The organism is Bacillus sp. HSf4 (assembly GCF_029537375.1).
Lineage (GTDB): Bacteria > Bacillota > Bacilli > Bacillales > Bacillaceae > Bacillus > Bacillus sonorensis_A.
This window is the reverse complement of record NZ_CP120679.1, coordinates 4,241,715-4,357,057: the sequence shown is the minus strand read 5'-3', so window position 1 is coordinate 4,357,057 and position 115,343 is coordinate 4,241,715. Positions and strand designations below refer to the sequence as shown.

100 protein-coding genes, 9 pseudogenes and 1 riboswitch (2 of these 110 cut by a window edge) are annotated in these 115,343 nt (G+C 44.8%); of the genes and pseudogenes, 63 read left to right on the top strand and 46 right to left on the bottom strand.

Features of this window, described 5'->3' with window-relative positions; all coding sequences use genetic code 11:
- The 4 genes and pseudogenes from P3X63_RS22370 to P3X63_RS22355 all read left to right on the top strand — a co-directional run.
- A protein-coding gene (locus tag P3X63_RS22370) for a DarT1-associated NADAR antitoxin family protein (protein WP_277692147.1) crosses the window boundary here: on the top strand, positions 1–394 show its 3' portion. 332 nt of this gene lie to the left of the window's left edge; only the last 394 of its 726 coding nucleotides appear in the window; the start codon falls outside the window, past its left edge; it ends in the stop codon at positions 392–394.
- Between the two features lie 33 nt (positions 395–427).
- Positions 428–1,777, top strand: a complete 1,350-nt coding sequence (locus P3X63_RS22365; protein ID WP_277692145.1) for an SIR2 family protein — start codon at positions 428–430, stop codon at positions 1,775–1,777.
- A gap of 446 nt (positions 1,778–2,223) precedes the next feature.
- Entirely contained in the window at positions 2,224–2,346 is a 123-nt protein-coding gene (locus tag P3X63_RS22775) for a cyclic nucleotide-binding domain-containing protein (RefSeq protein WP_218669744.1), read from the top strand.
- A gap of 17 nt (positions 2,347–2,363) precedes the next feature.
- Positions 2,364–2,456, top strand: a pseudogene (locus P3X63_RS22355) (darcynin family protein); the annotation flags it as partial.
- An 81-nt stretch (positions 2,457–2,537) separates the two neighbouring features.
- Here the strand turns inward: P3X63_RS22355 and P3X63_RS22770 are convergent.
- Positions 2,538–3,305, bottom strand: coding sequence for a carboxymuconolactone decarboxylase family protein (locus P3X63_RS22770; RefSeq protein WP_347176586.1), 768 nt, complete (start codon positions 3,303–3,305; stop codon positions 2,538–2,540).
- Positions 3,306–3,506: 201 nt separating this feature from the next.
- Between P3X63_RS22770 and P3X63_RS22340 the strand changes: the two genes are divergently transcribed.
- From P3X63_RS22340 to P3X63_RS22325, 4 genes are all read left to right on the top strand, one after another.
- Positions 3,507–3,872 carry a MerR family transcriptional regulator gene (locus P3X63_RS22340; RefSeq protein ID WP_236251182.1) on the top strand — a complete coding sequence of 122 codons (366 nt, stop codon included), beginning with the start codon at positions 3,507–3,509 and terminating at the stop codon, positions 3,870–3,872.
- Positions 3,873–4,305: 433 nt separating this feature from the next.
- Positions 4,306–4,518 carry a helix-turn-helix transcriptional regulator gene (locus tag P3X63_RS22335; RefSeq protein ID WP_026589436.1) on the top strand — a complete coding sequence of 71 codons (213 nt, stop codon included), beginning with the start codon at positions 4,306–4,308 and terminating at the stop codon, positions 4,516–4,518.
- Positions 4,499–4,996 carry a DUF3278 domain-containing protein gene (locus P3X63_RS22330; RefSeq protein ID WP_026589435.1) on the top strand — a complete coding sequence of 166 codons (498 nt, stop codon included), beginning with the start codon at positions 4,499–4,501 and terminating at the stop codon, positions 4,994–4,996. Before P3X63_RS22335 ends, P3X63_RS22330 begins: the two co-directional genes overlap by 20 nt.
- A 226-nt stretch (positions 4,997–5,222) precedes the next feature.
- Complete coding sequence (locus tag P3X63_RS22325) at positions 5,223–5,462, top strand: hypothetical protein (protein ID WP_077736133.1); 240 nt, start codon at positions 5,223–5,225, stop codon at positions 5,460–5,462.
- A 166-nt stretch (positions 5,463–5,628) separates the two neighbouring features.
- Here the strand turns inward: P3X63_RS22325 and P3X63_RS22320 are convergent, their stop codons facing one another.
- The 9 genes and pseudogenes from P3X63_RS22320 to P3X63_RS23010 form a co-directional block, all read right to left on the bottom strand.
- Complete coding sequence (locus P3X63_RS22320) at positions 5,629–6,231, bottom strand: response regulator transcription factor (protein WP_077735893.1); 603 nt, start codon at positions 6,229–6,231, stop codon at positions 5,629–5,631.
- Entirely contained in the window at positions 6,228–7,364 is a 1,137-nt protein-coding gene (locus P3X63_RS22315) for a sensor histidine kinase (protein ID WP_277692139.1), read from the bottom strand. Before P3X63_RS22315 ends, P3X63_RS22320 begins: the two co-directional genes overlap by 4 nt.
- Before the next feature lie 6 nt (positions 7,365–7,370).
- A complete protein-coding gene (locus P3X63_RS22310; protein WP_026589431.1) occupies positions 7,371–8,108 on the bottom strand; it encodes an ABC transporter permease in 738 nt (245 codons plus the stop codon).
- On the bottom strand, positions 8,105–9,007 hold the full coding sequence (locus P3X63_RS22305; protein ID WP_026589430.1) for an ABC transporter ATP-binding protein: 903 nt from the start codon (positions 9,005–9,007) through the stop codon (positions 8,105–8,107). Before P3X63_RS22305 ends, P3X63_RS22310 begins: the two co-directional genes overlap by 4 nt.
- A 264-nt stretch (positions 9,008–9,271) precedes the next feature.
- Positions 9,272–9,583 carry a nucleotide pyrophosphohydrolase gene (locus tag P3X63_RS22300; RefSeq protein ID WP_006639775.1) on the bottom strand — a complete coding sequence of 104 codons (312 nt, stop codon included), beginning with the start codon at positions 9,581–9,583 and terminating at the stop codon, positions 9,272–9,274.
- Between the two features lie 500 nt (positions 9,584–10,083).
- Positions 10,084–11,088, bottom strand: a complete 1,005-nt coding sequence (locus tag P3X63_RS22295; RefSeq protein WP_026589427.1) for a FecCD family ABC transporter permease — start codon at positions 11,086–11,088, stop codon at positions 10,084–10,086.
- Positions 11,085–12,095 (bottom strand): FecCD family ABC transporter permease, encoded by a 1,011-nt coding sequence (locus P3X63_RS22290; protein WP_277692134.1) that lies wholly within the window; start codon positions 12,093–12,095, stop codon positions 11,085–11,087. The genes P3X63_RS22295 and P3X63_RS22290 overlap by 4 nt, the downstream gene beginning before the upstream one ends.
- Before the next feature lie 107 nt (positions 12,096–12,202).
- Positions 12,203–13,123 carry an iron-hydroxamate ABC transporter substrate-binding protein gene (locus P3X63_RS22285; RefSeq protein ID WP_277692133.1) on the bottom strand — a complete coding sequence of 307 codons (921 nt, stop codon included), beginning with the start codon at positions 13,121–13,123 and terminating at the stop codon, positions 12,203–12,205.
- A pseudogene (locus P3X63_RS23010) lies at positions 13,074–13,299 on the bottom strand (iron-enterobactin transporter ATP-binding protein); the annotation flags it as partial. The pseudogene P3X63_RS23010 and the gene P3X63_RS22285, both read right to left, overlap by 50 nt.
- Positions 13,300–13,688: 389 nt before the next feature.
- Between P3X63_RS23010 and P3X63_RS23005 the strand changes: the two are divergent.
- From P3X63_RS23005 to P3X63_RS22275, 3 pseudogenes are all read left to right on the top strand, one after another.
- Positions 13,689–13,895, top strand: a pseudogene (locus P3X63_RS23005) (thioredoxin reductase); the annotation flags it as partial.
- Positions 13,894–14,037, top strand: a pseudogene (locus P3X63_RS22280) (NAD(P)H-dependent oxidoreductase); the annotation flags it as partial. The pseudogenes P3X63_RS23005 and P3X63_RS22280, both read left to right, overlap by 2 nt.
- Positions 14,028–14,339 (top strand): annotated as a pseudogene (locus tag P3X63_RS22275) (sensor histidine kinase); the annotation flags it as partial. The pseudogenes P3X63_RS22280 and P3X63_RS22275, both read left to right, overlap by 10 nt.
- A gap of 27 nt (positions 14,340–14,366) precedes the next feature.
- Here the strand turns inward: P3X63_RS22275 and P3X63_RS22270 are convergent.
- Together P3X63_RS22270 and fbp are read right to left on the bottom strand one after the other, a co-directional pair.
- Positions 14,367–14,813: pseudogene (locus tag P3X63_RS22270) on the bottom strand (FAD-dependent oxidoreductase); the annotation flags it as partial.
- Between the two features lie 109 nt (positions 14,814–14,922).
- Positions 14,923–16,848 carry a fructose-1,6-bisphosphatase gene (gene fbp, locus P3X63_RS22265; protein ID WP_277692132.1) on the bottom strand — a complete coding sequence of 642 codons (1,926 nt, stop codon included), beginning with the start codon at positions 16,846–16,848 and terminating at the stop codon, positions 14,923–14,925.
- 489 nt (positions 16,849–17,337) lie between these two features.
- Positions 17,338–17,417: riboswitch (glycine riboswitch) on the top strand.
- A gap of 147 nt (positions 17,418–17,564) precedes the next feature.
- Here fbp and P3X63_RS22260 point away from each other — a divergent pair.
- A complete protein-coding gene (locus P3X63_RS22260; RefSeq protein ID WP_277692131.1) occupies positions 17,565–18,917 on the top strand; it encodes an amino acid permease in 1,353 nt (450 codons plus the stop codon).
- A 127-nt stretch (positions 18,918–19,044) separates the two neighbouring features.
- Complete coding sequence (locus P3X63_RS22255; protein ID WP_257419524.1) at positions 19,045–19,167, top strand: hypothetical protein; 123 nt, start codon at positions 19,045–19,047, stop codon at positions 19,165–19,167.
- 48 nt (positions 19,168–19,215) lie between these two features.
- On the opposite strand, the gene ahpF is transcribed toward P3X63_RS22255, so the two are convergent.
- From ahpF to P3X63_RS22195, 12 genes are all read right to left on the bottom strand, one after another.
- On the bottom strand, positions 19,216–20,745 hold the full coding sequence (gene ahpF / locus P3X63_RS22250; protein ID WP_277692130.1) for an alkyl hydroperoxide reductase subunit F: 1,530 nt from the start codon (positions 20,743–20,745) through the stop codon (positions 19,216–19,218).
- Between the two features lie 13 nt (positions 20,746–20,758).
- Positions 20,759–21,322 carry an alkyl hydroperoxide reductase subunit C gene (gene ahpC / locus P3X63_RS22245; RefSeq protein ID WP_026589422.1) on the bottom strand — a complete coding sequence of 188 codons (564 nt, stop codon included), beginning with the start codon at positions 21,320–21,322 and terminating at the stop codon, positions 20,759–20,761.
- A 280-nt stretch (positions 21,323–21,602) separates the two neighbouring features.
- On the bottom strand, positions 21,603–22,895 hold the full coding sequence (locus P3X63_RS22240) for a voltage-gated chloride channel family protein (protein WP_347176585.1): 1,293 nt from the start codon (positions 22,893–22,895) through the stop codon (positions 21,603–21,605).
- Between the two features lie 292 nt (positions 22,896–23,187).
- Entirely contained in the window at positions 23,188–23,514 is a 327-nt protein-coding gene (locus P3X63_RS22235; RefSeq protein WP_236251184.1) for a DUF421 domain-containing protein, read from the bottom strand.
- A 113-nt stretch (positions 23,515–23,627) separates the two neighbouring features.
- Positions 23,628–26,231: a bifunctional acetaldehyde-CoA/alcohol dehydrogenase gene (gene adhE, locus P3X63_RS22230; protein ID WP_077735899.1), complete on the bottom strand. Its 2,604-nt coding sequence runs from the start codon at positions 26,229–26,231 to the stop codon at positions 23,628–23,630.
- 291 nt (positions 26,232–26,522) lie between these two features.
- Entirely contained in the window at positions 26,523–27,929 is a 1,407-nt protein-coding gene (gene gnd / locus P3X63_RS22225; RefSeq protein ID WP_026589419.1) for a decarboxylating NADP(+)-dependent phosphogluconate dehydrogenase, read from the bottom strand.
- A 30-nt stretch (positions 27,930–27,959) separates the two neighbouring features.
- Complete coding sequence (locus tag P3X63_RS22220) at positions 27,960–29,306, bottom strand: GntP family permease (protein WP_277692127.1); 1,347 nt, start codon at positions 29,304–29,306, stop codon at positions 27,960–27,962.
- 33 nt (positions 29,307–29,339) lie between these two features.
- Positions 29,340–30,872: a gluconokinase gene (gene gntK / locus P3X63_RS22215; protein WP_277692125.1), complete on the bottom strand. Its 1,533-nt coding sequence runs from the start codon at positions 30,870–30,872 to the stop codon at positions 29,340–29,342.
- Positions 30,865–31,596 (bottom strand): GntR family transcriptional regulator, encoded by a 732-nt coding sequence (locus P3X63_RS22210; protein WP_026589416.1) that lies wholly within the window; start codon positions 31,594–31,596, stop codon positions 30,865–30,867. Before P3X63_RS22210 ends, gntK begins: the two co-directional genes overlap by 8 nt.
- Before the next feature lie 186 nt (positions 31,597–31,782).
- Positions 31,783–32,211, bottom strand: a complete 429-nt coding sequence (locus P3X63_RS22205) for an EVE domain-containing protein (protein ID WP_077735901.1) — start codon at positions 32,209–32,211, stop codon at positions 31,783–31,785.
- Positions 32,205–32,597, bottom strand: coding sequence for a rhodanese-like domain-containing protein (locus tag P3X63_RS22200; RefSeq protein WP_026589414.1), 393 nt, complete (start codon positions 32,595–32,597; stop codon positions 32,205–32,207). The genes P3X63_RS22205 and P3X63_RS22200 overlap by 7 nt, the downstream gene beginning before the upstream one ends.
- Positions 32,598–32,608: 11 nt before the next feature.
- Positions 32,609–32,980 carry a MarR family winged helix-turn-helix transcriptional regulator gene (locus P3X63_RS22195; protein ID WP_236251185.1) on the bottom strand — a complete coding sequence of 124 codons (372 nt, stop codon included), beginning with the start codon at positions 32,978–32,980 and terminating at the stop codon, positions 32,609–32,611.
- Between the two features lie 201 nt (positions 32,981–33,181).
- Here P3X63_RS22195 and P3X63_RS22190 point away from each other — a divergent pair, with 201 nt between their 5' ends.
- Positions 33,182–34,354, top strand: coding sequence for an ROK family transcriptional regulator (locus tag P3X63_RS22190; RefSeq protein ID WP_026589412.1), 1,173 nt, complete (start codon positions 33,182–33,184; stop codon positions 34,352–34,354).
- Between the two features lie 37 nt (positions 34,355–34,391).
- Here P3X63_RS22190 and galT read toward each other — a convergent pair whose 3' ends face one another.
- The 3 genes from galT to P3X63_RS22175 are packed head-to-tail and all read right to left on the bottom strand — an operon-like array spanning position 34,392 to position 38,061.
- Positions 34,392–35,879 (bottom strand): UDP-glucose--hexose-1-phosphate uridylyltransferase, encoded by a 1,488-nt coding sequence (gene galT / locus P3X63_RS22185; RefSeq protein WP_277692117.1) that lies wholly within the window; start codon positions 35,877–35,879, stop codon positions 34,392–34,394.
- Positions 35,876–36,877 (bottom strand): UDP-glucose 4-epimerase GalE, encoded by a 1,002-nt coding sequence (galE, locus tag P3X63_RS22180; protein ID WP_077735903.1) that lies wholly within the window; start codon positions 36,875–36,877, stop codon positions 35,876–35,878. The genes galT and galE overlap by 4 nt, the downstream gene beginning before the upstream one ends.
- A 14-nt stretch (positions 36,878–36,891) precedes the next feature.
- Positions 36,892–38,061 (bottom strand): galactokinase, encoded by a 1,170-nt coding sequence (locus P3X63_RS22175; RefSeq protein ID WP_026589409.1) that lies wholly within the window; start codon positions 38,059–38,061, stop codon positions 36,892–36,894.
- Between the two features lie 257 nt (positions 38,062–38,318).
- Here P3X63_RS22175 and P3X63_RS22170 point away from each other — a divergent pair, with 257 nt between their 5' ends.
- From P3X63_RS22170 to P3X63_RS22135, 8 genes and pseudogenes are all read left to right on the top strand, one after another.
- Positions 38,319–39,311, top strand: a complete 993-nt coding sequence (locus tag P3X63_RS22170; RefSeq protein WP_277692115.1) for a galactan degradation operon transcriptional regulator GanR — start codon at positions 38,319–38,321, stop codon at positions 39,309–39,311.
- A gap of 144 nt (positions 39,312–39,455) precedes the next feature.
- On the top strand, positions 39,456–40,724 hold the full coding sequence (ganS, locus tag P3X63_RS22165; protein WP_077735906.1) for an arabinogalactan oligomer ABC transporter substrate-binding protein GanS: 1,269 nt from the start codon (positions 39,456–39,458) through the stop codon (positions 40,722–40,724).
- Between the two features lie 83 nt (positions 40,725–40,807).
- Positions 40,808–42,064 (top strand): galactooligosaccharide ABC transporter permease GanP, encoded by a 1,257-nt coding sequence (ganP, locus tag P3X63_RS22160; RefSeq protein WP_026589406.1) that lies wholly within the window; start codon positions 40,808–40,810, stop codon positions 42,062–42,064.
- Between the two features lie 3 nt (positions 42,065–42,067).
- On the top strand, positions 42,068–42,907 hold the full coding sequence (ganQ, locus tag P3X63_RS22155) for a galactooligosaccharide ABC transporter permease GanQ (RefSeq protein ID WP_277692110.1): 840 nt from the start codon (positions 42,068–42,070) through the stop codon (positions 42,905–42,907).
- Between the two features lie 33 nt (positions 42,908–42,940).
- Positions 42,941–44,998: a beta-galactosidase GanA gene (locus P3X63_RS22150; protein WP_026589404.1), complete on the top strand. Its 2,058-nt coding sequence runs from the start codon at positions 42,941–42,943 to the stop codon at positions 44,996–44,998.
- A gap of 150 nt (positions 44,999–45,148) precedes the next feature.
- A pseudogene (gene ganB / locus P3X63_RS22145) lies at positions 45,149–46,369 on the top strand (arabinogalactan endo-beta-1,4-galactanase); the annotation flags it as partial.
- A complete protein-coding gene (locus P3X63_RS22140) occupies positions 46,367–46,609 on the top strand; it encodes an Ig-like domain-containing protein (RefSeq protein WP_277692959.1) in 243 nt (80 codons plus the stop codon). The pseudogene ganB and the gene P3X63_RS22140, both read left to right, overlap by 3 nt.
- Before the next feature lie 31 nt (positions 46,610–46,640).
- Entirely contained in the window at positions 46,641–47,033 is a 393-nt protein-coding gene (locus P3X63_RS22135; protein ID WP_277692108.1) for a hypothetical protein, read from the top strand.
- A gap of 48 nt (positions 47,034–47,081) precedes the next feature.
- Here the strand turns inward: P3X63_RS22135 and P3X63_RS22130 are convergent, their stop codons facing one another.
- The 3 genes from P3X63_RS22130 to ald form a co-directional block, all read right to left on the bottom strand.
- Positions 47,082–48,296, bottom strand: a complete 1,215-nt coding sequence (locus tag P3X63_RS22130; RefSeq protein WP_277692106.1) for an alpha/beta hydrolase family protein — start codon at positions 48,294–48,296, stop codon at positions 47,082–47,084.
- A complete protein-coding gene (locus P3X63_RS22125; protein ID WP_277692104.1) occupies positions 48,284–48,568 on the bottom strand; it encodes a hypothetical protein in 285 nt (94 codons plus the stop codon). The genes P3X63_RS22130 and P3X63_RS22125 overlap by 13 nt, the downstream gene beginning before the upstream one ends.
- Positions 48,569–48,717: 149 nt before the next feature.
- Positions 48,718–49,848, bottom strand: a complete 1,131-nt coding sequence (gene ald, locus P3X63_RS22120) for an alanine dehydrogenase (protein ID WP_077735911.1) — start codon at positions 49,846–49,848, stop codon at positions 48,718–48,720.
- A 301-nt stretch (positions 49,849–50,149) separates the two neighbouring features.
- Here ald and P3X63_RS22115 point away from each other — a divergent pair, with 301 nt between their 5' ends.
- Positions 50,150–51,559: an alanine/glycine:cation symporter family protein gene (locus P3X63_RS22115; RefSeq protein ID WP_035428697.1), complete on the top strand. Its 1,410-nt coding sequence runs from the start codon at positions 50,150–50,152 to the stop codon at positions 51,557–51,559.
- A gap of 163 nt (positions 51,560–51,722) precedes the next feature.
- On the top strand, positions 51,723–53,408 hold the full coding sequence (locus P3X63_RS22110) for a methyl-accepting chemotaxis protein (RefSeq protein WP_026589399.1): 1,686 nt from the start codon (positions 51,723–51,725) through the stop codon (positions 53,406–53,408).
- 32 nt (positions 53,409–53,440) lie between these two features.
- On the opposite strand, the gene P3X63_RS22105 is transcribed toward P3X63_RS22110, so the two are convergent.
- Complete coding sequence (locus tag P3X63_RS22105) at positions 53,441–53,806, bottom strand: DUF1093 domain-containing protein (RefSeq protein ID WP_026589398.1); 366 nt, start codon at positions 53,804–53,806, stop codon at positions 53,441–53,443.
- A gap of 166 nt (positions 53,807–53,972) precedes the next feature.
- On the opposite strand from P3X63_RS22105, the gene P3X63_RS22100 reads away from it, so the two are divergent.
- From P3X63_RS22100 to P3X63_RS22065, 8 genes and pseudogenes are all read left to right on the top strand, one after another.
- Entirely contained in the window at positions 53,973–54,680 is a 708-nt protein-coding gene (locus P3X63_RS22100; protein WP_026589397.1) for a response regulator transcription factor, read from the top strand.
- The gene (locus P3X63_RS22095; protein WP_026589396.1) at positions 54,677–55,684 is read left to right on the top strand and encodes a sensor histidine kinase; all 1,008 of its coding nucleotides are present in this window, start codon (positions 54,677–54,679) and stop codon (positions 55,682–55,684) included. The genes P3X63_RS22100 and P3X63_RS22095 overlap by 4 nt, the downstream gene beginning before the upstream one ends.
- Positions 55,685–55,775: 91 nt before the next feature.
- Positions 55,776–56,539, top strand: a pseudogene (locus tag P3X63_RS22090) (ABC transporter ATP-binding protein).
- The gene (locus P3X63_RS22085) at positions 56,514–58,397 is read left to right on the top strand and encodes an FtsX-like permease family protein (protein WP_277692099.1); all 1,884 of its coding nucleotides are present in this window, start codon (positions 56,514–56,516) and stop codon (positions 58,395–58,397) included. Before P3X63_RS22090 ends, P3X63_RS22085 begins: the two are co-directional and overlap by 26 nt.
- Before the next feature lie 149 nt (positions 58,398–58,546).
- Positions 58,547–59,632, top strand: a complete 1,086-nt coding sequence (locus P3X63_RS22080) for an acyltransferase family protein (RefSeq protein ID WP_277692097.1) — start codon at positions 58,547–58,549, stop codon at positions 59,630–59,632.
- Between the two features lie 160 nt (positions 59,633–59,792).
- Positions 59,793–60,023 carry a FeoA family protein gene (locus P3X63_RS22075; RefSeq protein ID WP_481748567.1) on the top strand — a complete coding sequence of 77 codons (231 nt, stop codon included), beginning with the start codon at positions 59,793–59,795 and terminating at the stop codon, positions 60,021–60,023.
- On the top strand, positions 60,020–62,032 hold the full coding sequence (feoB, locus tag P3X63_RS22070) for a ferrous iron transport protein B (RefSeq protein ID WP_277692095.1): 2,013 nt from the start codon (positions 60,020–60,022) through the stop codon (positions 62,030–62,032). Before P3X63_RS22075 ends, feoB begins: the two co-directional genes overlap by 4 nt.
- A 17-nt stretch (positions 62,033–62,049) precedes the next feature.
- On the top strand, positions 62,050–62,199 hold the full coding sequence (locus P3X63_RS22065; protein ID WP_026589391.1) for a FeoB-associated Cys-rich membrane protein: 150 nt from the start codon (positions 62,050–62,052) through the stop codon (positions 62,197–62,199).
- A 22-nt stretch (positions 62,200–62,221) separates the two neighbouring features.
- Here the strand turns inward: P3X63_RS22065 and P3X63_RS22060 are convergent, their stop codons facing one another.
- Together P3X63_RS22060 and P3X63_RS22055 are read right to left on the bottom strand one after the other, a co-directional pair.
- Entirely contained in the window at positions 62,222–62,590 is a 369-nt protein-coding gene (locus P3X63_RS22060) for a VOC family protein (protein WP_077735918.1), read from the bottom strand.
- 600 nt (positions 62,591–63,190) lie between these two features.
- The gene (locus P3X63_RS22055; protein WP_481748585.1) at positions 63,191–64,123 is read right to left on the bottom strand and encodes an iron-hydroxamate ABC transporter substrate-binding protein; all 933 of its coding nucleotides are present in this window, start codon (positions 64,121–64,123) and stop codon (positions 63,191–63,193) included.
- 194 nt (positions 64,124–64,317) lie between these two features.
- Here P3X63_RS22055 and P3X63_RS22050 point away from each other — a divergent pair, with 194 nt between their 5' ends.
- The 4 genes and pseudogenes from P3X63_RS22050 to yidA all read left to right on the top strand — a co-directional run bounded on the left by P3X63_RS22050 (position 64,318) and on the right by yidA (position 67,559).
- Positions 64,318–64,779, top strand: coding sequence for a DUF3052 family protein (locus P3X63_RS22050; RefSeq protein ID WP_077735920.1), 462 nt, complete (start codon positions 64,318–64,320; stop codon positions 64,777–64,779).
- A gap of 128 nt (positions 64,780–64,907) precedes the next feature.
- Complete coding sequence (locus P3X63_RS22045; protein ID WP_277692090.1) at positions 64,908–65,558, top strand: MtnX-like HAD-IB family phosphatase; 651 nt, start codon at positions 64,908–64,910, stop codon at positions 65,556–65,558.
- Positions 65,558–66,606: pseudogene (locus P3X63_RS22040) on the top strand (iron-containing alcohol dehydrogenase family protein). The gene P3X63_RS22045 and the pseudogene P3X63_RS22040 overlap by 1 nt, the downstream one beginning before the upstream one ends.
- 140 nt (positions 66,607–66,746) lie before the next feature.
- Positions 66,747–67,559 carry a sugar-phosphatase gene (gene yidA / locus P3X63_RS22035; RefSeq protein ID WP_077735922.1) on the top strand — a complete coding sequence of 271 codons (813 nt, stop codon included), beginning with the start codon at positions 66,747–66,749 and terminating at the stop codon, positions 67,557–67,559.
- 32 nt (positions 67,560–67,591) lie between these two features.
- On the opposite strand, the gene P3X63_RS22030 is transcribed toward yidA, so the two are convergent.
- Positions 67,592–69,130: an ABC-F family ATP-binding cassette domain-containing protein gene (locus P3X63_RS22030; RefSeq protein ID WP_077735923.1), complete on the bottom strand. Its 1,539-nt coding sequence runs from the start codon at positions 69,128–69,130 to the stop codon at positions 67,592–67,594.
- A gap of 421 nt (positions 69,131–69,551) precedes the next feature.
- Between P3X63_RS22030 and htpG the strand changes: the two genes are divergently transcribed.
- The gene (gene htpG, locus P3X63_RS22025) at positions 69,552–71,432 is read left to right on the top strand and encodes a molecular chaperone HtpG (protein ID WP_077735924.1); all 1,881 of its coding nucleotides are present in this window, start codon (positions 69,552–69,554) and stop codon (positions 71,430–71,432) included.
- A 97-nt stretch (positions 71,433–71,529) separates the two neighbouring features.
- Here the strand turns inward: htpG and P3X63_RS22020 are convergent, their stop codons facing one another.
- The 5 genes from P3X63_RS22020 to P3X63_RS22000 form a co-directional block, all read right to left on the bottom strand.
- Positions 71,530–71,700, bottom strand: coding sequence for a putative holin-like toxin (locus tag P3X63_RS22020; RefSeq protein ID WP_277692086.1), 171 nt, complete (start codon positions 71,698–71,700; stop codon positions 71,530–71,532).
- Positions 71,701–72,040: 340 nt separating this feature from the next.
- A complete protein-coding gene (gene glpT, locus P3X63_RS22015; protein WP_026589382.1) occupies positions 72,041–73,402 on the bottom strand; it encodes a glycerol-3-phosphate transporter in 1,362 nt (453 codons plus the stop codon).
- 21 nt (positions 73,403–73,423) lie between these two features.
- A complete protein-coding gene (locus P3X63_RS22010) occupies positions 73,424–74,314 on the bottom strand; it encodes a glycerophosphodiester phosphodiesterase (protein WP_077736136.1) in 891 nt (296 codons plus the stop codon).
- A 253-nt stretch (positions 74,315–74,567) separates the two neighbouring features.
- Positions 74,568–75,548 (bottom strand): aldo/keto reductase, encoded by a 981-nt coding sequence (locus P3X63_RS22005; RefSeq protein ID WP_481748584.1) that lies wholly within the window; start codon positions 75,546–75,548, stop codon positions 74,568–74,570.
- Positions 75,549–75,583: 35 nt separating this feature from the next.
- Positions 75,584–76,339, bottom strand: coding sequence for a DeoR/GlpR family DNA-binding transcription regulator (locus tag P3X63_RS22000; protein WP_026589379.1), 756 nt, complete (start codon positions 76,337–76,339; stop codon positions 75,584–75,586).
- Positions 76,340–76,806: 467 nt separating this feature from the next.
- On the opposite strand from P3X63_RS22000, the gene iolA reads away from it, so the two are divergent.
- The 15 genes from iolA (at position 76,807) to P3X63_RS21925 (ending at position 93,544) form a co-directional block, all read left to right on the top strand.
- Positions 76,807–78,270 carry a methylmalonate-semialdehyde dehydrogenase gene (iolA, locus tag P3X63_RS21995; protein ID WP_277692083.1) on the top strand — a complete coding sequence of 488 codons (1,464 nt, stop codon included), beginning with the start codon at positions 76,807–76,809 and terminating at the stop codon, positions 78,268–78,270.
- 81 nt (positions 78,271–78,351) lie between these two features.
- A complete protein-coding gene (iolB, locus tag P3X63_RS21990; protein WP_277692081.1) occupies positions 78,352–79,167 on the top strand; it encodes a 5-deoxy-glucuronate isomerase in 816 nt (271 codons plus the stop codon).
- 27 nt (positions 79,168–79,194) lie between these two features.
- A complete protein-coding gene (gene iolC, locus P3X63_RS21985) occupies positions 79,195–80,172 on the top strand; it encodes a 5-dehydro-2-deoxygluconokinase (protein ID WP_026589376.1) in 978 nt (325 codons plus the stop codon).
- A gap of 28 nt (positions 80,173–80,200) precedes the next feature.
- Positions 80,201–82,114: a 3D-(3,5/4)-trihydroxycyclohexane-1,2-dione acylhydrolase (decyclizing) gene (iolD, locus tag P3X63_RS21980; RefSeq protein ID WP_026589375.1), complete on the top strand. Its 1,914-nt coding sequence runs from the start codon at positions 80,201–80,203 to the stop codon at positions 82,112–82,114.
- Positions 82,115–82,127: 13 nt separating this feature from the next.
- Positions 82,128–83,030, top strand: a complete 903-nt coding sequence (iolE, locus tag P3X63_RS21975; RefSeq protein ID WP_026589374.1) for a myo-inosose-2 dehydratase — start codon at positions 82,128–82,130, stop codon at positions 83,028–83,030.
- A 12-nt stretch (positions 83,031–83,042) separates the two neighbouring features.
- Positions 83,043–84,347 carry an MFS transporter gene (locus P3X63_RS21970; RefSeq protein WP_077735930.1) on the top strand — a complete coding sequence of 435 codons (1,305 nt, stop codon included), beginning with the start codon at positions 83,043–83,045 and terminating at the stop codon, positions 84,345–84,347.
- Positions 84,348–84,371: 24 nt separating this feature from the next.
- Complete coding sequence (gene iolG / locus P3X63_RS21965; protein ID WP_026589372.1) at positions 84,372–85,406, top strand: bifunctional inositol 2-dehydrogenase/D-chiro-inositol 1-dehydrogenase; 1,035 nt, start codon at positions 84,372–84,374, stop codon at positions 85,404–85,406.
- Positions 85,407–85,429: 23 nt separating this feature from the next.
- Positions 85,430–86,296: a sugar phosphate isomerase/epimerase family protein gene (locus P3X63_RS21960; protein ID WP_026589371.1), complete on the top strand. Its 867-nt coding sequence runs from the start codon at positions 85,430–85,432 to the stop codon at positions 86,294–86,296.
- A gap of 65 nt (positions 86,297–86,361) precedes the next feature.
- Positions 86,362–87,198 (top strand): 2-keto-myo-inositol isomerase, encoded by an 837-nt coding sequence (gene iolI / locus P3X63_RS21955; protein WP_026589370.1) that lies wholly within the window; start codon positions 86,362–86,364, stop codon positions 87,196–87,198.
- 21 nt (positions 87,199–87,219) lie between these two features.
- Positions 87,220–88,098, top strand: a complete 879-nt coding sequence (gene fba / locus P3X63_RS21950) for a class II fructose-1,6-bisphosphate aldolase (RefSeq protein ID WP_026589369.1) — start codon at positions 87,220–87,222, stop codon at positions 88,096–88,098.
- 202 nt (positions 88,099–88,300) lie between these two features.
- On the top strand, positions 88,301–89,239 hold the full coding sequence (locus P3X63_RS21945) for a DMT family transporter (RefSeq protein ID WP_026589368.1): 939 nt from the start codon (positions 88,301–88,303) through the stop codon (positions 89,237–89,239).
- Positions 89,196–90,467, top strand: a complete 1,272-nt coding sequence (locus tag P3X63_RS21940) for an ATP-grasp domain-containing protein (RefSeq protein ID WP_026589367.1) — start codon at positions 89,196–89,198, stop codon at positions 90,465–90,467. The genes P3X63_RS21945 and P3X63_RS21940 overlap by 44 nt, the downstream gene beginning before the upstream one ends.
- A 1-nt stretch (position 90,468) precedes the next feature.
- Complete coding sequence (locus tag P3X63_RS21935; protein WP_277692074.1) at positions 90,469–91,023, top strand: prephenate dehydratase domain-containing protein; 555 nt, start codon at positions 90,469–90,471, stop codon at positions 91,021–91,023.
- Entirely contained in the window at positions 91,023–92,264 is a 1,242-nt protein-coding gene (locus tag P3X63_RS21930) for a DUF6421 family protein (protein WP_026589365.1), read from the top strand. The genes P3X63_RS21935 and P3X63_RS21930 overlap by 1 nt, the downstream gene beginning before the upstream one ends.
- Positions 92,261–93,544: a valine--pyruvate transaminase gene (locus P3X63_RS21925; RefSeq protein WP_277692072.1), complete on the top strand. Its 1,284-nt coding sequence runs from the start codon at positions 92,261–92,263 to the stop codon at positions 93,542–93,544. The genes P3X63_RS21930 and P3X63_RS21925 overlap by 4 nt, the downstream gene beginning before the upstream one ends.
- 30 nt (positions 93,545–93,574) lie before the next feature.
- Here P3X63_RS21925 and P3X63_RS21920 read toward each other — a convergent pair whose 3' ends face one another.
- The 7 genes from P3X63_RS21920 to P3X63_RS21890 all read right to left on the bottom strand — a co-directional run bounded on the left by P3X63_RS21920 (position 93,575) and on the right by P3X63_RS21890 (position 102,562).
- Positions 93,575–95,692, bottom strand: coding sequence for a cellulose biosynthesis cyclic di-GMP-binding regulatory protein BcsB (locus P3X63_RS21920; protein ID WP_026589363.1), 2,118 nt, complete (start codon positions 95,690–95,692; stop codon positions 93,575–93,577).
- Between the two features lie 5 nt (positions 95,693–95,697).
- A complete protein-coding gene (locus P3X63_RS21915) occupies positions 95,698–96,960 on the bottom strand; it encodes a glycosyltransferase family 2 protein (RefSeq protein ID WP_077735935.1) in 1,263 nt (420 codons plus the stop codon).
- Positions 96,953–98,683: a DUF2334 domain-containing protein gene (locus P3X63_RS21910; protein WP_277692070.1), complete on the bottom strand. Its 1,731-nt coding sequence runs from the start codon at positions 98,681–98,683 to the stop codon at positions 96,953–96,955. Before P3X63_RS21910 ends, P3X63_RS21915 begins: the two co-directional genes overlap by 8 nt.
- Positions 98,673–99,524: a diguanylate cyclase domain-containing protein gene (locus P3X63_RS21905; RefSeq protein WP_026589360.1), complete on the bottom strand. Its 852-nt coding sequence runs from the start codon at positions 99,522–99,524 to the stop codon at positions 98,673–98,675. The genes P3X63_RS21910 and P3X63_RS21905 overlap by 11 nt, the downstream gene beginning before the upstream one ends.
- Entirely contained in the window at positions 99,505–100,587 is a 1,083-nt protein-coding gene (locus P3X63_RS21900; protein WP_077735937.1) for a lipoprotein YdaJ, read from the bottom strand. Before P3X63_RS21900 ends, P3X63_RS21905 begins: the two co-directional genes overlap by 20 nt.
- A 737-nt stretch (positions 100,588–101,324) precedes the next feature.
- Complete coding sequence (locus tag P3X63_RS21895; protein WP_142246065.1) at positions 101,325–101,456, bottom strand: Phr family secreted Rap phosphatase inhibitor; 132 nt, start codon at positions 101,454–101,456, stop codon at positions 101,325–101,327.
- Positions 101,453–102,562 carry a Rap family tetratricopeptide repeat protein gene (locus tag P3X63_RS21890; protein ID WP_179115676.1) on the bottom strand — a complete coding sequence of 370 codons (1,110 nt, stop codon included), beginning with the start codon at positions 102,560–102,562 and terminating at the stop codon, positions 101,453–101,455. Before P3X63_RS21890 ends, P3X63_RS21895 begins: the two co-directional genes overlap by 4 nt.
- A gap of 203 nt (positions 102,563–102,765) precedes the next feature.
- Here P3X63_RS21890 and P3X63_RS21885 point away from each other — a divergent pair, with 203 nt between their 5' ends.
- The 11 genes from P3X63_RS21885 to P3X63_RS21835 all read left to right on the top strand — a co-directional run.
- A complete protein-coding gene (locus P3X63_RS21885; RefSeq protein WP_277692069.1) occupies positions 102,766–104,478 on the top strand; it encodes an AAA domain-containing protein in 1,713 nt (570 codons plus the stop codon).
- A 23-nt stretch (positions 104,479–104,501) separates the two neighbouring features.
- The gene (locus tag P3X63_RS21880; RefSeq protein ID WP_277692068.1) at positions 104,502–105,527 is read left to right on the top strand and encodes an AAA domain-containing protein; all 1,026 of its coding nucleotides are present in this window, start codon (positions 104,502–104,504) and stop codon (positions 105,525–105,527) included.
- Between the two features lie 150 nt (positions 105,528–105,677).
- A complete protein-coding gene (locus tag P3X63_RS21875; protein ID WP_026589355.1) occupies positions 105,678–106,616 on the top strand; it encodes a DNA-binding transcriptional repressor DeoR in 939 nt (312 codons plus the stop codon).
- Positions 106,617–106,742: 126 nt separating this feature from the next.
- Positions 106,743–107,414: a deoxyribose-phosphate aldolase gene (gene deoC / locus P3X63_RS21870; protein ID WP_077735939.1), complete on the top strand. Its 672-nt coding sequence runs from the start codon at positions 106,743–106,745 to the stop codon at positions 107,412–107,414.
- Positions 107,415–107,496: 82 nt separating this feature from the next.
- Positions 107,497–108,678, top strand: a complete 1,182-nt coding sequence (locus tag P3X63_RS21865) for a NupC/NupG family nucleoside CNT transporter (protein WP_026589353.1) — start codon at positions 107,497–107,499, stop codon at positions 108,676–108,678.
- A 28-nt stretch (positions 108,679–108,706) separates the two neighbouring features.
- The gene (locus tag P3X63_RS21860; protein ID WP_277692067.1) at positions 108,707–110,008 is read left to right on the top strand and encodes a pyrimidine-nucleoside phosphorylase; all 1,302 of its coding nucleotides are present in this window, start codon (positions 108,707–108,709) and stop codon (positions 110,006–110,008) included.
- A gap of 264 nt (positions 110,009–110,272) precedes the next feature.
- Positions 110,273–110,512, top strand: a complete 240-nt coding sequence (locus P3X63_RS21855; RefSeq protein WP_077735940.1) for a hypothetical protein — start codon at positions 110,273–110,275, stop codon at positions 110,510–110,512.
- 121 nt (positions 110,513–110,633) lie between these two features.
- A complete protein-coding gene (locus tag P3X63_RS21850; RefSeq protein ID WP_077735941.1) occupies positions 110,634–111,230 on the top strand; it encodes a hypothetical protein in 597 nt (198 codons plus the stop codon).
- Between the two features lie 253 nt (positions 111,231–111,483).
- Entirely contained in the window at positions 111,484–112,932 is a 1,449-nt protein-coding gene (locus tag P3X63_RS21845) for a DEAD/DEAH box helicase (protein WP_077735942.1), read from the top strand.
- Between the two features lie 115 nt (positions 112,933–113,047).
- Positions 113,048–114,454 (top strand): arabinan endo-1,5-alpha-L-arabinosidase AbnB, encoded by a 1,407-nt coding sequence (abnB, locus tag P3X63_RS21840; RefSeq protein ID WP_026589348.1) that lies wholly within the window; start codon positions 113,048–113,050, stop codon positions 114,452–114,454.
- 254 nt (positions 114,455–114,708) lie between these two features.
- Positions 114,709–115,343 carry the 5' portion of a hypothetical protein gene (locus P3X63_RS21835; protein WP_077735943.1) on the top strand. Its footprint extends 484 nt past the window's final position, so only the first 635 of its 1,119 coding nucleotides appear in the window; its start codon is at positions 114,709–114,711; the stop codon falls past the right edge of the window.

Sequence of the window (115,343 nt, the reverse complement as noted above, 5' to 3'; positions counted from 1 at the left end):
GAAAGAGGCAAAAAAAGATCCTCGAATAAAAAATAGCGGGAAATTATTATACTTTCAATTTTTCAGTAGAAAATGGGATTTAGAACCTAAAACATTGTTTTATGATTGGTTATATATAAATGCATTAGCCTTAAATGAAGATATAGCTAATAGTGTTGTTGAATACAATGCATTTACAGATATTGAGTTTAATCCTGAAAAGTCAATTAATTGCCAGGCGAGATCTGTTGCACTATATGTATCATTGTATAAAGCAAATCAGCTTGATAAAGCTTTAGAATCTGTTGATAGATATAAGCAAATAATTCAAGGAACTTTTATTAGCCCAAAAAGGATTGAAGATGTTGTAACAGAAAGGGTAGAGCAATTAAGTATATTTGATGAGATTGAATAATTGTATTTTTATTGTAGGAAAGTGGTGTATTTTATGAATTATAGTATCTATGAGTCAGACGTAACTTCTGATATAAAAGATTGTTTAAATGAACTTGGGACACAGCCAGTTCTTTTTATAGGATCTGGATTGTCTAAAAGATATTTTAACGCTCCCAATTGGGTTGAATTATTAGAACTACTTCAAAAAGAATGTCCTTATATACCTCATGAAGTGGGTTATTATCTTCAAGATGGAATATCATTAGAAGAGATAGGTAGTGTATTTACCGATTACTATCGTAAGTGGGCATGGGACAATAGAGAAAGGTTTCCAACTGAATTATTTGAAGCTTCTATCCCTAAATCGTCATATATCAAATTTATGATTTCATCTATACTGAATTTAATCACACCAGATGGTATTGAAAGTGTACAATCAGAGCAACATCGTTCAGAAATAAGATTTTTACAAGAAATACAGCCACATGCAATAATAACTACTAATTATGATATGTTTATAGAAAATATTTTTACTGATTATCAATCTATTATAGGTCAAAGAATATTAAAGCCTGACACAATGTCTATAGGAGAAATCTTTAAGATACATGGAAGCACTAATGAATTCATGGATCTTGTGTTCAATCAAGAAGACTATGACTTATTTTTAAAGAAGAAGAAATACTTAAGTGCAAAACTATTAACTTTTTTTGCTGAACATCCATTAGTTTTTATAGGATATAGTGCTAACGACAAAAATATACAGAGGATACTTTCAGATATAGATGAAATTATTTCTACTGATGGGGATTTAATTCCAAATATTTACTTTTTGGAATATAATAAAAACTTAACAGAGAATGATGTCCCATCACGAGAAAAAGTATTATTTATCAACAATAAAGAAGTTAGAATTAAATATATAGAGGCTAAAAATTTTGATTGGGTGTTTAAAGCGTTTAGTGCCAATAAGGCATGGGATAATGTACACCCTAAGCTACTAAGAGCATTACTTGCAAGGACATATAAATTGGTGCGTAGTGATATACCAAGAAGAAGCGTAGAGGTTGATTTCGATATTATAGAAAAGGTGGTCAGTGATAATCAATCATTACCAAAGCTTTATGGGGTAGCTATGCTTGATGATCCAAGCCAATTAAATCTTCAATACCCATATAACTTGACACAGATTGGTCAACAACTTGGATATACGAATTGGCATAGTGCAAATAGATTAATTGAAACAATACACAAAAACACTGGAATAAATATTAAGGAGACAGATAATCGGTATCATATTCTAATTAAAACAGGAAAAACAGAGATGCATAAATACTCTAAACATATTGTTGAAATTCTTCATAAAGTGGACATAGGAGAAGAATACTCAATAGAATTATAGTGAGACAGCAATCCCTACTTTAATCAATTGTTTTAGAATTAACAAGTAAATATGTGACTAACAAAAATTGTCTTCAGTTAATTTAATTAGCTTCTTTATAAGTAACTAATACACAAAAAAGACGAGAGTGAAAGTTCTCTCGTCTAATTTTTTGCCTCTTAAATAACTACGGTGAGCCTTATCACAAATAACGGCAATTTTTAAAGGAGAGCATATATACCGTTATTATCGCTCATTAGAAAATAGAGTGAAGCAAGCTTCGATTTCGGAGGAAGAATGGACTTTGTTTGTCAAGTTAACTTGTGCAAGGCTAGTAAATAAAGGAACGCGCCTGATTGAGTCTGGTGATCACGTAAGCTGCAATTATTTTTGCTCAGAAGGTTTATTCCGGTTATTTTACACGCTGGCCAACGGCAGGGAATATAATGTCGCTTTGGAGAATGATTTTGTTACATCCTATGGTAACAGGCCAGCCCACCAACTTTACGATCAAAGCGATGGAGGATTCGGCCGTTATAGAAATTCGGAAGGACGTACTGGAAGAATTAATGAATAAAAGCCATATGTGAGAAAGAAATTAAAGATTTATACCCAGGGATACATGAAAATTAAAGATGTCATTATGGGCATGGAAAATGCTTTTAAGTCCTATGAGTCGGAAGTGCTCAAAATGAATTGATCAAGTTAGGATGTAAAAAGACCGGAAAAACTCTGTGAGTGAAGTCCGGTCTTTTTATCAACTTGCCCTACCGGTGAATGACTATGTTAAAAATATCTTTTTGGCAACATTTACAGCATTCAAGACTTTAGGAAACCCCGTGTATGGGTAGCATTGCAGTAATGCCTCAATCACTTCTTGTCTCGTTAGACCTACACGAATGGAGGCATTGAGATGAACGTGCAACTGTGTCTCGCATCCACCTTGAGCAGTTAAGGCTCCTAATGTGACGAGTTGGCGCTGTTTAGGGTTTAGTCCTGAGCGGCTGTAGATTTCACCAAACGCAAATTCAATGATTTGTTCAGCTAATACAGGGGCAATCTCGGCAAGTGAATCGGCAACCGCCTCACCATGTTTGCCGTCGATTTCTTGAAGTTTTGTTACGCCTCTTTCCCGTCGTTCCCCTATAGAATGTAGTAGTTCGTCCTCGATGTTTACTTCGATATTTTGTTCTGCAAAAAGTTGTTTCGCAACGGTAATGGCATTTAAAGCACGAGGAGCCCCGCAAAACGGAATACAATGGGTAGCAATTTCAATAATTTCGTTTGGCGTAATTCCAACTTTCAAACCGAAATTCATGTGCCACTTGAGTTGATTTGGAGTATCACCTAACGATGTTAACGCAGAGATCACGATCATTTCTCTTTGTTGATAGGTGAGTACGGGATTATTGAAAACTTGCCCAAAAAATTCAATAATGTACCGACTTATGTGGGGAGATACATCGTTTAAAGTATGAATAACCGCTTGGATTCCTGCTTCATCAGTTTCTTGAAAAAGTTTTTTTCCATTTTCATAGTTTGAGTTCATCGCTTAATTGCCTCCAGTTTTGATGTTTTCTATTTCCCGGTACTTCTAATGTAGTTTATTATTGCTGCTCGAAGTCAAATATATGTTTTTACAATAGAATTTGCTATTAGGTAGAGGTTACTAAAGCATTTTTCTATCTTTTTGATCTACATTTCGTTATAGTAACTATAACGAAAGGGGACGGATCGGATGTCATTTTCGATGAAATATGTAGTTGATAACTTACATGTGACTGCAAATACACTCAGATTTTATGAAACGGAAGGGTTGTTAAGAAAAATTTCTCGAGATTCAAATGGTCGTAGAATATATAATGATGACGATTTGAGATGGATCAACTTTATCCGATCTCTGCGGTTGACAGGAATGCCTATTTCTAAAATAAAAGAATATATCGATCTTTATGAATTAGGCGATGAAACATTCCTGCAAAGAAAAGAAATGATGATGCAGCATAAATTAGAAGTACAGAATAAAATCAATGAAAACCTAAAACATTTAGAAGTAATAAGTTATAAGGTTGCGATGTACGAACTTCAAGAAAGGAAAGACACGCAGAAAATTTAGTATACTGGACTGTAAGATAAAAGCTCGGCTGTATGCCGAGCTTTTCCAATGATGACACAGCTGTTTCAACATGGTTGTTTGTTACACGTTCCGGCGCCATATGCTTTTTAGTCAGTCCAGCTGAACATAAAACGTCGTCTTCTCGTTCGGCACACTCTTCGCATAGATCTTGCCCGCATGTTCGGCGGGGATGCCCGGACCAGTATTGGTCACCGAAACCTGGATATGGCCCTGACGTTTTTTAAGCGTTACGTGGATTTGGGATCCTATCTTTAACAATAGATCGTCAATAAGACGGTCTTTTTTATTTTGAATTTTGAAAAGGATCTTTGAAATTATAATTTATAGGCTTATCTCAGTGTAACATATAATTGACATCTGAATAAATGTCATATATATTGTACATATCGATGGTGATGAAAGGGTGTTTGGCTTGAACAGGGTCAAAGAGTATAGAAAACGATGCAACCTTACTCAGATTGAACTTGCCAAAAGAGTTGGTGTTGCAAGACAAACCATTAATCTAATTGAAAATGATAAGTATAACCCCTCTTTGTCTTTGTGTATTTCCTTAGCTAAGGAGCTCAAAACAGACCTTAACACTCTATTTTGGGAGGAGAAAATGAATGAAGAATCAAATACTTAATCGCTTTATTGGCGCAGTTGACGATCGTGATGAATATCAGCGTTATGAAATTTATAAGGAATTAGCCTTTTCTGGGGTTTTGTTATGGTATTTATCCATGTTATTAATGTTCATTAGTCTCATCATTGATACAATACAAAACACCCTATCGTTTGCGACACCTTCACTTTTCATGATTAATATGATTTACGGGGCTATGATTATTATAAAAATGAGGAAAAAACATCTTGATGAAACAGATTGTGCTTCGATAGAAGAATATGAGGAAAAGAAAAAACGCTTGAAAAAAACGTCATTTTTAGCTGGTTTTCAATGGGGGTTATCCATGTTAATTTTTATGGAATATGTATCTCCTTATTTATCGACTGGTGAAATAAATGTAAGTTTGTGGAATATATTGGTTTGGGTTATAGGTGGAATATTCTTTGGTATGACAATGTATTGGTTTTCAAAATCAAAGCTACAGAAGCACTTTTGATCAAATGGTCAAGCAAGGAGCTTCAAAGGAAAATGGGAATAGGAACACTTCGCAAAATGTGTAAGTGTTCTTTTTTACGCAGTAAGAATTAGAAGACTCCCTGTGTACTTTTTAAACGTTGAAAGGAGATAAATATGACATTTACCATATATATAAAAGTAATTGTGTTTTTATCCCGAGTTACCAACTTTTTAAAAATCAAATTAGATAAGGACCTTCGGTATCTATGAAGAAAATTGTAAAAAAATTTTTATCACCAAGTAAAAAATACAAAGTTGAAATTATGAAAAGACATGATGGTCTATACACAACAGAAGTCTTTGCATGGTTTGAATGGGATGACGAGTATGAACATGAGTATTGGAGTCCAATTAAACAAGGTTTATCACTGATTGATACAGAGAAAAGAGCGATAGAAATTGGTATTGAACAACTAAAAGAATGTTCAGGTGAACTTATCGATTAAGGAGGAGTTGTTCTAAAAACATCTCAAAACGAGAGTGTCGATGGTTAGGAATGATCATTGTTCAATAAAGGAGCTGTCCTAAAAGGTCATGAAATTGAGCTGAAAGGCCAGCTAAAGCATCTGAAATACCTATCGAGCAATAAACTGCTGATCACCCAGATCACACTCAAACCCATCCCTTCCCCTCTGCAATCCTCGCCGCTTCCATCCGGTTTTTCGCATCCAGCTTCTGCATCATTTCAGAAATATAATTCCGGACGGTTCCTGACGACAAGAAAAGTTCCGCGGAGATTTCTTTCGTCGTCTTACCGAGAGCGGCGAGGCGGAGGATGGCCTGTTCGCGTTCGGTGAGCGGGTTTGTTTCGCGGATGGCGGCGAAGCTGAGTTCCGGGCTGAAGGTTCGTTTGCCTTCTGTGCATTTGCGGATGGCAGCGGCGAGGTCGTCGATTTCTCCATCCTTGAGCAGGTAGCCGTGGACATTGCTTTTGACGGCGCGTTCGAAGTAGCCGGGACGCGCAAACGTCGTTAGGATGATGATTTTCGTTTTTGCGCCTTGCTTTGCGAGCTCTTCGGCCACTTCCAGGCCGCTTTTGACCGGCATTTCGATATCCATGAGGCAGACATCCGGTTCCAGTTTGAGAATGGCGGCGAGTGCTTCTTCACCGTTTATCGCTTGGCCGATCACTTCCATGTCTTCTTCCAGATCAAGCAAGGAGCCGAGCGCGCTTAACAGCATCTTTTGATCCTCGGCAATGAATATACGAATCATAGCATTTCCTCTTTTCGTTCTTTCTTTATCATGGGAACGGTTATCTTTAATACAGCGCCGTTATGGGTTGAAACATCGATGTCTCCGTCGATTAATGAGAGCCTTTCTTTCATCCCGCGCAGGCCGTTTCCAAACGGTTTTTGCTGATCGATTCCCATTCCGTCGTCCTTGACGGTGATGCTCATGTTTTCGTCTGTTTGCGAAATGGAAATGATGCAGTGGGTGGCGCGGCTGTGTTTGACGATATTTGTGGCGGCTTCGCGAATACACATGCTGACAATGTTTTGTGTGACGGGAGGGATGCTTGAAAAATCGGAATCTCCCATGTATTCGAATGTGATGTCGGCAGCCCGCAGGATTTGCTGGATGTGAATGAGCTCTTCGGCGATCGTTGCCGTTTTCATCTCAGACACGAGTTCTCGGACTTGTTTTAAAGCCGCTCTTGATGTGGTTTCCATTTCTCTTGCTTCTTTTCGCGCCCGTTCGGGATCGCTTGCGACGGTGCGCTGGACAAGCTGGCTTTTTAATGTGAGCAGTGACAGGGTATGGCCAAGTGTATCATGGAGATCGCGGGCAATCCGGACACGCTCCTCGCGCTTGACCAGTTCCTGAATATGCTGATTGGCTTCATCAAGCTCTTGTTCCAGCTCCATGCGGCGGTTCATCGAACGGATGCCAAATGGTGAAATGAGCATAATCACGAGAAAGGGCAGAAAATAAGAGAGCTGGTTGTGCAGCGACTGATCATTGAGCAGATGATAGGTGAAAGGGGCGACCAATACAACAACCAGGCTGGCAAGCCCGCGCCGGAACTTCTTTTTTTCCCGGTAATAACCGATAAAGTTTGCTGGAAAAAAGCCTAAAAAGACTAAGTTGATATCATAGAATACAGTGTAGATTAAAATGATCGAAAGCTGGATGGCCAGCCAATAAGAAAACAATTTTTTTTGCGGCGAAATAAAATAAAGCTGGCGGTACGTCACAAGGAAAAGCAGCACCAGTCCGAAGCCGATCAGCTGTTTCAGGCCCGCCGTCTGATATGTCAAATAGCTGATCGGCAGCAGCAAATAGATTAAAAAGATATAAGGAAAAAAGCCGTATCGGCTCGGAAACATGCTGAACGATTTTTTCATTCTGGCTCACACCGCTTCTTGTTTTTTTCTCAGATATTTAGATAGTAGCATAAGTGCTGCTGAATAGGTCAACAGGATGAGAATGTTTTGCCAGCCGGGCATTTCGCCTTTCACAATCTCCCACGCTCCGCTGCCAAAATGATAGGAAGGCAGCCAATAGCCGATATTCTGCATCATTTTCGGCATCACCTCAAGCGGCATCCACATCCCGCCGGCAACAGCGAGCGCCATATAGAGCACATTGCTGACTCCGGCCGCTGTGTCGACTTTTTTCATCATCCCAATCAATGTTCCGATCGCCAGAAACGGAAGCGAGCCAAGCAAGATCCACAAGCCGCTCAAAATCCATTCCAACGGGGTTAAAGAAACGCCGTTGATCAAAGCGCCGGATAAGAAGATTACCGTAATCGACAGGAGATGAATGACACTTTGCCCGGCCATTTGCGCGGCAAAATATACATGATCCGGGAGGGGAGTCACGCGAATAAACGTCGACCAGCCTTGAGCGCGCTCTTGTACCATGCGGATTCCGAGCGTCATGATCGAGGAGCCCATCACACTGAATGATGTCATCGACATTAAATAATGCGCTTTCCAGGCCTCAGGGTCGGAAGCGTTCGTGTTGACGATATTGGTGAAAATATAGTAGAAAGCAATCGGCATCGCCAGCGACCAAAAAACATAATATCGATTTCTGAGCATTCTTTTGATCTCTGTTTTGCACTGCATCTGAAATACGCTCATTTTTCCTCGTCTCCTTTGTCTGTCAGCTGACTGAACGCCTTCTCCAGATTGCCGCGTTCGATTTGAATATCATAAGCGCCGATCTTCTCCTCGAAAATGAGCGCCAGGATGTTGTCCGTATTGGCTGTTTCGATGAAGATGCGCTTGTTTTTTCTGTAAATCCGCTCGATTTCAGGGTGCTGATACAGCTTTTCCAGCGGTTGTTCCGGGTCCGCCATAAATGAAACGGACTGCCTCACAATGTTTGCTTTGATTTCCTGCGGTGTTCCGTCTGCGACAATGCTGCCGTCTTTAAAGAGCAGGATTCGCTGTGCGGCATCATCTGCTTCTTGTAAATAGTGAGTTGAAAAAATAATCGTTTTTCCTTGATCAGCAAGGTTATGGATCGTTTGCCAAAAGCGGTTTCTTGATGTGATATCCATTCCGACTGTAGGTTCGTCAAAGATCATCAGCTCAGGATCGCCGGCAAGCGCCAAGGCAAAGCTCAGCCGGCGTTTTTGTCCGCCGGACAACTTTTCTGCCCGCGTTTTTAAATCGCGATCTGTCAGGCCTGTTAAACGCAAAAGCGTTTGAAGGGGCAAGGGCTTTGGATAGTAGCTTCGAACGAGTTCGATGATTTCCCCTGCATTTAACCCCGGCATCACACTGACTTCCTGCAGCATCGTGCCGATTTTCTCGCGCACGCGCCTTTCTTGGGGTGAGGCATGAAATAATCTAACGTCACCGTCCGTCGGCTTTAACAGCCCCAGCATCATTGAAATCGTCGTCGTTTTCCCGGCTCCGTTCGGCCCGAGAATCGCGACAATTTCTCCTTTTTCAATTGAAAAATCTATCTGATCAACCGCCGTTTTTTGGCGGAAAGTCTTTGTTACATTCGTCAAGCTCACAACATTGCACATGACTTATAAACCACCTCCTGATTTACTCATTTTATTGTATAAGCTGAGGAAGGCGGATTTTAGTAAGTGATGTCATGAAAATCGGATGACAAATGTCATTTTTTGAAACAATGAAAAAATAACATGGAGCAAGCTAACGGTGTAAAGCAAATGAAGTAGGGAGATGAGCAGAGCGCCATAAAAATCGACGCATCATGGAGATAGAGAGAGCGGTCTTCAATTGTGAAAGAAGCTCTCTCTACTTAAAAGTGTCAAAGGAGAGTCTTAACCATTATTTTTAACCGGATACTTCCTCCCATTCTTCACAATCTTCTCTTCCACAATCTCTTTGACATCCAGTCCAAGATCGTTACATAACATGAATGAGTAGATTAAAACATCCGCGATTTCTTCACGGATGTTTTCTTTATTTGCTTTGAGTGCTTCTTCACTGCTGATCCATTGGAAGTCTTCGAGCAGCTCTGCTGCTTCGATGGAGATTGAGATGGCGAGGTCTTTTGGGTTATGGTATTGTCTCCAGTTTCGTTCATCTCTGAATTCATTGATTGCGTTAATTAAGCTTTGAATGTCACTCATGATCATGTTCCCCTTTCTAACTCGAGTAGTCTTTGTACTTGGAAAAAACGAAAGAAATGAAAAACTTAATTCAGTTTTTACAACAGTATTATCATTTGACTGCTGAGGATACTGAGGTTCTTACTGAACAGTTAAATACCATGTTCCTCAATGATTTCAGTTTGAACCAAGCTGTAGAGTATTTTCAACTTCAATTTGAATTTCCGGATCTTTATTGAAGAACTCGCCTATCATCTGACAGAATTGTTTAATCACTCTAGAAGGTGGATGTTGAAAGGTCACACACTAAAGGAAGTTTTAGGTGGGGGGAGCCTTATCATCATTTTATAGATTTCACTCTAATAGATAAAAGAGGTCGTCTGAAAAGAAAACTCCTCCCTTTCATACCACCTCCGCAAAATGGACTACCAAAGGGTTTGATTTAAAGGGTCCATTTCGTCTTCAAATATAAAAATGAATTTTTGGAGACTTATTGGGACAGCCTCGTTTTTATGGATTTTTTACTTTTTCAATAACAAATAAATAAAGTAAGGTGCTCCGATTAATGAGACCATGATTCCAGCTGGTATAGTGGTTTCAATGATATTACGTCCGATTGTGTCGGCGAATAATAATAACCAACCGCCAAGTAGAATAGCAACAGGGATAAATAGCTGATTTCTAGGTCCTACCAAAGTTTTTGCGATATGTGGGGCCATTAATCCGATAAAGGTAATACCTCCAGTGACAGAAACAGCAGCAGCAGCTAATGCGACAGCTGTTAAAAGTAAAATGATCCGCTCCCTTTCAATGGAAACCCCCACTCCAATGGTTACAGGCTCGCTTAATCCTAATAGATTTAGTCGATTTGCTTTGTACAAAGTAAACGGAATCAAGATGACTAACCAAGGCAGGAGAGCCCAAATAAATGGCCAATCTGTTCCCCAAATATTTCCTGCCAGCCATTTGGCGATGAAATCGACTTTTGTCCGTTCAGCAGAAGAAATAATGACAATCATAGCTCCGGAAAGTGCGGTTGAGAACCCGACTCCGATGAGGACTAAGCTTACAGGCTGCATGCCATTATTTTTGTTATAGGCTAACAGATAAATGAAGAAGCCTGTTATAATTGCACCGATAAAGCCAACAATTGGAATCATATAAACAAATGATCCAGCTTCGGTTGGGAAAAATAAAAAGAAAATGGCAATGGCAACCCCAGCACCGGAATTAATCCCAATAATGCCTGGATCAGCTAAATCATTTTTTGTGATTCCTTGCAAAATAGAACCTGATAAAGCAAGTGCCATCCCAGCTAATAAAGTAATCAATATTCGAGGCAAGCGAATAGAATATAATATAAATTCCTCTTTAAAGGTTCCTTGACCTAATAGAGTCCGGATGAGTCTGTCAAAAGATAAACTAGCAGACCCTATTCCCATCCCAATAACAGCTGTAGCTAGGATGAGTATGAGAGAAATCGATAAAATAATTCGCTGTTTTTTGATTAGTGCTGAATGTGTCATGAGAGTGCTTTTCCTCCCTTTCGGACAATGATCAGGAAGAACGGTAAACCTAGCATAGCCACAATGGCTATAACAGGTGTTTCATATGGTGCATTTAAGGTACGGCCAAGTGTATCAGCAAATAGCATAAAAGCAGCACCACAAGTTGCAGACATTGGTAAAATATAACGATAATCGGTTCCAACCATTGCTCGAACAATATGAGGAATTATAAGACCGATAAAGGTCATATTCCCAACAAGAGCAACAGATGCCCCGGCGAGAATGATAATGACAATAAATAGAAGGATTTTAATTCTGATGATATTTTGGCCTAAGCCAACTGCAACTTCTTCATTTAAGCTGAGAATGGTAAGTTGTCTCGAAAGGAAAAAGGAAACAACAACTCCAATTACAATGAAAGGTACAATCGTTTGCAGTTGGTTCCAATTCGTTCCGGAAACCCCTCCTGCTGTCCACATTGAGATATCTTTAGAAATTTTAAAATAAAGGCCAAGCCCTTCGGCAATGGCGTATAAAAAGGCGGAAACAGCAGAACCCGCTAATACAATACGGAGAGGAGAAAATCCGCCTTTTTTCATCGCGCCAATTCCAAAAACCAACAAGGCGCCGATTGCGGCTCCAATAAAACAGGCAACCATCGTCAAAAAGTAGTTAGCTGAAGGAACGAAGGCGATCGTAACAGCCAATGCTGCATAAGCCCCAGCAGATAATCCTAGTAAACCTGGATCAGCAAGTGGGTTTCTTGTTATACCTTGCATGATTGCACCAGAGACAGCAAGAGCTGCGCCCACAACAATGGCGGCTATTTCGCGAGGTAACCGAATATCACGGATAATCGAAATATGATCACCGGTTGCAGAAGACGAAAGAGCCAACCATACATCTTCAACTGAGACGTCTGCAGCTCCAAATATTATCGCTATAAAAAACATACCAATCAGAACTAGAATTCCTAAGATCAGTTTGAATGCAAATGAGGTAAAAGATAGAGTTTTTCTTACCATAAGGCTCGTCATTTTCCTTTCTTAGAATGGGAAAGGGGCTGACAGACAGGGAAATAACGTCCCTTTCCGGCCAACCCTTTTCAAATAGACCTCTACTTTTTCCAGTTTTAGTTTCCTAGAAATGCTTCTTTAAAGAATGCCAGTTGCTTTTCAAGTGTGATTGGGTCAGTGAATGATGCGCCTTCACCTTGCATTTCAATGACATGTCCCTTTTGGACAGCAGGAATGTTCTTGTATGTGTCTGTTTCTTGGAAAGATGTATTTGCATCAGAGTACTTACTTAAAATGACATAATCTCCCGCATATTCTGGAAGCACTTCAGCTGATAACGTATAATACCCTGCTTTTAATGCGTCTTCCTTTACTTTTTCAGGCATTTTTAGTTTCATCGTTTGATATAAGATTTCTGTACCGCGCGCCCAGTTATTACCGAAAACATAAAGGTCTTTCCCAGATGCTTCAATAACAGATACTGTTGAATTCTCGCCAATTTTTGTACGAATATCTTCTCCAATTTCTTCTGCACGTTGCTTAAAGTCATCAACCCATGCTTGGGCTTCTTTTTCTTTGTTTAGTAGCTTTCCAATTTCCACGTGTTGAGTTAAATAATCTACTTTACCCCATGTATAAGTAACAGTAGGTGCGATTTCATTTAATTTGTCTAAGTTTTTTACCGTTGATAACGCGATGATTAAATCTGGCTCTAATTCAATAATTTTTTCTAGGTCATCCTCTGAAACTTCTTGAACATCTTTTAACTTTTCTTTAAAGGTTGGATTGTTTTTAGACCAAGTGTCTACACCGACAACGTTGACTCCTAAATCTAACACATTTCCGGTATACCCTGAAAGCATAACAACTCTTTGCGGATCGGCTGGAACTTCGATTGGTCCTGTTTCCGCTTGGTATGTAATCGTTTTAGATTCTTTTTTTGCTGAGCCGCTATCCTTTGTTGCTGACTCTTCATTGCCGCATGCACTAATCATAAGCGTCAGCAGTAGCATAAACGGGATTAATAGTTTCTTCATGCTCATTTTCACCTCTTAATAAATTGTAAGTAACACACTTCGGTTTATTTGTTCTCGGGCCAATTTGAAAGACTTCCCGCAGTACTCGCCTCTTCACAAGCCCAGCCTTCACGACTTCGCCGTCTTTAATGCAATGATATAATCCGAAAAAAACGAGCAGCTCGATGTAAATCATGTCCGTCTCCCGTACAAGAGCCATAGCAATTCAAACACATTGGCGCTGACCTCAGGATATGGTTGTTCCTTTTTATCTGGAATCGTTACACAGAGATTTTTTACAATTAAACGTCCTCCAGAGCCAGTATTTAATTCTTCAGTAAATAGCTGTATGAACCGCAGAATGAAAATGAATAAACGATAATGATTATCAATATCAACAATAAATATATATTTCATTTTTCAATATGTCAATGTAAAAATTGTGTCCTTATCATAGTACCCTCATGAAAGTGAAACCTTTTAGAAAGAAAAAATTAATTATGATGAAAACAAGTTTAATAACTTATCATTGATAATCAATTACGAATGATGTTTGGAAGTGAACGGTGATGAGTCAACAGGATGATATTCAACCTTTTATAGCGGGTTAAGAGAGATGAAGCTAATTGAATATTGGCCGAAACTTGGCGGGGAAATCCTTGTTTATTTGTAGAAAATAATTTGGGATGTTAATGGATTGACCGTTGATCCAACAGTGGGGTATTGAAGGAAAAAATAGAATCGATACCCATTTTTTCTAAGTGCGACGTCAGGTCAAAATCATTATACAAGGAGGGCTTTTGAAAGGAAAGTCGGTCGTCTGTATTTCGACTATGAAAGGCCCTGAGAAGTACCCTTTGTTTCTATTGAATAACAGTCACAAAGTGTTGATGAAAAGAGCGGTGTTTCACTTTATAGGAATCAAGAAAATGCGGTTAGACATATACCCGGTGCTGGCGAGATTGTTGTTCAGTGTGATAAGGATCGTGACAACGTCATCTTCACGGTTCGAGATACTGGGCAGGGATTCTCCCCGGAGGAGCTTCGCCGTGTATTTGAGCCCTTGTATCGCGGGGAAGCATCAAGAAGCCGGTCGACCGGAGGAGCCGGGTTGGGGTTGACGATTTCACAAAGGATCATGAGACGGCACGGAGGCGATCTGACGGCGGGAAATGATCCTGAAGGAGGCGCGCTGCTGGAAGGATGGCTTCCCTTGGAAAGAGAAAAGCTATGCTGAAAACTCAGCAATAGCTTTTTTGATAGATTAGTTGCGAATCAGGTAATCAAACGCCCCTAATGCGGCATTTGCCCCCGATCCCATCGAAATAATGATTTGGTTGTACGGGCCGTCTGTGCAGTCGCCGGCCGCGAATAAGCCGGGGGTGCTTGTTTGGCCGCGTTTATCGACTGCGATTTCGCCGATGCGGTTGCACTCGACTGATCCGTCTAACCACTCTGTGTTTGGCACGAGACCGATTTTGACGAAGACAGCTTGGAGTTCAACGTGTTGTTCTTCGCCTGTTTCACGATCCACGTAAGTGATGCCGTTTACGTTTAGGTCACCTGTAATTTCTTTCGTTTGTACATGTTTCACTACAGTCGCGTTTGACAGGCTGTAGAGGCGTTTTTGCAGGACTTCCTCCGCTTTCAGCTCCGGTGCGAACTCAAGAACAGTGACATGGTTGACGATGCCTGCGAGATCAATCGTCGCTTACTTATCTATGAACGAGCAGAAAACCAGACCTTGTTAGCAATTTGCTGTACGAAGTAGAAAACCGTAAAAAAGAGCCTAGAGAATGATCCCTGAACTCCACATTTCCTCACTTCATATACCGATACTCCCGCAATCTCTCCAAAATAGCTACTTCCTTCAAGAGTTCCTCACCAACATTCGTTTCCTTTACTTTCTTCCGCTCAAGCTCTTTATCCACTAATCGCTTCACCGTTAAGACATCAGTTCCGGTGCTCAGCACTTCCGCCTTGGAATTAAAGTGTTTATGGGCGACGAGCTGCATGCCGTAGGAGTTGTATAACAGCGTGTAGCCGGCGATACCTGTTGTCGATTGGTAGGCTTTGGAGAAGCCGCCGTCGATGACGATCATTTTTCCGTTTGCTTTGATCGGATCTTCTCCTTCGATTTCTTTTACCGGTGTATGGCCGTTGATGATATGGCCATGATCCGGGTTGAGGCCGAATTCTTTCAGGATGTTTCGGCAGGTTGCCTCGTCTTCACGCAAATAGTAATACGGGTTTTTCTTCTCTTTATGTGTTTCCTTCTCTTTAATGAAATACCGCTCAAAGGTCGTCATAGCGCGTTTTCCAAAAAGGGAGGAGTGCTCGCCTGTCCATAAATACCAGACCATATCTGTCGCCAGATCATCGGTTTCTTCCGGGTGGGCAAACGCTTCCCGCAAGAATCGTTCAAATACATCGAGCAGCTCACGGCCCGCATAGGCTCTGTCCTCAATCATCATCTCTTCCATATGGCCGTTTTCGTCTACAGGAATACAGCCGTGAATCAACAGGTTGCCGTTATATTTTAAATAAAGGCTGCCTTTTTTCATCATAAAATTCATATGGCGGCCCAACTTTTCGGAATGCTGGACAGAGAACAGCAGCTTGTCCATGACTTCCGCTTCTTCCTTTAATAGCTCATCTGGCTGTTCCGGATTAACCGTCGCAAAGCAGGTGTTTTCCAGTTGATATGTTTTTCCGTTCAGCGTGATTTCATTTCGGGCATAATCAATCTTTTCCAGTAACAGCCGTTTCTCCATATTAAAGTTCGGCCGTCTCTTGATAATCGGGCTTTCAAGCTTGAATTGGATCATCGCAATCGCTTGATGAATTTTTGTGATTTGCTTAATCTCATCTTCCGGTCTGTTTTCGTCTGCTTTCGGACGGAAAGATGGGTTATCATCGTAATATTTTTCGGCAAGGTTCAAGAGCGGTCTCAGATTGATGCCGTACACGTCTTCAATAATATCCAAGTTGTCATAGCGGGCACAGATGCGGATAATATTTGCCAGGCATACTTTAGAGCCTGAATAAGCGCCTATCCAAAGGACATCGTGATTTCCCCACTGAATATCGACTGAATGATAGTTGATCAGTTCTTCCATAATCTGATCCGGCTGCGGTCCGCGGTCGTAAATATCGCCGACAACATGCAGATGGTCGACAACCAATCGCTGCGTGCTATATGCAAGACCGGTGATCAGCTTATCAGCTTGGCCAAGCGCAATGATCTGATCTACGATTTTGGAGTAATACTGTTCTTTGTTGGCAGCTTCTTCTGTTTTATACAGCAGCTCCTCCGTAATATAAGCAAACTGAGAGGGCAGTGCTTTGCGTAATTTGGAGCGGGTATACTTGGAAGAGCAATAAGATACGAGCTTAATCATTCGATTAATCGTTTCTTTATACCAATCGTTTAACGATGCTTGCGTATCGTAATTATGTTTTATTAACTTCAGTTTGTCTTCCGGATAATACACTAATGCTGCTAATTCATCAATTTCTCTATCATAAATGACACCGCTGAAAATATCGCGTATCTTCTCTTTTACTCTTCCTGAACCATTCCGCAGCACGTGCTGGAATGCCTGGTATTCCCCGTGCAAATCACTGACAAAATGCTCGGTGCCTTTCGGCAGGTTCAGTATCGCTTTCAAATTAATGATTTCCGTTACCACTTTTGCTTCACAATCGTATTTTTGTGCGAGTAAATCTAAATATTTGGTTTCCAAAATCGTCCATCCCCTTTTTAGAATAGGAGCTGTCCCCCTATGTACGAGCATTTGCATGATAAGGTGATTTTAAAAGTATGACATTATTTTTAAATAATTGACCTTTATATGATAGTACCGCATAACTCCTTTTTGAGACAATCAAAACGAGGGAAAGAGGCGCTGAGATGAGCGGAGAGAAAGCTTGAGAAGGCTTGAGAAGGCTTCTTTAACATTAATCAGACACCGCATTTCAGAGTACCCCGGCTTTGGCTTGATCACTTTCATGGAATTGATTTCTTTCTATCCCAGCATTGTCTCGTTCTCAGAAATGGGAGGAAAATATTGTCGCTAGTATAGGTGAGTTTAAGAATACTAGCGTTAACTATAAATAGAACCATTGACAAATCACTCAACCTCTATTAAAATTAAAAGTTATCCGATAGTAATTATCTCTATCGAAAAACTCAATACATGCAAGCTATGATTGCTGTGGGTCGCACTACAGCAGGAGCAGCTTCTGGAGAGACCGCGGAATTCTGCGGCGCCGAAGGGTTCACAATCTCAGGCAAAAGGACAGAAGAGTACCGAATATGTATTTGTCGTGCTGATGATTGTCAGCGGCACAAATATATTTTGATATTCTTATGACCGCGAGATTGGAGGACATCCAATCTCTTTTTTTATGGGCTTTTTTACTGCTCGTCGTTCACTAGAGAGGTAAGGAGGAGTTTGATGTGGAACAGCGGGAATTAAAGAGGGACTTATCCAATCGGCACGTACAGCTTATCGCTATTGGCGGGACGATTGGCACCGGGTTGTTTTTAGGCTCCGGTAAGGCGATTCAATTGGCGGGTCCTTCTATCATCTTTGCGTATTTCATTGTAGGTATTGCGCTTTTTTTCGTGATGCGGGCGCTGGGAGAATTGCTGTTATCTAAAGCGGGTTATCAATCGTTAACCGATATTGCCGAGGAGTATCTGGGGCCGCGTGCGGCGTTTGTCACCGGGTGGACCTATTGGTTTTGCTGGATTATGACGGCTATGGCGGATGTGATTGCCGTCGGTGTCTATGTGAAATATTGGTTTGATATTCCGCAGTGGGTCCCTGCACTTATCTGTTTACTCATTTTATTAGGGCTCAATCTGTTGACTGTCAAGCTTTTTGGAGAATTGGAATTTTGGTTCGCTTTAATAAAGGTGATCACGATTCTTGCGTTAATTGTCATCGGTGTTATTTTGCTGGTGATCGGGTTTAAGACGCATACAGGAACGGTTTCGGTTACCAACCTTTGGGCGCATGGCGGTTTGTTTCCAAACGGATTTTCAGGCTTTTTGCTTTCTTTTCAAATGGTGATCTTTGCATATGTCGGTGTGGAATTAGTAGGTGTATCGGCGGCGGAAACGTCGAACCCGAAAAAAAATATTCCATCGGCTATTAATAAAATTCCTTTACGGATTTTATTTTTCTACGTCGGCGCGCTTATCGTCTTATTATGTATTAACCCTTGGATGGAACTGAATGCAGCGGAAAGTCCTTTTGTGAAAACCTTCAGCTTAGTCGGCATCCCGCTTGCCGCGGGAATCATTAATTTTGTTGTATTAACGTCAGCCGCGTCTGCTTGTAACAGCGGGATGTTTTCAACAAGCCGGATTCTGTACAATTTAAGTAAAACGAAACAGGGCCCGGCCAATTTTGCGAAGCTGAATAAAAACCATGTGCCGAGTCACGCGTTATGGGTATCAACCATTGTCCTGTCAGCAGGAGCGCTATTAAGCAAACTGATACCGGAACAAGCCTTTGGGATCGTGACAACCATCAGCGCGATTTGTTTCATATGGGTGTGGGGTGTGATTCTTGTCAGCCATATCAGATACAGGAAAACCCGTCCGCACTTACACGCAGCATCAACATTCAAAGCGCCATTCGCGCCGTTTATCAATTATGTTGTCCTGGCGATGTTTGCGGTCATTCTCATGATTATGCTGTATGCGGATGCGACTCGCTCGGCCTTGCTGCTGACTCCTCTATGGTTTATTGTATTGTTTATTTTATTTTGGATGAAAAAAAACAGGACAAAAAGAACATGATGAGTCAAATTAAATCTCTTGAAAAAGACGGTGTACTGCATGCAGTATGCCGTCTTTATTTTTGATTAACCGTTTCCTTTTATAGGTTTATATTTAATGCAGACATGAGAACGAGAGGAATGGAGTCATGGAATACAATTCATACATGAATGGACAATCGCAATATCCCGCTTGGTCCTATCCGTACAATTTGATCATATGGAAAGCGTTTGTCGGCCATGATGTGAAGTCCTATTTATATGGGTTATAACATAAAAAAGCGCCATACTGCCGTTTAAGCAGCATAGCGCCTTTCGTGTTAGTTCCAGATCAAATAATCAAACGCCCCTAATGCGGCATTTGCCCCCGATCCCATTGAAATAATAATTTGGTTATATGGTCCGTCTGTGCAGTCTCCTGCAGCGAACAATCCAGGAATGGTTGTTTCGCCGCGTTTATCGACTGCGATTTCGCCGATGCGGTTACGCTCGACGGTTTCCGGCAGCCATTCTGTGTTTGGCACAAGGCCGATTTGGACGAAGACGCCTTGGAGTTCGACGTGTTTTTCTGCTCCTGTTTCACGGTCAACGTAAGTGATGCCGTTAACGTTTTCGTCGCCTGTGATTTCTTTTGTTTGCGCGTTTTTCACGACAGTTACATTAGGGAGGCTGTAGAGACGTTTTTGCAGAACTTCGTCCGCTTTCAGCTCCGGCGCGAACTCAAGAACAGTCACATGGTTGACGATGCCTGCAAGGTCAATCGCTGCTTCGATTCCGGAGTTGCCGCCGCCGATAACGGCTACGTCTTTGCCTTCAAACAGTGGACCGTCACAGTGCGGGCAATATGCGACACCTTTGTTTTTGAACTCTTGTTCACCAGGTACGCCGATATTGCGCCAGCGGGCCCCTGTTGAAAGGATGACGGTTTTGCTTTTCAGAACAGCGCCGTTTTCCAGTTCAAGTTCAAACAGATCTTTTTTCTCGAGACCTTTTGCGCGTTGCAGGTTCATGACGTCGATATCATAATCCTTCACATGTTCTTCAAGGCTTGCCGCAAGCTTAGGGCCTTCGGTGCGCTTCACGCTGATAAAGTTTTCGATGCTCATCGTGTCAAGGACTTGGCCGCCGAAGCGTTCGGCAACGATTCCCGTGCGGATGCCTTTGCGCGCCGCATAGATCGCTGCGCTTGCACCGGCAGGTCCGCCGCCGACAACGAGGACATCGAACGGATCTTTATCAGAAAGCTCAGACGCATCTGTGCCGCTGCCCATCTTCGCAAGAATTTCTTCAAGTGTCATTCGGCCGCTGCCAAAGGATTCGCCGTTCAAGTATACGGTCGGCACCGCCATGATGTTTTTGCTCTCAACTTCTGATTTGTATGCCGCACCGTCAATCATCGTGTGTGTGATGTTCGGGTTGAGCACACTCATCATGTTCAATGCTTGTACAACATCAGGGCAGTTGTGGCATGTGAGGCTGATATAAGATTCGAAGCGGAATTCGCCGCTGATGTTCTTGATTTGATCGATGATTTTTTGATCGACTTTTGGCGGTCTGCCGCTCACTTGCAAGAGTGCCAGCACCAAAGATGTGAATTCGTGTCCGAGCGGAACGCCGGCGAATGTCACGCCTGTTTCCTCTCCGGCGCGATTGACGCTGAAGCTTGGCGTTCTGTCGAGCTGCGCCTTTTCAACAGTGATTTTGGATGACATGGAAGCCAGCTCTTCTACAAGAGCCAGCATATCCTTAGAGACACTGTCATCGCCTGCACTGACTTTAAGGACGATGTCATTTTCAATCATCTGCATGTATTGGTTTAGTTGTGCTTTGATATTTGCTTCAAGTACCAATTGAATGCACTCCTTAGATTTTGCCTACGAGGTCAAGGCTTGGTGTCAGGGTTTCAGAACCTTCTTCCCATTTAGCCGGGCAAACTTCGCCTGGGTTTTGGCGGACGTATTGAGCCGCTTTTACTTTGTTGATCAGGATGCTTGCATCACGGCCGATACCGCCGGCGTTGATTTCAACGGCTTGGATGACGCCGTCCGGATCGATGATGAATGTTCCGCGGTCAGCAAGACCTTCTTCTTCGTTAAGTACTTCAAAGTTGCGGGAGATCGTTTGAGACGGGTCGCCGATCATCGCATAAGTAATTTTGCCGATTTTTTCTGAGCTGTCGTGCCAGCCTTTGTGTACGAAGTGCGTATCTGTAGAAACAGAGTATACTTCAACACCAAGCTCTTTTAGAGCAGCGTATTCGTTTTGCAGATCTTCAAGCTCAGTCGGGCAGACGAAAGAGAAATCAGCTGGATAGAAGCAGAAAATGCTCCATTGGCCTTTCAGGTCCTCATTTGTTACATCGATGAACTCACCGTTTTTGTAAGCTTTTGCTGCGAATGGTTTTACTTCTTTTCCGATTAAAGACATGCGTAAATTCCTCCTAAATGTGTTATAGAAAAATAAAATAATAGAATTTATTTTTCTGTAATAATTCTAATTATATATAGATTATTAAATAATATATATTTTTTGTCAAGGGAAAAGAAGCACTTTATTCTTTTGGCTTTTTTATGGATGGTTTAGAATGTTGAGCCTCCTTTATAGCCAGGGTATCAGCGGGTGGAGATGAGAATGAAGACTGCTACTTGAAAATGCACCCGTCTTCTCATAGCAAGAAAAAGCCACCCACTAAAAGAATGGACAGCTTCTAAGACTTTTTCTTTTTCTCAACATGTTCGATCGTTTCTCCGTTCATTACGCTGTATAACCGGCTCTTTGGTTCATATATTTTTTGAGACGGCCATAGTCCGTGATGACCGGAAAATATATAGCTGAGCAGACAAGCGATAAAAAAGTACTCTGCTCCTTTTCCATCAAACATTTCCAATGCCAGCAAGAATGCGGAGATAGGGGTATTCGCACCGCCGGAAAACGCTGCAATCAGTCCCAACGCTGCTAAAAATGAGAGAGGTAAATGGAAAAAGGAGTGCAGGGTGTTCCCTAGTGTTGCTCCCATGAAAAATAATGGTATCGCCTCACCGCCTACAAAGCCTGTCCCCAAAGTAATGGCTGTAAAAATGAGCTTGGCCAGGAAGGCAAAAGGAGGTACATCTTCTTGAAAAGCCTGCTCCAACATGTTCAAACCCCGTCCATTGTAATCTTGTGAACCAGCCAATAAAAATAAACATACGATGATAATACCGCCAACAAAGGCTCTTATCATATGGTTTTTCTTAAACACTCTCTCGCTGTATATTTGTATGCCGTGTCTCAATTGGCAATATGAGACGCTTAATAGACTGAATATAACAGAAACAAGAAGAATTTTTACAAACGTAATGAAAGATAACTCAGGCAGAGCATGGATCATAAATTCTTCATGTTTCACTCCCCAAGCTGCAGTCGTGATATAGTGACCGGTGAAACTAGCTACAACACAAGGGACAAGCGCTTCAAATTTCAGCTTTCCTAAAGCGGTCATCTCCATTCCAAATACAGCCCCGGTCATGGGTGCGCCAAATGCAGCACCAAATCCGGCGCTAATACCGCTCATAATGAAAATTTTAGTTTCTGCCAAACGGACCTTAAACAACTTGTTGATCATTTCCGCGACGCTGCCTCCCATTTGGACAGCTGCCCCTTCTCTTCCGGTCGATCCGCCGAAAAAAACCGTGATAAAAGTTCCGAAATAGACAATAGGCCCCATTCTCTTCGGAACTTTTTTGTTTCCATTAACAGCATCAATGACAAGATTATTTAATTGGGCCGTGTCATGTAAGGTGTTATTTAAGACTACTTTTCCATATTTCATGTATATGTAGCCAATGACAAGTCCTCCAAGCGGCAGAAGGTAGATGAGCCAGTCATTTTGCTCTCTGACTTCACCCAGGTAGTCGTTTGCTTCAAGCAGGAAGGCTGTCACTGATCCGACAATACCGCCAATGATGCCTCCACATAATATCCATTTGCCAAGAATATTAAAAAAAATGCTATACTTCATAGACAGCCTCATTTCAATCCTTTTGGATGCTTTTTGGAATGTGTAGGGTCTTTAATTTTCGTAAAAATGTTGTCTGAGGAGTTTGCTTGCGGTGCCGGGGTGTCCATACGAGTTTGCTTGAGATTCATTTCAAGCAGTGATTTCAACTGTTGAATATCTTCTTTAGTCGCATATTGCTTATTCGGCTTTAACATGTATCCTAACTGACCGTTGGATTCGAGTGTCGCTCATTGTAAATCCTTGAATGATTGAATATTTTGTTGTCTCAATCTTACTTCAAGCATATCTACAGTTAAGCGCATTTTTTTATATGATTGATTTGAATTTGACCACCCTCGACGATTGGAACTGATTTTCCATAAATAAAGCTCTCTAAAGCATCAAATTTCAAAGTAAGATACTCAATCAAAAGAAGAGTGAGAATCATTAAGAATGTAACAATCAAGGTAATCCGAATATTTCCATCATTAACTGGTTGCATAATTAATGAACCGACAGCTATCATGATGACAGTATGTGCAACAGTAAGCTGTGAAATAGATTTTCTGCCAGGTAACCGTAAAATGAGTACTCCTCCTATAACAATGACAACAGCTTTCCAGATGAAATGTAAATCCAAGAATATTCCTCCCAAAAAACAAAGAATAATTATATGTTGTAAAAGAAATACAAAATTATTCATGGCTAAAAAAACAAAAGCCATCCCCTAAAAGAATGGCTTCGAATTGATAATTAAATTCCTTGATAAGCAGAACGGTAAATCTCAGCCAGCTCAGACACCAATGGAAGCTTCGGATTGGCTGTTGTGCATTGGTCTTCAAAGGCGCGATCTGCCAAGGTGTCGACTTTGCTTTCAAATTCTACTGCGTCTATGCCGTTATATTTCAGGCTCATTGGGATATCGAGCTCTTTGGCAAGAGCGATGATCGCTTGAACAAGGCTTTCGACGCCTTCTTCAGTCGTTTTGGCCGGCAAGCCCAGCATTCTGGCAATTTCCGCATAGCGCTTATCGGCTACAAAATGGCTGTATTTCGGAAATGCCGTGAATTTCTTCGGTTTTGTCGCATTGTAGCGGATGACATGCGGCAGAAGCACGGCGTTGGCGCGTCCATGGGCAATATGGAATTCAGCTCCAAGCTTATGGGCCAGGCTGTGGTTGATGCCTAAGAAGGCGTTGGAGAAAGCCATTCCGGCAATGGTTGATGCATTATGCACTTTTTCGCGCGCCAGTTCGTCACTGCCGTTTTTGTACGCCTTCGGCAGGTATTCGAATATCAGCTCGATGGCTTTCATCGCCAAGCCGTCGGTATAGTCGTTGGCCATGCAGGATACATACGATTCAATCGCGTGTGTCAGGACGTCCATCCCTGTGTCCGCTGTAATGTGCTTCGGCACCGTCATGACAAACTGCGGATCGATGATCGCTACGTCAGGCGTCAATTCATAATCAGCGAGCGGATATTTCGTATTGGCCTCCTTATCTGTAATAACGGAGAATGAGGTGACTTCAGAGCCGGTTCCTGATGTTGTCGGGATCGCCACGAACTGTGCTTTATCGCCCAATTTCGGATATTTGGCGATGCGCTTGCGGATGTCCAGGAATTTTTGTTTTAATTCAAAGAATTTCGCGTCAGGGTGCTCATAGAACATCCACATTCCTTTTGCGGCATCCATCGCAGAACCTCCGCCAAGAGCGATAATGACATCAGGCTCGAATTTAGCCATCATGTCGACGCCGTTCATGACCGTTTCAATAGATGGATCAGGTTCTACATCGGAGAAAATTTCGCAATGAACGTAGTCCGGGCGTTTCCTTAAGTAGTGAAGGACGCGGTCGACATAGCCCAGCTTCACCATTCCCGGGTCTGTCACAATGAACGCTTTTGAGATGTTCGGCATTTTCGCTAAATATTGTGTTGCGTTTTTTTCAAAGTAAATTTTCGGCGGCACTTTAAACCATTGCATGTTAACATTCCTTTTTGCCACTTTTTTCGTATTGATCAAGTGAACGGCACCAACGTTTGTCGATACAGCGTTCCCTCCGTACGTCCCGCAGCCGAGTGTCAAGGAAGGCATATAAGCGTTGTAAATATCGCCGATCGCTCCCTGGGAAGACGGGGCATTGACGATGATCCGTCCCGCTTTCATCCTCAGGCCGAATTGCTCGATCGCGTCTTGATCTGTTGTGTGAATCACCGCAGAGTGGCCGATACCGCCGAACTCCAGCATTTCTTCAGCCCGTTTTAAGCCTTCCTGGAGTCCGTTCACTTTGTAGCAGGCCAAAACCGGACTTAATTTTTCTCTTGAAAGCGGGTATTGCGGTCCGACACCTTTCAGCTCGGCAATGAGGATTTTCGTGCCTTCAGGAACCTTGATGCCTGCCATTTCGGCAATTTTGCATGCGGGCATACCGACGATATCAGCATTGACGGCACACGTATTTTCATTGATCACCAATTTTTCTACCTTTGTTTTTTCGTTTTCATTTAAGAAATAGCAGTTGTTTATCGTCATTTCGGCTTTGACGTCTGAATAAATGTTTTTATCGATGATGACGGCCTGTTCTGATGCGCAAATCATGCCGTTGTCGAAGGTTTTCGATAAAATCAGATCATTGACGGCTTGCTTGATGTTTGCAGATTTCTCGATATAGCACGGTACATTTCCCGGTCCGACGCCAAGGGCGGGTTTTCCTGAGCTGTAAGCGGCCTTCACCATGCCGGCGCCGCCTGTGGCAAGGATCAAAGATACTTTCGGATGGGTCATTAAAGCCCGGGTTGCTTCAAGTGAAGGGGTTTCAATCCACTGAATGCAGTGTTCGGGAGCCCCCGCTTTGACCGCCGCATCTCTGAGGATTTTTGCCGCTTCACTGCTGCACGTTTGTGCGGATGGATGGAAGGCGAATATAATTGGGTTTCTTGTTTTCATTGATATCAGGGATTTGAACATCGTGGTCGATGTAGGGTTTGTCACAGGTGTCACCCCTGCAACGATACCGACAGGCTCGGCGATTTCGATGACGCCCTCATGTTCATCCTCGTTGATGATGCCGACCGTTTGATTGGATTTGATATTGTGATAGACATATTCTGTGGCAAACATGTTTTTGATGATTTTATCTTCGTATACCCCGCGTTTTGTTTCCTCTACAGCGAGCTTTGCGAGGGGCATATGCTGATCAAGCCCGGCAAGCGCCATCTGCTTGACGATGGCGTCGATTTTCTCCTGGTCCAAGCGGCGGAATTCTTCCAACGCCTTCAGCCCTTTTTCGACTAAACGGTCAATCATGTCTGAGACATTTTGCTTTTGTTTGAGTTCCTTTTCTTCAACTGCCATTGCAAACCCTCCAATAACTTGATAGGAATCTGATTACAATAGAATTGCCAGAGAATGTTTGTGAAACATTTCACAAGTTGTGTTAAAAAAATTTTTCCCGTTGATTCAGGCCGTTTTTTTGTGGTCTCATCTCCTTGTATTTTTGAATGAATTTATCATAACACGGATTTGAAATAGAAGTTTGTGAAATGTTGAACAAAGTATGAATCCTATTAAAAATAGGACTTAGGACATATATCTGGATTTCTCAGAAATAAAACTGCACATCCAAGAAGATGTGCAGTTCATCTGTCATTCATACCAATCCGTATGAAACACGCCTTCCATATCCGTGCGCTCATACGTATGGGCGCCGAAATAATCGCGCTGCGCCTGCAAAAGGTTTGCGTTGGAGCGGCCTGTGCGGTAGCCGTCATAATAAGAGAGGGCGGTGCTCAGGCACGGGAATGAGATGCCTGAGCTGATCCCTTCACAGACGACTTTTCTGAGTCCTGTTTGGTATGCCTTGAGCTTTTCCGCAAAGTACGGCGCCGTCAGCAAATTGGACAGGTCCGGCTGTTTGCGGAATGCATCGCTGATCAGATTTAAGAAATCGGCGCGAATGATGCAGCCGCCCCGGAAAATCAGGGCGATATCATTTAACGGTAGATCCCATCCGTACAGGTCGGACGACATTTTATATTGGGCGAAGCCTTGTGCATAGGCGCAGACTTTCCCCATATATAAGGCTTGTCTGACGTAATCGATCCACAAATCCTGATCCAGGTGTTGAGCTTTTTTTTCCGGCCCGGCAAGGATCTTCTCCGCGGCGACCCGCTCGTCTTTTAAAGACGACAGGTAGCGGGCGAATAACGATTCCGTGATAATCGATGATGGGATGCCATTGTCGACGGCTTGCAGGCTTGTCCATTTGCCTGTGCCTTTTTGGCCTGTTTTATCAAGGATGACATCAATCAGCGGTTCACCCGTCTTTTCATCTGTTTTCCTTAGAATGTCCGCGGTGATCTCGATGAGATAGCTTTTCAGCTCGCCTTCGTTCCACGTTTCAAAAATGTCAGCGATTTCATTAACGGATACATGTAATTGGTCTCTTAAAAATGTATACGCTTCCGCGATCAGCTGCATATCGGCGTATTCGATCCCGTTGTGGACCATTTTCACAAAATGCCCCGCACCTTTTGGTCCGATATATACACAGCATGGGTCATCTCCCACTTGCGCAGCGATTTTCGTCAAAATCGGAGCCGCTTTTTCATAGACATCCCGGTCTCCGCCAGGCATGATGGAAGGTCCTTTTCGAGCGCCGACTTCACCGCCGGAAATGCCGATGCCCAGGTAGCCGATTCCCTTCGCTTTCAGTTTTTCATATCTTCGTTCTGTGTCTTGGTAGTGGGAGTTGCCGCCGTCCATGATGACATCCCCTTCTTCAAGCAAAGGAATGAGTGAGTCAATCACTGAATCGACCGGTTTTCCCGCTGTGACCATTAAAAAGATTTTGCGCGGTGTTTCTAATGACTGAACGAAATCCTGAAGCTCGTAGTACGGATTGAGTACCTTTCCATCAGTCTTTTGGACAAGCTGGTCGGTTAAATCCCTTGTGTAATTATAGACTGCGACCTGTTCCCCTTTGCTGGCCATGTTCAGAGCGATATTGCTGCCCATGACGCCTAAACCTATGACTCCTATTGTATTGAACATTTGTTACCTGCTCCTTCTTCTTGAAACTCTTTATACAATTAGGCTTAACAATAAAGTAAATCCTAATCCGGCTACTGCGATAATTGTTTCCAGCACCGTCCATGTCGCGAATGTTTCTTTCATGCTTAAGCCGAAGTACTCTTTGAACATCCAGAAGCCTGCATCATTGACGTGGGAAGCGATTACACTTCCGGCCCCTGTGGCCAGCACCACCAATGCAAGGTTGACATCGGTTTGTCCAAGCATTGGAATGACAAGCCCGGTTGTGCTTAAGGCAGCAACTGTGGCAGATCCTAAAGAAATACGCAAGATGGCCGCGATCAACCAGGCAAGCAAAATCGGAGACATTGACGTTCCTTTGAATAATTCGGCCACATAGTCGCCTACCCCGCCGTTAATAAGGACTTGTTTGAAGGCGCCGCCGCCTCCGATGATCAAAAGCATCATGCCGATTTGCGTAATGGCTGTTGAGCAGGAATCCATCACCTGTTTGATCGGAATGTTTCTCGCGATTCCCATCGTATAGATGGCGACTAATAAAGAGATCACCATCGAAGTCGATGCATTTCCGATGAATTGGATAAATGCAAGCGCACCATTATCGGCAAATCCCATCGTCTCATGAAGCAATGTAATAATCGTAGAGATGGACATGATAATAACCGGAAGCATCGCTGTAAATACGCTAATGCCGAATTTTGGTGTTTCCTCGAGCTTGAATGTTTTTTGTTCACCTAATGACGCGATGCTGCCCATTTTTTCAAATGATTGCGGGACGATTTTTTTTGCTATTTTCGTAAATATGGGTCCGGCTAAAAGCACTGTTGGAACGGCAACGATGAAACCGTAAAGCAGAACTTCCCCGATGTTGGCTCCGAGTTCTCCGGCGATTGCCGTCGGCCCCGGATGCGGAGGCAGGAAGCCGTGTGTGACGGATAAAGCCGCCACCATCGGAATCCCCAAATATAAAATAGAAATCTTTAATTCTCTTGAAATGGCAAATACAATTGGAATAAGCAAAACAAGTCCGACTTCAAAGAATAAAGCAACCCCGATGATAAATGAAGCGATGACAACGGCCCATTGAATATTTTTTTCGCCAAATTTGTTGACGAGGGTCATCGCAATCCGCTGCGCGCCCCCTGAATCCGCGATCAGTCTGCCGAGCATGGCGCCGAGCCCGAAGATCAAGGCGATGTGGCCAAGCGTGCCGCCGAGTCCTTCTTCAATCGTTTTGACGATTTCATCAAGCGGCATGCCGAGCGCCAACGCGACGCCGAACGATACAATAATCAAGGAAACAAACGTGTTCAGTTTCAATCCCATAATTAACAGCAGTAATGCGACAATCCCGATTGCTACAATGAGTAATGGCATGATAACGCCTCCAATTCTTGTTGTTTTTTTTTGTTAGTTAAGGCTTCTTTGGTAATTGGAAATTTGTGTATATTCGTGTTCCAAAGACCGCGACAAGTTGATAAAGATCGGCATTAATTTTCTGTACTCCCGGGCAGCTTCTTCTTTCGGCGAATGCCGGTGGGTGCTGCCGATCATGTCTGAGACGATGTCGAAGGAATTGATTTTTCCTGTGGCATAAAGGCCTAAAATGCAGGCTCCCAGACACGAACTTTCGAAGCTTTCAGGGACGACGACTTCCGATTCGAAGATATCGGCCATCATTTGCCGCCACACGTCAGATCTTGCAAAGCCTCCTGTCGCTTGAATGCGGGTGACAGGTCCGTCCATGCATTCCGTTAATGCCAAAAAGACGGTGTATAAGTTGTAAATGACCCCTTCCAATGCCGCGCGAATCATATGTTCCTTCTTATGGGACATGGTGAGGCCGAAGAATGAACCGCGCACATCCGGATTCCACAGCGGAGCGCGTTCGCCCGCGAGATACGGGTGAAAGAGCAAGCCATCAGCGCCGGGTCTTACCCGTTCGGCGATTTTGGTTAGCACATCGTACGGATCAATGCCGAGCCTTTTTGCCGTTTCGATTTCTGCAGAGGCAAATTCGTCCCTGATCCAGCGAAGAACGATGCCGCCGTTGTTGACAGGTCCGCCGATGACCCAATGGTTCTCTGTAAGCGCGTAGCAAAAAATGCGCCCCTTTTCATCGGTTTGAGGTTCATCGATGATTGTGCGGATCGCGCCGCTTGTCCCGATTGTGACGGCAATTTCGCCTTTTTTAATAGCGTTGACGCCGAGGTTGGACAGCACGCCGTCGCTTGCTCCGATGACAAAAGGTGTCGCCGGATCGATTCCCATTTGCTCGGCAAAGGCCGGCTGGCAGTTTTCAAATATCGCTGTTGTCGGAACCAGCTTTGACAAATGATCTCGTGTAACGCCTGCGATGGATAACGCTTCTTCGTCCCAATCCAAGGTTTTCAGGTTCATCATTCCCATGGCTGAAGCCAGAGAGTAATCGACGACATATTGATCGAAAAGCTTTTTGAAAATGTACTCTTTGATTCCGATATATTTTTTGGTTTTGGAAGCGATTTCATGACGTTCATTCACAATCCAGGCGATTTTGCTTAACGGTGACATCGGATGGATCGGTGTACCTGTTCGCTTATAGACTTCATGTCCATTCAGCTCATCCTTGATCTTATGGGCCCAGCCTTCGCTTCGATTATCAGCCCAGGTGATGCACGGTGTCAGCGGCTGGTCTTTTTCATCCATGGCGATGACACTGTGCATGGCGCTGCTGAATGAAACAAATGAGATCTTTTTGTGCGGATGTTGTTTCGTGATGTTGCCAGCAGCAAGAATCACGGCCTGAAAAATTTCATCAGGGTCTTGTTCGGCTGTCGAGATATCCGGTGTGTAAAGCGGGTATCCGATGCTTTCCTTTTGGATCACATCCCCTTTCTCACTGAATAAGACAGCCTTCGTGCTTGTCGTCCCGATATCAATCCCTAACATATAACTAGTCATTTTCTTGTTCAGCCCCTTTAGACAGCATTTGTTGCGATAACCAAAGGTCTTCAACCTTATCTTGTACGTCATCGAAATTTTGATGTAAGGACTTGAGCATCAGGGCTCTATCTTTTGTTTTGATCGCTTCAATATAAAGCTCATGATTGTTCAATACCCTTGCAAAGTCTTCATACTTTTCCTTTAAGCGCGCACGCATCGATAAAAGGATGAAGCTTTCCATTACAGGCTTTAAATTATTCCAGATCATCAGAATATAGGAGTGGTTGATAGACCGTACAATCGTTTCATGAAATAACACATCTTGATAAGAGAATTCATCCGCATCTTTGTATTTGATGGAGATTTTCATCATTTCTAGTATTTTGCTGAGGTCGGTCACTAATTGATCGACATCGGCTCTTCCCAGCCGCTCAAAGACAAACGTTTCCATGAGCAGACGGACATCGTAAATCTCCCTAATCTTTTTCTCTGTTAAACCAATGACAACGGCGCCCATTCTTTCCAGGCGAATGATTCGTTCAGAAGCAAGGATTTTTAAGGCTTCGCGAACGGGCGACCGGCTCACCGAAAATTCCGCAGCCAATTTATTTTCCGAAATGATGGTACCGCTTTCAATCATTCCGGAAATAATCCGCATCCTCAGTTCTGATGCCACGCGGACACCGGTTGAAGCTCGTGAAAGCCACTTCTCGGGATATAAAAAACTGTTAGATTCACTCATAACGTCACCTTCCAGTTATACGAGTATACTTGTATACAAGTATGATAACGCGAATTTTTTGATTATGCAAACACTTTCATTTCTAATTTTTATGAGAAATTTTCCCATGATTGCAAATGATCAAGGCCAGAGCGGTTATGTTTACTTTTGAGAAAGGAAGTGATGAGAGAAAAAAAGAAAGGGCGATTATTGTATCGCCCTCATATGTTGAGAGATGAGATTGAAGTCCTGTTGACCGATTTCTACATGTCCAAATCTGAAGGGATATCCCCAGTGTTTTTGATTTTCGATAAAAGAGAGGTGAGGAATAAGTGGATGGATGGACGTTTCCACACATTTTTGAAAGTCGATATTTCTTCTAAAAGGCATGAATCCATTCCCCATATCAAATTTGAACACATGATCATCAATGACCTTCCCGATAGCCGTAAATTTTTGATATGGTGTGTGATCTCTTAAATGAAGCTTTGGGGAGTAATAAATGATCCAATCCCCGGGATTCATTCTTTTTAAAGGCGCCTCTTTTCCGTGACAAAGCTGGGCAAAGCCCCCGGATACAGCCTTTGCGACATGATCCCGGGAAGCCACACCGATCCAATACTTTCGCTTTAACATCCGCAAGTATCGCTCCCAGTATTGTCTTCAGTGGATGTTGAGACAGGGAAGTTCATTTTTTGCCAGGCGGCTATGCCCCCGGCCAGTTCTTTTACTTGATAGTCTTGTTCTAATAGACATTTTGCTGCTTTAGCGGCAGTATTGCACCACACGTCCCAGCAGTATACGATTATTTCCTTATCCTTGGGGATGTCATTCAACCGGTCCCGCAATTCTTGTTCCGGTATGACCACCGCACCCTTTATCGTAGGATTTCTTAATTCGCTTGGACCGTTTCTGACATCGATTAAAAAATATGTCTCAGGGTTTCTTTTTGCTGACTTTAAATAATCCATCGGACTTATGGTGGCTTCTAAACGGGCGTTGAAAAAATCAAGTGCATTCATAAGGTAACCTCCTATTTTTTGTACTGGCTCCACACTCTTAAAAGCATATCTTTAAAGACCTTTTTTTCATGTTCATTTAAAGGGGATAACACGTCAGATTCTGCTTGTGCTAAAAGCACTCTGCATGATGACAACACATCACTGCCTTTTTCAGTGAGGATCAGACTGTATGCTCTGCGGTCATTTGGATTTTTAGCCCGCTCAACAAAGCCCAATGTCTCTAAGTGGTCAACATGGCTGACCATTGTTGTTCGATCGATCTGCAGTTTTTCGGAGATCAGCTTTTGGGAAGAGTAAGGGTGTTCCTTAATAAATAAGAGAACCCCGAGCTGTCTGGCTTCAAGGTGATATGGCGTCAGGGCATCTGCGACCTTGTTTTCCATTTGCTGAAGGACTTTTCCTAATAAAAACCCGTAAGACTGGCTTAATAGATCCAGTATAATCACCTCTTTTTATTATCAGTATTGTATATAGTCAGTTTAACTGACTATTTTGCGAAAAGCAACTACAATTTATCATCTCGTTAATTAATTAAATTAATTATGTGTGCTACAATAAAACAAATCATTCAATGGAGGATTCCCATGCAGCGAGGAACATTTCAATTAATGAAATCGGTGAACAAGTCGATCATTCTCAATAAAATCAGAACATCAGAGCCGATTTCGAGAGCCGAGATCGCCAAAGAGACGAAGATTACCCCGCCTACGGTCTCAAGCATTGTCAAAGAGCTGATCGGACAAGGACTCGTCAAAGAAAGCACGCTCGGTCATTCGAGCGGCGGAAGAAAGCCGACAATGCTGCACATCAACACAGGTGCCTTTTATGTCATAGGCATTGATGCCGGGCCTGAGACGGTGGAGTGCGTCTTAACCGATTTAGCCGGAGGGATTCTGCAGCGGACATCGAGCCTGTTGAAAAAACCGCTGACAAACGAGATGTTCATGGATGTTTTAAAAGAAAATATCTATGCGATTTTGGGGCGGGCCGATGTCGATCAAGAAAAGATCATCGGGATCGGCATCGCCATGCACGGGGTCGTCGATGCTGAAACGGGAATGTCACGCATTGCGCCGATTTTAAACTTAACCAATATTCCCATTAAAGATGTGCTGGAACAAGAATTCAACTTAACCGTAAGAGTTGAAAACGATGCCAGGGCGATGGCGCTTGGCGAATCGTGGTTCGGCGGCCACGATGACGCAGGCAGCATGGCTGCCGTGAATATTGGCCGCGGCGTCGGTGCGGGGATCGTCATCAACGGAAAACTGTACCATGGAGTTGAAGGAATCGCGGGTGAACTGGGCCATATGATCATTGATATCAATGGAGAAAAGTGCGAATGTGGCAACCGCGGCTGCCTGCAGACGATTGTGAGCGGAAAAGCGATTGCCGAACGGGGGAAAAAGCGGTTGAAGGAAAGGCAGGACAGCCTGACAGCTAAAGATTTGTTTGAAATGGCCGAGAACGGCTGCCAAACGTGTATCGAACTTTTTCGGGAAACTGGTGTGATCATCGGAATCGGGCTGACCAACTTCATTCATCTTGTCAATCCGGGCAAAATCGTGCTGGGCGGCGGAGTGATGAAGGGCGGGAGGTTCATATTGCCGGCGATACGAGAAACGATACAGCAGAAAGCTTTAACAGCCGAAGCGAGGCAGACGGATGTGACGATAACGAAGCTCGGCGATGAAGCGACGCTTTACGGAGCCGTTTCATTGCTGCTGGCGGAGCTGTTTGATCCGGTGCTAAAGTAAGCTTATTTTTTTCGCCTATTTTAACACCGGTGAAGCCTTACCCCTGATGATTGACTGTGCGGATAAAGCGCATGAAAGCTTCGCGATCTTTAAAAACTCCGGCGTCCTCAAGGGCTTTGACAAATTTCTTGCTAAGTTCTTTTCGTACAATTGATTCAGCCTGCTCCGGCTCGGACAGCTCTCCGTATTCGGCTTTGAGCTGTTCGGCCCATTCCCGGTGATGCGCTTCAACGGCATCTGACTGACCGAGCAGGAATTCTTTTACTGCCGCCAATTCGGTCTTTAAGCGGGGAGGAAGGACGGCTAGGCCCATCACTTCGATTAAGCCGATATTCTCTTTCTTAATATGGTGAACATCAGTATGCGGGTGGAATATGCCATATGGGTGCTCGGCAGATGTCCGGTTGTTTCTGAGCACAAGGTCGATTTCATAAACGCCGCTCACGTTTCTTGCGATAGGCGTAATCGTGTTATGAGGCGTACCATCTGTAAAAGCGGTGATATCCGCTTGTTGATCCGAGTAGTTTTTCCACGTCTGAAAAATATCGTCCGCCGCTTCAACAAGGCTGTTGATCGCAGTTCCTTTCAAGCGGATGACAGACATCGGCCATTTTAAAACGGACGCTTCGATGTCAGGGTGTTGTTTGATTTGAAAGGAGAACGCGTCTTCCGCGCGCGTCATCGCAAACTCATATCGTCCGGCCTGATAATGGTCATGGCTTAAAATAGACCCGCCGACGATCGGCAAATCGGCATTCGATCCGATAAAATAATGCGGAAACAGCTCTGTAAAAGCAAGCAGTCTGTGAAAGGCAAGCTTATCAATTTTCATCGGCCGATGCTGCTCAGAAAATAAAATGCTGTGCTCGTTATAGTAAGCATATGGAGAATATTGAAAATACCAGCTTTCACCGGCGAGCGGGACTTTAATAATCCTGTGGTTCGCCCGGGCAGGATATCCGATTCGTCCGGCATACCCTTCGTTTTCTTTGCACAATAGGCACGTCGGATAGCTGCGTGATTGTTTTGCAGCGGCGCGTTCCCGTTTGATTTGCTCAGGGTCTTTTTCCGGCTTTGACAAATTGATCGTAATATCCATTGTGCCGTAAGGTGTATCCATCTGATACGAAACATTTTTTTCAATTCGTTTCGTCTGGATGTAGTTGCTGTTTTTGCTGAGCTGATAAAAATATTCGGTGGCCTCCCATGGCGATTGCTCGTATTTTTGCTGAAACACGGCATTGATGACAGAAGGTCTTGCAACAAAGCAGTTCATCACATTTGCCGCCAGCATGTCTTTCGCGTCTATGTCGTCGGTTATCACGCCGTGTTCGACTGCATAGTCGGCGAGTTTTTCCAAAAGGTCTGGGATGGAGCCGCCGGAAGCCGCAGGGGCTTCTTCAGGAAACGATTCCAGGCCCAGCAGATTCATCACTTGGTTGCGCGCGTAGTTCACGTCAGCCGGTTCGATTAACCCTGCTTCAAGCGCTTTTTGAATAAGTCCGGCTATGTCTTGTTCAATCATGTTGACACTTCCTTCCTGTACCCGTTTGGATGTGAGGAATGCCACTTCCAGGCGTCTTTAATGATCTTTGCTACAGAAGTGCGCGAAGGCCTCCAGCCCAGAACCTGCTTTGCCTTGTCAGATCCGGCAATCAGGATGCTCGGGTCGCCGGATCTGCGCTTGCCGATCTCGGCGGGAATGTCTTTCCCGGTTACCTTTCTGGCCGCATCAATCATTTCTTTCACCGAAAATCCTTCGCTGCTGCCAAGGTTGAATATATCGCTTTTGCCGCCTTTTCTTAAATAGTTTAATGCCGCCAGATGGGCGTCAATCAGGTCTTCAACATGAACATAGTCACGAATGCACGTGCCGTCGGGTGTATCATAGTCATCACCGAAAATCGTAACATGCGGTCTTTGTCCGAGAGCGGTTTGCAGGATGATGGGGACAAGGTGTGTTTCCGGACGGTGGTCTTCTCCGATCTCTCCCGTTTCCCTTGCTCCTGCAACATTGAAGTACCTGAGAGACACAAAGCTGATCCCATGGGCTTCTTCAGTCCGCTTCATGAGCTTTTCCATGATCAGTTTCGTTTCCCCGTAGGTGCTTGTCGGCATTGTCGGCATGTCTTCTGTAATAGGCACCGATTCAGGCTCTCCATAGACGGCCGCCGTCGAGGAGAATACGATTTTTTTTACATCGTGCTCGAGCATCGTCTGAAGTAAAACCTGTGTTCCGGATACATTGTTGTCGTAATATTTGAGCGGATCTATCATCGATTCGCCGACAAGTGAACTGGCGGCAAAGTGGATCACTTCTTCAATATGTTCCTTTTCAAAAACAGTGCGAAGGAAGTTGTTATCGCGCACATCCCCTTCATAAAAGGCTGCATCAGGATGTACCGCCTGCCTTTGGCCGGTCTCGAGGTTGTCAACGACAACGACGTTTTCCCCTCTGTCTATTAATTGATACACGGCGTGTGAACCGATATAGCCGGCACCGCCCAAAACCAACACACTCATATCAATTCCCCTTTCTATATTTCTTTGGCGCCGTCGCCTATCGCAGCAGTATAAAAAGCGGCATCATAGCCAACTGTTTCGCGGTAGACGGCATTCACGCGTTCTTTAAAGCTGTCTGTCCGGTCTTTTTCTACAATCGCAATCGCACAGCCGCCGAACCCGGCGCCGGTCATGCGGGCACCCAGGACGCCGTCCTGTTCCCAGGCCGCTTGGACAATGGTATCAAGCTCCAGCCCTGTCACTTCATAATCATCCCTTAATGACACATGAGATTCATTCATCAGCTTGCCAAATCCGGCAAGGTCGCCCTCGCGAAGTTTTTCCAGCGCTTTCAGCGTCCGGGCATTTTCGTACACAGCATGTTTGGCGCGTTTTTGATTGGTTTCATTGCGGATGAGGTGCTGATGAGCTTCAAATGCTTCCGCCGTCAATTCGCCCAGGCTTGCGATCGATAACTCCTGCTGCAGATCGCCGAGCGCCTCTTCGCATTGGGCGCGCCTTTCATTATATTTAGACCCGGCCAGCGTCCGCTGTTTGTTTGAATTGATGATGATCACATCGTGTTCCTTCAACACGAAAGGAGCGTATGTGTAATCAAGTGTATGGCAGTCTAACAAAATTGCGTGATCCTTTTTCCCCATGCCGATCGCAAATTGATCCATAATGCCGCTCCCCACGCCGATGTACTCGTTTTCGACTTTTTGTCCGAGCTTCACCATGGAGATTGTGTCTGTTTGCAAATCATAAAGCCCTTTTAACAAAACGCCTGTCGCAAGCTCAATCGATGCGGAAGAAGAGAGGCCCGCCCCGTGCGGAATATTTCCGTAATACAAAATATCGGCGCCGTGAATGATTTGATGGCCTGCCGCTTTCATCAAAAGGAACATTCCTTTCGGATAGTTGGCCCAGCCGTCAGACTGATCAAAGGCTAAATCGCTCAAGCTGCATTCAATGATTCCTTTGTCAGGGAAGTTCTTTGAATAGAAACGGATCATTTGATCATCGCGCTTTATGCCAAGGGCATAGGTGCCAAATGAAATCGAGGCGGGGAAAACATGCCCTCCATTATAATCCGTGTGTTCGCCGATTAAGTTGATTCTTCCCGGAGCAAAAAAGGTTCGCGGTGTCTTTTCTGTCTTAAAAATAGAATGAAAGTCGTTAGATAAAGCGGCTGCAGTATTCATATATCCTCCCATTCGTTTGACGTGCAGACTTAATAAATTAATTTAATTAAGTTCAACATCAGTTTACTACGGGTTTTCAATTGGTGCAATAAAAAGTGTTTTTTCAAATGAAGCGTTTTCATGTAAAATCCTTATTGGCAGGGATAGGGCAATCAGCACTTGACTTTTACGCAAATCAACGTTAAATTAGTAAAATATTTTACTAAAAATAAAATCCCTTTTTAAAATAAAGATGTTCACATGGAGGTTTTACAATCGTGGCGACGATAAAAGATGTTGCAGAAAAGGCGGGGTATTCCATCTCAACGGTTTCCCGCGTATTGAATAACGACGAAAGCCTTTCCGTACCTGATGAGACGAGGGAGAAAATATTTGAAGTGGCGGAAAGCCTGAACTACCGTAAGAAAACGATCAGGACACTGGTGAAAAACATCGCGTTTCTGTACTGGCTGACGGATAAAGAAGAGCTTGAAGACGTGTATTTTAAAACGATGAGGCTGGAAATCGAGAAGCTCGCAAAGCAATTCAACGTTGAACTGACGACCTATAAAATTTCGGGCGGCATTGACGCCATTCCCGAAAACATAGAAGGATTCATTGCGGTCGGCTCATTTTCAGATGATGAATTAATCCGATTAAGACAGATGACGCCTCACGGAGTATTCATCGATTCGACGCCTGATCCGAATCATTTTGATTCAGTCAGACCGGACTTAAAGCAGATGACGAGGAAAACGGTAGACTTTCTCATTGAGAAAGGGCATGAAAAGATCGGCTTTATCGGCGGTACGTACCATAATCCCAATACTGATGAAGACGAAATGGACGTAAGGGAACGAACGTTTCGCGATGATATGAGGGAAAAAGGGCTCTTGGAGGAAAGCTTTATTTTTTGCCGCAGGGGTTTTTCGGTGGAAAACGGCTACCATCTGATGGAAAAAGCGGTTGAAAGATTGGGTGAAAAGCTGCCGACGGCCTTTTTTACAGCGGCGGACCCGATTGCCGTAGGCTGCCTTCAGGCCTTAAATGAAAAAGGGATCGCCATCCCGGGCAGGGTGAGCATCATCAGCATCAACAACATCAGTGTGGCGAAATACGTATCTCCCCCGCTGACGACATTCCATATCGATATTAAAGAGCTTTGCAAAAACGCTATTGAATTGCTTCTGGAGCAAATACTTGAAAAAAGAAAAGTTGTAAAAACGCTATATATCGGTGCGGAGCTGGTGGTCAGGAAAAGCACCAATTAAAAAAGCGCGGGCTGCTGAATAACAGCCTGCGCTTTTTCGTAAAATATTTTACCTTAGTAAGTAAAATAATTGTTTACACTTTTCCTGGGACATGCTATATTGTTTTTGTAAAGCGCTTTCACTCCAATAAAAGGAATGAGACAAATGATGAATATGAAAAAATATGTTGGAATCAGCAGTGTCATCGCTCTCAGTTTGTCTTTAACTGCCTGCGGGCCTAAAGAGAGCAGCAATGGAGCATCAGACTCGAAGCAAAAGGAACTCGTGGTCTGGGAAGATAAAGAGAAAAGCGAAGGCATCAAAGATGCCGTCGCCCAATTTGAAAAAGAGCACGGCGTATCTGTCAAAGTCGTTGAAAAGCCTTATGCAAAGCAGATCGAAGACTTGCGGATGGATGGACCGGCGGGAACGGGGCCGGATGTGTTAACGATGCCTGGAGACCAAATCGGGACAGCGGTAACGGAAGGTTTGATCAAGGAATTAAAGGTGGACAAAGAAATCCAATCGATCTATACGGAACCGGCAATGAGATCCCAGGTGACAAACGGCAAGGTCTACGGCCTGCCGAAAGCGGTCGAAACGACGATGCTCTACTATAATAAAGATTTGATTTCTGAAAAAGAACTGCCGAAAACGCTGGATGAATGGTATGAGTATTCCAAAAAAACGGCTGACGGCAAAAAATTCGGCTTCCTGGCGCTGTTTGACCAGATTTATTATGCGCAGAGCGTCATGGGAGGATACGGCGGCTACATTTTTAAGAGCGATGCAGACGGCACTTATGATCCGGCCGATCTCGGCTTGAACAACAAAGGTGCAGTCGAAGGCGCCGAGTACATTCAGAAGTTTTATCAAGAGGGGCTGTTCCCTGCCGGAATTATTGGGGAGCAGGGGATCAATGTGCTGGAATCGCTGTTTACGGAAGGAAAAGCAGCAGCGATCATTTCAGGCCCATGGAATCTGGAACCATTCAAAAAAGCGGGCATCAACTACGGGGTTGCCAAGCTGCCTAAGCTGTCCAACGGCAAGCATATGAGTTCTTTTGTCGGTGTGAAAAGCTACAATGTAAGCGCTTATTCGAAGAATGCCGATCTAGCGGAAGAATTAGTCGTCTTCCTCGCCAATAAAGAAAACTCAAAGAAGAGATATGAGATCACAAAAGAAGTTCCCGCTGTCAAAGAACTGGCGGATGATCCTGCCGTCACAAAAAGCGAAGCGGCTCAAGCTGTTGCCGAACAATCTCAGTACTCAGAGTTGACACCGAATATTCCTGAGATGAATGAAGTATGGACGCCGGCGGATGCGGCTCTGCAAACGATCGCAACCGGAAAAGCCGAACCGAAAAAAGCGCTTGATCAAGCCGCCGAAACGATACAAGGACAGATCAAAGCGAAGCACAGCGGCAGCAAATAAGCCGCGGGCGGGTGGTGTCAAACTTATCTTAAGTTTGGCGCCATTTATGATCAGGACGTCAATATAAAGAGGTGAAAGAGAAGGTGCAGCATCGCAAAAAAGCTTTACTATTATCAATCGTTCCCGGTTTGGGCCAATTCTACAATAAACAATGGATAAAGGGTCTGTTATTCCTTCTTTTAGGCGTCTCGTTCTTTGCGGTTTTTGGCGATTTGCTGAATATGGGGCTGTGGGGCGTGTTTACACTTGGAACCGAAGTGCCGCGCGACAACTCGATTTTTCTATTGGCAGAAGGCATCATTGCCGTGATTGTCACCTGTTTTGGGCTGGCTGTCTATTACGCCAATTTGCGGGACGCCTACCAAAACGGAAAGAGGCGCGATGAACAAAAGGAGCTCAGTTCACTCAAGGAACAATATCAAAACTTAATGGCGCAAGGATATCCGTATCTCATCAGCGGGCCATCGCTGTTCATCCTGATTTTTGCCGTTGTGTTTCCGATTTTGTTCAGCTTTGCCTTAGCTTTTACAAACTATAACCTCTACCATTCTCCGCCAGCCCATCTTGTCGATTGGGTAGGACTTAAAACGTTTTCCGAAATTTTCACCGTTGATATTTGGCGGTCGACCTTTTTGGATGTTTTAGCTTGGACCATCGTTTGGACGCTTGTCGCTTCCACGCTCCAAGTCGGGTTGGGAATTTTGTTGGCGGTTGTCGTCAATCAGAAGGAAGTCCGCTTCAAAAAGTTTTTCCGGACGATTCTGGTCTTGCCTTGGGCCGTGCCCGGTTTTGTTACCATTCTCGTGTTTGCCGGCCTTTTTAATGACAGCTTCGGTGCTTTCAATCATCAAATCCTCGCCGCATTCGGCATCGATCCGATTCCTTGGATGACGAATGCCAATTGGACGAAGCTGGCGCTGATCCTCATGCAGGGATGGCTCGGATTTCCTTATGTGTTCATTGTAACGACCGGTGTTCTGCAGTCGATTCCGGACGACCTTTATGAAGCGGCGACCATTGACGGCGCGTCTGCGTTTTCGAAATTCAGGCATATCACATTGCCGCTGATTTTAATCGCGATGGCGCCGATTATCATTACGCAATTCACTTTTAATTTTAATAACTTCAATATTATTTATCTATTCAATGGAGGCGGTCCGGCTGTTCCCGGGTCAACAGCGGGAGGAACCGATATCCTGGTGTCCTGGATTTACAAATTAACGATGCAGTCGAGCCAGTACTCTTTAGCTGCCGCATTGACGATCCTGCTGTCGGTCTTTGTCATCTCGATCGCATTGTGGCAGTTCAGACGGACAAATTCTTTCAAAGAGGGGGCTTAACATATGAAGAAAAGAAGACTCTTTCGGCTCCTTCTGACCTACTCTCTGTTGGTTTTTATGACAGCCGTTATCATCTACCCTCTGCTTTGGACTGTGGGAGCCAGCTTTAATCCCGGCAACAGTTTGGTCAGTACTTCTATCATTCCGGCAAATCCGACATTGGATCACTATAGAGAATTATTCGCCGGCAAAGAGAGCCTCCAATACGGGCAATGGTATGTAAACTCGCTGAAAATCAGCATCTTTACGATGGTCGGGTCGGTCATCAGCGTTTCTTTTACAGCTTATGCTTTTTCAAGATTTCGTTTTAAAGGAAGAAAAAACGCTTTAGTTTTGTTCATGCTGCTGCAAATGATTTCTCAATTTTCGGCTTTGGTTGCGCTCTTTGTTTTAGCGCAGATGCTGGGAATGATGAACAGCCATTGGCTGCTGATTTTGCTGTACATCGGCGGACTCATACCGATGAACACGTATTTGATGAAAGGGTATATGGACTCGATTCCCATCGATTTGGATGAGAGCGCTAAGATTGACGGCGCAAGCAATACAAGGATTTTTCTGCAGATTATTATGCCGCTATCCAAACCGATGATCGCGGTCGTTGCCATGAACGGATTCACCGGGCCGCTCGGGGATTTCGTTTTGTCTTCGACGATATTGCGGACACCGGAGTCGTATACATTGCCGATCGGTTTATACAATTTAGTCAATGAAGTGATGGGAGCCAGCTATACGACGTTTGCCGCCGGCGCCATTTTGATCAGCATTCCGGTAGCCGTCATCTTTATCATGCTGCAAAAGAACTTTGTGTCAGGATTGACGGCAGGCGGAACAAAAGGATAGTCAGCAGAATATGGTCTAAAAAAGGAGAGTATCATGCCAAAAATTTATACGACACAAGCAAAATACATGCTTCACGGGGGAGACTACAATCCGGATCAGTGGCTTGACCGTCCGGATATTCTTGCGGATGACATCAGGCTGATGAAGCTTGCCCATACGAATACATTTTCAGTGGGGATTTTTTCATGGAGCGCTCTTGAGCCGGAGGAAGGCGTCTATACGTTTGAATGGCTGGATGATATGTTTGAGAGCATTCACCGGAATGGCGGCCGGATTATATTAGCGACACCGAGCGGCGCCCGTCCTGCTTGGCTGTCGCAAAAGTATCCGGAAGTGCTGCGCGTGAATGCGGAACGTGTCAAACAGCTGCATGGCGGAAGGCACAATCATTGCTTCACTTCAGACGTATACCGTGAAAAAACGAGAGAGATCAACCGCTTGCTGGCTGATAGGTACGGCAGCCATCCTGCCCTTTTGATGTGGCATGTTTCCAACGAATACGGAGGAGAATGCCATTGTGATCAATGTCAGCACGCCTTCAGAGACTGGCTGAAAAAGAGGTACAACCATGATCTTAAATCTTTGAATGACGCATGGTGGACGCCTTTTTGGAGCCATACCTTCAACGATTGGTCACAGATTGAATCGCCGTCTCCGATCGGGGAACATGCGGTGCACGGCTTGAATTTGGACTGGCGCCGCTTCGTCACTGACCAGACGATCTCTTTTTTTCAAAATGAAATCGTTCCGTTAAAGGAAATCACGCCGAATATTCCGATTACGACCAACTTTATGGCGGACACGCATGATCTCATTCCGTTTCAAGGGCTGGACTACAGCAGGTTTGCCAAGCACCTGGACGTGATCAGCTGGGACGCATATCCCGCCTGGCACAATGATTGGGAAAGCACAGCAGATTTGGCCATGAAAGTCGGCTTTATCAATGATTTGTACCGCAGCCTGAAACAGCAGCCGTTTCTCTTAATGGAATCGACGCCAAGCGCTGTCAATTGGCACGATTTTAATAAAGCGAAACGGCCGGGCATGCACCTTCTGTCTTCTGTGCAGATGATCGCCCACGGATCTGACAGCATCCTCTATTTTCAATGGCGGAAATCCCGCGGCTCATCGGAAAAATTTCACGGTGCGGTTGTTGGCCATGACAACAGTACAGAGAACCGCGTCTTTCAAGAAGTGGTGAAGGTGGGGCAGACGCTGGAGCAGCTGTCTGAGGTCGTCGGCACGAATCGTCCGGCGGACACAGCGATTCTGTTTGACTGGGAAAACCATTGGGCGCTTGCTGATGCGCAAGGGTTTGGGCTGAAAACGAAGCGCTATATGCAAACATTGCATGAGCATTACCGCCCGTTTTGGGAACGGGATATTCCCGTCGACGTCATCACCAAGGAACAGGATTTTTCCTCATACCGACTTCTAATCGCGCCGATGCTTTATTTAGCAAGCGAAGAAACGATCGCCCGTTTGAAAGCATTTGTGGCAAATGGCGGTACATTAGTCATGACTTACATCAGCGGGCTTGTGAATGAACATGACTTAACCTATTTAGGCGGATGGCATCCCGACCTGAAAGAGATATTTGGCATTGAGCCCATGGAGACGGACACGCTTTATCCAGGCGACAAAAATGCAGTAGCTTACCGGAACCAGTCGTATGAACTGAGAGACTATGCAACCGTGCTGAAAATAAACGCGGCAGTCGCTGAAGGCTTCTATCAGGATGATTTTTATGCGAATTCGCCGGCTGTTACAAGCCACCGCTATCAAGAAGGGAAAACGCACTACATCGGAGCGCGGTTAAACGATCAATTTCACCGCGATTTTTACCAATCCTTGATGGAAGAGCTGTCCTTAAAGCCGGCATTTCCGGTCAATCACGGCAAAGGAGTGTCTGTCCAGGTCCGGCAGAATGATGAACATGATTATATCTTCGTCATGAATTTCACAGAAAAGCGCCAGCCTGTTACATTTTCATCAAGTGTCACGGATATGCTGACCGGTGAATTGATCACAGGTGATGTGACATTGGACAAGTATGAAACGAGAATCGCAGTCAACCGAAAGAATATGTAGCAGCAAGGTCATCCGCTCGTTCTCTTATGACAGCCATGAGCGGATGCTTTTTTTAAAGATTAATTGAAAACGCTTTCTTGAAAAGGGGTGGGAGAAAGTATGAGAAAAAGAGGAAGGTACCCAACATTGCTGGCTGTTTTTTGCGCACTGATGGTCGTGTTAGGCGAACGACCGGCTGAAGCCGGGGCTGCTTCTGCACCGGTAAAAGCTGATATTTTTGTAAAAAAAGTAGACGGGATCGACAAGGATTTTATAAAAGGAGTTGATGTCTCCAGTGTGATCGCTTTAGAACAAAGCGGCGTGGAATTTTACAATGAGTCCGGTAAACAACAGGACATATTTAAGACCCTTCAAGAAGCGGGCGTCAATTATGTGCGGGTGCGTGTCTGGCATGATCCATATGATAGAAAAGGACACGGCTATGGAGGGGGCAACAGCGATCTTGAGAAGGCCGTTCAAATCGGAAAACGGGCGACGGCCAACGACATGAAACTGCTGGTCGATTTCCATTACTCCGATTTCTGGGCTGACCCGGCCAAACAGAAGGCCCCAAAGGCATGGGCGAACTTAAGCTTTGAAGATAAAAAACGGGCGCTCTACCAATATACAAAAGAAAGCCTGGAGACGATGCGAAAAGAGGGAATCGATATTGGCATGGTCCAGGTTGGCAATGAGACAAACGGGGGGATGGCCGGTGAAAAAGACTGGTCAAAGATGTGCGAATTGTTTAATGAAGGGAGCAGAGCGGTCAGAGACGTGGATTCAAATGTTTTGGTGGCTCTTCACTTTACCAATCCCGAAACGCCGGGGCGGTATGAAGCAATCGCTGAAACCCTTGACCGCAACGGTGTAGACTATGACGTTTTTTCAAGCTCGTATTATCCATTTTGGCATGGGACACTAGCCAATTTAACATCGGTGCTGAAACATGTGGCCGACCATTACGGTAAAAAGGTGATGGTTGCGGAGACCTCCTATACGTATACAGCCGAGGACGGGGATGGCCATGAAAACACGGCACCAAAAGATTCGGGCCAAACGTTACATTACCCGGTCACCGTTCAAGGGCAGGCGCATGCGGTGAGAGATGTGATTCAAGCGGTTGCTGATGTTGGGGACGCGGGGATTGGCGTTTTTTATTGGGAGCCGGCATGGATTCCTGTCGGCCCGGCTCATCAGCTCCAAAAAAATAAAACGCTGTGGGAAACATATGGCTCGGGCTGGGCCACAAGCTATGCCGCCGAATATGATCCCGAAGACGCCGGAAAGTGGTTTGGCGGAAGTGCTGTAGACAATCAGGCATTATTTGATTTCAACGGTCGTCCATTGCCCTCTCTCAACGTCTTTCAATACGTCGATACAGGTGCGGTGGTGCGCCTTTCAATTGACGAGATCAAAGACGTTTCGATAAACGCAGTGTCAGGCGGGAACATTTCTCTGCCTGAATCGGTAAAGGTCACCTACAATAACGGAGACGAGGGAAGCGCCGTTGTGACATGGGATCAAAAAGCGTTGAAACGGGCCATCAAAAAAGGTGTTGGAGAATATGTGATCGAAGGTGTTGTCAAAGGCGGAAAGACCGTTTTGGCTCACCTGAAAATCTTGTGCTGAATCCTGGCTTTGAAGAGCATGACAGCAGCATGTGGACGGGAACGGCGCTTCCCCTCACACCGACTACCTGGAAAATTCCGCAGACGCCAAGTCGGGAAATGTTTCACTTCATTTTTTCTCGGATGACAGAGTCGATTTCAAAGCAGAACAGACGATTACCGGGTTGAAGCGGGGGACATATCAGCTTTCGGCGTTTTTGCAAGGCGGGAACGCTGAAGGTGCGGAACTATATCTTTTTGCGAAAACAAGCGGCCAAGAATATCGAGCTGCCGCAGCCGTGAATGGCTGGGGAAACTGGAAGAACCCTGAGATTTCGGAGATCCTTGTGAAAGACGGGGCGGTGACGATTGGTGTAAGCGTGACAGCGGGGCCGGGCGCGTGGGGGAGTATTGACGATTTTGTATTGTATCAAAAAGCAAGATGACAGGGAAAAATAAAAGTAATGCCCAGACACAAAATCTGGGCTTCTTTTTCATTGCTTTCTCCCATCAAACAGCGTATCGGCAAATTTCACTTCGGGAAACTCGTCAGCCGGCCCTTCAAGCAGCCGACCGCTTTTGTTTTTTAAATGTTTGTCAAAAAAGCTTAAGGTATAGGCGTTGACGATGGAAGCCGCTCTTAGCGGATCGATTTGTCCTGTCATTCCGGTCTGTCGGAGAAAGGGGGTGAAAAACTGGACATCGGCAAAGTTGTAGTGTTCCATTCCTTTGACATACAGAATGTGGCCGCCGTACTTGCCGGCGTTTTGAAAATGGGCGATCTCAGCTTCGGCGTCTTTTGTCTCCTTAGCGATTTCTTCTCTTGTTGCCCCCATTGTTTTTAATTCTTTATCAGTATAGACGTATTTCTGTCTGACTTTATTAAAGCGGTTGAATGTGCTTTCAGAGAACATAAACAGAAAAGGTTTGGTTGAACCCGGACGGTTATGGTAGCGGTACAGGCCGCCGTCAAGGTCAATGCCCGCTGTGACTCTGCTGTCATAAGAGGCGTCGTATGAAGCGGCTCCGCCGAAGGAGTGGCCAAAGACGCCGATATGGTTCATATCGACACTCCCTTTCAAGCGGGTGGGAAGGTTCCCGGCATTGATTCGTTCGAACTGGTCGAGAACGAATTTTATATCGTCTGTCCAAACCTTCCCTACCTTGTCGCGGTAGTTTTTTTCAGCGATCAAATATTCATCTGTTTTCATCGGGGCCATCCTTCCATCGGGAAATGCGGTGGCAAAAGCGCTGTATGTATGGTCGATGGAGGCGACGATATAGCCATGGCTGGCAAGGTTTTCAGCTTGTGAAGTATGAAAAAACCGCGATGACTTGTAGCCGTGGTTTAAGATGATGAGCGGATAAGAACGGCTGTTATCGGCAATCTCGGCCCCTTCATAGGAATGGCTCTGAATGTATGTCAAATAGTTGGTCACGATGGATGGAAGGCTGAGCGTTTTCGAGAGCGGTTCCTCCTTCAGCACGGAGCCTTCCATAAACGGAGCGGGTCTTCCATCGGCATGTTTTGCCGGGTACCACACTTGTACCATCAACTCCCGTTTGCCTTCTTTCACTTCATCAAAAATCTCATCTCTGTCAGAATCGACAAAGTGAAAAGTCTGTGTTCCTACCTGATATTCACCCGTCGGCTTCGGAAGTTGAAAAACGGGAAAAGCATACAAGAAGCCCGCGGTCAGCATAAGCATGACAGTACACAGCACGTAAATGTGACGGGGGATATTTCGAAAAGCATTTTTTTAAAACATCCATAAATGGAACCGACAAAGAACAGAACCGTCAGGGCATATGGGAAAAGCAGCTGCACCCGCAACCCTTCGGTCGCCCAGTGTATGACCAGGAAAAGCAGGGCAATTCCGCTTCCAATGATAATCGCAATCCTGCGCTGTTTCTTTCTAAAAAAACCGGACAACAATACACCTGTGTTCGACAAAAGCAGCAGCACTTCAAACAGTCTCAAAGTCATATCCTCCCTCGGAGAAATTTTTATAGTGCCACCTTATCCCATACGGCTGCTTTTGTACTATCGATTTTCCTTACATCCCGGTGACAATGTTGTCACTTAAACCGAAAAAACCCTCTCCATCAAATCGATGGGGAGGGATGGGTTTACACAGCCGCTGTTTGCCGAAGCGCATCCTCTACAGAGGTGTATTCGTATCCAAGATCGCGGGCGACCGCTTCATATGTGATGCTTCCGTTCGCCACGTTGACACCGCGAGCCAGCGCCTCATTCTCGGCAATCGCTTTTTCAACACCTTTGCCGGCGATCTGCATGGCGTAAGGAATGGTGACGTTTGTTAAGCCGATCGTTGATGTGCGCGGAACGGCGCCGGGCATATTTGCAACGGCATAATGGACGACACCGTGTGTTGTATAGGTCGGGTTGTCATGTGTCGTGATTTTGTCGACCGTCTCAATGATTCCGCCCTGGTCAATTGCAACATCCACGACAACTGAGCCCGGCGACATGGACTTGATCATTTCTTCTGTGACAAGCTTTGGCGCTTTTGCTCCCGGAATTAATACCGCGCCGATCACAAGATCTGACTCTTTGACCGCTTCTGCGATATTGAGCGGATTGGACATCAGCGTTTGGATGTCCTTGCCGAACATGTCGTCGAGCTGGCGCAGCCGCTCTGCGCTCAGGTCGATCAGTGTGACGTCAGCGCCGAGGCCGACGGCGATTTTAGCAGCGTTTGTTCCCACCGCACCGCCGCCGATGATCGTGACTTTGCCGCGTTTGACACCCGGTACACCGGATAAGAGAATGCCTTTGCCGCCTTTTGATTTCTCAAGAAATTGGGCTCCGATTTGTGACGCCATCCGTCCCGCCACTTCACTCATCGGCGTCAGGAGCGGAAGCGTTCCATTAACTTGGACCGTTTCATATGCGATGGCCGTGACACCGCTTTCGACGAGCGCTTTGGCAAGCTGCGGTTCGGCAGCAAGATGAAGGTATGTGAATAGGATTAATCCTTTGCGGAAGTAGCCGTACTCAGAGCTGATCGGTTCTTTCACCTTCATGATCATTTCCGCTTTCGCCCATACATCTTTGGCTTCGGGGATGATCGCTGCTCCGGCAGCTGAATAGTCGGCATCCTCAAATCCGCTCCCAATTCCGGCGCCTTGTTCTATTAAGATCTGATGACCGTTTTCGGCCAGGGCGACAACGCCGGCAGGGGTAATGGCTACACGGTTTTCATTATTTTTAATTTCCTTTGGAATCCCAATGATCATGATGTCTTCCTCCCTAAAATATGATTCTACCGCTAGTATAATTCTCTGCATCGGGAAGAACATCGTGCGGAAAATTAAAAATGAAAGCGCTTTTTTGTGAAATTTAACAAATTCGTGAACAATGACAGATCTGTGTCCATTTTTTTTAAAAATATTTTACTAGAAAAAATCGTTTTGTTAAAAAAACAAATGTAATCGCTTACATTTTGTGTTGTTTCACAAACATAACGATTTTTCATTATGATAGAATATCTCATGCGATATGAAAGCGCTATCTTTGTCAGGAGTGAGTCGTTTGGATATGTTAGAGATACTAGGAAAGATTAATCATGTATTATGGGGGCCGCCCAGTTTAATTTTATTATTTGGGACAGGCTTATTTTTAACGATTGTTTTAAAAGGACTGCAATTTCGCCGCCTGATCTATGCGTTTAAGATAGGGTTTGGAAAAGAAGACGCCAAGGATGCGGCTGCTGAAGGCGATGTCAGTCATTTTAAAGCGCTTATGACAGCGCTCGCTGCCACAATTGGAAACGGCAATATCGCCGGTGTGGCAACTGCTTTGACACTAGGCGGCCCGGGTTCAATCTTTTGGATGTGGATTGTCGGTTTGTTAGGGATGGCGACGAAGTATGGGGAAGCGTTGCTCGCCGTCAAGTACCGCGTCAAAAATGATAAGGGCGAATATTCAAGCGGGCCGATGTATTATATTGAACGCGGGCTCGGCCGCAAGTTTAAAGGGCTGGCGGTCGCTTTTGCCCTGTTTGGCGCCTTTGCCGCTTTAGGAATAGGAAACAGTGTGCAATCCAACACAATCGCCGATGTGACACAAAACAGCTTTGGCATGGCCAACTGGGTGACAGGGTTGATTTTAGTCATTCTTGTCAGCGTGATTATTTTCGGCGGCATTCAGCGGATCAGCACCGTTGCCAGCTTCTTTGTGCCGATCATGGCATTCTTGTATATGGGCGGGGCGATCTTGATCCTGATTTTGAACTACGATAGGATCGTGCCGGCTTTTGAACTGATTTTTGATTATGCGTTCCACCCTGTAGCGGCGACCGGCGGTTTTCTTGGAATTGCCGTATCTGAAGCGATTCGCAACGGTGTGTCCCGCGGTATTTTTTCAAATGAGGCGGGTCTTGGTACAGCAGCATTGATCGCAGGCAATGCCAGAGCCGATCACCCGGTGAAACAAGCGCTTGTCGCCATGACCGGTACGTTTATTGTCACGATCGTGGTGTGTACGATGACCGGTTTAACCCTGCTCATTACCGGTTTCTGGGACCCTTCCGGCGGATTGATTTCCGGCGTTCCCCATGACGGCACCCTGGAGGGCGGGGCATTGACAAGCGCAGCGTTCGGCTCTGTTCTGGGAGCAGCCGGAGAGTATATCGTCTCGCTTTCCGTTATCTTCTTTGGTTTTTCGACGATTGTCGGCTGGTATGTATATGGTGAAAAGTGCTTCGAGTACCTGGCCGGTCCTAAGGGAATCGCAGGATACCGCCTCGTTTATATACTCGCCTGCGGAATAGGAACGGTCGCCAACCTTGTCACAGTATGGGCATTTGCCGATATGGCCAACGCGCTGATGATGATTCCGAATTTAATCGCCATTCTTCTATTATGGAAAGTGATTGTAGCGGAAACAAATGATTATTTTCATCATTTCTATCAAAATGTCCATTCCATAGAAAGACAAATTCATTGATTCAAAAGGTTCTGCTCACCCGGCAGAACCTTTTTTGTCCTAAAAAAACCGCGATCAGTCTGTTCACAAATGACCTCAAAATTTGACGAATAATGTCGATAATAGGGACGTAAGTTTGTTTCAGGACATTTTTTTATGACATAGATAAGGAAGGATAAATACGATGAAAGTGAAAACGAAATTGCTGGGGATCATCTCGATTTTAGTCATTTCAATCATTGGAATTGGCGTTTCCTCCGTTTTGGTGATCTCTTCGACGGTCGGCAAGAATGAAGTGCTGAAGGACAAAATGGAGTTCCAAAAAGAGGTCAAGCACATCCAATATCGGTTGACTGGATTATCAAATGATGAAAGAGGTTTTATCATTACCGGTGATAAGGAATATGGCGATGGAATGAAGGAGAAGGCCGATGATGTCTTAAAAAGTCTCGACAGGGTCAAAGGCCTGATTCATGATGAAAAATATGAAGCGAATGTGGAAGAAATTAAACAAAACTTTACGGATTATTGGGCTTTAAATCAACAAGTACTGCAAACTTATGATTCAAGTCCGAAGAAAGCAGAATCCATCCACTTCGGTGAAGAAAGATCGCTGCGAAAAGAAGTATTGGATCCGTCTGTCAATAAACTGGTGGACAGCCTTGACGAGGATGTCAAAGACTTAAAAGCTGAAATTCGCGATAATGGGAAAATGAGCGAGTGGTTCTTCATCACGATTACAGGTGTATCAGCCATTTTAGGCGTGATCCTGAGCCTATTGCTCTTGAAGTCGATTATGGTGCCGCTCAGAAGCCTTAACAAGCAGCTGGAGGACATTGCGCATGGAGAAGCGGACTTGACGAAAAAAGTCATTGTCAAAAATAAAGATGAATTCGGTCAGCTGGCCCATTCGTTCAATGCTTTTGTCGACTCATTAACACAAATTGTCAAGCAGATCAGCAGCTCGTCTGAACAGGTCGCAGCCTCATCGGAAGAATTGTCTGCGAGCGCGGAAGAATCAAAGTCAACCTCCGAACATATTTCCGAAGCGATGCAGACGATCGCCGACAGTAATACGCAGCAAAGCGCCATGACCGAAAAAAGCTCGGAATCGATTAATGAATTGTTGGAGCGCCTTTCCTCTGTCGCTGCAAATACAGGCAGCATCGCGGACCTTTCTTCTTCGATGAAAGACAAAGCAGAAATCGGTTCTGAATCCGTCCATAAAATGCTGGATCAAATGAATTTCATTGACAAATCCGTCAATTCGGCCGGAAACGGCCTTAAGGCATTGGTGGCAAGCACTGCCGAGATCAGAGATATTTCTTCTTTGATCACAGATATTTCCGAGCAGACGAACTTGCTGGCGCTGAATGCGGCGATCGAGGCGGCCAGAGCCGGAGAACAAGGAAAAGGGTTTGCCGTTGTGGCGGAAGAAGTAAGAAAATTGGCGGATGAAACAAATCAATCGGCCACTCACATACAAGCATTGGTATCAACCATCCAAAATGAATCGGTGGAAACGGTCAATAATATTAAAGTTGTACAAGAGAACGTCAGCTCGGGTATTGCTCTTTCAAGGGAAACAACCGGGAATTTCAATGAAATTCTCAATCTGGTGGAACAGGTTGCTTCGCAAATACAAGAAGTGGCAGCGTCCACGCAACAGCTGACATCAGGTGTCGAAGTGATCCAGAATACGGTTCAGACATTGGCGGCTGGTACAAAAGAAACGTCAGACGGCACAAACACCGTTGCTGCTTCAACGCAGGAACAGCTTGCTTCCATGGAGGAAATCTCATATGCGGCAGAATCATTGTCGCAATTGGCTGAAGAGCTGCAAACGGTGATCAATCGTTTTAAATATTAAACCAAAATCCCCATCTCCCAAGGTGGGGATTTTCATGATTCCAGTTTGGCCAAAGCCCCTTCAGGCACCGCCTCTTTTTTGATTTCAAACATGCGGCTTTCCTTTGTCCCCCTGGCTTTGATTTTCAAATATGCGCCCGGGTGCAGCTTATGGTCGAGCTCTGTTTTGAATGGCTGTCCGTTTCCGCCTGCATCAAATCCGGTGAGTTGATAGACATATTTGCCATTCTTGAATGTTACCGCGTTCTCCGTCGTTTTTGCGTAGTATTCATGCTGCTGCATGCTTTGGATCACCTCATCGGCTATCGGGACAAGACCGCCCGTCAGCTTTTGCAATGCAAACACCGCAGCGACGGCGATGAGAACCGCAGCCAGCCATTTTGCATTCGGTTTTTTCATGGCACTTTACTCCTCTTTCAGCGTTGTCTGGCACAATTTTATAAAAAAAGTAAAGCAGAAGAAATGGATTCATATGACAGTTTCCTTACACGATTGTAAGGTTGGCCGGTTTTGTGAAAGAGACAGCTTCATGTCATAATATAGCCAAACAAAGGAGAGACAGACAATGCAAAACATCATGATCGTTGAAGATGATCCGAAGATTGCGGATTTATTAAGAACCCACATTGTTAAATACGGATATCATGTCACTGTCGTCGAGGATTTTGACCATATCATGGACCAGTTCAGAAGCGAACAGCCTGATCTTGTGCTGCTTGATATTAATCTGCCGAGCTTTGACGGCTATTATTGGTGCCGGCAAATACGCCGGGAATCGATTTGCCCTGTGCTGTTTATTTCGGCGCGTACGGGTGAAATGGATCAGGTGATGGCTTTGGAAAACGGCGGGGATGACTTTATTACGAAGCCGTTTCACTCCGAGATTGTCATGGCGAAAATCCGCAGCCAGCTTCGCCGCGCTTACGGGGAATATGCGGCAAAATCCGAGGAGCGGATGCTTGAAAAAGAGGGGCTGCGGCTGTTTCCGGAACGGCTCGAATTGAGTTTTGCAGGCAAAACGGCATCTTTAACAAAAAAAGAAGCCGATATTATCGAAAGCTTAATGGAGCGGCACCCGCGGATTTCGGGCCGGGAAGATTTGCTGGCCAAGCTGTGGGATGATCAGGCATATGTTGATGAAAATACGCTCAATGTCAATATAGCCCGCGTCCGCAAAAAATTTCAGGAGCTTGATATTGATGATGCGGTGGAAACCGTAAGAGGCGCCGGCTACCGCCTGAATGTATCATGGGTAAAGGCGGGAGAGGAATGAAGCTTTTTTTCAAAGAACACTATCTATTGATCGCCGTACAGGCGCTCCAGTTTTTCGTGATGCTGCTCGTCTACTGGCTTGATGGATACCGACACATCAGGCCTGCTTTGTATGCCGTTTTTCTCGGTTTTTTCCTTTTGGGAAGCTACCTTGTCTATCACTACTATACGCGCCGCACCTTTTATCAGCGCCTTGGCAGCACCCTCGCGTCACTGGATGACACCTTTCAAAAAACGAGTCAGCCCCTGTCTCCTCTGGGAGAAGCGCTTGAACAGCTGCTGAAAAGCCAGTACAGACATTATCGACATGAATTGAAGGAACTGGAGCGCGGAAAGAAAGAACATCTGACCTTTATGGATCAATGGGTTCACCAGATGAAAACGCCGCTGTCTGTGATTGAGCTGACGGCGCAAAATTTGGATGAACCGGAATCATCAAGCATCCGCGAGGAGACGGAGCGAATCAAAACCGGGCTGAATACCATCCTCTATATGGCCCGCCTGCGTACAATCGAACAGGATTTCCACGTTAAACCGGTTGTGTTGGCCGATATTGTCCATGAGGTCAATCAGGAAAACAAGCGGTTTTATATTCGCAATCAGGTGTATCCTAAGTTTCAGGAGCAAAGGCAAGGCATTATTGTCGAAACGGACGAAAAGTGGCTGTTTTTCATGCTGACTCAGTTCATTCATAATGCGGTGAAATATTCGGCGGGAAAAAACAATACCATCATCATTTCGCTTGATGAAAAAGACGGTGAAGCGGTATTGGAAGTGACAGACTTCGGTGCCGGCATCCCGAAAATAGATCAAAACCGCGTATTCGATCCGTTCTTCACAGGGGAAAACGGCCGTAAATTCAGAGAATCGACGGGCATGGGCCTCTACCTGGCAAAAACGGCGGCCGACCAGCTCGGCCATCGGCTTGAACTCGAGTCAGAGGAAGGGAAGGGTACGACGGTTCGCACGATCTTCACACAGACGCAAAACCTTACATCGATGTAATGAAAGTGAAAGAATAATCGATAGCTGGCTATCCGTCCGTTTCGATAAACTGGTCACAGATCGAAAGTGAAATGTGAAAGGAGATCTTGTGATGCTTCATGTCAAACAAGCAAGTAAAATTTATGAAGGAAAAATCGCATACCGTGCGTTAACCGATATTAACCTGACGATTGAAGAAGGGGAATTTGTCGGCATCATGGGTCCTTCCGGAAGCGGAAAACGACCCTGTTAAATATGATTGCGACCATCGATGAACCGACGACAGGAGAAATCCTGATCAACGGGAAAAATCCGCATTTGCTTAAAAAAGAAAAGCTGGCCAAGTTCCGCAGGAGAGAGCTTGGATTTGTTTTTCAGGACTTTAACCTTTTGCCTACATTAACGGTGGAAGAAAACATCGTCCTGCCGTTGACATTGGATGGAGAAAAGGTCAAAGAGATGAAGCGGAAAGCGCACGCTTTAGCCGAAAAACTCGGCATCACGCACATCATGAAAAAGCGCACATTCGAGATATCAGGAGGACAGGCGCAGCGGGCTGCCGTAGCCAGAGCGATGATTCATTCGCCGAAGCTTCTGCTTGCCGATGAACCGACGGGAAATCTTGATTCGAAGTCATCAAAAGATGTCATGGAAATGCTTGAATCAATCAACCGGAATGAGAAGACGACAATGCTGCTCGTCACGCACGATCCTCAAGCGGCCAGCTTCTGCAACCGGGTCGTCTTTATTAAAGACGGAAAGCTGTATTCGGAAATGAGCCGCGGCGATAACCGTCAGGCCTTTTTCCAAAAGATTCTCGACACGCTTTCTTTGCTGGGAGGGGATGCACATGACCTTTCGTCAGTTCGCGTTTAACAACGTCATTCGCAACAAAAGGCTTTATGCCGCTTATTTTCTCAGCAGCATGTTCACGGTGATGGTGTTTTTTACATTTGCGATATTTGCATTCCATCCGGCTCTTGGCGGGGATTCCCTCAGCACCGGCATGGGACAGAAGGCGTCCGGAGGTCTCTCTGTAGCCGGCGGCATTATCTTTGTCTTTTCTTTTTTCTTTGTATTGTACTCGATGAGCTCATTCCTGCAATCGAGAAGAAAGGAATTCGGCGTTTTAATGATTCAGGGGATGTCGATGCGCCAGATCCGCACGATGGTATTTTTGGAAAATATGTTGATTGGCTTTTTTGCGACGATTGGCGGGATTGTCCTTGGACTTGTATTTGCAAAATTAATCCTGCTTGCAGCCGAAAATGTGCTGATTATTGAAAACAAGCTCAATTTTTATTTTCCGCTTTTGGCGATCATTGTCACGTTTATATCCTTTACTGCTCTGTTTTTATTCATTTCTTTTCTCGTATCATTTGTGCTGCGCAGTGAAAAGTTGATCCATTTGCTGAAAGGAAATCAGAAGTCAAAAGGCGAGCCGAAGGCATCCGTCCTGCTGACGCTGCTTGCGGCTTTGTTGTTGGCTTCAGGCTATTATGTCGCTTTGGCTGCAAAGGGAAACGGCGTTTTTATAGCGATGCTTCCGGTGACAATTGTCGTCATTCTCGGAACATATTTGCTGTTTACACAGTTGAGCGTATTTGTCATTCGCCGGCTTAAAAAGCGGGAGAGCTTGTTTTGGCGGAAAACGAACATGATTTTATTTTCCGACCTTTCTTTCCGGATGAAAGACAATGCGCGGACGTTTTTTATGGTGGCCATCATATCGACCGTCGCGTTCAGCGCCATCGGCACGTTATACGGTTTTCAAACCCTTTTGACCGGCGGGATGAAAAAAATGAACCCCAATACATTCACGTATAGTGCCGGGGAAAATAACAAAAACACTGAAAAAGATGTCGTGTTCATTGATGAAACATTGAAAGAGAAGAACATTCAAACAGAAAAAGCCGAAGCGTTACTAAAGTATTTCGAAATCAACGGCGAAAGCGTGCTGATCGTCAAGCAATCCGATTATAACCGGTTCGCTGTCCTTATCGGTGCGGAGCAAATCAAGCTTCAAGAAGGAAAAGCCGCGGCAGTCGAATTTGACGAACGAGAAGACCGCGGGGGAAGTGATTTGCTTAAGCAGCCGATCACCCTTACCCCGGAGAGAAAGATTCACGCTGATCAAGTCGTTCGATCAAAGGCATTGCCTGAAACAGGCTCTTATTACGTTGTGACAGACAGCGACTATCAGAAGCTGAGAAAACCAAAAAGGGAAACATGGTTCTATGCATGGCAGGCTCAGGACAAAAATGACAGGCAAGTGATTGAAGCCGGAGAGAAGCTGGCGAAAAAATTAGATCCTTTTCAGTTCGTTGCTGTCGATTATGAGGTATATGATATCAGTAGAGGGTATGGCCCCATCTTATTCGTAGGATTGTTTATCGGCATCGTCTTTTTCGTTTCCGCAGGCAGCTTCCTTTACTTCCGTCTTTATACAGATCTTGACGATGATAAACAGAAGTTCAAGTCCATTTCGAAGATGGGTCTGACAGACCGCGAGCTCAAAAAAGTACTGAGCAGACAAATCGGCATCCTTTTCTTTGCGCCGATCGTTGTCGCCCTGGTCCATGGAGCGGTTGCGCTCACCGCTTTATCACATGCGTTCCGTTATAATCTTTTCAAGGAATCGGCAATGGTTCTCGGGATCTTTTTTGCGATCCAGGTGTTCTACTTTTTCATTGTCCGCTTCTACTATACGAAGCAGATTAAAGCGGCAATTTAGCCAAAAGATTAGACAGCTGTCTAATCTTTTTTTTCTTGCAAACGGCTGACTCAAGGTGAATAAACATGCCTAAGCACTTCGCCTCTTCCCTTATTTGGATGATTATGTTAATTTGATATTATTTCAAATTTGAAAGAGGAGTGGTAGTTGTGCAAGTGAAAGAAATTTTTGTACTTCGTTGTATCTCCTGTTTAAGCGTGGTTTTGCTTCATGCGATATCGATGGTGATGTTTCTCCAGGAAGAAATGCTCGGGGATACAGTTCATGTCATTGAGTCTTTTCGGACCCTGCTGATGTTCAGCACGCCGGCATTTATATTCATTTCCGAATTTTTATTGGCCCATGCTTATTCCGACGGTGTTCCGGAAGGTTTTTTAAAAAAGAGGTTTAAAACGATCTTTATCCCTTTTCTATTTATTGCCGTTCTCGATGCGTTTTTAACGGCGGGTCTGATGATGGAGCAGTTTCATGCAGCAGCGATTGTTCAAAAGCTTTTGGCCAACATTTTTCTCGGGAATTTCATTGGCTATTTTATTCTCGTGATCTTTCAATTTTATCTTTTGCATATGTGCTTCCACTCTTTTTTGCAAAAGGCATCACCGAAATGGGTGCTTTCCGTTTCTTTTGCGGTCAACGCCGCCTACTTATGCTATTTTACGTTTATCAACCCGCCCGTCGTACAGGAGCAGGCCTCGTTTCCGTTTTCATGGGTGCCGTTTCCCGGGTGGCTGTTCTATTTTTGTTTGGCCTATTATTGCGGGAAAGACTACAAGCGCTTTTTGGCCCTATTGGATCAATACCGGTATGCGGTATATACCGCGGCTGTTGTCACGGCCGTGTCAATCGTTGCGATATCCTATTTCAGCGAAAACATCGCGATTACATCCAAGCGCCCGGATATTTTATTTTACTCAATAAGCATCATTTTCCTATGCTTCCATCTGTTTTCAAAGCTGACTGCAGTGCCGAGACTAATCATGTTCATCAGCAACTATTCTTTCTCTATTTATTTACTGCACGCTTTTTTTCTGATTATCGGAATGGCCGTCTTAAGCGGGATCAACAGCATCAGTCCGGTGCCGGCTGTGGCGTTGCTTTTCTTTGGCGGCACAGGTGCAGCCATTTTCGTGTCCTGGTCTGTCAATAAATTGAAATATGGATATATGTTTGTCGGAAAAATATATCAGCCGAAGCGGCAGAGAACAGAGCCAAAAGTGCAGCACCATGCAGGCTAGGGGGGAAAGATCAGAGCCGGAAAAATACCCGGAGCTGATCTTTCGCTTTTTTGATTGGAAAAATTGTTCTGATTTTGACATATGTTCGTTTGGTGAAAAGGAAACTTATTACCTATAATCATAGTATGATAACGATTATCATTTTCAGACGGAGGCATCGATGATGGTTTTAGCCGATTTAAAACAAAAAGAGAGAGCAAGAATGATAGATTTTTCAGAGGTCAATGAATTGGTTCAGCGCCGGCTTATTCATCTCGGCATGAAAGAAAATGCTGAAATCTGCATCAAGCGGAAGCTGCCGTTTGGCGGCCCGTTCATGTTTGAGACAGGCGGACAGTCGGTCGGCATCCGGCTGCAGGATGCAAAAAAGATAAGGGTTGAAAAACTATGACCCGTCAGGAAATCGCACTTTTCGGGAATCCGAATACAGGTAAAACATCGCTGTTTAATGCATTAACAGGTTCCTATGAATACGTAGGAAACTGGAGCGGAGTGACCGTAGAGAAAAAAGTGGGAATGCTCCGCCATACAAAAGGAATGATGATCGACCTCCCGGGAGTTTATACGTTAAGCCCTCTATCGCGTGATGAAGGGGTCGTCACCGACTTTTTATTGAAGGAATCGTTTACAGAAATATTAAATATTGTCGATGCATCACAGCTGAAGCGCAATTTGCATTTGACGGTTCAGCTGCTTGAATTTGGACAGCCACTCACGATCGGTTTAAACATGACGGATGTAGCCAGACAGCGCGGCATGTTGATCAACCATGAGAAATTGTCGGAAGCGCTTGGCGTTTCGGTCATCCCAATTGTGGCTCGTAGCGGCAAAGGGTGTGATGAGCTGAGCCGCCATCTGTCAGCAAGCAAAGGGGAGCCGCCAAAGCCGCTGATGATCAACTACGGCGGTACACTGGAACAAGCGATCACCCGGATTGAAGCCGTCATTCCGGACCGCTCCGGCGTGCCGAAGCGCTGGATGGCCCTGCAATATTTAGAGGGCAACTCAAAAATGAAAGAACAGCTGGAAGCAACAGCTGACCGAACGAGATTACAAGACATTTCCAAGGAAGCCGAAGAGCGCCTTAAGCAAGAAGAAGCCGCCAAATCGCTGCATCAGCATATTTACTATGTCAGGGAGCAGTACATCGATCATGCTTTGTCATCTTCTGTGCAGCTTCGCTCAGGACAAAAACAGACTTTGACCGACCGCGTGGATGCGATTGTGACACATAAGGTGCTGGGGATTCCGATTTTTTTGGCGTTTATGTATCTCATGTTTATGCTGACATTTGACTGGCTCGGTGTACCGTTGTCTGATGCGCTTGACGGATTGATCGGCGGACCCGTGACAGATTGGACGACTTCAGCATTGACGGCCATGGCTGCCAGTCCGTTTATCAAGGCGGTGATTCTTGACGGCATTATTGCCGGTGTAGGCGGTGTTTTAGTCTTCGTACCGCAAATCTTTATTTTATTCTTCTTTATTTCGCTGCTTGAAGATTCCGGATATATGGCGCGGGTGGCGATGGTAATGGACAGGCTGATGGAGGCGATCGGGTTAAACGGCAAAGCCTTTATTCCGCTGATCATCGGCTTTGGCTGCAATGTGCCTGGGGTTATGGCGGCCCGGACCGTTGAACAGCCGAAAGAACGGCTGCTGACGATCATGCTGACGCCTTTTATGTCTTGTTCGGCAAGGCTGCCGGTCTATGCGCTGTTTGCAGGCGCCTTCTTTGCGGCGCACCAGGCGCTGGTCGTGCTGTCATTATATGTTCTGGGGATCGCTGCGGCATTGGTGCTGGCAAAATTTTTGTCATCGTCGAAGCTGAAAGAAGAAACATCGTTTTTTGTGATTGAGCTGCCGCCGTACCGTTTGCCTCAAGCCCGTACATTATGGCGCTCGACTTGGGAAAAAGGAAAAGGATTCGTCCGCAAAGCCGGAACCTACATTTTTGGCGGATCTGTTCTCATTTGGCTTTTATCTTATACAGGGCCGGGCGGAACGGGCGTTGACATGGATGACAGCTTTTTGGCAATGATCGGCGGTGTGATCGCTCCGTTATTGATGCCGCTCGGATTTGGCACATGGCAGGCCGCCGCCTCGCTCTTAACAGGCTTTCTAGCAAAAGAAGTCGTCGTCGCTTCCATGAGCATTATTTATTTTGTACCTGAATCCCAGCTGCAAGGCATGATGGCACAGCAATTTACACCGCTGGCCGCCTACGGATTCATGGCGTTCGTTCTGCTATACGTTCCTTGCCTGGCAACGGTAGCCGTGATTAAAAAAGAAACGAACTCGAAAAAATGGATGTTCCTGTCGATTGTTTATGGGTTAATGATTGCTTATGCGATCACGTTCCTCATCTATCAGGGCGGGAAATTACTCGGATTATCATAAGGAAGGATGTGGCGGAGTTGTTTAATCTGATCATCGGGGGGCTCATCTTTGGCTATGCGGCATGGACGCTTGTTAAGCTTGTCAAAAGAAGCCGGAAGGGGAAATGCGCCGCCTGTGAACTCAATCGTTCTTGTCAATCCGCTTGTGAGAATGTGAAAAACAGCTGAGGTGTTCAGCTGTTTTTGTCTTTTAGACTTGCACTTCACTCATCAAAGCGAGGGTATTTCCTTCGGTATCTTCAAAGAAAGCCATCCAGGTTTCCGTTTGCTCCATTTTCGCCACCATATGCGGTTCTATCGGAAAAGAAACGCCTTTTGTTGCGATTTCATCATATACTGCCGGCAAATCTTCCACTTGAAAATAAATGACGGAGCTTTCATGAGCAAATTCGTCTTTTTCCGGGAGGCTGAGAAGAAGCCGAAGCCCGCCGCATTCAAAGAAGGCCATGCGATCTGTCCGAAATAAAAGGGACAGGCCCAATACATCCTGATAAAATGCCGCAGCCCGCTCTAAGTCTTGAACCGGCACCCCGATTTGTCCAACCTTTTCGATTCCCATCATCATCTCTCCCTTTTTGTTATTATTGTTATTTTACACAATGAATCCCAATATATCGATTTTTTCGGTTTTTGTTTCACGTGAAACGGGAGCGGCGGTGTTCTTGTTCAATCATTGTTTTCATGGATGTTTATTGGTAATATGACTTCTATTGGCGTAAATGGAAAACAGTAGAAAGTGGGCGGAAGTCAGAGAGATCAGCAAAAGGCTGAGCAGGAACGAAAAATAGGAATGGAAGGGTTTGTGCTCCTTCTCTCACTGATCTTTATTTCCATCTTTATCACGACTGCATACGAGATATCGAAATCCTTTTTTTCATTGGCAACGGCTATTATTCTGTTAGACTCGTGAGTAAAGGTTTGTTAAGAAAGAAGAGGGGGCTTGGCTTAAAAGCGGTGTTTCCTATCTTTATCGTGTGGATGATGTTATCTTTTCTCCTTGGTGACATGTCATATCCATTTACTTTGAAAGGATTATTAAATCAAATATTGATGTTTATTCTATTCTTCGTTCCTTTCTGTTTCATCTTTAATTTTGCTTTTAAGTTGTCGAACATCCAGGACAGAAAACAATAAAAAAAGCTGGGATTCCCAGCTTTTTTTACTTATTCTCCTCTGCGCGCTTCACCAGCATCTCCGTGATCAAATCAACTTGCTTGCTGACAGAGATCGGATCGTATGGATAGTAGGTGTCGAAATCATTGATGAAGACGCGGTTGTTTTTGACGGCGTCTAAGTTTTTCCAGATGGAAGATTCCTTCAGTTTGTCGAGTGTTTTGCTGTCGCCGTTCGGGTTATAATCTGTGACGAACATGTAGTCGGCGGCATACTCAGGCAGGACTTCCATGGAGATTTCTTTCATTTCTCCTGTTTGAATAATGTCTTTTTCGATTTTTTCCGGCGCTTTTAAGCCGAGTGCGTTATAAATGGCTTGACCGCCGCGGCCGCCGTTGTCGTTGAATACCCACAGCTTGCCTTTGTCCGTGTTTTCATAAATGCCGAATGTGGCGTCTTTGTCGATCACCTTGGCGATTTTTTCCCTTGCGGCTTTTGCTTGCTCTTCAAAGTCGGCGAGGAATTGGTCGGCTTCTTTTTTGGCGCCTGCCACATCGCCGAACATCTTCACCGTTTCCTGCACATTTTTCCCCGTGTTATAAGGAATCACAACGGTTGGCGCAATTTTCGAGAGCTTATCGTAATTGTCATCTTTCATAACGACGATTAAATCAGGCTTGAGCTTCATGACTTTTTCCACATTGATCGGATCGCCCAGATCGGTGACATCTTTCAGCTTATCCTGCAAAAACGGATTGGTGAAACTCCATGAACCTGAACTGACCACATTTGCTCCGACAGTTAACAATTCACCGGCGTAATGGTCTGTCACGATGCGTTTTGGATGTGTCGGGATCTCCACGTCTCCGCGCGTCGACTTGTACGTTCTTGTCGTTTCTTCGGACGCTTTTTCATTGCCGCTGTTTCCGCTTGATTGCGATGCACTGCTGCATGCGCTGACCAATAAACATAACATCATAACAAAACCTATAATAAATGATCGTTTTTTCACTTGACCCTCCTGTGTATGTAAAGCATCTAGTTGATAATGATTCGCATTATCAAAGCAAATATAGCAAAAAAGCCCTCATTCGTCTATCACTTTTTTGCTTTGTATGATTACGGCTGTTTTGGATAATTTGTTACTATAAACATAAAAAGGACTGATAAGAGATGGCAGAAACACATCCGGTGATCAAAAAATTGCAGTTTAAGGACTTCGGGCAGCCCGTGCTCATTTTAAATGCGCCCGACTCTTACGGTGACATCACGGCAGCATTTCAAGGCGAAGTCCATCTGCAGGCTGAAGACGGAAAATATGACTTTGTTCAAGTTTTTGGCGTGACAAATGAAAAGCTCCAGGACTCCGCTATAAAAGCAGAGCAGCATCTGGCGGAGGATGGCTTGTTTTGGCTTTGCTATCCGAAAAAATCGTCCAAGGCTTACCATTCAGACTGCAGCCGTGATACGGTAGCCGGTCTGCTTGCCGATCAAGGCTATGAGCCCGTCCGTCAAATCGCCATTGATGAAGATTGGTCAGCGCTCAGGTTTCGGAAAGCGGAAAACATCAAGACAATGAAACGAACTTTTGCAGTAACGAAAAAAGGTAAACAGCGCACAGAGAAAGAATCATAACAAGGAAAAGGCATTTTTAAAATAATGTTCATCTTGTGTACACAAAAAAGAAATATTATTATGTTCAACACTTCACAAACTTTCTGTATAATGAATCTAATCTTTTAAATAGAAAAGAGGTATGCAGCATGAAGAAATGGGCATTTGTATCAGACTTTGATGGGACGATTTCCAAACAGGATTTTTACTGGATGGTGATTGATAAATATTTTCCTGAAGGCCGTGAATTGTATAAGAAGTGGAAATCCGGCGAATTGAAAGATATTGAATTTCTCAGCACCGTTTTTGCTTCAATCAATCAAAACGAACAAACCATCATTCATGACATCCACTCCATTCCGATTGACGAGTATGTGCCAGACTTCATTCAGCATGTCCAGGAAAACGGGGGCGACTTTTTCATCCTGAGCGCCGGCACCGATTATTATATTCATTATATTTTACAGAAATACGGCATTAAAGATGTCGAGGTGTATTCAAACAAAGGCTTTTTCCAAGAAGACAATGTTCATATGACCATTGATGAAAACCATTGGCACTACTCTGAACGCTACGGCATTGATAAATCAAAGGTGATCCGGAAGCTGAAAGAAGAGTATGAGACGATTTATTTTGCGGGTGACAGTGAACCGGACTCCCATCCGGCGAAGTTTGCGAATGTGACGTTTGCAAAAGATGCGCTTCAAGATCTTTTGCGGGATCAGGGTGTGCCGTTTGTAGCAGTTGATACATTTGCAGATATCGAGCAATATTTGAAAGAAAAGGGGCGCATCGTCTGATGCCGCGCCAAGTTACCAGTATAGCCATTCCCGCTGTATTGGACATTAGCGAAGGTGTGCTCGGCCGTTTGGATGAGATTCTGGAAAAGCAGCAATTTCAAAAGGCGATCATGTTTTTTGACGATTTTTCCTATCAGCAGTATAAGCATTCATTAAAAGCGACTTTTCAAAAGGTCGAAATCGAAGCCGTTCTGCTGGCTCCAAACCTGGACATCAAGGAGCTCTTAGAGCAGGCATTTTCCATTGGGAATGATGATGTCATCATTGCCATGGGCGGGGGATATGTCGTCGATTGCGGAAAATACATCGCGTTTTCAAGCGTATCCCGTTTATCAGCATTCCGACGTCGGCATCCAATGACGGTTTTGCGAGCAGCAATTGTTCGCTTCAGGTTGAAGGGAAAAAAACGACGGTTCCGGCGCGGGTTCCATATGGAATTATTGCCGATTTAAAAATCATTCAACAGGCGCCGGAATGCTTTATTTTAGCAGGCATCGGCGACTTGATGTCCAATATTACTGCCCTTTATGACTGGGAGTTTGAAGAACGGCACGGTGTCGGCGATGTCAATGCTTTTGCGTCCATGCTCAGCAAGAAGGCGGTGAACAGCTTTGTCAGAACGCCGATGCAGGATATTAAACAGCCGATCTTTTTAAAAGAATTGGTCAGTTCATTGACGATGGGCGGCATCGCGACGGAAATCAGCGGAAACAGCGCGCCTATCAGCGGTTCTGAGCATCTCATCTCCCATGCGCTCGACAAAATTTCCAAAAAACCGCAGATGCACGGCATTCAAGTGGGAGTCGCCACCTACATCATGGCCCATGTCCAGAATCACCGCGCTGAGAGGATGGAAAAGGTGTTTACAAGGACAGGCTTTTTCCATTATGTGAAGTCACTTCAGCTTGATAAACAAGAGTTTCGCGAAGCGATCCGTCTTTCCCACACGATCAAGCCAAACCGGTTCACTTACCTGCATGAAGAGGCATATCGCGAAAAAGCGCTCCGCCTGCTTGATGAAGATCCGATTCTCCAGGACATATTTTAAGTGAAAACAGTCTCAAAAGAGACTGTTTTTTTAATGGGCAAGCCTTGAAGAAAAATGAAAGTGTCCAGCTGTGGTAAAATAGGGGTGAAATGGCCCAGATACATTAACGAAGTCACGAATTTAACCAGGGAGAGTGGAACATGTACAAACTAATCGCGATCGATATGGATGGAACATTATTGAATGACGTTCATGAAGTAACAGATGAAGTACGGAATGCGCTTCAAGAGGCGAAAGCGGAAGGCGTGAAGATCGTCCTTTGCACAGGGCGTCCTCTCGGCGGAGTGAGCCGCTACCTGGAAGAACTGAATTTAAATGAAGACGGCGATTATGTCATTGCCTATAACGGTGCATTTGTTCAAAATACGCATACACAGGAGGTTGTCTCAGAGCTGACGCTTGGCTATGAAGATCTCACATCTCTATATGAGCTCAGCGAAAAGCTGGATACGCCGATGCACTTTTTCGATTCGGCTTATCTCTATACGCCGAATCGGGATATCAGTCCGTATACCGTATATGAATCATATGTCACCCAAGTCCCGCTCCGTTTCCGGACGATGGAGGAGATACCGGAAGACATCATGGCGCCAAAAGCGATGTACATTGATGTGCCGGAAAAGCTGGACAGAACGATCGCCGCTATTCCGGCTGATGTCAAGGAGCGCTACACGATGGTCAAAAGCTCCCCGTTTTTTTATGAAATCCTTCATCCTGCCGCAAGTAAAGGAAACGCCGTTCAGCAGCTTGCCAACATATTAGGCATTGCGCAAGAAGAAGTGATTTGTATTGGAGACAACGGAAATGACATGTCCATGATCGAATGGGCGGGATGCGGAGTTGCTATGGGGAATGCGATCCCTGAGGTAAAAGCTTCGGCCGATTATGAAACGCTTACGAATAATGAAAACGGCGTTGCCCACGCCATTCATGAGCTTGTATTGTCCAAATAAAAAAGCCGGCCCTTCGAAAGGCCGGCTTTTACCTATTTGCGACACCATGCTTCAATCTGCCAGATATGAGTCACCCAGTCTTCATAAAAAGACGGTTCATGGGAAACGAGCAAAATCGTTCCCTTATAGTCGCAGAGCGCTTGCTTTAACGCATGCTTTGCCAATGCGTCAAGGTGATTTGTCGGTTCATCAAGAACGAGCAGATTGCTTTTGGTCAGCATCAGCTCCGCAAGGCGAACTTTTGCCTGTTCGCCTCCGCTCAGAGTGGAGAGCGGCTGTGCGATATGTTCTCTTGTCAAGCCGGCTGCCGCAAGCTTGTGGCGAATGTCTTTTTCCGACGCATCGGGAAAGCGCGTCCGCATTTCTGTAAGCGGTGTGTTGGACGAACCGCTGCTTTCCTGTCTGAAATATGCGGCTCTTATATGCTGTCCGGCTGATACAGTGCCGCTTAAAGGCTTGAGGCCGCCGAGCAGCGTGTTGATCAATGTCGACTTTCCGCCGCCGTTTTCACCGATGACGGCGATTTTATCGCCCCGCTTCACGGTGAGGGAAAGCGGCATAAGCAACGGCTCAGCGTAGCCAATCTCCAGCTGTTTTGTCTCAAGAACGGTCATAGAAGGGTTGTTTTCCGTCCGGAATTCAAAGCGGGGGGCCGGACGGTCCTCCGGTTTTTCGATGCGTTGGATTTTGCTTAACGCTTTTTCGCGGCTTTTGGCCTGTTTTGCTTTCCGCACCCGGTTGCGATCAATGAAGGCCTCCAACTTCTCGATTTCTCTGCTCTGTTTGTCATAAGCCGCTTTGATCTGCGCTGTGTTTTGTTCATATTCCTTCAGGAAAAAACGATAGCCGCCGGAATACCGCTTAATGGTCTGATGTTCCAAGTGAAACGTAACATCTGTAATCTCGTATAAAAAGCGTTCGTCATGGGAGACGACGACAAAGGCATGCTCGTAATTTTTCAAATAGCCGGTCAGCCAGTCGATATGTCCGCGATCCAAGTAATTCGTCGGTTCATCCAATAAAAGAACTTCTGGTTCTTCCAGCAGCAGTTTGGCCAGAAGGAGCTTTGTTTTCTGGCCGCCGCTTAAATGTGAGACATCCCGGTCAAGTCCAATCTCAGTCAAGCCGAGGCCTTGTGCGGTGTCCTCAATTTTTGCGCCGATTTGGTAAAATCCCGACTTCTCCAATTCAGCCTGGAGATCACCGTACCTTTTCAGCAGGCCATCCAGGTTGCAAGCGGCATCTGCCATTTGTTCTGCAAGCAGATTCATTTCTTTTTCCATGGCAAATAGGTGATGAAACGCCTTTTCCAAGTATTGAAGAACGGTCGTGCCCTTCGTCAGTCCGGCATGTTGTTCAAGATAGCCGGGCCGTACGCTTGGCAGCCATTCAATGTTTCCCTTGTCGGGCAAAAGGCTTCCTGTCAAGAGGCGGAGAAAGGTCGACTTGCCGGCTCCGTTTCGACCGACGAGTCCGGCGTGTTCACCCCTCAGCAGGCGAAAGCTGACGTTTTGAAGAATGATGCGATCCCCGTGCATATAAGTGAGATTCGCAGCTTGAACAATACTCATGGTGATTCTCTCCTTTTGGCTTTTTTCAACATAAGCCATCTAAAGAGAACAGCGTGAACCATCAATATCCTGTTGTATAAAAAAGCGGGTAAGGCGAACACACCTTACCCACTACATATCAAATATAGCAAGAAAGGATTTGAAACCGTATCAAACTGTTCACGAGATGGCTTTCTAAAAAAGGGCAGACTTCTCCCATCTTAAGCCAAATCTCTAATAAGAACAGTTGATAAGATTTCCATTCCTTTCCACCTCATTTTAGTTAACATTTCCTTCACATCAAATTATATGAAGAAGGAGGCGGGATGTCAATCCGGCATGCCTATATATTGACATCCGCTATGCGGTGTGATATTTAAGATGTGAACAAAAGAGCAACCATTGATCTACATATTCTTCAATCAAAAAGGAGAGAGAACAGGTGGCTAAAAAAGAATTTAAAGCAGAGTCTAAAAGATTGCTGGACATCATGATCAACTCGATTTATTCCCAAAGGGAGGTCTTCTTAAGAGAGCTTGTTTCAAATGCGAGCGATGCCATCGACAAAATTTACTATAAAGCGCTCACAGACGACGCTTTGACGTTTAACAAAGATGATTATTACATTAAAATCTCGGCCGACAAACAAAACAGAACACTGACCGTATCGGACACCGGGATCGGCATGACAAAGGAAGAGCTCGAGGAGCACCTTGGAACGATCGCCAAAAGCGGCTCCCTTACGTTTAAACATGAAAATGAACCGAAAGACGGGCACGATATCATCGGCCAGTTCGGCGTCGGCTTTTACGCCGCTTTTATGGTGGCTGATGTTGTCACTGTCATCACAAAGGCGCTCGGCAGTGATGAGGCGTATAAATGGGAGTCCGCCGGGGCGGACGGCTACACGATTGAGCCGTGCACAAAGGAATCGGTCGGAACAGATGTCATTTTGAAGCTGAAAGAGAACACTGAGGATGAACAATATGAAGAATACTTGGAAGTCCATCGGCTGAAAAACATCATCAAAACATACTCTGATTTCATCCGCTATCCGATCAAGATGGATGTCACCGTCAACAAGCCGAAAGAGGACGCCGAAAATGAATTTGAAGAAGTTCAGGAAGAACAGACGGTCAACAGCATGGTGCCGATTTGGCGAAAGAATAAAACCGAGCTGACAGATGAGGATTATGAAGCGTTTTATGCGGAAAAGCACTACGGATTTGACAAGCCTCTCGCCCATATCCATACGAGCGTCGACGGTGCGGTGAGATACCAGGCGATCCTGTTTATTCCGGAAAACATTCCGTTTAACTACTATTCAAAAGAATTCGAGAAGGGCTTGGAGCTGTACTCAAACGGCGTGTTGATCATGAACAAATGCCCGGATCTGCTTCCGGATCATTTCAGCTTTGTCAAGGGTATGGTCGATTCAGAGGATTTATCCCTCAACATCTCAAGAGAGATGCTCCAGCATGACAGGCAGCTGAAGCTGATCGCCAAAAACATCAGCAAGAAAATCAAAAACGAGCTGAAAAGCCTGCTGAAAAACAACCGCGACACGTATGAGGCTTTTTACCAATCATTCGGCAGACAGCTTAAGTTCGGCATCTACAATGATTTCGGCGCCAACAAAGACGTGCTGAAGGACCTCTTAATGTTCTACTCGTCCAAAGAGAAAAAGCTTGTGACGCTTGATGAGTATGTGTCAAGAATGCCTGAGGATCAGAAATATATTTATTATGCGTCTGGCGAATCGTATGAGCGGATTGAAAAGCTTCCACAGACAGAGCTTGTGTCTGAGAAAGGCTATGAAATTTTATATTTCACGGAAGATATCGATGAATTTGCCATCAAAATGCTGGCGAATTACGAAGAAAAAGAATTTAAATCCGTATCAAGCGGAGACCTTGGTATTGAATCAGAAGATGATCAAAACCAATCAGATGCAGATGAGAACCAATATAAAGAGCTGTTTGAGGAAATGAAAAACATTTTATCAGGCAAGGTGAAAAACGTCAGGCCGTCAAAACGATTAAAAACCCATTCCGTATGTCTCGCGGCTGACGGCGAAGTCACCATTGAGATGGAAAAAATTCTAAATGCGATGCCTGATAATCAGCATGTCAAAGCGGATAAAGTGCTTGAGATCAATACAAATCACGAGGTATTTGACACATTGCAGGCCGCGTTTGAAAACGATAAAGAAAAGTTCAGCTTATACACCGGTCTTCTCTACAACCAAGCGCTGCTGATCGAAGGCCTGCCGATCGACGACCCTGTCGAGTTTACGAATGATATATGCAAAGTGATGGCCTAAAACGGCTGACCGGTTTTCTAAAATTCACGACAGCCTAATTTTGTTTTTGAACCTTATATATTGAATATGCTCCTGAGCATTATAGTAGCGGGAACATCTAACCGATCGACAATAGAATAGCTCCTGTAAAGGAGTCAGCTTCAGCCTGAAAGTAAGATCGTCTTCGTTTAGCGGCCAGGACGGTCTTACTTTTTTTGTCTGATGACATGGTGGCCACAATCAAAATGCCGAAAATAAGCATGAGTTGGATTGCGCTTTCAACTGCCATACTCTCACCCCCGCCCTTATGAAGCTGAATCTATTGTTCATTTTACTTTGCTCGTATTCAGCAGAACATCCCAGAAGGAAACAATGAGCAGTCATTGCTTTCGTTTTTTATCGGCTGGGTGTACCGGGGCTGCTGCTGTCACCGGTGACTGATCCTTACGACAAAATGACTGTTCCAAGAAAAAGATATGGTCCATGGGGAGAACGGCAAGTCCACAAGGAACAAAACACGAACTGACTTAAATTGGTTGTCTTAAATAGCATGAATAAACCATAAAAACCATGGAAATCACAAAGAAGATCCGTCTCAGGAGTTTAGAGACGGATCTTTTTTTGTGAAATTAATGTTTGACGACTTCTTGACCCCTTACATTCCAAGTCATGGCGAAGATGATGGCCGCAATGGCGCATGAAGCTGTGAGCAGAGTGAATCCCGCATCCCAGCCGGATGCATCAACGATAACCCCCATTAAGGCGTTTGCTGTCAGGGTTCCGCCCAAGTAGCCGAACAGGCCGGTTAATCCTGCCGCAGTCCCGGCGGCTTTTTTCGGAACAAAGTCAAGCGCCTGCAGACCGATCAGCATGACCGGGCCGTAGATGAGGAAGCCGATGGCAATTAATGAAGCCATGTCGATCATCGGATTGCCCGCCGGATTGAACCAGTAGACAAGCACGGCGATCAATACCCCGAGCATAAAGACAAAGCCAGCAGGCCCCCGGCGCCCCTTAAACCATTTATCCGAAATCCAGCCGCAAAGCAGGGTGCCCGGAATGCCTGCCCACTCATACAGAAAATAGGCGACACTGGATTTGCTCATATCAAATCCTTTTTCTTCGCTTAAATAGGTCGGCGCCCAGTCTAAGACGCCGTAGCGGACGAAGTAGACAAAAATGTTTGCGAGCGCGATAGCCCATACCCATTTGTTATTGAGCACATATTTGAAAAGGATGTCTTTTGTCGATAATTCCGTTTCAAACGTTTTTTTCTCTTTGCTTGAATAATCATTGCGATATTCTTCGATCGGCGGCAACCCGACCGATTGCGGAGTGTCGCGAATCAGCAGGTAACTAATCAAGGCAACGACAATGGCGACGAGTGCCGGCAGAATAAAGACCCCTTCATAGCCTGTCACAGAGTTCCCCGCGATTCCGGAGAAGGCAGCCACGCCTGCGACGGCGATTGGCGCCATCAGCCCTCCGCCGACATTGTGGGCGACATTCCAGATCGCCGTTTTATTTCCCCTTTCACTGACACTAAACCAGTGAACAAGGACGCGTCCTGATGGCGGCCATCCCATTCCCTGAAACCAGCCATTTAAAAACAGCATGATAAACATAATGGCGATGGATGAGGTAAAGAACGGAACAAACCCCATCAGCAGGCTGATAACGGCGGAAAGAATCAGTCCCGCCGGCAGAAACATTCTCGGATTGCTTCTGTCCGATATGGTGGCCATCACAAATTTGCTGAGCCCGTAGGAAATCGAAAGTGCGGATAAAGCAAAACCGAGCGCCGATTTTGAAAATCCTTCTTCAATCAAATAAGGCATGGCAAGCGAGAAGTTTTTGCGAATCAAATAGTACGCCGCATAGCCGATGAAAATACCGAGAAACACTTGCAGTCTGAGTTTCTTGTATTCAGGATCAATTCTTTCTTCCGGCAATCTTTCAATCGGCGGAGCAGGTTTAAACAGTTTAAGCATGGTCTTTCTCCTTCTTATCGATTACTGGTTGTCATTTAAAACCTCTTGAAGACGGTCGGGGAAATTGGTGAACATTCCCGTCACGCCCCAATCGAGCAGTCTCTTCATGTCCTCTTTTTCATTCACGGTATACGGATGGATCAACAACCCGTGGCTCCGTACTTTTTGAACATACGCTTGATCGATGCGGTCATAGTTCATGCCGAGGCCGACGCTGTATGATTGATATGCCTCCAGTTCAGCATCCGTGATGGAAGCGGGTTTGTCATACCACAACAATTGCACAAGCGGAATGTTGGGGTTTGCTTGATGAATGATTTTTAAGCTTTCCGGACTAAAGGATTGTATGATGACTTTGCTTGAACGAAGATTAGGTCCTGTTAATTTGTACTGATCAAGGATATCCAGCAATTTTTCTTCCATGTGGTCGTAGACTTCGGGCGATTTCGTTTCAATATAATAACGCGCGCTTTTGCCGAACCTTTGGATCACTTCCTCGAGAGTAGGAACTTTGAGCCCGGCATATACCGGCTTGGCCAGTTCAGGATACTTTTCATTAAACCAGGAGCCGGCATCAAGCTTTTTGATTTCCTCCAGCGTATAGTCTTTGACATACCCGGTTCCATTGGTGGTACGGTCCAATGTTTCATCATGCATCGCAACCAGTTCGCCGTCTTTTGTCATTTGCAGATCGATTTCTATGTAATCGCCTTTCATTTTTTGCCCAAGCTCATAAGCCAAGAGGGTATGTTCAGGCGCGTGCCCGGATGCACCGCGGTGGGCGACATTTAAAATGTGATTCGGGTTAAGCTGCTTGTGGGCCGGTGCGGCTGCTTCAGCATGAATCCCGGCGCCGAAACCCGCTCCAATCAGCGCGGCCGTCATGACAGCATTTCGGAAAAATCGTTTCATGATATCATCTCTCCTTTCAGATTGTTTTGCTGTTTGCACGTGAATTTGCTTTTTTACATGGCCGACTTCCCTCCTCTTCGGACAAAGAAAAAAGATCCACAAAAAAACCTCTCAATCTAAGGTTCTTGTAGTGGATCTCCTGTTTTCTCCGTCACTCTTATTAACTTCTTTCCTATCATATCAGAAATGGAAGCGCTGTCAATTGTTTTCGTGAAAAAAACCTATCTTAGCAGATAGGTTTTTTAACAGTGGTTTAGCGCGCAAACAATTGATCGATAAAGGCAAAATCATCTTCGGAAAGGTTGATTTTCGCCGTTTTTAAGTTGTCGATCAACTGATCGGCCCGTTTCGCACCAGGAATTAAAATATCGATTTCCGGTCTTGCCAAGTACCAAGCCAGCACGACATGAGCGATGCCGACATTGTGTTTTTCAGCAATTGGAGCGAGCTGATTCACTTTTTTGATGTTTTCTTTAAAACGGTCGCCTTGGAAATTTTCCATTTCTCTTCGAAGGTCGCCTTCAGGGAATGTTGTATTTTCGGTGTATTTTCCAGCCAATAAACCGGATACGAGCGGGAAAAACGGAACGAACGAAATGTTGTGCTCCTGTGTATACGGGAAGAATGTCGTTTCAGCTTCCCTGTTTAGCAGGTTGTATTCACCCTGCAGAACATCGACCAGTCCGTCCTTGTTCGCTTCTTTCAGCTGTTCGAGGGAGAAATTGGAGACGCCGATCGATCTGATTTTTCCTTCCTGCTTCAGCTCGTGAAGGGCTCCGACGGCTTCGTCTTTCGGTGTTTTTTCATCAGGGAAATGGATATAGAAAAGGTCAATGTAGTCTGTTTGCAGACGTTTTAGGCTTTCGTCCACGGATTTCTTCAAAAATGCCGGAGAGTTGTCAAAGACAAAGTCGTCCCCTTCTTTTCTATGAGCGGCCTTTGTGGCGATGACCACATCTTCGCGGTTAAATTCGCGCAGGACTTCACCGATGAGCTCTTCAGAGCGGCCGATTCCATATATGTAGGCGGTGTCCAGGAAATTCACGCCATTCTTGATCGCTTCCCGCACCAGCTCTTTGCCCGTTTCTTCATTGAGATTCGGGTAAAGGTTGTGGCCTCCTACTGCATTCGTGCCTAAACCAATCGGAAATACTTGAAGATCTGACTTGCCAATTCTTACTTTTTGCACTTTTTTCCCCTCCTGAAAGATAAATGATTGGCCGGCCGTTTTCATCATGCCGGCCAAGCAGCTCACTTTTACTATAAATGCTACGCCAGATGAATTTCAATTTTATGCTCTTTGCAAAATTTGTTATATTCTTCATCGAGCGGTTTTGATGTTACAATGCAATGCAGCCTTTCGAAATGCGCATATGTCAGCAAAGTGGATTTGCCGAATTTGGTGTGATCGGCCAATAAATACACTTCTTTTGCTTTTTCGGAAATCTTTTTTTTGATTTCATATTCAAGCAGGTCGGAATTTGTCAGACCGTGGGTAAGTGTTGCTCCGGTGGCTGACATAAAAGCTTTGTTAATATTGTATTTATCCAAAGTGCTGGGGTCATCCATTCCCACAAACGACTGCGTTTTCCGTTTATAGTTGTTTCCGATGATGATCAAGTTGATGTTTTTCATGGCAGCGGCGGCATTGATGATATCCAGACTGTTCGTTAAAACGGTTACATTTTTATTTGGGTCAAGAGTTTCCAAAATAGATTGTGTCGTTGTTCCGGAATCGATGAAAATCAGGTCATGGTCCTCGATAAAACGGGAAGCATAGTGCGCTATTTTTGTTTTCGCATCTTTGTTTTGGATCGTCCGGTTTTCAAAAGGGACCAACGCCGTTTTTTCAATAGCTGTTACGCCGCCGTATACTTTTTTAATGACTCCTTTTTCGGTCAATTTGTTGATATCGCGTCTGACCGTGTTTTTAGAGACATTGAAGACCTGGCACAGTTCATCTAATGAAACGGTGCCATTAGTCAAAATGTATTCTTCCATCTCCTTTATCCGCATTAATTTCATATCAAAAATCTCCTTCTAGAAACTTTAATTTAGGTATGAAAAAACCAAAAGTTGACCAATAATTGCTTAAGAAATGATAACATTGGTGGTTATACTTTGCAAGATTTACCCTATTCTTTTTTATTATACAATGTTTATATAAATAGTTTTAAGGTTTTCTTCAAATATTATAAAAGAAAAAATTTATTTATTTGTGATTGACTTATGGGTAGGATCAGATTAGAATATAACCAAGAAATGACCAAAACGTGATAATATTAATCAAAACTTTTGGGGCCAGATAAAACGTCATGACGTTGCGGTTCTTTTGACGAAGCTGTATTGGTCAAGTTTTTGTAAGCGTTTAATTTAACTCTTTTTCAAAAAATCGGTTATGTAATGAAGGGATATTCCCGAGTTCATTCATAATGATTGGATCCTGCCCCATCTGTACCAGTGGATGTTTAATATTCAAGGAGGTTATAAGAATGGCAGAAGTCAGAAAGTTAAAAAACTATATCAATGGAGAATGGGTTGAAAGCAAAACCGATAAATATGAAGATGTTGTCAATCCTGCGACAAAAGAAGTGCTGTGTCAAGTGCCGATCTCGACGCGCGAGGATATAGAATATGCAGCGGAGAAAGCGGCTGAAGCGTTTAAAACATGGTCGAAGGTAGCCGTGCCGCGGAGAGCGAGAATTTTATTTAACTTTCAGCAGCTGTTGACTCAGCATAAAGAAGAGCTTGCCCGCCTCATTACAATTGAAAATGGAAAAAACACAAAAGAAGCGCTGGGCGAAGTGGGACGCGGAATCGAAAACGTCGAGTTTGCTGCGGGCGCTCCGTCTTTGATGATGGGCGATTCACTCGCGACGATTGCAACTGATGTCGAAGTTGCGAACTACCGCTACCCGATCGGAGTCGTCGGCGGAATCGCGCCTTTCAATTTCCCGATGATGGTTCCGTGCTGGATGTTCCCAATGGCCATCGCTTTAGGAAACACGTTTATACTGAAACCTTCCGAGCGTACACCGCTTTTGACGGAGAAGCTTGTTGAGCTGTTTGAAGAAGCCGGGCTTCCAAAAGGCGTATTTAATGTGGTATACGGCGCGCATGATGTGGTGAACGGCATTCTCGAACACCCTGAAATTAAAGCGATTTCATTCGTCGGCTCCAAACCGGTCGGAGAATATGTCTATAAAAAAGGAAGCGAAAATCTGAAACGCGTTCAATCGTTGACAGGCGCTAAAAACCACACCATCGTTCTGAACGATGCCAATCTTGAAGATACGGTAACAAATATCATCGGCGCGGCTTTCGGCTCTGCCGGCGAACGCTGCATGGCCTGTGCGGTTGTCACCGTGGAAGAAGGAATTGCCGATCAATTCATGGAGAAATTGCTTGAAAAAGCGGGCGAGGTCAAAATCGGAAACGGCCTTGATGACGGCGTCTTCTTAGGGCCGGTCATCCGCGAAGACAACAAAAAACGCACGTTCGGCTACATCCAAAAAGGAATTGAAGAAGGTGCGAGACTTGTTTGCGACGGGCGTGAAAACGTTACGGATGATGGCTATTTTGTCGGGCCGACAATCTTTGACAATGTCAGAACAGATATGACGATTTGGAAAGATGAAATCTTTGCTCCGGTACTGTCCGTGATTCGTGTGAAAAACTTAAAAGAAGCTGTTGAGATCGCCAACCAATCCGAATTTGCAAACGGCGCGTGCCTTTTCACATCTAATTCGAATGCGATTCGCTATTTCCGCGAAAACATCGATGCGGGCATGCTCGGCATCAACCTGGGTGTACCGGCTCCGATGGCCTTCTTCCCATTCTCAGGCTGGAAGTCATCGTTCTTCGGTACATTGCATGCCAACGGAAAAGACAGCGTAGATTTCTACACGCGCAAAAAAGTCGTGACCGCAAGATATCCGGCGCCTGACTTTAACTAAAAGTGAAAACGTCCGAACGGCGTGGCCATCACGCTGTTCGGCCTATGTTTGAAAGATCGATTGAAAAAAGGAGGCTTTTCAATGAGTCATTTGTTGCGCAAACCGCAGGCGAATGAGCTATCAGAAGGCGTAAAACTTGTCCATGAAGTGAAGAAATCAAACTCCGACCTGAACTATGTTGAATTTAAAGTCATTGACCTTGCACCGGGTGCCCGTTATGAGGAGGCTTTAAATAAACAGGAATGCTGCATCGTGGCTGTGACCGGGAAGATTACCGTCTCCGATCATGAACAGACGTTTGAAAATATCGGCACACGAGAAAGCGTTTTCGAGAAAAAACCGACCGACAGTGTTTATGTGTCAAATGACCGTTCTTTTGTGATCACCGCGCCTGCACAGGCAAGGGTTGCCCTTTGCTATTCTCCATCTGAAAAACAGCTGCCGACGAAGCTGATCAAAGCGGAAGACAACGGTGTTGAACATCGCGGGAAATTCAGCAACAAACGAACCGTCCATAACATTCTTCCGGACTCAGATCCTTCAGCGAACAGCCTTTTAGTCGTCGAAGTTTATACAGAAAGCGGAAACTGGTCCAGCTATCCGCCGCATAAACATGACCAAGACAATTTGCCTGAAGAATCCTTTTTAGAAGAAACGTACTATCATGAACTTGACCCTGCCCAAGGCTTTGTATTTCAGCGCGTGTACACAGACGACCGTTCAATTGACGAAACGATGACTGTCGAGAACGAAAACGTTGTGATCGTGCCGGCTGGATATCATCCGGTAGGCGTGCCTGACGGATACACGTCCTATTATTTAAATGTGATGGCAGGTCCGACGCGGAAGTGGAAGTTTCATAATGATCCTGACCATGAGTGGATCCTGGAACGCTAACAATTAGGCGAGGAGTGGCTGTTTAAGATGAAGTATACATTTAATGAAGAAAAAGAATTTGACATTGTGGCAATCGGCCGCGCATGCATTGATTTGAACGCGGTTGAATACAACCGGCCGATGGAGCAGACAATGACATTCTCAAAATATGTCGGCGGCTCGCCGGCCAATATCGCGATCGGCAGTTCAAAATTGGGTTTGAAAGCCGGTTTCATCGGCAAAATTCCTGATGACCAGCATGGAAGATTCATAGAAAGCTATATGAGAAATACGGGTGTCGACACATCGCAAATGGCGGTTGACAAAGAGGGGCATAAAGCAGGGCTTGCCTTTACGGAAATTTTAAGCCCTGAAGAATGCAGCATTTTAATGTACAGAGACGATGTTGCAGACCTATACCTTGAGCCTTCTGAAGTCGATGAAAATTACATTGCCAAAGCCAAAATGCTTTTAGTCTCAGGTACGGCGCTGGCTAAAAGCCCGTCCCGTGAAGCGGTGTTGAAGGCCGTACAGCTGGCAAAGAAGCATCAGGTGAAAGTGGTCTTTGAACTCGATTACCGTCCATATACGTGGACGTCTGCAGATGAAACAGCTGTTTACTACAGTCTCGTTGCCGAGCAATCCGACATTGTCATCGGGACCCGTGATGAATTTGATGTGATGGAAAACCGCACAGGCGGTATCAACAAGGAATCGGTTCAGCATTTGTTTGCGCATTCCGCAGATCTCGTCGTTATCAAACACGGTGTCGAAGGTTCATACGCATACAGCAAATCCGGGGACGTCTTCCGGGCTAAAGCATATAAGACGAAAGTGTTGAAAACATTTGGAGCAGGCGATTCATACGCTTCGGCCTTTTTATACGGGCTTGTCACAGGCAAACACATTGAAACGGCGTTGAAATATGGAAGCGCTTCAGCATCGATTGTTGTCTCCAAGCATAGCTCATCTGAAGCCATGCCTACTGTCGCTGAGATTGAAGAACTGATTGCGGCGCAGTCTTGAATGAAAACGAATAAAGGTGGGATCGTTTGTGGGCAAGAAAATACGGTTAACAACAGCACAAGCGTTAATCAAATTCTTAAATCAGCAATACATCCATGTTGACGGGGAAGAAACTCCATTTGTCGAGGGGATCTTCACAATTTTCGGGCACGGAAACGTCGTTGGAATCGGCCAGGCGCTTGAACAGGATGCCGGCCACTTAAAGGTGTTTCAAGGTAAAAACGAACAGGGAATGGCCCATGCAGCAATGGCTTACAGCAAGCAGATGCTGAGAAGGAAGATCTATGCCGTCTCGACATCGGTCGGACCGGGAGCGGCCAATCTTGTGGCCGCTGCAGGTACAGCGCTTGCGAACAACATTCCCGTCCTCCTGATTCCGGCTGATACATTTGCGACAAGACAGCCTGATCCTGTTCTTCAGCAAGTGGAGCAAGAATACAGCGCGGCAATTACGACGAACGATGCATTGAAGCCGGTTTCGAGGTATTGGGACCGCATCACACGTCCTGAACAGTTAATGAGCAGTCTGATCCGCGCCTTTGAAGTGATGACAGATCCTGCAAAAGCGGGTCCGGCAACGATTTGCATTTCCCAAGACGTTGAAGGTGAAGCCTTTGATTTTGATGAAAGCTTCTTTGTGAAGCGCGTTCACTACATCGACCGCAAGCACCCGAGCGAGCGTGAACTTGAAGGTGCGGCTAAGCTGATCAAGTCAAGCAAAAAACCGCTCATCTTAGTCGGCGGCGGTGCGAAGTATTCCGGTGCGCGCGACGAATTAATCGCGATGTCTGAAGCTTACAACATTCCGCTGGTGGAAACCCAGGCCGGGAAATCAACGGTTGAAGCCGATTTTGCCAACAATTTGGGCGGTATGGGCATCACCGGTACGCTGGCAGCAAACAAAGCCGCCCGCGAGGCTGATTTGATCATCGGAATCGGCACGAGATACACCGATTTTGCAACATCCTCCAAAACGGCTTTTGACTTTGACAACGCAAAGTTTTTAAACATCAATGTCAGCAGAATGCAGGCGTATAAGCTGGATGCTTTCCAGGTTGTCGCGGATGCGAAAGTGACGCTCGGCAAGCTGCACGGCTTATTGGAAGGCTATAAGAGTGAGTTCGGTTCAACCATCAAGGAGCTGAAAGACGAATGGCTTGCTGAACGCGACCGCTTGAGCAAAGTCACATTTAAGCGCGAAAACTTCACGCCTGAAATTAAAGATCATTTTTCTCAGGAAGTGCTTAACGAATATGCGGATGCATTGAAAACGGAACTGCCGCAAACAACGGCATTGCTGGCCATCAATGAAACAGTTGATCCAGACAGCGTCGTCATTTGTTCAGCAGGCTCTCTTCCGGGCGACCTGCAGCGGCTCTGGCATTCCAACGTACCGAATACGTACCACTTGGAATACGGTTATTCCTGCATGGGATATGAAGTATCGGGAACGCTCGGCCTGAAATTGGCTCATCCGGACAGAGAGGTCTATTCACTGGTTGGGGACGGAAGCTTCCTGATGCTTCACTCCGAGCTGATTACAGCTATCCAGTACAACAAAAAGATCAATGTGCTGCTCTTTGACAACTCGGGCTTCGGCTGCATCAACAATCTGCAAATGGACCATGGAAGCGGCAGCTACTATTGTGAATTCAGAACGGATGATAACCAAATCCTCAACGTCGACTACGCAAAAGTTGCCGAAGGATACGGAGCCAAAACTTATAAAGCCAACACGATTGAAGAATTGAAAGCCGCGCTTGAAGATGCGAAGAAACAGGATGTTTCAACATTGATCGAAATGAAAGTGCTGCCGAAGACGATGACGGACGGCTATGACAGCTGGTGGCACGTTGGTGTTGCAGAGGTTTCAGAACAGGAAAGCGTTCAAAAAGCTTATGATGCAAAAGAAAAAATGCTGGAATCTGCAAAGCAGTATTAAAGGAGGCACCAGGATGGGCAAGGCGGAAATTCTATGGGGCATCGCCCCCATAGGATGGCGAAATGACGACATTCCGGAAATCGGAGCTGGCAACACGCTTCAACATTTGCTGAGCGATATCGTTGTTGCCGGCTTTCAAGGCACAGAGGTTGGAGGTTTTTTCCCGGAACCGGCGATTTTAAATAAAGAGCTTAAGTTAAGAAACTTAAAGATTGCAGGAAAGTGGTTCAGCAGCTTTATTCTCTGGGACGGTATCGAAGAAACCGCCAAAGAATTCAAGGCTCACTGTCAGTACCTGCAAGAGGTCGATGCGGATGTTGCGGTCGTGTCTGAACAAACGTACAGTGTGCAGGGCCTTGATAAAAATGTATTTACAGAAAAGCCGCACTTTACAGATGAGGAATGGCGAAAGCTTTGCGAAGGATTGAATCAGCTTGGCAAAATCGCAGACCAGTATGATCTGCAGCTGGTCTATCATCATCATCTGGGAACAGGGGTGCAGACGGAAGAAGAAGTCGACCGGCTTATGGCCGGGACTGATCCGGCATGTGTGCATCTCCTTTATGATACAGGGCACGCCTACATCTCTGATGGCAACTATATGAACATTCTGAAGAAGCATATCGGCCGAATTAAACATGTTCATTTTAAAGATGCGCGTCTTGATATTATGGAAAAGTGCAAAGCCGAAGGAAAATCGTTCAGGCAGGCGTTTTTACAAGGCATGTTCACGGTTCCCGGCGACGGCTGCATCGACTTTACGGAAGTGTATCAAACACTTTTACAGCATGACTATTCCGGCTGGATCGTTGTGGAAGCCGAACAGGATCCCGAAGTGGCAAACCCTCTAGAATACGCGCTGATCGCCAGAACATATATCGACCGTCACTTGTTGAATCCCGCAGCAACCAATTAAGGGGGCTTTACATTGAACAATGGAAATGCAGCAGTCTCACCATTCAATAAACGAACCATAGCAGCAGCATTGGCAAATTACATCGACGCGGGTTCCATTGTAGCAGGGTCAGCTGGTTTATCTTTATGGGTCAGTTATTTAAAACTTTCGGATACACAGATCGGACTGCTCGGCGCGTTTAGCGCAAACGCCATCTCAGCCGCAATCGGCGCGCTGCTCGGCGGCTTTTTGGCCGACAAAATTGGCCGAAAGGCTGTCTATACGAACAGTATGCTGGTTTATGCACTGGGGATTTGTTTAGTATTGTTCGGCACCAGCTTTCCCTTTTTGTTAAGCGGTTACATTATTATCGGTTTATCGGTAGGAGCTGATATTACGGCTTCCTGGACGATCATCGCAGAGAACGCACCTAAGAAAAACAGGGCGCGTCATTGCGGAGTTGCACAGGTCGCATGGGCTGCGGGGGCGGTTGTGGTCCTGCTGCTGTCGGTCCTCCTTGGTGATTTAGGCTTATTGGGCAATAAAATCGTGTTTGGGCATTTGCTCGTTATCGCATTGATCACCTATGTTCTGCGGAAAAGGCTGCCGGAATCCGATGCCTGGCAGGATCAATCCGAAACGGCTCAAGCCGTTAGGAAGCCGAAGACGTCTTATCTCGATTTGCTTCAGCCTAAGTATTTGAAAAGCATTTTATTCTTAATGGGCGTGTACTTGGTTTGGAATCTGGCTGCAGGTGTCATGGGGTTTTTTATGCCTTACATTTATCAGCAGGTCGGCGGTGTATCAGCGACCATGGCAAACGTTTTGCAGATGGGGCTGTTTATTTTCACCGGGCTTGGCGTCGCTTTTATCTTCATGCCGTTTGCAGACAAATACAGGAAGACAGTGTTTGGGATCTCCGCGTTTGCGGCGGTGATCGGCTGGTCATTGTTTCTGCTTCCGGCAGAGGGCATGCCGATTCTCATCCTCTTTATCGTGATGATCGGCATAAACAACGGGGCAGGGCAACAGGCCAATTATCAACTATGGGCGAGTGAAATTTTCCCGACGGAATATCGTGCATCTGCACAAGGGTTGATGTTCTTCCTCGTTCGTATCTCAATCGGGGCTTGGAGCCTTTTCGTTCCAATGATCATCTCGAATTTTGGAATTGCATTCATGGCGGCCATACTCCTTGGATGTGTAACGGCCAGCATGCTGATCGGGCTCTTTTTTGCACCGAATACATCCGGTAAGTCGCTTGAACAAATTCAGGAAGAGTTGTATGGAACTCCTCCGGCTCAAGCGGGGCAAGTGCAAACAAGAAAAATTATGTAACTACATTTGAAGGAGTGGCTATCAATGAATTTACGCATAGGTGTTATTGGTACAGGAGCAATCGGAAAAGAACATATCAACCGCATCACAAATAAATTAGCCGGCGGCGAAATTGTCGCGGTTACCGATGTGAACCAGGAAGCAGCTCAGCAAGTCGTAACGGACTTCAGCTTGAATGCCAAAGTCTATCCGGACGACGACAGCCTGATCGCAGCGGAAAATGTCGACGCGGTGTTGGTCACAAGCTGGGGACCGGCTCATGAATCAAGTGTTTTGAAAGCGATTAAAGCAAACAAATTCGTATTTTGTGAAAAGCCTCTGGCGACGACTGCGGAAGGATGCATGCGGATCGTCAATGAAGAAATCAAAGCGGGCAAACGTCTCGTGCAAGTCGGCTTTATGCGCCGTTATGACAGCGGTTACGTACAGCTGAAAGAAGCGATCGACAACCGCGTCATCGGCGAGCCGCTCATGATCCACTGTGCGCACCGCAACCCGGCTGTCGGCGACAACTACACAACAGATATGGCTGTTGTCGATACCCTTGTCCATGAAATAGACGCCCTGCACTGGCTGATCAATGATGACTACGAATCTGTTCAGGTCATTTATCCGAAAAAATCGAAAAACGCGCTTCCTCATTTGCGTGATCCGCAAATCGTCATCATCGAAACGAAAGGCGGAGTCGTGATCAATGCGGAAATCTATGTCAATTGCAAATACGGATATGACATTCAGTGTGAAATCGTTGGTGAAGACGGCATCGTGAAGCTTCCTGAACCGTCCAGCATTTCTTTGAGAAAAGACGGAAAATTCTCTACAGATATCCTGATGGATTGGCAGCGCCGCTTCGTGGACGCCTACGATGTAGAGATCCAAGATTTCATTGACTCAATCCAACAGAAAGGCGAGGTCAGCGGGCCGACTGCATGGGACGGCTATATCGCCGCCGTAACGACGGACGCCTGTGTGAAAGCTCAGGAATCCGGACAGAAAGAACCTGTGGCGCTTCAGGAGAAACCGGAATTCTATCAAACGTTCACAACTGTTAAAAAATAAAAACTTTCCGAGGAGTGAAAAGTGTGAAATTAGCATTGGATCCATCGATGTATCGTGATGATTTAACTTTGGAGGAAACGGTCTATAAAACGGCGGAGCTTGGCTACGAATATATCGAACTATCGCCGCGCGAAGATTTTTGTCCATTCTATAAATATCCGAAAGTCGATTCAGCAAAAATCAAACAATTAAAGCGGCTTTTAAGAGATACCGGTGTTAAGCTTTCATCGCTCCTTCCGCTTTACCACTGGGCAGGTCCTGATGAAGATCGCCGTCAGGCAGCTGTGCGCAACTGGAAAAGGGCGATCGAAATTGCGGTCGAGCTTGAAGTCGATTTGATGAACAGCGAATTCAGCGGTTCAAAATACGATCCTTTAACAAGTGAAGAAAAATTTATCAAATCCATGGATGAGCTTCTGCCAGTCTTTGAAAAAGAAGGCATTAAACTCAATCTTCAAGCCCATCCATACGATTTTATCGAAACGCACAAAGGTGCGATGGATATGATCCGCGCGCTTGACAAGGATTGGATCAATCTTGTCTACTCGACTGCGCATACATTCTTCTATGATGACGGCAAAGGCGACATCGAGACAATGTTTGACGAAGCCGGCGACCGCCTCACACATGTTTTATTTGCAGATACCTATAATCATAAAGCGGCTCATGGCCTTCGCTACATTGTCAATCCGCCTGACGCGAAAGTAACGGTTCACCAGCATTTAGATATTGGTCAAGGCGAGGTCGATTTTGATACGATCTTCAGAAAGCTGAGAGAGATGAAGTTCGACGGAATTGCGACGAACGCCGTTTTTGCTTGGGTCGACGAAAGAGCGGATGAATCAAGCAGATTCATGCTTGAAAAATTGAAACAGGAACTATTAGGATAAGCCCCTGAGTTCGGCGCCAGGCCGAACTCTCTCTTCACAAGAATATCAGATAAGGAGAATCTAATATGAAGCTATGCTTTAATGAAGCAACGACGTTGGAAAATTCAAACCTTGCAAAGGATCTCGAATACTGTGAGAAGCATGGATACGATTATATCGAAATCCGGACGATGGATAAGCTGCCTGAGTATTTAAAAGACCATTCTCTATCAGAATTGGCCGAGTATTTTCAAACACATCATATTAAACCGCTTGCATTAAATGCCTTAGTTTTCTTCAATAACCGTGATGAAGAGGGGTACAAGAGCATCATCACCGAATTCAAAGGCATGATGGAAACGTGCAAGGCGCTTGGCGTGAAATACGTAGTCGCCGTTCCGCTCGTTACAGAAGAGAAAATATTGAAAGAAGACATCAAAAAAAGCTCTGTCAGCGTCTTGACTGAGCTGTCCGATATCGCCGAGCCGTACGGCGTGAAGATTGCTGTTGAATTTGTCGGGCATCCGGAATGTACCGTCAATACGTTCTCACAGGCTTACGATATCTTAAACACGGTCAACCGCGATAATGTCGGGCTTGTGTTTGACAGCTTCCACTTCCATGCTATGGGCTCAAATCTTGAAGACTTGAAGCAGGCGGATGGAAAGAAAATTTTTATTTATCACATTGATGATACGGAAGATTTCCCGATCGGCATTTTAAGAGATGAAGACCGTGTATGGCCGGGACAGGGAGCGATTGACTTGGATGCTCACCTATCCACTTTAAAGGAAATCGGTTTTTCAGACGTTGTGTCTGTTGAATTGTTCAGACCTGAATATTATAAGCTCAGTGCGGAAGAAACGATTAAAAAGGCAAAAGAAACAACGGTTGACGTTGTGTCAAAATACTTCAAGATGTAACACGAGATAGGAGGGGTGAACGTGGCTTTCGTTTCCATGAAGAATCTTCTTCGAGAAGCAAAGAAACAGCATTACGCAATCGGCCAGTTTAATATAAACGGCCTTCAATGGACAAAGGCGATTTTACAAGCGGCGGAAGAAGAGCGGTCACCTGTCATTGCGGCTGCCTCTGACCGGCTCATTGATTATTTGGGCGGATTTAAAACGGTTGCCGCCATGGTGGATGCACTGGTCAAAGAAATGTCAATCACCGTTCCGGTTGTCTTGCACCTCGACCACGGAAGAAGCCCTGAGCGCTGTAAAAAAGCGATTGACGCAGGCTTTAGTTCAGTGATGATTGACGGTTCCCACTCCCCGATTGACGACAATATCGCCATGACAAAAGAGGTCGTAGCTTATGCCCGGGCACACAATGTGTCTGTTGAAGCAGAGGTGGGCACAGTAGGCGGTATGGAAGACGGGCTCGTCGGCGGCGTGAAATACGCCGATATCGAGGAATGTGAACGCCTTGTCAAAGAAGCCGATATTGATGCGCTGGCTGCAGCTCTCGGCTCTGTCCATGGTAAATATCAAGGTGAGCCTAATTTAGGATTTAAAGAAATGGAAGAAATTTCACGGGTGACAGATATTCCGCTTGTTCTTCATGGGGCTTCGGGAATCCCGACTGACCAAATCGAAAGGGCGATCCGGCTCGGTCATGCAAAAATCAACATTAATACCGAATGCATGGTGGCCTGGACTGAGAAAACCCGCAGCATGTTTAAAGAAAATCCGGATCTGTATGAACCGCGCGCCTATATGACGCCTGGGATCGAAGCCGTCAAGGAAACGGTCAAGCTGAAAATGAGAGAGTTTGGGTCCTCCGGAAAAGCCGCATACACCCAAGAAATCAAAGTCTGATTGAGATATAAAAACCTGCCGGCACTCACTTTCGATAGTGAGTGTTTTTTTATTGTAAAGGAATACTAAAAGTTCCAAATTTATATTGACTGTAATTGATATAATAGTTATAATTTCCTTCATAATCCATTTGGGTCAGAAAAGAGTATATTTTCTGACGAATCTGCACAGCAAGACGATAACAAAATAAGGTGAAGTGAATATGCTAGCAAACGTTTTGAAGTTTCGGGTTCACATTTTATTTGGCGTTTTATGTTTAATCGGCGGAACGACCTGGGCTTTTCAAAAGGTCGGGCTGAGCGACAGCCTTCCGTTTTGGTCCGCAGGCATGAGATTTATGATCGCAAGCGTCATCATTGCCATCGTTCTTTTCATGCGCCGACAATTTGTGTTTTCAAAAGAATTGCTTGTGCTCTCGGTTTTCAACGGCATCATGTATTTTTCCATCCCTTTTGGTTCGGTTTACTGGGCTTCTCTTTATTTGCCAAGCGGTTTGGTTTCCATCTTGGCAGCCAGCATCTCCGTTTTTGCCCTGATCATCAATCGTTTAGTCAAAGGAACGCCGGCAACCAAATTGCAAAAATGGGGGATATGCCTCGCTTTGCTAGGCATCACGGTTGTTTTTGGCAATCAGCTGTTGATTCAAGTCGATTTGATTGAAATCATTGCCATGGTCGTGATTTTGTGTGCGATGTTCGGCTCGGCTTTTATTCAAATTAAAGTGCAGCAGAAAATCCAGTCACTGCCGATTTTGAGCTTTAACTCTCTGTCGATGTTAAGCGGCGGAGTCATTTTACTCCTTAGCAGTTTAGTGCTGGAAAGCGGCACAAGGACGTTTTCCGGTGTCAGCCTGATTGCCTTGTTGTATTTGGCGGTTGTCGGTTCGATATTGGGATTTTGGATCAATATTTATTTACTGAAAAAGTGGCACATTTCAAAAGCGACTTCCCACCTGTTTATTTCCCCTGTCATCGCTCTCTATATCGGATTTTTATTTTTGGATGAAAAATTGAATGCCAATATTTATTTAGGGACATTGCTTGTTATATTCGGCGTGATGTTCATTAATCTAAAAAAAGAAGAGAGGATCGCGAAAATTGACGAAACGAAACAAACACTTGGCCATCATCTGTCAAAATAAGCACTTGCCTTTTATTTTTGAAGAAGCGGAAAGCTTAGGTGTCAAGATTACGTTTTTTTACAATGCCGCCGAAGACCATCCGGGAGCTCTTCCGGCTGTTGATCGCTGCATCGCCATTCCGCTGTTTGAAGACGAGCCGGCGGCCATGAGAATCGTTCGGCAGACATATATCGAATCTCCGTTTGACGGTGTGATGACATTGTTTGAGCCGGCATTGCCTTTCACGGCGAAAGCCGCGGCGGCCTTGAATCTGCCGGGCCTCCCATTAGAAGCGGTTGAAAACTGCCGCAACAAAAACCGAACGCGCAGCATCCTGAAGGAGAACGGGCTGAATACGCCGCTCTTCTATGAAGTGGATCAGCTTGACGACCTGGAAGGTGAAAAGCTCTCATACCCTTTAGTCGTCAAACCGATCAACGGCTTTTCCAGCCAGGGCGTCGTCCGGGTCGATGACTGGGAACAGCTCAATGCAGCTGTTCAGAAGGTCGAAGCGATTAACCGGGGGGATCTCAGCAAATTTGTTCGGGAACACAGCGGCATCGTCGTGGAGCAATTTATCGACGGCCCCGAATTCGTTGTGGAAACATTGTCGATTCAAGGAAAGGTGCATGTTTTGTCGATCGGCTATAAAGGGGACGGCAAAGGCCCGTTTTTTGAAGAAGGCGTCTATATCGCCCCGGCCAGACTGGATGAAGAGCAGCGGCTATCGATTATCAAGGAAGTCACGGGCGCCGTATTGGCGCTTGGCATTCACCAAGGTCCGGCCCATACGGAGTTGAGACTGAACGAGGACGGCAAGCCTTATGTCATTGAGGTGGGCGCAAGAATCGGCGGCTCTGGCGTTTCCCATTTTATTGTCAAGGAAAGCACAGGAATCAACTTTATGCAGTTGGTCATACAAAATGCTTTTCAACCGTTAGAACAATTAAAGGACGACATTCACCCGAAAAGGACAGCGGGCAATTACATCATTCCTGTTCAAGGATCGGGCGCTTTTGAGAAAATTGACGGACTTGAAGAGGTGAAAGAAAAACCGGAAGTCAAACGGGTCTTTCAATTTTTCGAATCCGGCGCCGAGGTTCTCCCATATCCGCATTTCTCCGGTTATCCGGGGTTTATTTTAACAAGCCATGACACCTACGGGGACTGTGAGGCATTTTATCGGGAGCTGGATGATGAACTGACCATCATATATCAACCTAATCCAACAGGTACAATAGGAGGCTAAGATGATTCCGAATCAAGTGCAGGAAGAGCAGGCAGTCATGATCGTCCACACACTGGGACCGCAGGGCACGAATTGCGAAAAAGCCGGTCTGCTGTGGCTGAAGAACCAGGGGCTCCGCGGAGAAGTCAGACTGTATGAAACGCTGGAAGAGGCTTTGCTTCAAGTAAAAATGACGGAAAATTCAGTCCTTTTGGGCTGTGCCGTTTATCCGTATTTGCATAACATCGTATTCGAGAATCTAGTGGATTTAAAAATTATCGACAGCTTTGTCATGCCTACATACAACATGGTTTTTGCCGCAAAACAGGGCGCGGAAAAATCGAAGATTCAAACAGTCGCTTCCCATCCTGCGCCGGCTCATCTTGCAAAGCTCTTCAGCGACGATGTCCAATTGGTCACCAGCAACGCCAAAGCCGCGCTGGCCTGTGCCTCAAATGAAGCTGACGGCTGTATCACGACGATAAAAGCAGCTGATGAACACAACTTGCAAGTTATGAAAGATTTCGGCGAAGTGCCGATGTGTTTTACCATACACGGACTTAAAGGAGGAAGCTAATGCTGACTTTGACGCGCGACATTGTAAACCTGGTGAACGAACAAATCGTACCGCAGATTCATGAATTGCAAACATACCAAAATGATAAAGGACAGGTTGTGGAACAGCAAAATAGAGCGGAAGAGCTGCTTTTGCACTTGATGAAGGATGTGAGGGTGATATATGAGGCGGTTCATTTACAAGAAGCCGCGGCCGCTTTTGAACAGGATGTTTTGGACTGGCTCAGCCGCGGATTGGCAGAGACGCCGTATTTTGACCGGTTATTGACGGCTTACCGTGCGCCGGAAAACGGGGATGTCACCTTTTTTGCCGCTCCGATCGTGACACCGAACGGCCCGCATGCCAAAGGCTGTTTTTTTGAAGCCTTTTTAGCTGTTCGAGAAGAGCCGTCTATGATGAAGCCGATCGAAGCAGAGATGCCGCACCCGGAAAACGGCTGCCAATCGCTGAAGCTGCTCGCCGGAACAAAAGGGTTTACAGAAGAGAAGTGCATCGTCTTTTTTCCGGAAAATGTGAAAACGAAAGAAAAAGTCACAACCCAGACATTTGCGATTTTCTACTTTAATAAGTTTTATCAAATCTATCATGAGGACACGCTGAAGAGAGCGCAGGCGATTTTTGAAAACGTTCCTTTTAAGTCTCGCCATCTGCACCCGGATCGGACATATGAGGCGAGGGTCCTTTGGGGTTATTTGCACGACTATTACCACCATTGCGGGAAAAAGCCGTTCCATGAGCACATTCAAGCGAAAATGAATTTTTTTGCGGGCATTCTCGAGGAAGTAAAAGTCGATTGCCAATCGATCCTGGCTCTTGCGGAAAGACAGTACGACTATTGGGAAGAAATTATCGAGTTCGTGCTGTTTGAGCGGCTTTTACGGTATCCGAGCCAGCACAATGCCACACAAAACTTTGATTCGGGAACCGGGTTTTTCCTGTTTAGCTGGATCATTGAAAACGGCCGTTCCCTGCAAAGGGGAAGCGAGAAGCCTGTAGCGCTTGATCTTGCATTGTGCATGGAAGATTTGAAAAAGCTTGTTGCCGAAATCGAAAAACTGGAAGAGATAGAAGACGATTTGGCTTATAAAAAAGCGGCTGAGCATTATGTGAGGCGGTATTTGCCGCCCGGAAGCGAAGGTGAGCGCTTCAGCGTACCTGTTCAATATTTTATTCATGATCTCAACAACGGTATTGAAACATCCTATTTGCGATTTCAACACGATGAGGAGCTGAAACATTGAATCCGAAGCTAAGCAGCATTGGAGAGAAAATGAGTGAGAAGACAGGGGTTAGAGCGGTGATGGGGGACATTCAGGAAGTGCTGGCCGGGGGAAAGCGGCAATACATCAATTTAAGCGCGGGCAATCCTTTGATTCTTCCGGAAGCGGCTGCCATGTGGAAATCCGCTTTAGCAGGCTTATTAGAGGACGAGCGTTTTCCTTCAATCATCAGCCAATACGGGTCAAGCTACGGAACGGACGAACTGATTGAAAGTGTAGTCCGTTTCTTTTCCGAGAGGTATCATTTTGACATTCAAAAAGAAAATGTGCTGATTACGGCGGGAAGCCAGCAGTTATTTTTTCTGGCCGTCAATTCGTTTTGCGGAACCGGAAGCGATTCCGCCAAGAAGAAGGTCTTGATTCCCATGCTTCCGGACTATTCGGGATACAGCGGTGTCGCGCTTGAGAAAGACATCGTCCAAGGGATTCCTCCGATCGTTTCAATATTAGATGAACACACCTTCCGATACGAACTTGACCGGGAGCGATTTTTGCAAAGGATGGAGGCTGATCCGCACATCGGCGCTGTCATCCTCTCGCGCCCAAACAACCCTTGCGGAAATATTCTGTCTGCCGAGAATATATTATTGATCTCAGACGCCTGCCGCAAAGCCAATGTGCCGCTGCTCATTGATTCCGCCTATGCTCCGCCGTTTCCGGCGATCAACTTCATCGACATGGAGCCTGTTTTCAATGACCAAATCATCCATTGCATGAGCCTTTCAAAAGCCGGGCTGCCCGGTGAAAGAATTGGCATCGCCATCGGCCCGTCCCGCTATATACAGGCAATGGAGGCGTTTCAGTCAAATGCGGCGATCCATTCTTCAAGGCTGGGGCAGTATATGGCGGCATCTGTTTTAAATAGCGGGCGTCTCGTTTCCATATCGGAAACGTGTGTGAGGCCATACTATAAGAGAAAATTTTCACTGTTGAACAGACTCCTTCACGAAAATATGGCGGATGGAATCAAGTGGTATATCCATAAAGGAGAGGGGTCGCTTTTTGGGTGGCTTTGGCTTGAAGACTTCCCGGCGGCCGATCAAGAGCTGTATGAACATTTGAAAGCGAACGGTGTCATCATCGTTCCCGGTTCATCCTTCTTTCACCATGACATACGGCATATGCCTCATGCGCACCAATGTATTCGGATCAGCCTTACGGCAGCGGATGAAGATCTAACAAGGGGAGTCGCTGTTTTGGCCAGCGTTGTGAAAGAATTGTGTCAGCAGAAAGTTCACTAAAAAAAGACAGGGGCTTAAATAACCCCTGTCTTATTCTTCAGCTCTTTCGGCGTCCGTTTTTCTCTTTCTGCGCCTTACCGTTATTAAAATCAGAATGACAGCTGCTGCGATGATCAAGACGAGAATTCCGAGATACAGCGTATTCTGCTGGCTGCTTTTCTTCGTCTCACTTGTTTCTGTTCCGCTCGTTTTGGATGCGAGCTGCTGGTGATTGGTGAACAGCTGCTGACTGTCCGTTTCATTGATCACGGTCGCTGTGTTGTCATTGCTCTCCAAAAAGCTGATCATTTCTTTTGTGACTGCAGTGCCTTTTCCATGAAGCGGAGTGAAAACCGCCATCGAGTAATTTTCATCCCACAGCGATGTCTGGGTAAAAGCGACTCGTTTGCTTGTTTCATTCAGCATTTGAAAAGAAGATACGTCCAGCGAGCTTTTCGTCACCGGTACTTCCAGTTCCGCTGCTTTCTCCTGCAGAAGTGCAAACTGACCTATGCCTCCGATAAAAATGATGTTCCGGCCTTTTGCATCTTTTGCATTCACTTCAGATGCTTTTCTTACTGTGAATGACTGACCTGCTTCACCGCCGAGGGAATTCGTCACAAGCGACAGTTCTTGAAGCTTCGCCTGATCTGCGCTGTCGGGAAGGATGATCAGTGTTGCTTTGTCCTGGTTTCCCGCGTATGGAAGCGGCCAATCTTGAAAATCGGCAGCGGCTGACGCGCTTCTGACAGGATAAGACAGTGTGCTGCTTTTATCAATAAAAATCCATTTGTCTTCGTCCGTCGCATAGCATGGATTGTTTTCCTTCAAGCCTGATGCGGTAAATTGAATATCGATGTAGCGGTTTTTTTGCAAAAGCTTCGGATCGACTTTTAGTGTGACATGATAAAAGCCGTTTTTGTCTTCTTTTTCTAAAGCATCAACCGTGACAGAATGAGGCTGTCCATTGATCATGATCTTCAGCTCTGCCTTTTTGGCAGACATATCGCTTTGATCGGCGGATTTTTCAATCGTTTTTGATTTTTTCAATACAAGCGACAGCTTTGCAGATTGAGTCTTGTCCAAAATCGCCGGAGCAGGATAATAATAATGCTCTGAAGAGGTTTGATCAGAGCCGATCGTCAAATCCCCCGCCCCGAAATCCTCAAGTGACAGCTTATGGCGATCGCGATTTTGCCGCTGTTGAAGCTTGCCGATGGCCAGTGTTTCACCGCTCAGCTGGCCGGTGTACGTTTTATCGGTGATCACGCTGATTTTCTCTGACAGGATGTCATCCGATTTGGCGGTGACAAACAGTACAGGCTGCTCTCTGTCCTTTGCTTTAAGGACCCGTTCCGCAAGCAATAGCTGATCTTCTTGCGCTTCAAGGTTATCCTGTTTCAAAAGCTTTTTCACCTTGCCGCTCCAATGGTGCTGAACCCCGATCAAAATCGTCGGCTTGTCGATCTGCTTTACGTCGGATTCGTTCAAGTATGAAACGGTTATGCTGTTATCAACCGTCTTAAGATAGCTTTCCGTTTTGACCGCTGCTTCGATTTCCGCAGAACTCGGGTTATCCGGAATAACGATTGCGGTTTCTTCCGAGGTGTTTCCTGCTTGTGCGAAAGGATAAGGGTAATGTTCAAGTGCGGCCCCTTTTGCCAAGCTTTTGCTTCCCAATGTCAGACGGCTGTCCGGATAAATTTTGATCCAGTTGCCGGATGAGTCCTGTCTGACGCAGACGCCTTCTTTCACCACGCCGTAAAACTTCAAAGACAAGCTGTGGAAGCCTTGAGATGACTGGCTTTTGTTCAGCGAAAGCTTCAATTTCTTCCGTTTGGCATCCCCTTCAAGCTTTACCGTTTTAACCGGTTCACCATCAATCTCAACCGTCAGAGAGGAGGGGGCGATTAAAAGGTCTGACGCCTCATATTCAAGCAAAAGCTGCTGAAGGGAAGAAGCGCCTGCAGGGATTTGATATGTCAGCTCTGATGAGTCTTTTGCGCCGTACATTGTGATGAGATCGTTCGTGAGCATTTGCTCTTTGGATTGTTTGCCGCTGTTTTCCCCCAGAATCGAGCCGTCTACTTCGATGTCCTTAGCCAAGGCCGCTTGTCCGGTCATCGCCGCCAGCATGAAACTTAAGAGACATATAAATGCATGTTTCAAAAAAGTCACCCGCTTTTCTTTTGATTATATCGCTCTGTTTTGTACCATTTCACTTCTTGCTTGAACAGACGGTGCTTGATTTCTACGAATAAAGAATAAATCACAAGGACGATCCACGCCTGCGAGTATGTAAAGTACATCAGAAAAACGATGAAAACGTTTTGCTTGTTCATTTCTGTTTTTTCAATGCTCAGTGTAATCATGACTTCTGTCATGAAGAGGAAGAAAGCCAAAATCCACAGGATCATTGACAAAAAACCAACCGAGAGATGCAGATCATAAAATAAATTGATAACAAAAATCGCATTTGACATGATCACGCCGAAGAAAAACAAAAAATACGTAAAGAAGAAATAAAACAGGTCAAAGATAATCCGCTTCCGTTTCAGCTTGAAAAACTGGGCTAAAAACTTCAGGACGACATATTGATTGCCGCGCGCCCATCTTGTCCGCTGGCGCCACCACACCTTCCACGTTTCCGGCTCCTGTTCCCATGTAACGGCGGCCGGAAAGAAACGGATGTGGTAGCCGAGGTTGTATACGCGGATCGTCAGCTCGGTATCTTCGGCCAGCGCATTATCATCCCATCCGCCGAGCTGTTCGATAATGCTCCGGCGGATGGCAAAGTTGGTGCCAGGGATCGTGGCGATTTTGAACCATTTCCATCTTCCGCCCTGCGCCATCCATTGAAAGCAAATGGTCTCAATGTTAATAAACTTTGTCAGCAATGTTTTCGCCGCATTGATGACGCGGAATTTTCCCACCACGGCACCCGCTTTCCGGTCGTTCATCAGACCGAGAACAAGGTAGTAAACAGCCATTTTCTCCGGTGTGTTGTCAGCATCATATACACAAATGACATCCCCGTTCGATTCGGCAAACCCGGAATTGAGCGCGGAGGATTTGCCTTTTCCCGCATGCGGCGGTTTGGTGACCACCATTTTAATGAAATCGTATTGTCTGGAAAACTCACCCACGATGTCACCCGTCCGGTCGGTCGAATTGTCGTTGATGACGATGATCTCCAGCCGGTCCTTCGGGTAATAGAGGTTGACCATCGCTTTCAGCGTCTGCCGAATCACGACTTCTTCATTGTGGGCTGGAATCAGAACGCTGACCTTCGGAAGGTCTTTCAAGTTCTCTTTCCACTTCGGGATGTTCAGCTCGTAGGTCATGTAGTGGCGAAATCCGCCCTGCATCAGAAACATGTGGTACAGCAGCATCACCCATATTAAGCTTAATGAGATAAAGAACAGAACATTACCCACGGCTTTTTCTCTCCTTAAAGATGCGTTTTTTTAATGTGGCTCTCAAGTAAAGGGTGTAGCTGAAAAACATGACGACAAATAAGAGCACGACGCTTGAGAGAATCCAAAGCGCCTTTTCCAGCGGGCTTTGCTGATGATGGTCGAAAAACTCTTCCATGGCATTCACCTTGCTATTGACGTGAATGGTGCCGTCTCCGCTCGTGCGAATGGTCACTTTGTCTGTTTGAACCGTTTGCTTTGTTTTCTTTAAATCAAGCCATTCGCTGTTCGGAATGTGTTCCATTTGATCAACCAGCTCGGGCAAATATTCCATGCCGAGATAGGGGTGGTAAAATGCTCCGGCTACTCCGCCTTCAAAATCGATCATTTGCGAGATATGGTCTTCGATATTGCCGAGCGGATTCGCATCTGACGCATCGACATAGCCCAGAGTTTCAGGATACAGCGTCATTCCATGCAGCATGGCTGGCTTCGTCACAAACGGTCCCGTACCGGAGGTTTTCCATGTTTCATCACTAAGCTGGACCTGGCCGATGATGCTTGAGAAATACTGTGAAGTGATCTGGTAACCATGCTCTGACATCGTGTAATGCGGCGCTTCAAATGCCAGCGGGTACAGCCCTTCCGCGGTTAAATCCTCAATAGCGTGCGTCAGCTTTTGTCGCGTATAGGTCTCTTCATTTTCTCTGAACGGCTTCAAATAACGGTTATAAGCCGCTTCATTCGGAAAATCCGCTTCTTTTTTTAAGAGGGACGGGTCATCCTCCGCATTTTGCGATGTGATCGGCTGATCAGCCTTGGCATCCCAAAATTCGAAGCCTTCCCCGGTTTCATCGTAGCGGTAGGCATGGGTATATCCATGAACAACCACACTGCCTCCCATGCTTTGCAGCTTCCGCAAAGCTTTGACCAGCTTCGGCTTGTCAGACAGATAGACCTTTTCGCCTGTTTTCGGGTTCAAATAAACCGGAATAACAGCCAAGATAAAAGGGATGTTTCTCTCATGCAGATAAGAACCCGCCTGCAGCAGCAATTTTTCATCTGACATCGGGCTGATGTCTTCCAGCCGCAAATATAAGAGTGTGTTCCCCGCCGCTATCCCGAATGCTTGTCTGAGCTGTTTGGCCAAGAGCAGGTTGTTGTTTAACAGGTTGGTTAAGCCGATATACACATTTGCCTTATCGGTTTCCCATACAAAAGGGTGTGCCTTCCCATCATCTGATGTGTATGTATACAATGCTTTCCCCTTCAAACCTGATACGCCGAGGACATTGAGCCCGCTTTTCAATGAGGCCGCACTGTTTTCACTCGTGCTGCGGACTTGGAAGACATTTTCTTCGTTTGTTAAAGAAAGGCCGGAAAATTGGCTGAATTGCCCGGCGTTAAAACCGATCGCAATCACGGGCGTTTCGCAGGCATTGATCTGTGACACAAGCTGCTTATTCAGCTTTCTTTTGGTTTGGCCGTAATAGATGATATGCTTTTTCTCTGCGAGATCCGTTTGCTTTACATCAGCATCTTTTTTGACAGTGACACGGGACGAGAAATGACCTGCGATCAGATCGAGCATTTTCACTTCTGACGATTCTTTTCCATCCAAGGTCGAATAGATGATGAGAATTCCGCCATTCTCCTGCGTCGCTGCCGCCGCGTCCGGGCGATAAAAAACGGCTGAGAGTATGAGTACAGCTGCGTATAGAAGAAAGCTTCGCTTACAGTTCATTCATCATCATCTCATTCTCCAGTTCTTCTAAAAATTGATCCGCCGTCTGCAAATCTTTGCGATATGTTAAGTAACATACGTGAAAGGTTAAGGTGATATATTTGCCATTTTGCAGCTGGTACGTGTCCAGTTGTTTTTTCAGCTTTGCCAGGACAGCGGGCATATGTTCAGCCGGCGTGTGGGTCAGAACGATCCCGAATCGTTCTTCAGAAGGACGGAATTTTTTGTCCGTTTCCCGTACACAGGATCTGATTTGGCTGCTGACAAATTGAAAGAGCCGATCGGTTTCTTTTTCTCCATACAAGGATTTAAACTCTTTGAAATAATGCATCTGCAGCAGCAAGAAAACAAATGAATTACCGTACCGCTCCGCGCGCTTCATTTCTTCTGACAGCTCCAGCTTCATTCTCTCTTTATTATCAAAGCCCGTCACTCTGTCAATCGCGACAAAGCTTTTGATTTCAGACTGAAGTCGTTTGACTGAATGCTGAAGTTCAACTGCAATATCGTGAATTCTTCCTGAGAAAAAGGAAAAGAGCAAGAGGGCCATTCCCCAGACGACGAGCATTTTCATGCCTTCTTCAGGCGGAAAAACCGCGGCCTGGCTCGCTTGCAAAACCATCATTAAGGTTCCGAGAACAAATAAAACGACGATGGTTCCCGCCAGCGCGTAAATCGGTCCAAGCCATATTCCCGCTCCGATGACGGCAAATGAAATACAAATGATCAAAACGGCTTCGGACTGCTCGGCTGAGACATAATAAATAAACAGAGAAAGAGCCGCTGCAAGCCCAGTCATGTAGGCAAACATTTTCTGTAAATCAGTGAATGATATTTTCATCAAAAAGCTTCCTTTCCGCCAGTAAAGGCAGCAGGTTGTCAAAAGAGTGCGTATTATCGCCGCTCATATATCCGCCATAATACGTTTCAGACGAATCAAGAATTTCAAACTCGATCATCTTTTCATAAAGCGCTTTGACCACGGCTTTGTCTTCATCTTGATTTATGAAAAACAAAATGGTCAAAGCGTAAACGGATGGCGACTCGTATTGAACGGCCGGTTTTTTCGTATCCGCCCAATACCGTCCATACAGCTTTCCATTCGCTTGAAACTCCTGTTTGATCCAATCCGCCAAAACAGCGGCTTTTTGATCCCCCTGCTGCAAATGCCATGCCGCATACAGCTGATCGATGAGGTTAATCTCGTTGTCATAGCTGTATTCCTTTGTCTCTGTGTTGTACAATTTCGGCAAAAAACCGTTTTTCAAAGGAGCGGTATAAAGAATATTGACATTCCGCTCTACGGTCTCTTCATCGATGGTTCCATTCTTTTTCAATACGGCTAACGCATCAGGCATAATATACGAAAGGGTGATATCCTTTGACGCCGCTTTGGAAGAAGAGTCATAGAAATCGGTAAAAATCCCGTTGTTCATGTTGTATGTTTTTAAAGCAGCGCCGATTTGTCGTGCTGTTTTCTTATACTTCCGGTTTCCCCACAGATCGGCTGCCTGATCCAGGGTCAGCATGATTCTGAGATCATCTATCAGGGCGTTCGCCCCGCTCGCTTGTCCATTTTCAATTTTCCATGTCACCAGGCCGCTGTTCATGAGAAACGATTCGGTCAAGTGCTGATATTGCTCTTGAAAATGAGTTCCGTCCTTTTTGTCAACTAAAAATTCCATCCACAAGCCGAGTGATTCGGATAAGTAAACAGGCTGATCCGAGAGACTTGTTTTCATAAGCCCCTCATCACTTATTAAATGATGAAAAATGAAATGCTCGGCAGGCTGCCGCGATTCATTGTCCTGCTCCGCGCTATGCTTGTTTCCGGCTTGGATAAAGCCGATGGAAAGACCAATGGTTAAAGCGCATAAGATGAAACCGATCAATACATACCTCACGGGGCGCCCCCCTCCTTTACATCACCTGAATGTCCAGCTTGCTGGGAAAAACCATGACATATTTCATTAATTATAAATGAAAAAATGGAGATTGCTAGGGGTTTTTTAATCTTTTTGAACTATTTTTATAAGGGGCTAAAGACTGCCGTTCGATTTTTTTAGCTATAGATATCATCTCATCATTTCCCTTTCATTTGGGAATGTAAAAATAACCAATTGGAGCGCCAGGGGTGAGGGAAGGAGGGCATCTTCTTTGGAAGACTTTCGAAAAATTAAGGAGATCATCACGAGAGGCAAAAGGAAGGGGGGGCCCTTTATTTTCCTTGAGTGCATATTATATTTAAGTTTTTACAAATATCATAATTTTTATAACAGCCTATTAATCATCTTGATGTTTAATAGGAAAAAAATGAAAAAAGAAGTGTTTGAGTATGGGGAAATTCAAAAAGTCAGTGGGAACGGTTGCTGTTACAGCGGCAATTCTCTTCTCAGCGCTGCCTGCAAGCGCAGCTGAGTACGTGTGGGTCAGGGATGCATATCCAAACATGTACGATTATGTTTATGACTCAGTACACAAAAGAGTCCAAATTTGGAGAGACTCTAAAAACTACTTTTATGTGGATTGTGATTTAGTTGAATATGGAAAATGTTTTGTGAAAAGATAGTCAAATGTGGCAGAGAAAGTTGGGTGGCCGCCAACTTTCTCTGGTTTTTAACAGTTTGGTGCAATTCGTGGATTAACCGAACCAGCAGTTTTCAGTTGTTTTGAATTCACCTGCTGCAAATTCGGCATCGCCATGCGGAGCAAATTGGAGAGCGCCAGTGATGACAACGCCTGCAATCGCCAGGCCTAAAAGCCATTTCTTCATGGGGCAAGTTCCTCCTTTCTTGTTTGAATGTGGTCGAAGGCAATAATGCCTTCGTCAAAGTACTTTGCCGCTTGATTAAGACAATTCTTGCTTTTGAAGTATCTGGCCGCATTGATGGCCAGGTCTGCCGCGTCTGACCAAAGATTCTTGCTTCTAAGCATATCCAAGCCTTTGTCGAGCAGTGCTTCGTCTTGCTCTTTATAAATGGAATGAATCACCAGAAGCTTGGCTTTATATGTTTTTTCATCCAACTCTGCTGCAAGGCCGGCCGCTTTTTTGTACCATCCTGTTGCTTCTTCGATCAGACCTTTTTTGAATAAAACCCTTGCCAACATGTAGGAAGTTCTGAGTGTGGAGAGTTTGGAGTGAAGCTGTTCTAAGATGCCGAAGGCTGATGCGAACGCTTTTAGGGCCGGATCAAGCTTTTCCTGTCTTTCATAGCAGATTCCAAGGTTATGATATCCAAGGGCCTCTGCATACAGCTGCTTGGTGTCCGCCGCCATGTTGATCGCTTTTTGAAACAGCGCTTCAGCCGATTCATACTTGAATAGATCCAGCTTGTTCGCCGCGATGATCATTTGGGTGGAGGCGGCCCTGTGCTCGTAATGTTCAATCGCCAAAAAGCTTTCCAGCGCTTTTTCCGCGTGATTGATCGAGAAGAAGTTTTGTCTGATTTCATAGTAAGCAATGGACAGTTGATAGTGAAATTCGGCTATTTCGATTTCATCAGGGATTTTGTGGAGCGACTGCTCGGCGATTTTGTAAAAGTTAATGGCAGTGGTGAAATTTTTTTGATAAAACTCGTACATACCGCCGAAAAAGTAGAAATAGTATTGGAGCATATTGTCCGTTCCGATTTCTTCCGGTGTTTTTCTCATGTTTTGCAAAAGCGTCCCGGATTCCTCGTATCGTTCAGTCAACAGCTTAAATCGCGAATCAATGAGATTGAAGTACAAAAGCACATCCTGATTTTCTTCCATCGTTTCCAGCGTTCTTTTGATTTCTTCCCTCATCGCGGCCGCTTCGGCAATATGATTCTGCCTGATCAGCCCATACCATTGATTTAAGCTGTTTCCCACTGCTTCGAATGCAATTTTTGCCGCCACTCTAATACCCTCCGTTCACCAATATCATCTCCGTCCTACAATATCCATTTTATCATAATATTGGTATGTTGATAGTTATAAAGAGTACAAGTTTACTGTAGTCAACAAGTTACAGAAATAAGTTTGATGGGAAATTATGATCATTCAACTTAAATTTATAATATAATAGAGAATACCAATGAAAGGGAAAGATGGAGGGTTTTATGGAGATATCCACAACAATAATTAAAGACCATCAAGATTGGACAGATCGAATATCAGATTGGAAATTGGTTATACATCAAGAGAATAATGAACTCTACATTAAAGTGACTTTAAAAACAGGAGGATATCAGTACTGGAGTTTAGAAAGGTGCAGAATCAAACCTGTCCGTAAAATAACAATCGGAGAAAACGAACAGGTTTTTTTAAAGCAAGAGATCAAACAGGGAATTGAAAGTATAGTAGTTTACGGTGAAAAGTATGCGATTGTGACTTTTAAAAATAGTAAACGATCTTATATTTATCATTTAAAAGATGTTACAAAGGTTAAAACTGGTAATGAACGATTTAAGAGCTATATAGATTATTTTAGATATGTGGCTGAAGAAAAAGATAAAACGCCAAATGATATTCCTCCTCTAAAACGTCAATTTGAAGCGTTAAATATCAGATTAGATAGCGCTCTTTATGCGTATTTTGAAAAAAAGAGCAAGGTTCTTGGAGAAACTCATAACATTATTTTTCCATTCGGTCTGAATTTAAGTCAAATTCAAGCAATAGAGTCTGCTTTTTCTTCGCAGATTAGTGTCATAGAAGGGCCGCCCGGAACAGGTAAAACACAAACGATCTTAAACCTTATTGCTAACATCATGATGAAAGGTCAAACAGCAGCCGTTGTTTCAAACAATAATGCAGCTGTTTCTAATGTGAAGGAAAAGTTGGAGAAAGCAGGTTTCAGTTTTCTTATGGCTTCCTTAGGAAACAAAGAAAATCAGAAACAATTCTTCAATCAGTTATCTCAAGTCCCCGAGGATATTAATGATTGGTCAATTGAACCAGAAAAGGAAGCTGAGCTATTACATAATATTATTGAAGATACAGCACTTATTAAAGATCTTTTTCATCTTCAAAACCGACAAGCTATTTTAAAACAACAGATAAAAGATCTTAAAACGGAAAGAGTGTACTACAAAGAACACATGAGAACACAAGAACGTTTAGACCCTAAACTGCTCCCGTTCTATAGCTTTGATAATTCAAAGATCTTAAATTTTATGGTGGATGAGGTGATGAATAGTGAGAAGAGAATGACATTTTTTAAAAAGATGAAATATTTACTTTATTATGGTTTATATGATTTCAAACTGATGGGAGATAGTTTGCAAAAGCAGAAAGTACTCACAGAACTACAGTATAAATTCTATAATCAAAAATTAATAGAACTTGAAAGTGAACTTGAGCAAGTGAATAAAACATTGGGGACAAAAAACTTTAAAGAAATCAATAAGCGAATTCAGGATCATTCTGTTTTATATTTTAAGGGTAAAATCCACCAAGCTCAAAAAAGAGATTTTTTGCTTCATTTTGATCAAAAAAATTATAAACGTTCATCAAATTTTAATATCTTCAAAAAGAGGTTTCCAATTGTATTAAGTACTGCTTTTTCTTTAATGGATTCAATTCCAAGAGGTTTTTTATTTGATTATTTAATCATTGACGAAGCATCCCAGTTAGAGCTGGTTCCAGGTATTCTTGCATTAAGCTGTGCTAAAAATGTGATCATTGTCGGAGATACAAAACAGCTCCCACATATTCCAGATCAAAAAATCTCTTCCGGAACGATGGGAATTGAACCTTGCTTTGACTATGCAAAACATAGTATGCTTCACTCGGTTTTAGAAGTATTTAAAAAAACATTCCTGTTACTTTGTTGAAAGAGCATTATCGATGTCATCCGATGATTATTAAGTTTTGTAACGAGCGGTATTATAATGGTGAGCTGATACCATTAACTAAAACTGATGATAAAAGTGAGCCATCAATTGTTCTTATTAAGACCGCTAAGGGGAATCATATGCGTTTTTATGGGAACGGAGGACGTTATAATGTACGTGAAATAGAGTCATTACAAGAAGAGGCAATAAGAGATTTGACTTTTTCAAACGATTATCAAGACATTGGTTTTATTGCGCCATACAATGGGCAAATCAATGCTGCAAATGAATATATGAAGAAAAAAATTATAAAAAACACCGTACATAAGTTTCAGGGGCGGGAATGTGACGGAATCATCTTTTCAACTGTTCTTGATAAAAAAGCCAGTAAAAAAGATATTGAATTTGTGGACGATGCTGCCTTAATCAATGTAGCTGTTTCTAGAGCAAAAAAGAGATTTGTTTTAGTTTCTAATGTTGATATTTTCAAAAGGAGCAATAAAGAAATTTCTGAGTTAATACGCTATATGGAATATTATACTGAGTTCAGTCTTTATCATGAGAGTCAAGTTATTTCAGTTTTTGATTTATTATACAAAGAGTTTTCTGAAGTCCTTCTTGATAGGGAAAGAAAGCTAAAGGACAGTGATTCTAAATTTAAATCTGAACGGATTATTGCCAGTCTGTTAAGGGACATATTTGACGAGGAAGATAAGTATAAAAAATTTAGTTTTAAAAGAGAGTATCGCTTGAAGGATTTGATCAGGAAGACATCCCATTTAAGTTCGGAAGAGCAAAAGTTTATACAAACTTCGGCACGCTGTGATTTCCTCATTCATTATAAAATGGGGAATGAACCTGCAGGAGTGATTGAAGTAGACGGTTCGGCATATCACAATAGATCGAATAAGGAGCAACTTAGACGAGATTCATTGAAGGATTCAGTTCTTAGAAAATCAGATATACCCCTCCTTAGATTAAAAACAATTGAGAGTGACGAAAATAATAAAATTAAAGAGTTTTTAAATTCAATTTTAACAAATGGCTAAAAAACAACTGTTAGTATTCGCGAGTTTTTTGAATTTTAGGCTACAGCAGTTTGGAAAAAGGGGAAGCTTTATTTAAAGTTCATCTGGATGAAAAAGGCCCTCAGCCTATATAATATGGATTAAAACGGTTCTCTAAAGGGGAGGCACGTGATGGACAAGGAAAAACAGCAATTGAGCATTGAAGCGGCCAGGCTTTACTATCAGTCGGATTATAGCCAGCAGCAAATCGCCGAGCAGCTTGAGATTTCAAGGCCGACTGTATCGAGGCTGCTTCAGTATGCAAAGGAAAAGGGGTATGTCCAGATTCGCGTCATGGATCCGTTTGAGGACATGAATGCGCTCGGTGCGATGCTTGAAGAAAAATACGGGCTGCTTGAAGCGCACGTCGTCTTTTCGCCGACCTCCGACTATACGACCATCACGCATTATCTGAGCCGCTTCGGCGCCGAATACATGCATGGAGCCGTCAAGGACGGCGACATCGTCGGCGTCAGCTGGGGAACGACGATGTATCAGATCGCGCAAAATCTCCACGCCAAGCAGGTGAAAGGCGTCGAAGTCGTTCAGCTGAAAGGCGGTATCAGCCACTCGAATGTCAATACCTATTCGTCTGAAACGATTCAGCTGTTTGCCGAGGCCTTTCAGACAATGCCGAGATACCTTCCGCTGCCGGTTGTGTTTGACAACGCCGAGGTCAAGCAGATGGTTGAGCAGGACAGGCATATCAAACGGATCATGGAAATGGGCAGGCAGGCGAACATCGCCATTTTTACGGTCGGGACGGTTCGGGATGAAGCCCTTTTGTTCAGGCTCGGCTACTTTAATGATCAGGAAAAAGAGCTCTTGAAATCATGCGGAGTCGGCGATATTTGCTCGCGCTTTTTTGATGCGGACGGAAAGATCTGCAGCGATGCGATCAATTCCCGGACAATCGGTGTCGAACTTGCTGATCTCAGGCAGAAAGAACGGTCGATTCTTGTTGCCGGCGGCATCCGCAAAACGGCCGCCATCCACGGCGCGCTCAATGGGAAATATGCCAATGTCCTGATTATCGATCAGCATACGGCAAAAGAACTGTTAAAAGATTGAATTGTCCAAGGTGAACAGCCTGGATTTTACTTTATTTTCTAGTGAACAAAAGTTCACATCATAATTTACATTTGTTCAGAAATCGGTTATGCTGAAACTATCTTAAAACAAAGGAAGTGCTTGTATATGGAGATTGCAAAAATCATTGATCATACAGCATTGAAACCGCATACACGAAAAGAAGAAATCAAAAAGCTGATCGAAGAAGCGAAAACGTACCAATTCGCTTCCGTCTGCGTCAATCCAACATGGGTCGAGTTCGCCGCGAAAGAGCTTGCGGGAACGGAAATTGACGTTTGCACTGTCATCGGTTTCCCGCTTGGCGCCAATACGACGGAAACAAAAGCGTTCGAGACAAAAGACGCGATTGCAAAAGGAGCGACAGAGGTTGACATGGTGATCAACATTGCCGCGTTAAAAGACGGTGACGATGATTTTGTACAAGCTGACATCCGCGGAGTGGTGGAAGCGGCCGCAGGAAAAGCGCTTGTCAAAGTGATTATTGAAACATGTCTGCTCACAGATGAAGAAAAAGAACGCGCATGCCGCTTGGCTGTCGCGGCCGGAGCCGATTTTGTGAAAACCTCAACCGGATTCTCCACAGGCGGTGCGACAGCGGAAGACATTGCTTTAATGCGGAAAACCGTCGGACCTGATATTGGGGTGAAAGCATCCGGAGGTATTCGCACTAAAGAGGATGTAGAAAACATGATCTCAGCCGGAGCAAGCCGAATCGGGGCGAGCGCAGGAGTTTCCATCGTCAGCGGAGCGGAAGGAAAAAGCGGAGACAACTATTAAGTTCGGGATAAGCGGGAAGCTTTAGCTTCCCGTATATTGACGCAAAGATTGTAAGCGAATTCATCCTCGGGAGGATCAACATATGAAGTATCTCATCGGGATCATAGGATTAATTGTTATTTTAGGTATGGCATGGCTGTTCAGCAACGGGAAAAAAGGAGTCAAGTATCGTCCGGTTATCGTCATGATCGTACTGCAATTTGTACTAGGATATATCTTGTTGAACACAGGCGTCGGAAACTACCTTGTCGGCGGATTTGCGAAAGGGTTCAGCTATTTGCTTGAATACGCAGCTGAAGGTGTGAACTTTGTGTTCGGCGGGCTTGTGAATGTGAATGAGTCCACATTCTTCATGAGCGTGCTGCTGCCTATTGTATTTATTTCTGCTTTAATTGGAATTCTGCAATATTGGAGAATCCTTCCGTTTATAATAAAATATATTGGTCTGGCGCTCAGCAAAGTCAACGGGATGGGAAAACTTGAATCCTACAATGCCGTGGCATCGGCGATTTTAGGCCAATCAGAAGTATTCATCTCATTAAAAAAACAATTGGGCATGCTGCCTAAGCACAGACTTTATACACTGTGCGCTTCAGCGATGTCCACCGTATCGATGTCTATCGTCGGCTCCTACATGACGATGCTGAAACCGGAGTATGTCGTCACAGCACTCGTTTTAAACTTGTTCGGCGGGTTTATCATCGCCTCGATCATAAATCCTTATGAGGTGGATCAAGAACATGATATGGTAGAAGTGCAGGAAGAGGAAAAGCAATCCTTTTTCGAGATGCTCGGCGAATATATTATGGACGGCTTTAAAGTTGCGGTTGTCGTGGCGGCCATGTTGATCGGCTTTGTGGCGATCATCGCAATGATCAACGGTATTTTCAATGCCGTACTGGGGATATCTTTCCAAGAACTGCTCGGATATGTGTTTGCGCCGTTTGCTTTCTTGATGGGTATTCCATGGAATGAAGCCGTGAATGCCGGAAGCATCATGGCGACGAAAATGGTATCGAACGAGTTTGTCGCCATGCAGACGCTCGCACAAGGCGGACTCCATTTCAGCGGCCGCACGGAAGCGATTGTTTCCGTATTCCTCGTCTCTTTTGCCAACTTCTCATCCATCGGCATCATTGCCGGCGCTGTGAAAGGGCTGAATGAGAAACAAGGAAATGTCGTTGCCCGCTTCGGGTTGAAGCTTTTGTACGGGGCCACACTCGTCAGTTTCTTAACAGCTACTGTTGTAGGTTTGATCTATTAAACATTGACGTAAAGGAATGGTGATCACAATGAGAATGGTCGATATCATCACTAAAAAACAAAACGGCAAAGAATTGACGACAGAAGAAATTCAATTCTTCGTCAAAGGCTATACAGATGGAAGCATTCCTGACTATCAAGCAAGCGCGCTTGCCATGGCCATTTATTTTCAAGACATGACAGACAGAGAGCGCGCCGATTTAACGATGGCGATGGTCAATTCCGGGGAGACGATCGACCTCTCCGCCATTGAAGGCATCAAGGTCGATAAGCACTCAACAGGAGGCGTCGGCGACACGACAACGCTTGTGCTCGCACCGCTTGTCGCCGCTCTCGGCGTACCGGTAGCCAAAATGTCAGGACGCGGCCTCGGGCATACAGGCGGGACAATTGACAAGCTGGAAGCGGTAGAAGGGTTTCACGTGGAACTTTCAAAAGACGAGTTCATTGATCTTGTCAACCGCGACAAGGTCGCCGTCATCGGACAAAGCGGGAACTTGACGCCTGCGGATAAAAAACTGTATGCTCTCCGCGATGTGACAGGGACGGTCAATTCAATTCCGCTGATCGCAAGCTCGATCATGAGCAAGAAAATTGCCGCCGGGGCAGACGCCATCGTCCTTGACGTCAAAACAGGCGCCGGCGCATTCATGAAGACGGACGAAGACGCCGTCAACCTTGCAAAAGCGATGGTCCGCATCGGAAACAATGTCGGCCGCCAAACGATGGCTGTCATCTCCGATATGTCTCAGCCGCTTGGATTTGCCATCGGAAACGCACTTGAAGTAAAAGAAGCGATCGACACATTAAAGGGAGAAGGACCGGACGACTTAACCGAGCTTGTCTTAACGTTGGGCAGCCAGATGGTCGTTCTCGCCAAAAAAGCCGAAACACTAGACGAAGCCAGAGAGCAGTTGCTGGAAGTGATGAAAAACGGCAAAGCCCTGCAAAAATTTAAAGGCTTCCTGCAAAACCAAGGCGGTGACAGCTCGGTTGCAGATGACCCGGCGAAGCTTCCGCAAGCCGCCTACAAAATCGACGTTCCTGCCAAAGAAGCGGGTGTCGTTTCTGAAATCGTCGCCGACCAAATCGGAGTCGCAGCCATGCTCTTAGGAGCGGGACGCGCTACAAAAGAAGACCAAATCGACCTTGCCGTCGGCATCATGCTCCGCAAAAAAGTCGGTGACACGGTCGAAAAAGGAGAACCTTTGGTCACACTTTACGCCAACCGCGAAAATGTTGATGACGTCATCGCCAAGGTGTATGAAAACATTAATATCGCAGCAAAAGCCGAAGCGCCGAAGCTGGTGCATACGGTGATTACCGAATAGAAGAACATGAGGACAGCACAGGCCTTAAGGGGATGTGCTGTTTTTTTATCTATTCAGCCCCCCACTCTAAAAAATGGATGCAAGATCAACCATTCAAGACAAGCCTTATTTCCTATTTACCTGTTTTGGTACATATTGTATTATGAAAAAGGTCTCGATTTATAGCTTGTGCAAGATCGGAATGTAGGGGAAATTTCACGAAAAAGTGGTCTTTCAACCTGAATGTTAAAAATTATGAACGACTTATGGCGGAGGAACAATTTTATGTTAACGGCGGCTTTTGCAAGTTTGATGATATTTATTCTTACAGGTGTCACATCTTTTTTTTTATATGCACTTCTCTCTTATTTTTTGCTCATGTTGTTGGCAACTGGTGATCCTGCAAGAGATGCCGGGCTGGGATTTGGTTATTTAGGCTTGTTGGGGATATCTTTCATTTTAGCCGTTATGACGGGATTTGTTTTCGCAGTTGTTTATTTTTGCAAACAGGATTTTAAACAATAGTTTAATTCATGAGGAAATCTTCATACCGGGGTGAATGATATGTCCAACCATGCTGCTAAAATCTCCTCTTTAGAAAGCGATATCTCTTCTCTTTTTAGGAAAAGAAAAGGATAACGGATTTATGTTTTCCATGAAAAAAAGCTGTATTTTTTTGTTGAGAAGCAATGCTTTACTCCTGTTGTTAGTGGCACTTTTACTGATAAATATTCCATATTGGAATCAAGATGACAGCGGTATTTCGTTATTTTTATTTATATTTTTTGCAGAATGTTTTTTGATTTTACTTTCTTTTGTTTATGGTTTTAAAACAAAAAAAATATATATTAGTCCGAGGACAAATATATTTAAAAAATCAAATCTAATAGTAGGCATTACTACATTCATTGTTTTAAGTTTATTTTTAAGTTTTGTTTTAAGAGAACATATTCCATATCCAAGCGCTTTATTGTATGTGTCGTTGACTATCAATTTTATCATGGCAATATTTTCATTGCTATTTCCTACATGGGTAATAAAACAGTATGAAGTTAATATATATGAAGAACCGGGTGGGTGGATAAACGATTTTTTACGATATTTCTTATTTTTTGCTTGGACAATAAATTACGAAGTTCAGGTTGTTTTAGCCCGTCTTCCTTTTCTTTTGCAGCGTTTAATGGGAATTATTTTCATCATAGCATTAATCTTTTCAATAGCTTCAATAGCCTCTATTTTTTAAACAATTATTTTATAGAAATACTTAAAGTTGTCGTCTCTATCGATTAATTTATTTCATGTTTAATTATCTGAAGTAGTTTGTTTAAGTTTGGACTCCCATTGTTGTAGAGCTTATGTTATTGCATTTTTAGGGGTTGTTTTTATCCAGCCTCTTTTTTAATGCCTTTTAAAATCAAGGAGCCTTAGCGTATAATCACATTCATATACATACGCCATCATTCACTGGAAAACATATGACCAAAAGGAGTCCATTTATGAGCAAAACCAGTTTTAAAAGCTTTAGGTTAAGCGGAGATATCGTGAAAGCCCTCGATCATCTAAGGTATAAGCATCCGACCGCGGTGCAGAGCGAAGTGATCCCCGCGGTGCTTAAAAGTCGGGATGTGATCGTGAAAGCACAGACGGGGAGCGGGAAGACGGCTGCGTTTGGAATTCCGGTTTGCGAGTTGTCGGACTGGGGAGAAAACAAGCCTCAAGCCCTGGTTTTGACACCGACGCGCGAGCTGGCCGCTCAGGTAAAAGAGGATTTGATCAACATCGGCCGCTATAAAAGAATAAAAGCAGCAGCTGTTTACGGAAAATCGTCCTTTGAGCGGCAAAAAACGGAGCTGAAACAAAAATGCCATGTGGTTGTCGGGACTCCGGGCCGTTTATTAGAGCACATTGAAAAAGGAACGCTTCCGCTGGAAAAACTGCAATACCTGATCATCGATGAAGCTGATGAAATGCTGAATATGGGATTTATCGACCAGGTTGAAGCGATCATCCGTCATCTGCCTGATGAACGGCTGACCATGCTGTTTTCAGCGACCTTTCCGGAGGATGTGGAGCACCTTGCCGATCAATATATGAAAAACCCTTTGAAAATCGAGATCAAAGCAAGCGGTATGACAACCGCGGACATTGATCATGCACTGATCATTGTAAACGAACATGACAAGTTTTCACTTTTGCGGGATGTTTTAATTACTGAGAACCCGGACAGCTGCATCATGTTTTGCCGCACACAGGAACATGTGAACGAATTGCACCGGCGATTGGCCGGTTTAGGTTATCCCTGCATGAAAATCCATGGCGGAATGTCTCAAGAAGAACGTTTTGCCGTGATGAACCGCTTTAGACGCGGAGCATTTCGCTATTTGATAGCCACCGATGTGGCGGCAAGGGGTATCGACATTGAGAACATGACACATGTGATCAACTATGACCTTCCATTAGATAAAGAAAGCTATGTGCACCGTACCGGAAGAACGGGACGAGCTGGCAGCCGGGGAAAAGCGGTCACCTTTGCCACACCGTCTGAAAAGAACATCGTGGCGGAAATTGAAGACTATATCGGTTTAGCCATTCCTGTCATCGAGGCTCCGTCAAAAAAAGAAGTGGCGCAAGCAAAAGCGGCGTTTCAACAGAATATCAATAAAAAACCCGAGCTTAAAAAAGATAAGAGTGAATCGTTAAATCAAGCAATCATGAAGCTCTATTTTAATGGGGGAAAGAAGAAGAAATTGAGAGCCGTTGATTTCGTCGGAACGATTGCTAAAATCGATGGTGTGTCTGCGGAAGATATCGGTATTATCACGATTCAAGAGCAATGTTCATTTGTTGAGATATTAAACGGAAAAGGCCCGCTCGTGTTAAATGCGATGAAAGAAACAACCGTCAAAGGGAAATTGTTGAAAGTGCATAAAGCAAGGAAGAGCTAATTTCAGGCTGTCGACTTTGTCGAGAGCCTTTTTGTTCGTAATAAACAACGGATAAGCGGCATATGATGGATTGTCAAAAATGAAAGCGTTTCAAAAGAGAGGAGAACAAATGAAGATGAGTAAGCGTTTCTTTCGGATTCTTGCATTGACTTTCATCATCACTGCCTGTTTAGTGCCAGGCACTGCATTTGCAACATTTCAAAAACCGATTTTTTCCGATGTGACCGTTCATGATCCATCCGTCATCAAGGTCGATGATACGTACTATGTATTCGGCTCGCATTTGGCTTCCGCCAAGTCAGACGACCTTATGCAATGGACGCAGATTTCTTCCAGTGTAAACAACAACAATCCCCTGATTCCGAATGTATATGAAGAATTAAAAGAAACCTTTGAATGGGCGGAAAGCGATACATTGTGGGCGCCGGATGTCACACAGCTTGAGGACGGCAAATTTTATATGTATTACAACGCCTGCCGCGGCGATTCGCCGCGATCGGCCCTCGGTCTGGCCGTCGCCGACGACATCGAAGGCCCGTACAAAAACAAAGGCATATTTTTAAAGTCGGGAATGGACGGAATCAGCAATGACGGCACCCTTTATGACGCGACAAAGCATCCGAATGTCGTCGATCCGCACACATTTTTTGACCGGGACGGAAAACTGTGGATGGTGTACGGCTCCTATTCAGGCGGGATTTTCATTTTAGAAATGGACCGGAAAACCGGACTCCCGCTTCCCGGCCAGGGGTACGGGAAAAAGCTGATTGGCGGCAACCACAGCCGGATTGAAGGTGCATACATTCTCTACAATCCTGAAACACAGTATTACTACCTGTACATGTCCTTCGGGGGACTTGCCGCTGACGGCGGGTACAACATCCGTGTCGCCCGCTCCAAACAGCCGGACGGCCCATACTATGATGCAGAAGGCAATGCGATGATCGATGTTCGCGGCAAAGAAGGCACGCTTTTTGATGACCGTTCCATTGAACCTTACGGCGTCAAGCTCATGGGGAACTTTCAGTTTGAAAATAAAAGCGGCTATGTCTCACCAGGGCATAATTCCGCTTTCTATGATGAAAAAAGCGGCCAATCCTACTTGATTTTCCACACCCGTTTCCCGGAAAGAGGCGAGGAGCATGAAGTCCGCGTCCATCAAATGCTGATGAACAAAGAGGGCTGGCCTGTCGTCGCGCCTCACCGCTATGCGGGAGAAAAGCCCGGGAAGGTGAAAAAAGCGGATGTGATTGGCGATTACGAATTGGTGCGGCACGGCAAAGACATCTCCGCAGACATCAAACAATCAACGGACATTCATTTACATCAGAATGGAAAAGTGTCTGGCGCGGCGACGGGAACATGGAAGAAAACAGGACACAACCGAATTGAACTCAAGATCGACGGAAAACAATACGACGGCGTGTTTCTGCGGCAGTGGGATGCGAGCGCCGGGCGGAAAGTAATGACATTTAGCGCGTTGTCTCGTGAAGGGGATGCGGTTTGGGGAAATAAGGATTAAGATTAGATAAAGTGAGGATAACAAAAAAGCATATACCTATTTAAGGTATGTGCTTTTTTAGATCGGCTTTTATATGGAAAAACCAAATGAATTATACGATAATTAAAGATAAAGTCTTTAAAATAAGTTAATTAAGGGGAATTATTTAAAACGTAATACATAGTTATTCTTATTAAATTCAATTTATTTCCGACATATCTAATGCTGTTGCCATGCATATAGACATTGTCTGAAGCAAGAGGAGTTTAGAATCTATGAAGAAAATAATAACTTTCTTGAAATATAATATAAATAAAATTATCAAAATTTCAAGTTTGGGTTTTTTTTATCTGGTTTTTACACCTTTTTTCTGTGTTCAATACTTAGATAGAAAATTAGGTAACTCTTTTATTGAAGAAATAATAAGAGTATCTTCTTACAGTATATTTTTTTTATTTTTTGTGAGTGTACTTTATTTTCGATTTCAATATTTATTTAAATGTTACAATAATAGTAATAAACTTTTTGATTATTATTACATTGATTATAAAAAAGATTACCATAACAGACTAAAAGAGTTTCAAAATGCTATTATTTCAGCAATATTAATGACAATAAGTATACCTATTCTATTTTTTTTTGATAGCAATGATTATATTGCCCAATTTCCTATATTCATTTTAATTATTTACCTGCTAGGTTCCTTTTGCATTCACCTCAAAAAAACACATAATATATTTGAAATCATTTTCGGTTATTTTTTGGAGTGGGGATTAAAAATTTCTATAATTACTCAAAGCATAAGTTTGATTTTATCCATTCAAGAAAGAGCGAAATATTGGTTATTTCCAACCGGATTATATAGAATAAATGATAAAAAACTATTGAACATACTACATGATTTATGGGG

Bases quoted from the DNA above. Each gene is read 5' to 3' on its own strand.
- P3X63_RS22365 (WP_277692145.1), top strand. From the start codon at position 428: ATGAATTATAGTATCTATGAGTCAGACGTAACTTCTGATATAAAAGAT.
- P3X63_RS22770 (WP_347176586.1), bottom strand. From the start codon at position 3,305: ATGAACTCAAACTATGAAAATGGAAAAAAACTTTTTCAAGAAACTGAT.
- P3X63_RS22340 (WP_236251182.1), top strand. From the start codon at position 3,507: ATGAAATATGTAGTTGATAACTTACATGTGACTGCAAATACACTCAGA.
- P3X63_RS22330 (WP_026589435.1), top strand. From the start codon at position 4,499: ATGAAGAATCAAATACTTAATCGCTTTATTGGCGCAGTTGACGATCGT.
- P3X63_RS22325 (WP_077736133.1), top strand. From the start codon at position 5,223: ATGAAGAAAATTGTAAAAAAATTTTTATCACCAAGTAAAAAATACAAA.
- P3X63_RS22320 (WP_077735893.1), bottom strand. From the start codon at position 6,231: ATGATTCGTATATTCATTGCCGAGGATCAAAAGATGCTGTTAAGCGCG.
- P3X63_RS22315 (WP_277692139.1), bottom strand. From the start codon at position 7,364: ATGAAAAAATCGTTCAGCATGTTTCCGAGCCGATACGGCTTTTTTCCT.
- P3X63_RS22310 (WP_026589431.1), bottom strand. From the start codon at position 8,108: ATGAGCGTATTTCAGATGCAGTGCAAAACAGAGATCAAAAGAATGCTC.
- P3X63_RS22305 (WP_026589430.1), bottom strand. From the start codon at position 9,007: ATGTGCAATGTTGTGAGCTTGACGAATGTAACAAAGACTTTCCGCCAA.
- P3X63_RS22300 (WP_006639775.1), bottom strand. From the start codon at position 9,583: ATGAGTGACATTCAAAGCTTAATTAACGCAATCAATGAATTCAGAGAT.
- P3X63_RS22295 (WP_026589427.1), bottom strand. From the start codon at position 11,088: ATGACACATTCAGCACTAATCAAAAAACAGCGAATTATTTTATCGATT.
- P3X63_RS22290 (WP_277692134.1), bottom strand. From the start codon at position 12,095: ATGGTAAGAAAAACTCTATCTTTTACCTCATTTGCATTCAAACTGATC.
- P3X63_RS22285 (WP_277692133.1), bottom strand. From the start codon at position 13,123: ATGAAGAAACTATTAATCCCGTTTATGCTACTGCTGACGCTTATGATT.
- P3X63_RS22255 (WP_257419524.1), top strand. From the start codon at position 19,045: ATGGAATACAATTCATACATGAATGGACAATCGCAATATCCCGCTTGG.
- ahpC (WP_026589422.1), bottom strand. From the start codon at position 21,322: ATGTCTTTAATCGGAAAAGAAGTAAAACCATTCGCAGCAAAAGCTTAC.
- P3X63_RS22240 (WP_347176585.1), bottom strand. From the start codon at position 22,895: ATGAAGTATAGCATTTTTTTTAATATTCTTGGCAAATGGATATTATGT.
- adhE (WP_077735899.1), bottom strand. From the start codon at position 26,231: ATGGCAGTTGAAGAAAAGGAACTCAAACAAAAGCAAAATGTCTCAGAC.
- gnd (WP_026589419.1), bottom strand. From the start codon at position 27,929: ATGTTCAATACAATAGGAGTCATAGGTTTAGGCGTCATGGGCAGCAAT.
- P3X63_RS22220 (WP_277692127.1), bottom strand. From the start codon at position 29,306: ATGCCATTACTCATTGTAGCAATCGGGATTGTCGCATTACTGCTGTTA.
- gntK (WP_277692125.1), bottom strand. From the start codon at position 30,872: ATGACTAGTTATATGTTAGGGATTGATATCGGGACGACAAGCACGAAG.
- P3X63_RS22210 (WP_026589416.1), bottom strand. From the start codon at position 31,596: ATGAGTGAATCTAACAGTTTTTTATATCCCGAGAAGTGGCTTTCACGA.
- P3X63_RS22205 (WP_077735901.1), bottom strand. From the start codon at position 32,211: ATGTTAAAGCGAAAGTATTGGATCGGTGTGGCTTCCCGGGATCATGTC.
- P3X63_RS22200 (WP_026589414.1), bottom strand. From the start codon at position 32,597: ATGAATGCACTTGATTTTTTCAACGCCCGTTTAGAAGCCACCATAAGT.
- P3X63_RS22195 (WP_236251185.1), bottom strand. From the start codon at position 32,980: ATGGAAAACAAGGTCGCAGATGCCCTGACGCCATATCACCTTGAAGCC.
- P3X63_RS22190 (WP_026589412.1), top strand. From the start codon at position 33,182: ATGCAGCGAGGAACATTTCAATTAATGAAATCGGTGAACAAGTCGATC.
- galT (WP_277692117.1), bottom strand. From the start codon at position 35,879: ATGATTGAACAAGACATAGCCGGACTTATTCAAAAAGCGCTTGAAGCA.
- galE (WP_077735903.1), bottom strand. From the start codon at position 36,877: ATGAGTGTGTTGGTTTTGGGCGGTGCCGGCTATATCGGTTCACACGCC.
- P3X63_RS22175 (WP_026589409.1), bottom strand. From the start codon at position 38,061: ATGAATACTGCAGCCGCTTTATCTAACGACTTTCATTCTATTTTTAAG.
- ganS (WP_077735906.1), top strand. From the start codon at position 39,456: ATGATGAATATGAAAAAATATGTTGGAATCAGCAGTGTCATCGCTCTC.
- ganQ (WP_277692110.1), top strand. From the start codon at position 42,068: ATGAAGAAAAGAAGACTCTTTCGGCTCCTTCTGACCTACTCTCTGTTG.
- P3X63_RS22150 (WP_026589404.1), top strand. From the start codon at position 42,941: ATGCCAAAAATTTATACGACACAAGCAAAATACATGCTTCACGGGGGA.
- P3X63_RS22130 (WP_277692106.1), bottom strand. From the start codon at position 48,296: ATGCTTATGCTGACCGCGGGCTTCTTGTATGCTTTTCCCGTTTTTCAA.
- ald (WP_077735911.1), bottom strand. From the start codon at position 49,848: ATGATCATTGGGATTCCAAAGGAAATTAAAAATAATGAAAACCGTGTA.
- P3X63_RS22115 (WP_035428697.1), top strand. From the start codon at position 50,150: ATGTTAGAGATACTAGGAAAGATTAATCATGTATTATGGGGGCCGCCC.
- P3X63_RS22110 (WP_026589399.1), top strand. From the start codon at position 51,723: ATGAAAGTGAAAACGAAATTGCTGGGGATCATCTCGATTTTAGTCATT.
- P3X63_RS22105 (WP_026589398.1), bottom strand. From the start codon at position 53,806: ATGAAAAAACCGAATGCAAAATGGCTGGCTGCGGTTCTCATCGCCGTC.
- P3X63_RS22100 (WP_026589397.1), top strand. From the start codon at position 53,973: ATGCAAAACATCATGATCGTTGAAGATGATCCGAAGATTGCGGATTTA.
- P3X63_RS22095 (WP_026589396.1), top strand. From the start codon at position 54,677: ATGAAGCTTTTTTTCAAAGAACACTATCTATTGATCGCCGTACAGGCG.
- P3X63_RS22085 (WP_277692099.1), top strand. From the start codon at position 56,514: ATGACCTTTCGTCAGTTCGCGTTTAACAACGTCATTCGCAACAAAAGG.
- P3X63_RS22075 (WP_481748567.1), top strand. From the start codon at position 59,793: ATGATGGTTTTAGCCGATTTAAAACAAAAAGAGAGAGCAAGAATGATA.
- feoB (WP_277692095.1), top strand. From the start codon at position 60,020: ATGACCCGTCAGGAAATCGCACTTTTCGGGAATCCGAATACAGGTAAA.
- P3X63_RS22060 (WP_077735918.1), bottom strand. From the start codon at position 62,590: ATGGGAATCGAAAAGGTTGGACAAATCGGGGTGCCGGTTCAAGACTTA.
- P3X63_RS22055 (WP_481748585.1), bottom strand. From the start codon at position 64,123: ATGATGTTATGTTTATTGGTCAGCGCATGCAGCAGTGCATCGCAATCA.
- P3X63_RS22050 (WP_077735920.1), top strand. From the start codon at position 64,318: ATGGCAGAAACACATCCGGTGATCAAAAAATTGCAGTTTAAGGACTTC.
- P3X63_RS22045 (WP_277692090.1), top strand. From the start codon at position 64,908: ATGAAGAAATGGGCATTTGTATCAGACTTTGATGGGACGATTTCCAAA.
- yidA (WP_077735922.1), top strand. From the start codon at position 66,747: ATGTACAAACTAATCGCGATCGATATGGATGGAACATTATTGAATGAC.
- P3X63_RS22030 (WP_077735923.1), bottom strand. From the start codon at position 69,130: ATGAGTATTGTTCAAGCTGCGAATCTCACTTATATGCACGGGGATCGC.
- P3X63_RS22020 (WP_277692086.1), bottom strand. From the start codon at position 71,700: ATGGCAGTTGAAAGCGCAATCCAACTCATGCTTATTTTCGGCATTTTG.
- glpT (WP_026589382.1), bottom strand. From the start codon at position 73,402: ATGCTTAAACTGTTTAAACCTGCTCCGCCGATTGAAAGATTGCCGGAA.
- P3X63_RS22010 (WP_077736136.1), bottom strand. From the start codon at position 74,314: ATGAAACGATTTTTCCGAAATGCTGTCATGACGGCCGCGCTGATTGGA.
- P3X63_RS22005 (WP_481748584.1), bottom strand. From the start codon at position 75,548: ATGAAAACGGCCGGCCAATCATTTATCTTTCAGGAGGGGAAAAAAGTG.
- P3X63_RS22000 (WP_026589379.1), bottom strand. From the start codon at position 76,339: ATGAAATTAATGCGGATAAAGGAGATGGAAGAATACATTTTGACTAAT.
- iolA (WP_277692083.1), top strand. From the start codon at position 76,807: ATGGCAGAAGTCAGAAAGTTAAAAAACTATATCAATGGAGAATGGGTT.
- iolB (WP_277692081.1), top strand. From the start codon at position 78,352: ATGAGTCATTTGTTGCGCAAACCGCAGGCGAATGAGCTATCAGAAGGC.
- iolC (WP_026589376.1), top strand. From the start codon at position 79,195: ATGAAGTATACATTTAATGAAGAAAAAGAATTTGACATTGTGGCAATC.
- iolE (WP_026589374.1), top strand. From the start codon at position 82,128: ATGGGCAAGGCGGAAATTCTATGGGGCATCGCCCCCATAGGATGGCGA.
- iolG (WP_026589372.1), top strand. From the start codon at position 84,372: ATGAATTTACGCATAGGTGTTATTGGTACAGGAGCAATCGGAAAAGAA.
- iolI (WP_026589370.1), top strand. From the start codon at position 86,362: ATGAAGCTATGCTTTAATGAAGCAACGACGTTGGAAAATTCAAACCTT.
- P3X63_RS21945 (WP_026589368.1), top strand. From the start codon at position 88,301: ATGCTAGCAAACGTTTTGAAGTTTCGGGTTCACATTTTATTTGGCGTT.
- P3X63_RS21935 (WP_277692074.1), top strand. From the start codon at position 90,469: ATGATTCCGAATCAAGTGCAGGAAGAGCAGGCAGTCATGATCGTCCAC.
- P3X63_RS21930 (WP_026589365.1), top strand. From the start codon at position 91,023: ATGCTGACTTTGACGCGCGACATTGTAAACCTGGTGAACGAACAAATC.
- P3X63_RS21910 (WP_277692070.1), bottom strand. From the start codon at position 98,683: ATGAACTGTAAGCGAAGCTTTCTTCTATACGCAGCTGTACTCATACTC.
- P3X63_RS21905 (WP_026589360.1), bottom strand. From the start codon at position 99,524: ATGAAAATATCATTCACTGATTTACAGAAAATGTTTGCCTACATGACT.
- P3X63_RS21895 (WP_142246065.1), bottom strand. From the start codon at position 101,456: ATGAAGAAATGGCTTTTAGGCCTGGCGATTGCAGGCGTTGTCATCACT.
- P3X63_RS21885 (WP_277692069.1), top strand. From the start codon at position 102,766: ATGGAGATATCCACAACAATAATTAAAGACCATCAAGATTGGACAGAT.
- P3X63_RS21880 (WP_277692068.1), top strand. From the start codon at position 104,502: ATGATTATTAAGTTTTGTAACGAGCGGTATTATAATGGTGAGCTGATA.
- P3X63_RS21875 (WP_026589355.1), top strand. From the start codon at position 105,678: ATGGACAAGGAAAAACAGCAATTGAGCATTGAAGCGGCCAGGCTTTAC.
- deoC (WP_077735939.1), top strand. From the start codon at position 106,743: ATGGAGATTGCAAAAATCATTGATCATACAGCATTGAAACCGCATACA.
- P3X63_RS21865 (WP_026589353.1), top strand. From the start codon at position 107,497: ATGAAGTATCTCATCGGGATCATAGGATTAATTGTTATTTTAGGTATG.
- P3X63_RS21860 (WP_277692067.1), top strand. From the start codon at position 108,707: ATGAGAATGGTCGATATCATCACTAAAAAACAAAACGGCAAAGAATTG.
- P3X63_RS21855 (WP_077735940.1), top strand. From the start codon at position 110,273: ATGTTAACGGCGGCTTTTGCAAGTTTGATGATATTTATTCTTACAGGT.
- P3X63_RS21850 (WP_077735941.1), top strand. From the start codon at position 110,634: ATGTTTTCCATGAAAAAAAGCTGTATTTTTTTGTTGAGAAGCAATGCT.
- P3X63_RS21845 (WP_077735942.1), top strand. From the start codon at position 111,484: ATGAGCAAAACCAGTTTTAAAAGCTTTAGGTTAAGCGGAGATATCGTG.
- abnB (WP_026589348.1), top strand. From the start codon at position 113,048: ATGAGTAAGCGTTTCTTTCGGATTCTTGCATTGACTTTCATCATCACT.